General features: G+C 71.4%; 100 protein-coding genes, 2 tRNA genes and 1 riboswitch (2 of these 103 cut by a window edge). Of the genes, 56 read left to right on the top strand and 46 right to left on the bottom strand.

From position 1 onward, the window contains the following. Positions 1-531 carry the 3' portion of a dimethylargininase gene (gene ddaH / locus ACR3IO_RS04805; protein ID WP_434070036.1) on the top strand. Its footprint begins 723 nt before the window's first position, so the window shows 531 of its 1254 coding nt (coding positions 724-1254); the start codon falls outside the window, past its left edge; it ends in the stop codon at positions 529-531. Here ddaH and ACR3IO_RS04800 read toward each other — a convergent pair. From ACR3IO_RS04800 to ACR3IO_RS04785, 4 genes are read right to left on the bottom strand one after another with little or no spacing between them, the layout of a single operon-like run. Beyond that, entirely contained in the window at positions 503-1201 is a 699-nt protein-coding gene (locus ACR3IO_RS04800; protein WP_434070035.1) for an ABC transporter ATP-binding protein, read from the bottom strand. The genes ddaH and ACR3IO_RS04800 overlap by 29 nt on opposite strands. Beyond that, a complete protein-coding gene (locus ACR3IO_RS04795; RefSeq protein WP_434070034.1) occupies positions 1198-2199 on the bottom strand; it encodes an ABC transporter ATP-binding protein in 1002 nt (333 codons plus the stop codon). Before ACR3IO_RS04795 ends, ACR3IO_RS04800 begins: the two co-directional genes overlap by 4 nt. Positions 2200-2203: 4 nt before the next feature. Then, the gene (locus tag ACR3IO_RS04790; protein ID WP_434070033.1) at positions 2204-4957 is read right to left on the bottom strand and encodes an FtsX-like permease family protein; all 2754 of its coding nucleotides are present in this window, start codon (positions 4955-4957) and stop codon (positions 2204-2206) included. Next, positions 4954-8016, bottom strand: coding sequence for a hypothetical protein (locus ACR3IO_RS04785; protein ID WP_434070032.1), 3063 nt, complete (start codon positions 8014-8016; stop codon positions 4954-4956). The genes ACR3IO_RS04790 and ACR3IO_RS04785 overlap by 4 nt, the downstream gene beginning before the upstream one ends. Before the next feature lie 427 nt (positions 8017-8443). Between ACR3IO_RS04785 and ACR3IO_RS04780 the strand changes: the two genes are divergently transcribed. Next, positions 8444-10318, top strand: coding sequence for an ABC transporter ATP-binding protein (locus ACR3IO_RS04780; protein WP_434070031.1), 1875 nt, complete (start codon positions 8444-8446; stop codon positions 10316-10318). Next, positions 10315-12120, top strand: a complete 1806-nt coding sequence (locus ACR3IO_RS04775; RefSeq protein ID WP_434070030.1) for an ABC transporter ATP-binding protein — start codon at positions 10315-10317, stop codon at positions 12118-12120. Before ACR3IO_RS04780 ends, ACR3IO_RS04775 begins: the two co-directional genes overlap by 4 nt. Positions 12121-12193: 73 nt before the next feature. Here ACR3IO_RS04775 and ACR3IO_RS04770 read toward each other — a convergent pair whose 3' ends face one another. Further along, a complete protein-coding gene (locus tag ACR3IO_RS04770; protein ID WP_434070029.1) occupies positions 12194-13405 on the bottom strand; it encodes a type III PLP-dependent enzyme in 1212 nt (403 codons plus the stop codon). Positions 13406-13941: 536 nt separating this feature from the next. On the opposite strand from ACR3IO_RS04770, the gene ACR3IO_RS04765 reads away from it, so the two are divergent. Together ACR3IO_RS04765 and ACR3IO_RS04760 are read left to right on the top strand one after the other, a co-directional pair. Then, a complete protein-coding gene (locus tag ACR3IO_RS04765) occupies positions 13942-14604 on the top strand; it encodes a response regulator (protein ID WP_434070028.1) in 663 nt (220 codons plus the stop codon). After that, positions 14604-16391, top strand: a complete 1788-nt coding sequence (locus tag ACR3IO_RS04760) for a sensor histidine kinase (protein WP_434070027.1) — start codon at positions 14604-14606, stop codon at positions 16389-16391. Before ACR3IO_RS04765 ends, ACR3IO_RS04760 begins: the two co-directional genes overlap by 1 nt. 69 nt (positions 16392-16460) lie before the next feature. Here ACR3IO_RS04760 and ACR3IO_RS04755 read toward each other — a convergent pair whose 3' ends face one another. Both ACR3IO_RS04755 and ACR3IO_RS04750 read right to left on the bottom strand, forming a co-directional pair. Beyond that, positions 16461-16775, bottom strand: a complete 315-nt coding sequence (locus ACR3IO_RS04755; protein WP_434070026.1) for an MGMT family protein — start codon at positions 16773-16775, stop codon at positions 16461-16463. A gap of 23 nt (positions 16776-16798) precedes the next feature. Beyond that, complete coding sequence (locus ACR3IO_RS04750) at positions 16799-17251, bottom strand: GNAT family N-acetyltransferase (RefSeq protein WP_434070025.1); 453 nt, start codon at positions 17249-17251, stop codon at positions 16799-16801. 196 nt (positions 17252-17447) lie between these two features. Between ACR3IO_RS04750 and ACR3IO_RS04745 the strand changes: the two genes are divergently transcribed. The 8 genes from ACR3IO_RS04745 to ACR3IO_RS04710 all read left to right on the top strand — a co-directional run bounded on the left by ACR3IO_RS04745 (position 17448) and on the right by ACR3IO_RS04710 (position 26632). Next, positions 17448-18665, top strand: a complete 1218-nt coding sequence (locus tag ACR3IO_RS04745) for an NADP-dependent isocitrate dehydrogenase (protein WP_434070024.1) — start codon at positions 17448-17450, stop codon at positions 18663-18665. A gap of 155 nt (positions 18666-18820) precedes the next feature. Next, entirely contained in the window at positions 18821-20056 is a 1236-nt protein-coding gene (locus ACR3IO_RS04740; protein ID WP_434070023.1) for an ROK family transcriptional regulator, read from the top strand. A gap of 69 nt (positions 20057-20125) precedes the next feature. Then, positions 20126-21373 (top strand): extracellular solute-binding protein, encoded by a 1248-nt coding sequence (locus tag ACR3IO_RS04735; protein WP_434070022.1) that lies wholly within the window; start codon positions 20126-20128, stop codon positions 21371-21373. 130 nt (positions 21374-21503) lie between these two features. Continuing rightward, positions 21504-22487, top strand: coding sequence for a carbohydrate ABC transporter permease (locus tag ACR3IO_RS04730; protein ID WP_434070021.1), 984 nt, complete (start codon positions 21504-21506; stop codon positions 22485-22487). Continuing rightward, positions 22484-23413, top strand: coding sequence for a carbohydrate ABC transporter permease (locus ACR3IO_RS04725; protein ID WP_434070020.1), 930 nt, complete (start codon positions 22484-22486; stop codon positions 23411-23413). The genes ACR3IO_RS04730 and ACR3IO_RS04725 overlap by 4 nt, the downstream gene beginning before the upstream one ends. After that, a complete protein-coding gene (locus tag ACR3IO_RS04720; protein WP_434070019.1) occupies positions 23410-24939 on the top strand; it encodes a glycoside hydrolase family 3 protein in 1530 nt (509 codons plus the stop codon). Before ACR3IO_RS04725 ends, ACR3IO_RS04720 begins: the two co-directional genes overlap by 4 nt. Next, a complete protein-coding gene (locus tag ACR3IO_RS04715; RefSeq protein ID WP_434070018.1) occupies positions 24936-25862 on the top strand; it encodes an ROK family protein in 927 nt (308 codons plus the stop codon). Before ACR3IO_RS04720 ends, ACR3IO_RS04715 begins: the two co-directional genes overlap by 4 nt. Beyond that, a complete protein-coding gene (locus tag ACR3IO_RS04710; RefSeq protein WP_434070017.1) occupies positions 25847-26632 on the top strand; it encodes a glucosamine-6-phosphate deaminase in 786 nt (261 codons plus the stop codon). Before ACR3IO_RS04715 ends, ACR3IO_RS04710 begins: the two co-directional genes overlap by 16 nt. A 172-nt stretch (positions 26633-26804) precedes the next feature. Here ACR3IO_RS04710 and ACR3IO_RS04705 read toward each other — a convergent pair whose 3' ends face one another. After that, the gene (locus ACR3IO_RS04705) at positions 26805-27395 is read right to left on the bottom strand and encodes a TetR/AcrR family transcriptional regulator (protein ID WP_434070016.1); all 591 of its coding nucleotides are present in this window, start codon (positions 27393-27395) and stop codon (positions 26805-26807) included. A 133-nt stretch (positions 27396-27528) separates the two neighbouring features. On the opposite strand from ACR3IO_RS04705, the gene ACR3IO_RS04700 reads away from it, so the two are divergent. Further along, a complete protein-coding gene (locus ACR3IO_RS04700; RefSeq protein WP_434070015.1) occupies positions 27529-28581 on the top strand; it encodes a hypothetical protein in 1053 nt (350 codons plus the stop codon). Between the two features lie 68 nt (positions 28582-28649). Here the strand turns inward: ACR3IO_RS04700 and ACR3IO_RS04695 are convergent, their stop codons facing one another. The 9 genes from ACR3IO_RS04695 to ACR3IO_RS04655 all read right to left on the bottom strand — a co-directional run bounded on the left by ACR3IO_RS04695 (position 28650) and on the right by ACR3IO_RS04655 (position 37885). Then, the gene (locus ACR3IO_RS04695; RefSeq protein ID WP_434070014.1) at positions 28650-29015 is read right to left on the bottom strand and encodes a YrdB family protein; all 366 of its coding nucleotides are present in this window, start codon (positions 29013-29015) and stop codon (positions 28650-28652) included. A gap of 87 nt (positions 29016-29102) precedes the next feature. Further along, a complete protein-coding gene (purU, locus tag ACR3IO_RS04690) occupies positions 29103-29975 on the bottom strand; it encodes a formyltetrahydrofolate deformylase (protein WP_434070013.1) in 873 nt (290 codons plus the stop codon). A gap of 44 nt (positions 29976-30019) precedes the next feature. Continuing rightward, the gene (locus ACR3IO_RS04685) at positions 30020-31915 is read right to left on the bottom strand and encodes a sigma-70 family RNA polymerase sigma factor (RefSeq protein ID WP_434070012.1); all 1896 of its coding nucleotides are present in this window, start codon (positions 31913-31915) and stop codon (positions 30020-30022) included. 386 nt (positions 31916-32301) lie between these two features. Next, entirely contained in the window at positions 32302-33459 is a 1158-nt protein-coding gene (locus ACR3IO_RS04680) for an N-acetylglucosamine-6-phosphate deacetylase (RefSeq protein WP_434070011.1), read from the bottom strand. Beyond that, positions 33456-34244, bottom strand: coding sequence for a DeoR/GlpR family DNA-binding transcription regulator (locus ACR3IO_RS04675; RefSeq protein WP_434070010.1), 789 nt, complete (start codon positions 34242-34244; stop codon positions 33456-33458). The genes ACR3IO_RS04680 and ACR3IO_RS04675 overlap by 4 nt, the downstream gene beginning before the upstream one ends. Further along, positions 34241-35095, bottom strand: coding sequence for a class II fructose-bisphosphate aldolase (locus ACR3IO_RS04670; protein WP_434070009.1), 855 nt, complete (start codon positions 35093-35095; stop codon positions 34241-34243). Before ACR3IO_RS04670 ends, ACR3IO_RS04675 begins: the two co-directional genes overlap by 4 nt. After that, positions 35092-36075 carry a 1-phosphofructokinase family hexose kinase gene (locus ACR3IO_RS04665; RefSeq protein WP_434070008.1) on the bottom strand — a complete coding sequence of 328 codons (984 nt, stop codon included), beginning with the start codon at positions 36073-36075 and terminating at the stop codon, positions 35092-35094. The genes ACR3IO_RS04670 and ACR3IO_RS04665 overlap by 4 nt, the downstream gene beginning before the upstream one ends. Further along, positions 36072-37013: an ROK family protein gene (locus ACR3IO_RS04660; RefSeq protein WP_434070007.1), complete on the bottom strand. Its 942-nt coding sequence runs from the start codon at positions 37011-37013 to the stop codon at positions 36072-36074. The genes ACR3IO_RS04665 and ACR3IO_RS04660 overlap by 4 nt, the downstream gene beginning before the upstream one ends. A 2-nt stretch (positions 37014-37015) precedes the next feature. Continuing rightward, complete coding sequence (locus tag ACR3IO_RS04655; RefSeq protein WP_434070563.1) at positions 37016-37885, bottom strand: SIS domain-containing protein; 870 nt, start codon at positions 37883-37885, stop codon at positions 37016-37018. A 399-nt stretch (positions 37886-38284) separates the two neighbouring features. Between ACR3IO_RS04655 and ACR3IO_RS04650 the strand changes: the two genes are divergently transcribed. Genes ACR3IO_RS04650 through ACR3IO_RS04640 form a run of 3 tightly spaced genes read left to right on the top strand, consistent with a single transcriptional unit; the run spans position 38285 to position 41490 of the window. Then, positions 38285-39529, top strand: coding sequence for an extracellular solute-binding protein (locus ACR3IO_RS04650; RefSeq protein WP_434070006.1), 1245 nt, complete (start codon positions 38285-38287; stop codon positions 39527-39529). Positions 39530-39589: 60 nt separating this feature from the next. Continuing rightward, positions 39590-40579 carry a carbohydrate ABC transporter permease gene (locus ACR3IO_RS04645; protein ID WP_434070005.1) on the top strand — a complete coding sequence of 330 codons (990 nt, stop codon included), beginning with the start codon at positions 39590-39592 and terminating at the stop codon, positions 40577-40579. 2 nt (positions 40580-40581) lie between these two features. Next, entirely contained in the window at positions 40582-41490 is a 909-nt protein-coding gene (locus ACR3IO_RS04640) for a carbohydrate ABC transporter permease (protein ID WP_434070004.1), read from the top strand. 179 nt (positions 41491-41669) lie between these two features. Here ACR3IO_RS04640 and ACR3IO_RS04635 read toward each other — a convergent pair whose 3' ends face one another. Together ACR3IO_RS04635 and ACR3IO_RS04630 are read right to left on the bottom strand one after the other, a co-directional pair. Continuing rightward, positions 41670-42566: a DUF559 domain-containing protein gene (locus tag ACR3IO_RS04635; RefSeq protein WP_434070003.1), complete on the bottom strand. Its 897-nt coding sequence runs from the start codon at positions 42564-42566 to the stop codon at positions 41670-41672. A 244-nt stretch (positions 42567-42810) separates the two neighbouring features. Beyond that, positions 42811-44508 (bottom strand): family 20 glycosylhydrolase, encoded by a 1698-nt coding sequence (locus tag ACR3IO_RS04630; protein WP_434070002.1) that lies wholly within the window; start codon positions 44506-44508, stop codon positions 42811-42813. Between the two features lie 161 nt (positions 44509-44669). Beyond that, positions 44670-44751, top strand: a riboswitch (ZMP/ZTP riboswitch). Between the two features lie 71 nt (positions 44752-44822). On the opposite strand from ACR3IO_RS04630, the gene glyA reads away from it, so the two are divergent. Both glyA and ACR3IO_RS04620 read left to right on the top strand, forming a co-directional pair. After that, a complete protein-coding gene (glyA, locus tag ACR3IO_RS04625) occupies positions 44823-46097 on the top strand; it encodes a serine hydroxymethyltransferase (RefSeq protein WP_434070001.1) in 1275 nt (424 codons plus the stop codon). 7 nt (positions 46098-46104) lie between these two features. Further along, complete coding sequence (locus ACR3IO_RS04620; RefSeq protein WP_434070000.1) at positions 46105-46989, top strand: bifunctional methylenetetrahydrofolate dehydrogenase/methenyltetrahydrofolate cyclohydrolase; 885 nt, start codon at positions 46105-46107, stop codon at positions 46987-46989. 78 nt (positions 46990-47067) lie between these two features. On the opposite strand, the gene ACR3IO_RS04615 is transcribed toward ACR3IO_RS04620, so the two are convergent. Further along, positions 47068-47529 carry a hypothetical protein gene (locus ACR3IO_RS04615; protein ID WP_434069999.1) on the bottom strand — a complete coding sequence of 154 codons (462 nt, stop codon included), beginning with the start codon at positions 47527-47529 and terminating at the stop codon, positions 47068-47070. Between the two features lie 223 nt (positions 47530-47752). Between ACR3IO_RS04615 and ACR3IO_RS04610 the strand changes: the two genes are divergently transcribed. Genes ACR3IO_RS04610 through ACR3IO_RS04600 form a run of 3 tightly spaced genes read left to right on the top strand, consistent with a single transcriptional unit; the run spans position 47753 to position 51275 of the window. Next, positions 47753-49015 (top strand): cytidylyltransferase domain-containing protein, encoded by a 1263-nt coding sequence (locus ACR3IO_RS04610; RefSeq protein ID WP_434069998.1) that lies wholly within the window; start codon positions 47753-47755, stop codon positions 49013-49015. A gap of 14 nt (positions 49016-49029) precedes the next feature. Next, on the top strand, positions 49030-49902 hold the full coding sequence (locus tag ACR3IO_RS04605; RefSeq protein WP_434069997.1) for an N-acetylneuraminate synthase family protein: 873 nt from the start codon (positions 49030-49032) through the stop codon (positions 49900-49902). Further along, a complete protein-coding gene (locus ACR3IO_RS04600) occupies positions 49902-51275 on the top strand; it encodes a DUF6716 putative glycosyltransferase (protein ID WP_434070562.1) in 1374 nt (457 codons plus the stop codon). The genes ACR3IO_RS04605 and ACR3IO_RS04600 overlap by 1 nt, the downstream gene beginning before the upstream one ends. Here ACR3IO_RS04600 and ACR3IO_RS04595 read toward each other — a convergent pair. Beyond that, on the bottom strand, positions 51210-51746 hold the full coding sequence (locus ACR3IO_RS04595) for a gamma carbonic anhydrase family protein (protein ID WP_434069996.1): 537 nt from the start codon (positions 51744-51746) through the stop codon (positions 51210-51212). The two genes, ACR3IO_RS04600 and ACR3IO_RS04595, sit on opposite strands and share 66 nt — an antisense overlap. Before the next feature lie 57 nt (positions 51747-51803). Here ACR3IO_RS04595 and ACR3IO_RS04590 point away from each other — a divergent pair, with 57 nt between their 5' ends. Continuing rightward, positions 51804-52343 carry a YbaK/EbsC family protein gene (locus tag ACR3IO_RS04590; RefSeq protein WP_434069995.1) on the top strand — a complete coding sequence of 180 codons (540 nt, stop codon included), beginning with the start codon at positions 51804-51806 and terminating at the stop codon, positions 52341-52343. Continuing rightward, the gene (locus ACR3IO_RS04585; protein WP_434069994.1) at positions 52340-52912 is read left to right on the top strand and encodes a GNAT family N-acetyltransferase; all 573 of its coding nucleotides are present in this window, start codon (positions 52340-52342) and stop codon (positions 52910-52912) included. Before ACR3IO_RS04590 ends, ACR3IO_RS04585 begins: the two co-directional genes overlap by 4 nt. 24 nt (positions 52913-52936) lie before the next feature. Here the strand turns inward: ACR3IO_RS04585 and galK are convergent, their stop codons facing one another. Next, positions 52937-54103 (bottom strand): galactokinase, encoded by a 1167-nt coding sequence (gene galK / locus ACR3IO_RS04580; protein ID WP_434069993.1) that lies wholly within the window; start codon positions 54101-54103, stop codon positions 52937-52939. Further along, positions 54100-55275 (bottom strand): galactose-1-phosphate uridylyltransferase, encoded by a 1176-nt coding sequence (galT, locus tag ACR3IO_RS04575; protein WP_434069992.1) that lies wholly within the window; start codon positions 55273-55275, stop codon positions 54100-54102. The genes galK and galT overlap by 4 nt, the downstream gene beginning before the upstream one ends. A gap of 83 nt (positions 55276-55358) precedes the next feature. Here galT and ACR3IO_RS04570 point away from each other — a divergent pair, with 83 nt between their 5' ends. Together ACR3IO_RS04570 and ACR3IO_RS04565 are read left to right on the top strand one after the other, a co-directional pair. Next, positions 55359-56186, top strand: a complete 828-nt coding sequence (locus ACR3IO_RS04570; RefSeq protein ID WP_434069991.1) for a DeoR/GlpR family DNA-binding transcription regulator — start codon at positions 55359-55361, stop codon at positions 56184-56186. Beyond that, positions 56183-57109 (top strand): aldose 1-epimerase family protein, encoded by a 927-nt coding sequence (locus ACR3IO_RS04565; protein WP_434069990.1) that lies wholly within the window; start codon positions 56183-56185, stop codon positions 57107-57109. The genes ACR3IO_RS04570 and ACR3IO_RS04565 overlap by 4 nt, the downstream gene beginning before the upstream one ends. Positions 57110-57173: 64 nt before the next feature. Here the strand turns inward: ACR3IO_RS04565 and ACR3IO_RS04560 are convergent, their stop codons facing one another. Continuing rightward, positions 57174-58352 carry a MarP family serine protease gene (locus ACR3IO_RS04560; RefSeq protein WP_434069989.1) on the bottom strand — a complete coding sequence of 393 codons (1179 nt, stop codon included), beginning with the start codon at positions 58350-58352 and terminating at the stop codon, positions 57174-57176. Between the two features lie 261 nt (positions 58353-58613). Here ACR3IO_RS04560 and ACR3IO_RS04555 point away from each other — a divergent pair, with 261 nt between their 5' ends. Continuing rightward, entirely contained in the window at positions 58614-59654 is a 1041-nt protein-coding gene (locus tag ACR3IO_RS04555) for an LLM class F420-dependent oxidoreductase (protein WP_434069988.1), read from the top strand. Positions 59655-60075: 421 nt separating this feature from the next. On the opposite strand, the gene ACR3IO_RS04550 is transcribed toward ACR3IO_RS04555, so the two are convergent. After that, a tRNA-Lys gene (locus ACR3IO_RS04550) sits at positions 60076-60151 on the bottom strand. 137 nt (positions 60152-60288) lie between these two features. Between ACR3IO_RS04550 and ACR3IO_RS04545 the strand changes: the two genes are divergently transcribed. Together ACR3IO_RS04545 and ACR3IO_RS04540 are read left to right on the top strand one after the other, a co-directional pair. After that, positions 60289-60750 (top strand): hypothetical protein, encoded by a 462-nt coding sequence (locus ACR3IO_RS04545; RefSeq protein ID WP_434069987.1) that lies wholly within the window; start codon positions 60289-60291, stop codon positions 60748-60750. A gap of 63 nt (positions 60751-60813) precedes the next feature. Beyond that, positions 60814-61458: a DNA-directed RNA polymerase subunit beta gene (locus tag ACR3IO_RS04540; RefSeq protein WP_434069986.1), complete on the top strand. Its 645-nt coding sequence runs from the start codon at positions 60814-60816 to the stop codon at positions 61456-61458. A gap of 72 nt (positions 61459-61530) precedes the next feature. Here the strand turns inward: ACR3IO_RS04540 and ACR3IO_RS04535 are convergent, their stop codons facing one another. After that, the gene (locus ACR3IO_RS04535; RefSeq protein WP_434069985.1) at positions 61531-62514 is read right to left on the bottom strand and encodes a hypothetical protein; all 984 of its coding nucleotides are present in this window, start codon (positions 62512-62514) and stop codon (positions 61531-61533) included. Between the two features lie 323 nt (positions 62515-62837). Between ACR3IO_RS04535 and ACR3IO_RS04530 the strand changes: the two genes are divergently transcribed. Both ACR3IO_RS04530 and ACR3IO_RS04525 read left to right on the top strand, forming a co-directional pair. Further along, the gene (locus ACR3IO_RS04530) at positions 62838-64163 is read left to right on the top strand and encodes a sensor histidine kinase (protein ID WP_434069984.1); all 1326 of its coding nucleotides are present in this window, start codon (positions 62838-62840) and stop codon (positions 64161-64163) included. Further along, positions 64153-64839: a response regulator gene (locus tag ACR3IO_RS04525; protein ID WP_434069983.1), complete on the top strand. Its 687-nt coding sequence runs from the start codon at positions 64153-64155 to the stop codon at positions 64837-64839. The genes ACR3IO_RS04530 and ACR3IO_RS04525 overlap by 11 nt, the downstream gene beginning before the upstream one ends. A gap of 208 nt (positions 64840-65047) precedes the next feature. Here ACR3IO_RS04525 and ACR3IO_RS04520 read toward each other — a convergent pair whose 3' ends face one another. Both ACR3IO_RS04520 and ACR3IO_RS04515 read right to left on the bottom strand, forming a co-directional pair. Beyond that, positions 65048-66019, bottom strand: a complete 972-nt coding sequence (locus tag ACR3IO_RS04520) for a transglutaminase-like domain-containing protein (protein WP_434069982.1) — start codon at positions 66017-66019, stop codon at positions 65048-65050. Positions 66020-66052: 33 nt separating this feature from the next. Then, the gene (locus tag ACR3IO_RS04515; RefSeq protein WP_434069981.1) at positions 66053-66892 is read right to left on the bottom strand and encodes a MerR family transcriptional regulator; all 840 of its coding nucleotides are present in this window, start codon (positions 66890-66892) and stop codon (positions 66053-66055) included. A gap of 116 nt (positions 66893-67008) precedes the next feature. On the opposite strand from ACR3IO_RS04515, the gene ACR3IO_RS04510 reads away from it, so the two are divergent. From ACR3IO_RS04510 to ACR3IO_RS04495, 4 genes are all read left to right on the top strand, one after another. Beyond that, positions 67009-67890: an aminodeoxychorismate lyase gene (locus ACR3IO_RS04510; RefSeq protein ID WP_434069980.1), complete on the top strand. Its 882-nt coding sequence runs from the start codon at positions 67009-67011 to the stop codon at positions 67888-67890. Between the two features lie 182 nt (positions 67891-68072). Continuing rightward, positions 68073-70574: a LuxR C-terminal-related transcriptional regulator gene (locus ACR3IO_RS04505; RefSeq protein WP_434069979.1), complete on the top strand. Its 2502-nt coding sequence runs from the start codon at positions 68073-68075 to the stop codon at positions 70572-70574. A gap of 106 nt (positions 70575-70680) precedes the next feature. Continuing rightward, positions 70681-73269, top strand: coding sequence for a glycosyl hydrolase family 18 protein (locus tag ACR3IO_RS04500; RefSeq protein ID WP_434069978.1), 2589 nt, complete (start codon positions 70681-70683; stop codon positions 73267-73269). Positions 73270-73478: 209 nt separating this feature from the next. Continuing rightward, the gene (locus tag ACR3IO_RS04495) at positions 73479-75347 is read left to right on the top strand and encodes a glycosyl hydrolase family 18 protein (RefSeq protein WP_434069977.1); all 1869 of its coding nucleotides are present in this window, start codon (positions 73479-73481) and stop codon (positions 75345-75347) included. 114 nt (positions 75348-75461) lie between these two features. Here the strand turns inward: ACR3IO_RS04495 and pstB are convergent, their stop codons facing one another. The 7 genes from pstB to ACR3IO_RS04460 form a co-directional block, all read right to left on the bottom strand. Then, positions 75462-76241, bottom strand: coding sequence for a phosphate ABC transporter ATP-binding protein PstB (gene pstB, locus ACR3IO_RS04490; RefSeq protein ID WP_434069976.1), 780 nt, complete (start codon positions 76239-76241; stop codon positions 75462-75464). Between the two features lie 23 nt (positions 76242-76264). Continuing rightward, positions 76265-77356, bottom strand: coding sequence for a phosphate ABC transporter permease PstA (pstA, locus tag ACR3IO_RS04485; protein ID WP_434069975.1), 1092 nt, complete (start codon positions 77354-77356; stop codon positions 76265-76267). Further along, positions 77356-78294, bottom strand: a complete 939-nt coding sequence (pstC, locus tag ACR3IO_RS04480) for a phosphate ABC transporter permease subunit PstC (RefSeq protein ID WP_434069974.1) — start codon at positions 78292-78294, stop codon at positions 77356-77358. Before pstC ends, pstA begins: the two co-directional genes overlap by 1 nt. 93 nt (positions 78295-78387) lie before the next feature. Next, entirely contained in the window at positions 78388-79482 is a 1095-nt protein-coding gene (locus ACR3IO_RS04475; protein ID WP_434069973.1) for a phosphate ABC transporter substrate-binding protein PstS, read from the bottom strand. Positions 79483-79646: 164 nt separating this feature from the next. Then, entirely contained in the window at positions 79647-80588 is a 942-nt protein-coding gene (locus ACR3IO_RS04470; protein ID WP_434069972.1) for an NUDIX hydrolase, read from the bottom strand. After that, the gene (locus tag ACR3IO_RS04465; RefSeq protein ID WP_434069971.1) at positions 80585-82765 is read right to left on the bottom strand and encodes an RNA degradosome polyphosphate kinase; all 2181 of its coding nucleotides are present in this window, start codon (positions 82763-82765) and stop codon (positions 80585-80587) included. The genes ACR3IO_RS04470 and ACR3IO_RS04465 overlap by 4 nt, the downstream gene beginning before the upstream one ends. Before the next feature lie 45 nt (positions 82766-82810). Continuing rightward, positions 82811-83497, bottom strand: coding sequence for a response regulator transcription factor (locus tag ACR3IO_RS04460; protein ID WP_434069970.1), 687 nt, complete (start codon positions 83495-83497; stop codon positions 82811-82813). Positions 83498-83572: 75 nt separating this feature from the next. Between ACR3IO_RS04460 and ACR3IO_RS04455 the strand changes: the two genes are divergently transcribed. The 3 genes from ACR3IO_RS04455 (at position 83573) to ACR3IO_RS04445 (ending at position 85791) form a co-directional block, all read left to right on the top strand. Beyond that, a complete protein-coding gene (locus ACR3IO_RS04455) occupies positions 83573-83887 on the top strand; it encodes a hypothetical protein (RefSeq protein WP_434069969.1) in 315 nt (104 codons plus the stop codon). Positions 83888-84025: 138 nt separating this feature from the next. Further along, on the top strand, positions 84026-84634 hold the full coding sequence (locus ACR3IO_RS04450; RefSeq protein ID WP_434069968.1) for an FABP family protein: 609 nt from the start codon (positions 84026-84028) through the stop codon (positions 84632-84634). Next, the gene (locus ACR3IO_RS04445) at positions 84634-85791 is read left to right on the top strand and encodes a YgfZ/GcvT domain-containing protein (RefSeq protein ID WP_434069967.1); all 1158 of its coding nucleotides are present in this window, start codon (positions 84634-84636) and stop codon (positions 85789-85791) included. Before ACR3IO_RS04450 ends, ACR3IO_RS04445 begins: the two co-directional genes overlap by 1 nt. An 18-nt stretch (positions 85792-85809) precedes the next feature. Here the strand turns inward: ACR3IO_RS04445 and ACR3IO_RS04440 are convergent, their stop codons facing one another. Next, positions 85810-86664, bottom strand: a complete 855-nt coding sequence (locus ACR3IO_RS04440; protein WP_434069966.1) for a class I SAM-dependent methyltransferase — start codon at positions 86662-86664, stop codon at positions 85810-85812. A 117-nt stretch (positions 86665-86781) separates the two neighbouring features. Here ACR3IO_RS04440 and ACR3IO_RS04435 point away from each other — a divergent pair, with 117 nt between their 5' ends. After that, positions 86782-87528: a phosphoglyceromutase gene (locus ACR3IO_RS04435; protein WP_434069965.1), complete on the top strand. Its 747-nt coding sequence runs from the start codon at positions 86782-86784 to the stop codon at positions 87526-87528. 100 nt (positions 87529-87628) lie between these two features. Here the strand turns inward: ACR3IO_RS04435 and phoU are convergent, their stop codons facing one another. Beyond that, a complete protein-coding gene (gene phoU, locus ACR3IO_RS04430; RefSeq protein ID WP_434069964.1) occupies positions 87629-88291 on the bottom strand; it encodes a phosphate signaling complex protein PhoU in 663 nt (220 codons plus the stop codon). Between the two features lie 194 nt (positions 88292-88485). Between phoU and ACR3IO_RS04425 the strand changes: the two genes are divergently transcribed. Beyond that, entirely contained in the window at positions 88486-89718 is a 1233-nt protein-coding gene (locus ACR3IO_RS04425) for a sensor histidine kinase (protein WP_434069963.1), read from the top strand. A gap of 58 nt (positions 89719-89776) precedes the next feature. Further along, on the top strand, positions 89777-90457 hold the full coding sequence (locus ACR3IO_RS04420) for a winged helix-turn-helix domain-containing protein (RefSeq protein WP_434069962.1): 681 nt from the start codon (positions 89777-89779) through the stop codon (positions 90455-90457). Between the two features lie 109 nt (positions 90458-90566). On the opposite strand, the gene ACR3IO_RS04415 is transcribed toward ACR3IO_RS04420, so the two are convergent. Continuing rightward, positions 90567-91019, bottom strand: a complete 453-nt coding sequence (locus ACR3IO_RS04415; RefSeq protein ID WP_434069961.1) for a hypothetical protein — start codon at positions 91017-91019, stop codon at positions 90567-90569. Between the two features lie 160 nt (positions 91020-91179). Between ACR3IO_RS04415 and ACR3IO_RS04410 the strand changes: the two genes are divergently transcribed. The 4 genes from ACR3IO_RS04410 (at position 91180) to rlmB (ending at position 95458) form a co-directional block, all read left to right on the top strand. After that, positions 91180-91662, top strand: a complete 483-nt coding sequence (locus tag ACR3IO_RS04410; protein WP_156997324.1) for a CarD family transcriptional regulator — start codon at positions 91180-91182, stop codon at positions 91660-91662. A 76-nt stretch (positions 91663-91738) separates the two neighbouring features. Then, entirely contained in the window at positions 91739-92950 is a 1212-nt protein-coding gene (ispD, locus tag ACR3IO_RS04405) for a 2-C-methyl-D-erythritol 4-phosphate cytidylyltransferase (RefSeq protein WP_434069960.1), read from the top strand. Between the two features lie 67 nt (positions 92951-93017). After that, positions 93018-94427: a cysteine--tRNA ligase gene (gene cysS, locus ACR3IO_RS04400; RefSeq protein ID WP_434069959.1), complete on the top strand. Its 1410-nt coding sequence runs from the start codon at positions 93018-93020 to the stop codon at positions 94425-94427. Beyond that, a complete protein-coding gene (gene rlmB / locus ACR3IO_RS04395) occupies positions 94424-95458 on the top strand; it encodes a 23S rRNA (guanosine(2251)-2'-O)-methyltransferase RlmB (protein ID WP_434069958.1) in 1035 nt (344 codons plus the stop codon). Before cysS ends, rlmB begins: the two co-directional genes overlap by 4 nt. Positions 95459-95512: 54 nt before the next feature. Here the strand turns inward: rlmB and ACR3IO_RS04390 are convergent, their stop codons facing one another. Together ACR3IO_RS04390 and ACR3IO_RS04385 are read right to left on the bottom strand one after the other, a co-directional pair. After that, complete coding sequence (locus tag ACR3IO_RS04390) at positions 95513-96832, bottom strand: DUF4032 domain-containing protein (RefSeq protein ID WP_434069957.1); 1320 nt, start codon at positions 96830-96832, stop codon at positions 95513-95515. 153 nt (positions 96833-96985) lie between these two features. Beyond that, positions 96986-98086: an ABC transporter ATP-binding protein gene (locus ACR3IO_RS04385; RefSeq protein WP_434069956.1), complete on the bottom strand. Its 1101-nt coding sequence runs from the start codon at positions 98084-98086 to the stop codon at positions 96986-96988. 274 nt (positions 98087-98360) lie between these two features. Here ACR3IO_RS04385 and ACR3IO_RS04380 point away from each other — a divergent pair, with 274 nt between their 5' ends. From ACR3IO_RS04380 to ACR3IO_RS04370, 3 genes are all read left to right on the top strand, one after another. Next, positions 98361-99290: a thioredoxin domain-containing protein gene (locus ACR3IO_RS04380; protein ID WP_434069955.1), complete on the top strand. Its 930-nt coding sequence runs from the start codon at positions 98361-98363 to the stop codon at positions 99288-99290. Positions 99291-99366: 76 nt separating this feature from the next. After that, positions 99367-99439 (top strand) — tRNA-Thr (locus ACR3IO_RS04375). Positions 99440-99527: 88 nt separating this feature from the next. Continuing rightward, on the top strand, positions 99528-100496 hold the full coding sequence (locus ACR3IO_RS04370) for a DMT family transporter (RefSeq protein ID WP_434069954.1): 969 nt from the start codon (positions 99528-99530) through the stop codon (positions 100494-100496). On the opposite strand, the gene ACR3IO_RS04365 is transcribed toward ACR3IO_RS04370, so the two are convergent. Continuing rightward, entirely contained in the window at positions 100480-101040 is a 561-nt protein-coding gene (locus tag ACR3IO_RS04365; RefSeq protein WP_434069953.1) for a nitroreductase family protein, read from the bottom strand. The two genes, ACR3IO_RS04370 and ACR3IO_RS04365, sit on opposite strands and share 17 nt — an antisense overlap. Before the next feature lie 2 nt (positions 101041-101042). Further along, complete coding sequence (msrB, locus tag ACR3IO_RS04360; protein WP_434069952.1) at positions 101043-101444, bottom strand: peptide-methionine (R)-S-oxide reductase MsrB; 402 nt, start codon at positions 101442-101444, stop codon at positions 101043-101045. Between the two features lie 152 nt (positions 101445-101596). Here msrB and ACR3IO_RS04355 point away from each other — a divergent pair, with 152 nt between their 5' ends. The 5 genes from ACR3IO_RS04355 (at position 101597) to groL (ending at position 105824) form a co-directional block, all read left to right on the top strand. Then, the gene (locus ACR3IO_RS04355) at positions 101597-101902 is read left to right on the top strand and encodes a DUF3263 domain-containing protein (RefSeq protein WP_434069951.1); all 306 of its coding nucleotides are present in this window, start codon (positions 101597-101599) and stop codon (positions 101900-101902) included. Between the two features lie 28 nt (positions 101903-101930). Next, complete coding sequence (locus tag ACR3IO_RS04350; RefSeq protein ID WP_434069950.1) at positions 101931-102473, top strand: LytR C-terminal domain-containing protein; 543 nt, start codon at positions 101931-101933, stop codon at positions 102471-102473. A gap of 204 nt (positions 102474-102677) precedes the next feature. Further along, positions 102678-102881: a cold-shock protein gene (locus tag ACR3IO_RS04345; protein WP_434069949.1), complete on the top strand. Its 204-nt coding sequence runs from the start codon at positions 102678-102680 to the stop codon at positions 102879-102881. 135 nt (positions 102882-103016) lie between these two features. Then, on the top strand, positions 103017-104072 hold the full coding sequence (locus tag ACR3IO_RS04340; RefSeq protein ID WP_434069948.1) for a DUF3048 domain-containing protein: 1056 nt from the start codon (positions 103017-103019) through the stop codon (positions 104070-104072). Between the two features lie 132 nt (positions 104073-104204). Further along, complete coding sequence (groL, locus tag ACR3IO_RS04335) at positions 104205-105824, top strand: chaperonin GroEL (RefSeq protein WP_055856291.1); 1620 nt, start codon at positions 104205-104207, stop codon at positions 105822-105824. Between the two features lie 101 nt (positions 105825-105925). On the opposite strand, the gene ACR3IO_RS04330 is transcribed toward groL, so the two are convergent. The 3 genes from ACR3IO_RS04330 to ACR3IO_RS04320 all read right to left on the bottom strand — a co-directional run bounded on the left by ACR3IO_RS04330 (position 105926) and on the right by ACR3IO_RS04320 (position 108848). Next, the gene (locus ACR3IO_RS04330; RefSeq protein WP_434069947.1) at positions 105926-106216 is read right to left on the bottom strand and encodes a WXG100 family type VII secretion target; all 291 of its coding nucleotides are present in this window, start codon (positions 106214-106216) and stop codon (positions 105926-105928) included. A gap of 114 nt (positions 106217-106330) precedes the next feature. Continuing rightward, positions 106331-108121 carry an ATP-binding protein gene (locus ACR3IO_RS04325; RefSeq protein WP_434069946.1) on the bottom strand — a complete coding sequence of 597 codons (1791 nt, stop codon included), beginning with the start codon at positions 108119-108121 and terminating at the stop codon, positions 106331-106333. A 31-nt stretch (positions 108122-108152) separates the two neighbouring features. Then, positions 108153-108848, bottom strand: a complete 696-nt coding sequence (locus ACR3IO_RS04320; RefSeq protein WP_157427308.1) for a response regulator transcription factor — start codon at positions 108846-108848, stop codon at positions 108153-108155. 134 nt (positions 108849-108982) lie between these two features. Between ACR3IO_RS04320 and ACR3IO_RS04315 the strand changes: the two genes are divergently transcribed. Genes ACR3IO_RS04315 through ACR3IO_RS04305 form a run of 3 tightly spaced genes read left to right on the top strand, consistent with a single transcriptional unit; the run spans position 108983 to position 111791 of the window. Next, on the top strand, positions 108983-110215 hold the full coding sequence (locus tag ACR3IO_RS04315; RefSeq protein ID WP_434069945.1) for an NAD(P)/FAD-dependent oxidoreductase: 1233 nt from the start codon (positions 108983-108985) through the stop codon (positions 110213-110215). Then, on the top strand, positions 110212-111075 hold the full coding sequence (gene folP, locus ACR3IO_RS04310; RefSeq protein ID WP_434069944.1) for a dihydropteroate synthase: 864 nt from the start codon (positions 110212-110214) through the stop codon (positions 111073-111075). Before ACR3IO_RS04315 ends, folP begins: the two co-directional genes overlap by 4 nt. Then, positions 111072-111791, top strand: coding sequence for a pyrimidine reductase family protein (locus ACR3IO_RS04305; protein WP_434069943.1), 720 nt, complete (start codon positions 111072-111074; stop codon positions 111789-111791). The genes folP and ACR3IO_RS04305 overlap by 4 nt, the downstream gene beginning before the upstream one ends. Before the next feature lie 7 nt (positions 111792-111798). On the opposite strand, the gene ACR3IO_RS04300 is transcribed toward ACR3IO_RS04305, so the two are convergent. After that, positions 111799-113429 carry the 3' portion of a DNA repair helicase XPB gene (locus ACR3IO_RS04300; RefSeq protein ID WP_434069942.1) on the bottom strand. 13 nt of this gene lie beyond the right edge of the window, so only the last 1631 of its 1644 coding nucleotides appear in the window; its start codon lies off the right edge, out of view — the gene reads right to left on this strand; its stop codon occupies positions 111799-111801.

Below are 113429 nucleotides of genomic sequence, written 5' to 3'. Positions count from 1 at the left end.
GCCCACCCCGGTGCGCTCTCGCGCCGACCCGAGGTCGAGGCCGTCGAACGCGCCATCCGGTCGATCCCCGGCATCAGCGTCGCGAGCATCCTCGCGCCCGGCACCCTCGACGGCGGCGACGTGCTGAAGGTGGGGTCCACGGTGTACGTCGGTGCGGGGTCGCGCACGAACGCCGAAGGCATTCGCCAGCTGCGCGCCCTGCTCGCGCCGCACGGCTACGAGGTCGTGGCCGTGCCGCTCACGAAGGCCCTGCACCTGAAGAGCGCCGTGACCGCACTGCCCGACGGCACGGTCATCGGCGACCCCGAGCGCATCGACGTGCCGAGCCTGTTCCCGCGCTTCCTGCCGGTGCTCGAGCCCGAGGGCGTCGCGGTCGTCGCGCTCAGCGACGAGTCGCTGCTCATGTCGTCGGCCGCACCGCAGACGGCGGCCATGCTCTCCAACCTCGGCTACCGCGTCGTCACGGTCGACATCAGCGAGTTCGAGAAGCTCGAGGGCTGCGTCACGTGCCTGTCGGTGCGGGTGCGCTGACCGACCTCACCCGGCCGTCGTGCAGGTCGAGCACACGGTCGGCGCGCCCGGCGAGCGCCGGGTCGTGCGTCGTGACCACGGCCGCGACGCCGCGCGTGTGCACGAGGTCGCCGATGAGGTCCATCACGGTCGCCGCCGTGCTGCTGTCGAGCTGGCCGGTCGGCTCGTCGGCGAGCAGCAGTCGCGGCCGAGCCGCGATCGCCCGGGCGATGCCGACGCGACGCTGCTGCCCTCCGGAGAGCTCGTAGGGACGCTGCGCCCCGTGGGCGCCGAGCCCGACCGCGTCGAGCGCCTCGGCCACCCGCGCATCGCGCTCGGCGGGCGACATCCGGAGCAGCCGCAGGGGCACCTCGACGTTCTCGGACGCCGACAGCACCGGGATCAGGCCGAACGACTGGAAGACGTACCCGAGCTGGTCGCGGCGCATCGCCGCGAGCTCGTCGTCGCCCAGCGTGGAGAGGTCGGCGTCGCCGAGCAGCACGCGACCGGAGGTCGGCCGGTCGAGGCCCCCGAGCAGGTTGAGCAGGGTCGTCTTGCCGGCACCCGATGGGCCGGTGACGACGAGGAGCTCGCCCGGCCGCACCTCGAGGGAGACGCCGGCGACGGCGTGCACGAGGCCGGCGGCCGTCTCGAAGTCGCGACCGACGTGCTCGGCTCGGAGCGTGCTCATCGCGGGTCCTCCGTCGTGGGGCGGTCATCGTCTGGGGCGGCCGTCTCGGCCGTGCGCGGCTCCGCGGCGTCGCCCTCCACCGCATCGCGAGGAACGGGATCGGCACCGCCGGCGGTGCGGGTCCCGGGCCAGACGCCGACATGGTCGGGCTCGAGCGCGAGGCGCACCCGGTCGTGCAGCTCGAGCCGCTCGACGAACTCGTGCGGCAACTGCAGGCGACCGACGCGATCGAGCACCGCGAACTCCTCGGCGATGTGCTCCTCGGCGCCGTGCTCGTCGACGCGGGTCGATCGGAGCACCTCGGTCGACGTGCGCCCGTCGCGGATCTGCACCGTGCGCCGTACGTGCCCCGAGACGGTCGGGTCGTGGGTCACGATGAGCGTGGTGACGCCGAGCTCCTCGTTGACGCTGCGCATGGCCTCGAGCACGCTGGCGGAGGTGGCCTCGTCGAGCTCGCCGGTCGGCTCGTCGGCGAGCAGCACCAGCGGCGCGTTCGCCAGTGCGACCGCGATGGCGACGCGCTGCTGCTGGCCGCCCGAGAGCTCCGCGGGCCTGCGGTCGCGGAACTCGCCGACCTCGAGCAGGTCGAGCAGGTCGCCGATGCGGGACGCGCGGGCGGCACCCGCGAACGTGCGTGCGACGTTCATCGCGAGGGCGACGTTCTCGGCGGCGGTGAGGTAGGGGAGGAGGTTCCGCGAGGTCTGCTGCCAGACGAACCCGACCGTGCGCCGGCGGTACTCGACCCGTTCGCGCGATCGCATCGCGAGCAGGTCGTGGCCGGCCACGCTCGCGCTTCCGGCCGTGGCGGTGTCGAGGCCCGAGAGGATGGTGAGCAGGGTCGACTTGCCCGAGCCGGAGGCGCCGACCACGGCCACCATCTCGCCCGGGTCGACGCGCAGGTTCAGGCCCTGCAGCGCCTGGATCTCGACCCCGTCGGCCGTGAAGATGCGCACCAGGTCGCTGCACAGGATGTGCGGGTGGGTCAGCGTGTCTGCCACGTGTTCATCCTTCCTCCTCCTTGCGCATCGCGCGCGCCACGTCGATGCGGGACCCGAGCGAGGCCGCGAGCGTCGACGCGACGACCGTGACGATGACGGATGCCGCGAGCACGGCCGTGATGAGCCACGGGTCGTAGGCGACGTCGGGCGGTGCGTCACCGCCGGTGAACCTGCTGAGGTCGATGCCGCCGAGCACGACGTGGGGCAGCACAGCGCCGAGCGCCGCGCCGACCACGAGCGAGACGGCCGTGACGGGTCCGATCTCCCAGGCGACGAGCGCGCGCTCGCCTCGACGGTCGAGCCCGAGCGTCGCGAGCAGGGGGAGCAGCCGGTCGCGGGCCGGACGCCCGACCACGAGCGTCAGGACGATCGCGAGGGCGGTCAGCAGGCTCGAGAGCACGATCGCGGCGACGAGTGCGGCGGTGAGCCCGCGCACGGTCGTCGTGGAGCCGAGCTGCTCGGCGAGGCTCGCGGGGGTCTGGACCGTGGCACCCTCGCCGGCGATCGCCGCGATGGCGGACACCGCGGCGCCGTCGTCGACGCCCGTTTCGAAGCGCACGAGCACGGTGCGCGGCACGAGCGTGGACACGTACGGATCGGCGTTCGATCGATCCATGAGGATCCAGTTCACCCGGGGCGAGTACGCCGTCGTCCCGTCGACCACGCCCTGGACCGCGTACGGGTCGCCGTCGATCGTGACGTCGGTCGCGCTCGACGCGAGCTCGTCGACGAGGCCCGAGACGAGCACCGGGACGCCGGCGTCGCCGGGCGGCTCGGCGAGCGAGTCCGGCAGCGGCGTGGCATCCGCTCGCCCGGCCTGGACCGCCTGCATCTCGGCGACGTCGATCACGACCAGGGTCGTCGCGCGCTGCCGGCCGTCGACTGAGAGCGAGACGTTGCGGGTCGAGTACACCGGCGCGATCGCCTCCACTCCGGGCACGTCGAGCATCTCGTCGAGCTGCGCCTGCGTCAGCGGCGGGCCTGAGACCGAGGCATCCGCCCCGACCCGGTGGGATGCCGCGTCGCCGACGCCCGAGCTGATCGTGCCGAGCATCACGGAGGAGAACACCGCGACGGACACGCCGACGACCACCGCGAGCACGGGCACGAGGCCGGCCGACGGATCCCGCAGGGCCCGAGCGGATCCGAGGAAGCCGACGAGGCCCGGGCGGGCCGCGAACCCGCGGACGATCCGCGCGAGGGGAATCGGGTAGAGCCGGAGCACGAGGATGCAGGCCACGAGGGAGAGCAGCAGCGGCACGGCCGCGAGCAGCGGGTCGACGCCGATGTCGGCCGCCGACGTCGTGAGGCCCCGGCGCAGCAGGACGACGACGGCCGCCGCGGCGAGGAGCACGACCACGAGCTCGCCGATCCAGCGCAGGCGGCTCCCGCCGGTCGTGCCGAGGTCGACGCGCGCCCTGCGGAGCGGGCTCAACGACGGCGCGGAGGCGATGAGCAGGGCCGCCGGGGTCAGGGCGAAGAGGGCGGCGACGGCCGGGCCCGCCGGACCGGCGTCGGCGTCGAACGCGAGGGTTCCGAAGATGCCGCCGAGGAGGGCCGCCGGGAGTCCGATGACGAGTCCCTCGAGCGCGAGGATGCCGCGCAACTGACCCGTCGACGCGCCGCGCGCGGCGACGAGCTCGAGGCCCTCGCGCCGTCGTTCGAACACGACCCGCGCACCGAGCACCAGGACGGCGATCATCACGCCGATCGGCCCGGAGGCCACGGTCGCGAGCAGGGCATCGCCCGCGGCCGCCGCGGCCGCCGCGGCGACGAGTTCGTCGCGCAGTCCGCTCGAGAACGACAGGTCGCCGACGGTCGCGTACTCGCCGACCCAGGCGCCGGAGCCGACCGCGTGCGGGTCGCTGGCGAATCGACCGAGCTGGACCTGCAGCTCCGCCGCCGCGTCGGCCGTGATGAGCTCTGGATCGACGGGGATCCAGACCGTGAGCGTGAGCGGCACGCTCGCACTCGCGAACTGCGACCACGAGCCGGGGTCGACGAAGGCGATCGCGGTGATCTCGGGTGCGGAGAGGCCGTTGTCGACGACGGACGGGTCGAGGGCGGGCAGGATGTGCGTCCAGGCGCCGTCGTCGGCGTCGACAGGCGCGACCGTTCCGGAGAGGACGACCTGCTGCGCGCTGCCCGCGACGTCGATCGTGCGCGCCTCGCCGACCGGCCACTCCATGCGCTCGGCGACCGGGTCGGTGAGGACGATCTCGATGGGCGCGGAGGACGGCACCGGGGCATCCACCGGCGCGGGCCAGGCGCCGGACGTGAGCTCCAGGTGCTCGCGCATGAGCGGATCGAAGCCGGTCATGATCCGGTACGTCGGCGAACCGGGCCCCGCGCCGTCGACCTGCGCGCGCACCGGCGAGATCGCGAGCATGGCGCGGGGCGGCCGCGTGACGGCTGCGAGCTCATCGGGCATGTCGTCGACGATCGCCGCGAGGCGCTCCTCGGTCGCGCCCCACACGGTCGCGACGTCGGCGTCGAGTTCGGTCGGACCCGTGCCGGGGCCGGTCTCGGGTCGCTCCCGGGACGTCGCGGTGAGGTCGAGCTCGGCGGCCGGGAGCCCGGCGACCTGTTCGTGCAGCGCATCCGTGTGCAGCACCGTGGCCGCACGCGGCACCGCCGTGGCGAGGAACGCGCCGACGAGGACGAGCAGCGCGAGCGCGATCGATGCGCCGGGGGCGGTGCTCAGGTGCCGGCGGAGGAGCCCCGACGACGACGTGCGGGAGCGATGCCGAGCGCTCATCGTTCCTCCTCGCGGATGCCCGGGGTGGCGGCCAGTCGGCGCACGGACGCCGCCGCGACCCAGCCGATCGCGGCGGCGGCGGCGAGGAACGCGGCGATGCCGACCGCCCACGGGAGCAGGTCGAAGCCGAAGGCGACGGGCAGCGCGCCCGGGGCATCGGCGACGGCCGCCCTGGCGAGGTCGCGGACGGTCGCGACGGCGGTGATCGCGCCGACGACCGCGCCGACGAGGACCGCGGTGCCGAGCGACACCGCGAGCTCGGCGAACCGCGCCCGGCCCTGCAGCGCGGCGGGCATGCCGAGCGCGCGGAGCACGACGACCTCGCCGAACCGGGCCCGTGCGAGGGCGGCCGTGAGGGCGGCGAGTGCCACGGCGGCGAACACGAGCGCGCCGGCCGCGCCGGCCCAGAGGGCGTTCACGGCCGGACCGATGAGCGGTGCGGACGACACGTCGGCGCGGGTGGTCGCGGTGGCCGCGGCCGCGGTGTCCCGGCGGAGGTCGTCCGCGATCGCGGCGGGGGTCGTGGTCGCGAGCCAGCGCTCGGTGAAGGCGGGCACGCCCTCGTCGGCGTCGAAGGCCGCGAGGGAGATCTCCGAGAGGTCGGCGAGCAGGCCGGCGTCGCCCGCGCCGGGCACCGTCGCGACGATGTCGGTGACGATCGCGTCGACGCTCGCGCCGCCCGTGAGGATGCGGAACGTGAACGCGTCGCCGGGCACCGCCCCGATGCGCTCGGCGAGGGCCGCGCCGAGCACGGCCGAGACGGGACCCGGGTCGCCTGCGCCTGCGCCGGCGACGCCGACGCGGGCGGTGGGCCGCTTCGAGCCGACGGTGGCGTCGCCCTCGGGCTGCAGCTCGGATGCCGCGATCGTCCCGTCGACCGAGACGGGACCGAAGCGCACCTCGACCTCGCCGAGCCCCTGCGTGCCGGTCGCGGTCGCGTCGAAGCCGAGCAGGCGCAGGCCCTCGGCCTCGGGGAGCGCGACGTGCGCGGCGCCGGCGCCGGCGTCGACCCGGACCGTGCCCGCGGGCAACCGGCTGGCCTCGCCGTCGGCGCCGAGGATCCACACCGACACGGCGACCTCGCCGGGCGTGCCCTCGGGGGCCGCGAGCCGCACCTCGACGTCGAGCGTCGCGCCCGCCGGCAGCGCGGGCGGCCCGGATGCCGGCGACAGCGTCGCGGCGGCCGCGGCGATGGCCGGGCCGAACGCCGCGGCGCCGGAGCTGGGCACGGCCACGAGCATCGTCGGGTCGGAGCCGATCCGCGCCTCGCCGCGGAACACGGGCAGGCTCGCGTCGACGGAGGCGACGTCGGCGAACGGGTCCTCGATCGCGAGCGGATCCGCGTCGTGCACGACGGAGCGGCCCGCGTACGTCACGCGCACCTCGCCGCCGACACTCGCTGCGGAGACCGCCCGGTCGAAGGCCTGCCAGCTGCCGGCGAACGCGGCCGCGAGCGTGAGGGCGCCGACGGCCAGCATGGTCATGAGCGACGCCGACGCGTACAGGCCGGCCCGCCTCGCGAGCTGCCGCATCGGCAACGCGGGGACCAACCCGGGACGGGCCGCGGCGAGGCGCTCGAGCAGGCGCGCGACGGGCCGGACGAGCCCGTTGCCGACCAGCGCGAGCGCGACGAGCACGAGCATGGGGGCGAGCACCGCGACGGGGTCCACCTCGCGCACGCCCGACGCACCGGTCACGAGCGGCGAGCCGTACAACCGGAACTGCCAGAGCGACACCGCGGCCGCGATCACGACGAGGAGCACCCCGCCCGCGGCGGCAGCCCGCGGCATCCGCCCGACCTCGTCGCCCGACCCGCGGAGGACGGGCCGCGTCGCCTCCCACCATGCCCGCCCGCCGAGCAGCGCGGCGGCGCCGAGCGCGCACGCGAGGGCGACCGCCGCCGCGACCGCCCACGACCTCGCCTCGCCCGGCCGGAGGAATCCGAGCACCGCCTCGGCCAGTGCGGCGCCGGCGGCCGCGGCCGGTACGCCGACCACGGCCGCCTCGACGACCGAGAACCGGGTGAGCCTCGCCGCCGACGCCCCGCGGGCCCGCAGCAGCAGCGTCTCGCCGCGGCGGCCCGCGGCGAGCAGGGCCGAGAGACGGTCGAGCGCGGCGAACCCGGCGAACGCGATGAGCAGCACCGGCAGCGGGGCGATCGCGCGCACCGCCGTGAGCCCCGCCGACAGGCGGTCGAGCGTGAGGACGAGCCCGCCCGAGGTGCCGAGCCCGTCGGAGCCCAGGTCGTCCTGCGCGCGCAGCACGGGTTCGACGTCGGGCAGCGCGGCGCGGAGCCCCGCGGCGAGGGCGGGCGTCATCGCGTCGGCGTCGGCGGTCGCCGTCCACCGCACGAGCACCGCGGCGGGCATGCCCGCGAGGTCGGCGTCGTCGGCCACGACGAACGGGCCGGCGGCGTCGTCGACGACACCGGCCGAGACGATCGGCTCCGCGAACCAGGCGGGGTCGGCGGGGTCCGATGCCGTCCACGTGCCGACGACCTGCAGGCGCACGGGATCGGCGTCGTCGACGACGAGCACGTCGCCGAGCCCGAGCCCGAGCGCCTGCGCGGCGTCGGATTGCACCGCGGTCGCGACGGTGCCGGGCTCGATCGCCACGGCGCCCGCGACGTCGGCGTCGTCGGGCCACGCGCCGCTGACGAGTTCGGCACGACCGGGCACGGCGTCGTCGACCAGCAGCACAGCGCCGAACGCGTCGCCGGTCGGGTCGGCCTCGGCGCCGACGCGCCTCACGTCGACGGGCGAGGTCTGCACCGAGCGGGTCCACTCGGCGCCGTTCGGCACGAGCATGCGGTCGAGCACGGATGCCGCGGCCTCCGCCTGCGCCTCGGCGTCGGCCGCCATCCGGATCTGCCATCGGGCGGCGCCGTTGGTGCCGGTCGCCGACGCGAGCCCGTCGCGGAGCCCGCCGAGCGAGGCGTTCGCGAGCGAGTCGAGCACCGCGGTTCCGAGGAACGCGAGCGCCAGGACGACGGCGGCGATCGCGGCGAACACCCCGCGGTGCGCGTTCGCGCGCGCCACAGCGGTCGATGTCGCTCCCACGCGATCTCCTCGTTGGTCGTTCGGGCCTCGCCGTCGAGGTCCCGTGCAGGGCGGACGTCGAGCGGATGACGAGTTCGCACAGCCTACTCGCACCGTCGCTCTTGCAGTCGAGGCCGAAGGTGCCATAGGCTACAGGGCTGGCTGCGCTCGCGCGGTCGCATGGAATGAAGACGACGACGACGCAGGAGGACACCATGCAGACAGACAGCTACACCCGCCCGTTCGTGGCCGGTAGCGCTCTGCGTCCGGTGCTCCACGTCACGGGCATCTCCGGGTAGTTCGCACCCCGCCCCGCAGGCTCGACCTGCACTGACTGATCAGCGGTAGCCCCGCACCCACGTCGCTCGCGACGTCATTCAGCGCTCGACGCGCTGCCCGACCGACTCCGTCTGCGGTCGTCTCGCACCACTCTCGAAAGGGATCCGGCTTGTCCGCCATCCAGCATCACCACGAATCCGCTCCGCCGCGCCTCGGAACCGTCCCGGCGCTCTGGCGCCTGCGCCGGTACGTCGGGCGTTCGGCGCCGGCCTTCGCGCTCAGCGGGCTCGCCGCGCTCGTCGGCCAGCTCATCGCCCTCACCATCCCGCAGGTGCTCGAGTCCATGGTCGACGGGCCGCTCGCCGACGGCGACGCCGACGCGGTAATCCCGTTCGCCCTGCTCGTCTTCGGCCTCGGCACCATCGAGGCCGTCATGTACGGCCTTCGCCGCTGGCTCGTCGTGGGCCCGGGCACGCGCGTCGAATCGCGCATGCGCAACGCCCTGTACGCGAAGCTCCAGGACCTGCCGGTCAGCTTCCACGACCGCTGGCCGAGCGGCCAGCTGCTCTCGCGCGCGGTCAGCGACCTCGGCCTGATCCGCCGCTGGCTCTCGTTCGGCCTCGTGCTGACGGCCGTGAACCTCGTGACGATCATCGTGGGCGTCGGCATCCTCATCTCGATGAACTGGATGCTGGGCGTCGTGTTCCTCGTCTGCTCGCTGCCGCTGTGGATCGTCGGGTACCTCTTCGAGGGGCGCTACTCGGAGATGTCCCGGCGCAGCCAGGACCAGGCGGGCGACCTCGCGACGGCCGTCGAGGAGTCGGTGCACGGCATCCGCGTGCTCAAGGCGTTCGGGCGCGGCAAGCACGCCCTCTCGACCTTCCGGGCGCAGGCCGAGTCGCTGCGCAGCACCGAGATCGCCAAGGCGCGCCTGGACTCGAACATCTGGGTGTGGCTCATCCTGGTCCCGGCCGTCGCGCTCTCGATCTGCCTCGTGCTCGGCGTGTGGCTCGCGGCGAACGGCGTGATCACCGTCGGCACGCTCGTGGCCTTCTTCGCGACCGCGACCGTGCTGGCCTGGCCGATCGAGTCGATCGGGTTCCTCCTCGCCTTCTCGCTCGACGCGCGCACGGCGACCGACCGCTTCTTCGAGGTGCTCGACAGCGAGAACCAGATCGTCGACCCCGAGACGCCCCGGGTGCTCGGCGAACCGCACGGGGCGCTGAGCTTCACCGGCGTGCACTTCCGCTACCAGGACTCGCCCGAGCGCTTCGGCGACCTGCTCGACGGCGTCGACCTCGACATCCGTCCGGGCGAGACCATGGCGCTCGTCGGGCTCACGGGCTGCGGCAAGACCACGCTCACGGCGCTCACCACCCGCCTGTACGACGTGACGGCGGGCTCGGTGACGCTCGACGGCGTCGACGTGCGTGCGTTCACGCGCGACGAGCTGCGCCGCCACATCGCCATGGCGTTCGAGGATGCCACGCTCTTCAGCGCCTCGGTGCGCGAGAACGTGCTGCTCGGCCGACCCGAGCTCGAGGGCGACGCGGCCGATGAGGTGCTGCACGAGGCGCTGCGCATCGCGCAGGCCGGATTCGCCTACGACCTCCCCGACGGCGTCGACACGAAGGTCGGCGAGGAGGGCATGAGCCTCTCCGGCGGCCAGCGGCAGCGCCTCGCGCTCGCTCGCGCGGTCGCGGCCAAGCCGGCCGTGCTCGTGCTCGACGACCCGCTCTCGGCGCTCGACGTCACGACCGAGGCCCGCGTCGAGGCCGAGCTCCGCGCGGTGCTCGCCTCGACCACGGCACTCATCGTGGCGCACCGCCCCTCGACGGTCATGCTCGCCGACCGGGTGGCGCTGCTCGAGGCCGGGAGGGTGACCGCCGTGGGCACCCACTCCGAGCTGCTCCGCGAGAGCGAGCACTACCGCTTCGTCATCTCGAGCCTGGAGGACGAGGCCGATGCCCAGGCGATCGGGCCCGGGCCCGACGAGGCGAACGACACCAGGCAACCCCAGACCACGAGAGGAGCGGCGTCATGAGCGTCACCGGTGTGCAGGGCGAGGAACGCCTCGACTACACGAAGTCCGAGTCGCGCGAGATCCGCGCGCGATCGGCACGCCTGCTCGGCTCGCTCCTGCGCCCGCAGCGCGCGAAGCTCTGGCTCACGGCCGCGGCGATCGTCGTGTCGTCGGCCGCGCAGGTCGCGGGCCCCGCGATCATCGCGTTCGGCATCGACCAGGGCATCCCGGCGCTGATCGACCAGAACTGGTACCCGGCCGCCCTCGCGGGCCTCGCGTACCTGCTCACGGGCGTGGTCGGCGCGTTCCTCATCTCGACGTACATCCGGCTCTCGGCGCGCATCGGCCAGGCGATCCTGATCGACCTGCGCACGCGCGTCTTCCTGCACACGCAGCGGTTGAGCCTCGAGTTCCACGAGTCGTACACGTCGGGGCGCATCATCTCGCGCCAGACGAGCGACCTCGACGCGATCCGGGAGCTCCTCGACGAGGGGCTCACGCTTCTCGTGCGCGGGCTCATGTACATGGTCTTCACGGCCGTGGCGCTCGTGCTCATCGACCCCACGTCGGGGCTCGTGCTGCTCGTCTCGCTCGTGCCGCTGGGCATCCTGACGCGCTGGTTCCAGGTGCGCTCGCAGGCGCTGTTCCGGCGCTCGCGCGTGGCATCCGCGAACCTCATCGTGAAGTTCGTGGAGACGATGACCGGCATGCGCGCCGTGCAGGCGTTCCGCTCCGAGAAGCGCAACGAGGCGGAGTTCGGCGGACTCGTCGAGGACTACCGCGACGTCAACGCCCGCGTGCTCGGCCTGTTCGCCGTGTACAACCCGGGCCTGGCGTTCATCGGCAACACCGCGGTCGCGGCGACGCTGGTGCTCGGCGGGTTCCGGGTCGTCGACGGTGCGCTCGAGATCGGCGTGCTGCTCGCCGCGGTGCTCTACACGAAGCGGTTCTTCGACCCGATGGAGGACATGGCGATGTTCTACAACGGGTACCAGTCCGCGTCGAGCGCGCTCGAGAAGATCTCGGGCGTGCTGGAGGAGGAGCCGAGCGTGCCCGACCCGGCGCACCCGGTCGACCTGCGCAGGGCGAAGGGACGCGTGTCGTTCGAGAGCGTCGAGTTCGCGTACACGCGCGACCGCGTCATCCTGCCGCGCTTCGACCTCGACCTGCCGGCCGGCCAGACGGTCGCCCTCGTCGGGTCGACGGGTGCGGGCAAGACGACGCTCGCGAAGCTGCTCGCGCGCTTCTACGACCCGAGCGACGGCGTCGTCGCGCTCGACGGCGTCGACCTGCGATCGCTGCACCCGAAGGACCTGCGCCGCGCGATCGTGATGGTCACGCAGGAGGCGTACCTCTTCTCGGGCTCGGTGGCCGACAACATCGCGCTCGGCAAGCCGGACGCCACGTTCGACGAGATCGTGCAGGCGGCGAAGGCCGTCGGCGCGCACGAGTTCATCGAGGGCCTGCCGAACGGGTACGACACCGACGTGAACAAGCGCGGCGGCAGGGTGAGCGCCGGCCAGCGGCAGCTCATCTCGTTCGCGAGGGCGTTCCTCGCGAACCCGGCCGTGCTGATCCTCGACGAGGCGACGAGCTCGCTCGACATCCCGAGCGAGCGCCTCGTGCAGGAGGCGCTGCAGACCCTGCTCGCCGACCGCACGGCGGTCATCATCGCGCACCGGCTCTCGACGGTCGCGATCGCCGATCGCGTGCTCGTCATGGAGCACGGCCGCATCGTCGAGGACGGCGCACCGGCCGACCTCATCGGCGGTTCCGGCCGGTTCGCGGCGTTGCACGCGGCCTGGCGCGACTCGCTCGTGTGATCCTCCGCCGGTCGCGGCATCCGTTCCCTCGAGCGGATGCCGCGACCGGCGCCCGCGCGTCCGCGTGAGCTGCTCAGGTCGAGGCCCGCAGGCCCGCACCCGAGAGGGCGTGGACCGCGGCCGGCTCGATGCCGTCGAAGCGGGTCGCGGGCGCCCAGGTGTACGCGCCCATCATCGGGCTCACGAGCAGGTCGCCGACGCCGAGCCTCGGAAGCCGCAGGCCCCGGGCGACGACGTCGACGCCGTCGTCGGTCGGGCCCGCGAGGGTCACCGGCTCCGAGGAGCGCTCCCGCAGGCGCCTGACGGCGCGTTCGGCGTCCTCGTCGGTCACCGGGCGGTCGGCGAGTTCGGAGGCCGCGAACACGAGCGGGCGCACGCCCTCGGCCGGGATGTTCGAGTACGCCCCGTACACGCCGTCGTCCAGGTGCACCCACCGGCCGTCAGCGCGATCCTCACTGCCGATGACCCGGGTCACGAGGGTCATCGCCGGGGCGGCGACGAAACGGCCCGGTTCGGCGATGACGCGATACCGTGCCGGGGCCGACGCGAGGGCCTCGCGGATGCCGTCGGCGATCTCGGCCAGCGCCGGGACCGGCTCGTCGTAGGCGACCGGGAACCCGCCGCCGATGTCGAGCGTGTCGAACGTGGTGCCGAAGCGGCCCTCAAGCTCGTGCATGAGCTTCAGGGTGCGACGGATGGCGCGCCTCCACGGTTCCGCGCTCGTCGTCTGGCTGCCGACGTGGAACGTGAATCCGGCTACGGGACGCCCCGCCGCGAGGCAGTGCGCGACGAGGGCGGACGCCTGCTCCGGCGGGACGCCGAACGTCGAGGACAGGTCCGACGCGGCATCCGGATTCGGGAACGAGAGCCGCACGAGCACGCGGGCGTCCGGCGGCAGTCCGTCGAACTCGTCCACCTCGGCGGGGTCGTCGACCACGAACGTGCGAATGCCGCGCAGGTACGCGCTCGTCAGCTCGGCGATCGACGTGACGGGGTGCGTGTGCACGCAGCGGCGGATCGCGACGCCCTCGTGCTCGAGCAGGTCGAGCTCGGCGCGGGAGGCGACGTCGAAGCTCGCCCCGAACGCGTCGACGGCGCGGATGAGCGCCGGGTGGGGGAGCGCCGCCAGCGCGACGTGCAGCTCGACACCGGGCAGCCGGCGGCGCAGCTCGAGCAGCTGGGCCGTGACCCGGTCGGCGTCGAGCACGAGGAGCGGGGTGCCGTGCCGTTCGGCGAGCCCGGCCAGGTCGAGGCGCCGCGCGTCCGCGGCGAGTCGGCGGCGCACGAGCTCCCTGGTGCGGCGGGCGTTCGGGGGCGACCGGGGCGGGGGACTCGGTCGCGCGACCCGTCTCCGCGCGGTCGAGGCGGACGTCGGCGCGTTCGCGGGCGCGGTCGCGTCGCGCAGCCCGGCGGTCGGCGCGTGCCTGACGGCGTCGGTCGCCGGCGGAAGGCGTCCGGTCCGCGTGGCGGCCGTGTTCGGTGGTGGTGACGGTCATCGTGGGGCTCCAACGGGGAGAGGTCGGCCGACCGGCCGAGGGGCGGTTCCTGGCAGGGGCGGGGCGGGCGCCGCGGCGGGCAGGGAGCGGCGCAGCCACGCCCGTGCCCTGCCGCCGTTCCTGCTCATGGCCCGAGCCTGCCGGGGGTGCGGCGGTGCGGGATCCGTGCCCGCACCTGACCTCCACCGGGGCCAGCACTGACCACCCGGTCGGGACACCCGGTCGAGGCACCCCTAGTTTGGGGGTACAGGGCGGCTCGGTGCGCGCGGTATGTTCGCGGGAGCGGCTGCCGCCGTGTTCACGTGCCTGACGACCGGAGGGTGCCATGAACGACGCCTCCCCCCTGCGCGTCGCCATAGCCGATGATGCCCTGCTGCTGCGCGAGGGCATCGCGAAGGTGCTCGAGAGCGGCGGAGTCGACGTCGTGGCCTCGGTCGGCACGGGCGACGAGCTCGTGGAGATCGTGCGCGCCGGCGGCATCGACGCGGCCGTGCTCGACATCCGGATGCCGCCGACCCATCGTGACGAGGGCATCGTCGCGCTCGAGCAGATCCGCGCCTCCGGGTCGGAGATCGGCGTGCTGCTCCTCTCGATGTACGCCACGCCCGAGTACGCGCTGCGCGTGATGCAGGCCGGCAGCGGCACCGGGTACCTCCTCAAGGAGCGGGTGTCCGAACCCGAGACGCTGGTGCGCGCCGTCGAGACCGTCGCGGGCGGCGGTTCGGTCGTCGACCCCGAGGTCGTCGAGCAGCTCGTGAAGCGCTCGCGCGCCGACGACCCGATCTCACGGCTGACCGAGCGCGAGCGGTCGGTGCTCGAGCTGATGGCGCAGGGCTACTCCAACGGCGGCATCGCCCAGACGCTCTTCCTCGGGCTGAAGACCGTCGAGACGCACGTCCGCAGCATCCTGCAGAAGCTCGACCTCGAGGAGTCGCCCGAGCACCACCGGCGCGTGCTGGCCGTGCTCACCCTCCTCGGCGAGAGGTGATGGCGCCCGGCCGCAAGGGCCGGATCATCAGGCGCACGATCACGATCACCCTGGCCGTGGCATTGAGCCTCGCCATGGAGATCGGCGGCTACCTCGCCACGCCCGAGGCCGAGCGACCCGAGCTCTCGTACTCGACGCTGCACGCGATGGTCCCGCTGGTCTTCGCCGCCTGCGCGGGGGTCGCCTGGCACATCGGTCCGGCGCGCACGCCGGCGCGGCTCATGATCGCGTTCGTCGTGCTCTGGATCCCGCAGTCCATCTACCGGATCATCGGCGAGTGGGAATGGGTCTGGCCGATCGTGCGCGGCGTCGACCTCGCCTGGGCGGTGATCGCGGGCATCCTGGTGCTCGTCTACCCGAAGGGCACCTTCAGCGGCCGCTTCGAGCGCACCATCGCCGCGATCGCGCTCGGCTCGTTCCTCGTCAACCTGGTCGTGGTCGTGCTCTTCGCCGGCCCCGAGGCGAACCCGTGCGACTGCTCCCCGAACGCGTACCGCATCGGCGAGGCCCCCGTGCTCTTCGCGGCGGTCGACATGGGATACCGCGTGGTCGGCGGCGCCCTCGCGCTCGTGATCGCCGGCCGCCTGCTCGTGCGGTGGATGCGGGCGAGCGTCCCGGCGCGCACGGTCGCGTTCCTCATGCCGGTCGCCCTGCTCGCGTGGGCGCTCACCCTCGCGGCGCAGGCCGTGAACTACGCGACCGCCGCCGAGGACGGCGTGCTCGCCACGGTGTCCCTCGTCGCGATCGCCTCCATCCCGGTCAGCTTCGACGCCGGAATCGCGCACACCCGCAACATGCGGGCACGGGTCGCCGACCTCATGCGCATCACGCGCGAGGGCGCCGATCGCGGCCTCTGGGCGGAATCGCTCGCCCGGACCCTCCGCGACGAGTCCGTGCGCGTCTACTGGTGGGACGACGCGAAGGGGCGGTACGCGGATGCCGCGGGCAGCCCGATCTCCGAGGCCGACGCCGATGGACAGCACGGCCACGGGCTGCTGCCCGTGGCATCCCCGCTCGGCGCGCCGATCGCCCTGATCCGGCACGACCGGGTGCTGACCGACAACATGCGCCTGCTCGACGGGGTCTCCAGCGCATTGCGCCTCTCCGTCGACAACGGGCGGCTGCGCTCCGAGATCGAGCGCACGCTCGAACATGTGCGCCAGTCGCGCCAGCGCATCGTCGAGGCGGGCGTCGAGGCGCGGCGGCGCATCGAGCGCGACCTGCACGACGGCGCCCAGCAGCACCTCGTCTCGCTCGGCATGCGCCTGCGGCTCGCGGCGAACGCCGCCCGCGACGCCGGCGAGACCGGGCTCGCCGAAGACCTCGAGGAGACGATCGCCACGCTCAACCAGGCGCTGCGGGAGCTGCGCGAGCTCGCCCACGGCATCCACCCGAGCCTGCTCTCCTCTGGCGGGCTGGCGCTCGCCGTGCCGGAGGTCGCCGGACGTTGCCCGGTGCCCGTCGAGGTGGAGGTGCAGGCCGAGGGGCGCCTGCCCGAGATCATCGAGTCCACGGCGTACTTCGTGCTCGCGGAGGCGCTCGCGAACGTGGCGAAGCACTCGCGGGCGACGCGGGCCTGGGTGCGCGCGAACGTCGTCGCCGACGAGCTCGTGCTCGAGGTGCGGGACAACGGCGTGGGCGGGACGTCCGTCGATGCGGGAACGGGCATGCTCGGCATCGCCGATCGCGTCGACGCGGTCGGGGGAACGATCGAGGTGACGAGCCCTCCGGGTGCCGGCACGACGGTGTCGATCAGGATCCCGTTGGCCGGTCCGCTGGTCGAGTAGGCGTCGCAGCCGTCCCGCAGTCGGTCGTGCTCCGGCGCCGTGTCGGGGCCGGAGCTCCGCGACCGCCGGTCAGGGTCGCCAGCGCGCGACCGCGAGGTCGATGCGGTAGCCGTCGTCGTCGCCGCTGGGCAGCAGCGGCGTGCCCTCGCGCTCGTAGTGCACGCGCGCGGACTCGGCATGCCCCGCCGGCGGACGACCGCCCGCACGGATGACCCGCCACCACGCGACATCCGACCCGTACCGGGCCATGACGCCGCCGACCGCGCGGGCTCCGCGGGTTCCGAGCAGCGCCGCGACGTCGCCGTAGGTCGCGACCTGCCCGGACGGGATGTCGGCGACGACCATGAGCACGGCCTCGACGAACCCGACGGGCTGCTGCGTCATGGTCGCTGCGCTCGCTCGAGCGCTCAGAGCTCGAGCGCGCCGATCACGTCGCCGTACGCCGTCTCGCCGACGTCGGTGAAGCCGATGCGGTGGAAGAACGCCTCGGGGCCCTCTTCGCCGGGCTCCCAGAGCACGGTGATGCGGTCGAACCCGCGACGCTTGGCCTCCTCGGCGAGCGACTCGGCGAGGAACCGGCCGACGCCCCGGCCCTGCACGTCGGCGTCGACGTTGATGCGCCAGATGCAGGCTCGGAACTCCTCATGGGTGTTCTCGGGATCGAAGTTGCCGTGGATGAATCCGACCACGCGGTCTTCGAGCGTCACGATGCGCTGCCACGACGTGGCGGGGTTCACGACCGTGGCCTCGGCGGAGTAGGTGACCGGGGCGATGAACTGCTCCTGGCCGGGCTTGAGTGAGAGCGTGTTCGCCGCCACGATGTTCGACGCGTTCAGTTCTTCCAGTCTCAGCTCACCCATGCTGCCAAGGCTAACCTGTGACGCGCCGGAGCCGGTAGCCGCGATGTCATGAACAGCGGGTTGCCCTGTCGGGCCGGCCCGGAATGTCTCGATGTCAAGATACTCGGGGGGACGCGGTAAACTCGTCGACGGCGTTCGCGCGCCCTCTCGAGACTTCCTCGATTTTTCCCGAACGACCGCAAGGAGACCACGCACCGTGTCCAAGATCAAGGTTGAAGGCACCGTCGTCGAACTCGACGGCGACGAGATGACCCGCATCATCTGGCAGGCCATCAAGGACCAGCTCATCCACCCGTACCTCGACGTGAACCTCGAGTACTACGACCTCTCGATCCAGAAGCGCGACGAGACCGACGACCAGATCACCGTCGACGCCGCCCACGCCATCCAGAAGCACGGCGTCGGCGTCAAGTGCGCGACGATCACGCCCGACGAGGCGCGCGTCGAGGAGTTCGGCCTGAAGAAGATGTGGCGTTCGCCCAACGGCACGATCCGCAACATCCTCGGCGGCGTGATCTTCCGCGAGCCGATCATCATCTCGAACATCCCGCGCCTGGTCCCGGGCTGGAACAAGCCGATCATCGTCGGCCGCCACGCGTTCGGCGACCAGTACCGCGCCACCGACTTCCGCTTCGAGGGCGAGGGCACGCTCACGATGACCTTCACCCCGAAGGACGGCTCCGAGCCGCAGCAGTTCGAGGTCTTCCAGTCGCCGGGCTCCGGCGTCGCGATGGGCATGTACAACCTCGACGAGTCGATCCGCGACTTCGCGCGGGCCTCGCTCAACTACGGCCTCTCGCGCAACTACCCGGTGTACCTCTCCACCAAGAACACGATCCTGAAGGCCTACGACGGCCGCTTCAAGGACCTCTTCCAGGAGGTCTTCGAGTCCGAGTTCAAGGAGGCGTTCGACGCCGCCGGCCTCACCTACGAGCACCGCCTCATCGACGACATGGTCGCGGCATCCCTCAAGTGGGAGGGCGGCTACGTCTGGGCCTGCAAGAACTACGACGGCGACGTGCAGTCCGACACCGTCGCGCAGGGCTTCGGCTCGCTCGGCCTCATGACCTCGGTCCTGGCCACGCCCGACGGCAAGGTCGTCGAGGCCGAGGCGGCGCACGGCACCGTCACGCGCCACTACCGCCAGCACCAGCAGGGCAAGCCCACGTCGACGAACCCGATCGCCTCGATCTACGCCTGGACGCGCGGCCTCGCGCACCGCGGCAAGCTCGACGGCAACCAGGAGCTCATCGACTTCTCGCTGACCCTCGAGGACGTCGTCATCAAGACGGTCGAGTCGGGCGCCATGACCAAGGACCTCGCGGCCCTCGTCGGCCCCGAGCAGGCCTACCAGACGACCGAGGAGTTCCTCCAGTCGCTGGCCGACAACCTCAAGACGCGTCTCGCGGCGTAGTCGAACGGTTCCACACGAGGGGGCGGATGCTGCGGCATCCGCCCCCTCGTCGTCTCGCCGGGCGGCGGTCGGGGGCCGATCACGAATCGGTAACGAGGCGGAAAAGCTCGGTCGGACTCTTGCAATTCATTTGTTCGTAAGCTTTACTAACAAACATGTCAACGGAGGCGCAGCGAGGTCAGACCCTCGAGAGCCCGACCCCCCAGGGGGTCGGCGCCGACGTGCTGACCACGCCGTTCGTCAACGCCCCGATCTTCACCAGGTCGCGGGCCCTCCGCCCCACCGGCAAGGTGCTCCCCGAGCATGCGCGCAGCCACAATCGCGCCCTCGTCCTGCAGACGCTGTACACGGCCGGCGCGCAGAGCAGGGCGGATGTCGCCCGCGAGACCGGGCTCACCCGCGTGACCATCTCCGACCTGGTCGCCGAGCTCATCGCCGAGGGCCTCGTCATCGAACTCGGCCAGCGCGAGACCGCCCGGCCGGGCAAGCCCGCGATCCTCATCGACGTCGACCGGGCCGCGTTCCAGATCATCGGCCTCGACCTCTCCGACCACGAGCGCTTCCTCGGCGCGATCGTCGACCTCGACGGCGGCATCGTGTCGCGCGACGAGGTCTCCCGCGACGGCGCGACGGGCGAGGCAGCCGTCGCCCTCGTCGACGCACTCGTCGCCCGGCTCGTCGCCGCCGCGACGGCCCCCGTGCTCGGCATCGGCGTCGGCTCCCCGGGTGTCGTCGACCCCAACGGCGTCATCCGCTCGGCGCCCAACCTCGGCTGGCAGGGGCTCGACCTCCAGGGCCGACTGCACGCCGAGTTCGCCCTCCCTGTGCATGTCGGGAACGACGCCAACGTCGCCGTGCTCGCCGAGCACGGCGCCTCCACGAGCGACGACCTCCTGCTCGTCAAGGTCGGCCACGGCGTCGGCGCAGGCCTCATCATCGGCGGCCGCCCCGTGATCGGCAGCGGATTCGCCGCCGGCGAGATCGGCCACGTCATCGTCGGCACCGACGGCGGCCCGCGCTGCGCGTGCGGCAAGTCCGGATGCCTCGAGACCTGGCTCGCCGTGCCCCGGTTGACGGCGCAGCTCGACGCCCTCGGCGACGCCGAGCACGCGGCATCCGATCGCGAGGCCATCCTCACCGAGGCCGGGCGTCGCCTCGGCATCGTCCTGGCACCGGTCGTCGGTGCCCTCAACCTGTCGGAGGTCGCGCTGAGCGGCCCCGCCGAACTGCTTGACGGACCGCTCGCCCTGGCGGCCGTCGAAACGCTCCGGACGCGGACGATGGCGGAACACAACCGTGATCTGAGGCTCCGGATGACCGAGCAGGCGCAGGACATCGTCCTCCGCGGCGCGGCCGTCATGGTCCTCTCCGGACAACTCGGGGTCTTCTGACCGGGACCCCACGCACCAAGGGTGCAGCGAACCCCCGCTGTCGCCCACACCCCATGAAAGGAAACGCAAATGAGGAAACTCGGCATTGTGGCGCTCGGCGCCGCTGCTGCCCTGACCCTCGCCGGCTGCAGCACCGGTGGCAGTGACTCGGCGTCGTCCGACGGCGGCGACATCACCGTCTGGGTCGTCGGCACCGACACCCCCGACGACGCGCGCGCGTACCTGAAGGACACGTTCGAATCCGAGAACGAGGGCTGGACGCTCACGGTCGAGGAGAAGACCTGGGCCGACGTGAGCGACACCTACGCAGCTGCGCTCCAGTCCAACGACTCGCCCGACGTGGTCGAGGTCGGCAACACCCAGACCGCGAGCTTCGCGGACCAGGGCCTGTTCCTGCCGCTCGACGACTTCAACACCGACGACTACCTGCCGGGCCTCGTGCAGTCGGCGACCTACGACGGCGACCTCTACGCTGCTCCGTACTACGCCGGTGGCCGCATCGTCTTCTACAGCCAGCAGATCCTCGGCGACACGGCTGTCCCGACGACGCTCGACGAGTACGTCGCAACGGGCAAGGCGCGCAAGACCGACACCCTGTCGGGCATCTGGGCACCGGGCCGCGACTGGTACAACGCCCTTCCCTACGTCTGGGCGCACGGCGGCTTCATCGCCGAGCAGGACGGCGACGCCTGGAAGGCCGGCTTCTCCAGCGAGGGCGGCATCGAAGGCCTGACCCAGCTGCAGGACGTCTACCTGAACGCGTCCAACGCGGCCAAGGACGGCGACGAGACCGACCCGCAGGTTCCCTTCTGCGCCGGTGAGGACCTCTTCCTCTCCGCTCCCGCATGGGTCCAGTGGTCGATCACCGCTCCGGCCGACGCCGAGGCGCCCGGCTGCCCCGACACCTACGGTGCCGACCTGCACGCCTTCGCCCTGCCGGGCCTCGAGGCGGGCGAGACCGCCCCGATCTTCGCCGGCGGCTCGAACGTCGCCGTCGCGACGAAGAGCGCGAACCCCGAGCAGGCTCGCGCCGCGCTCGACATCATGGCGAGCGCCGGCTACCAGGACCTCCTGGCCGCCGGTGGCCTGACCCCGGGCCTCACCGCTTCGGCGGCGAACCTGCCCGACACCGAGATCGCCAAGGCCCAGGCCGTGGCGCTCGCGAACTCGCAGGTCACCCCGACGACCCCGAAGTGGGCCGAGGTCGAGGCTGCGCAGATCATCCAGGAGGCGCTCGTCAAGATCGCCCAGGGCGGCGACGTGACGTCGATCGCCACCGACCTCGACAAGCAGATCGAGGACATCCTCAACAGCTAGTCCTGTTGACCCAGCGCGGGGGGCGGAGTCCCACACAGCTCCGCCCCCCGTTCCCCTGCCGGGATCACCCCACGACCGGCGTACCATCAGTCCCACCGCGGTCCGCCGCGCACCACCCGAGGAGCAGCCGATGAGCGCAACCCTCACGGAATACGACGCAGCGCCGCGCACGCCCGGTACCCGCCCTCCACGACCCGATGCCGCCGCAGGTCGTGCCCCCAAGAAGAAGAAGTTCCCGTTCGCGCCGTGGATGCTGCTCGCCCCCAGCATCGTGTTGCTGGCCGTGATGGTCGTCTACCCGACGATCGTCATGTTCATCACCTCGTTCACCGACCTCGAGATCAAGAACAAGATGCTCGACACCCCGGCGAACTTCGTCGGATTCGACAACTACCTCGAGGTCTTCACCAAGTCCGACTTCCCGGCCGTGCTCGCCCGAAGCCTCGGCCTCATGGTCGTGCTGACCGTGCTCATCGTCGCGGTCGGCATGCTGATCGCGCTGCTCATGCTGCGCCTCACGAAGGGCTGGCGACTGCTCGTCTCCGTCGGCCTGCTGCTCGCCTGGGCGATGCCGCCGCTGTCGGCGACCGTCGTCTGGGGGTGGATCTTCGACACCGACTACGGACTCGTCAACTGGGTCCTGAACACCCTCACCGGCACGCAGGACTTCCGTGGCCACAGCTGGCTCGCCAACCCCTGGTCCTTCATGATGGTCCTCGTCATCATCATCGTCTGGCAGAGCATTCCCTTCGCGGCCTTCACGTTCTACGCAGGGTTGGGCCAGGTGCCCGACGAGGTGCTCGAGGCCTCGCAGCTCGACGGCGCGAATGGGCGGCAGCGGTTCCGGCTCATCGTGCTGCCGTACATGCGCAACGTGCTCACGGCCGTGATCGTGCTCGAGACGATCTGGAACCTCCGCATCTTCACGCAGGTCTACGCGTTGCAGCAGCAGGGCGGCCTCGTCTCCGAGACGAACGTGCTCGGCACCTACCTGTTCCGGCAGGGGCTCGGCGAGTTCGGCGTGACCGCCGCCATCGGCGTGTTCATGGTCATCCTCCTCATGGGCATCTCCTACTACAACGTCCGTTCCAGCCTGAAGGAGGAGGAAGCGTGACCACGCAGATCTCTCCCGCCGTCCAGCTCGCCGAGACCCCGGGGCGCATGACGCCCGGCACCCTCAAGGACCGCCGCACGCATCGCCGCCGCGCTCCGAAGGCCCTGATCAACACCGTCGCGATCCTGGTGTTCCTCTGCTCGGTCTTCCCGGTCTACTGGATGGTGAACATGTCGTTCACCCCGTCGAACCAGATCATCAGCCGCAATCCGAGCTTCTTCCCGCTCGACTTCACGTTCAAGAACTACGTGACGGCCTGGTCGCGCGAGGCGGCCCCCGGCCAGACGGACTTCCCGCACGCGCTCGCGTCGAGCCTGATCGTCGCGCTCTCGGTCGTCGTGGTCTGCGGCATCTTCGCGTTCCTCGCGTCGATCGCGCTCGCCCGCTTCGCCTTCCGTGGTCGCTACGTGTTCATCGTCAGCGTGCTCGTCGTGCAGATGGTGCCCGGCGAGGCGATGATGTACACGATCTACAACATGGTCGACGACTGGCGCCTCATGAACACCCTCATCGGACTGTTCATCGTGCACCTCGCATCCGTCGTGCCCTTCACGATCTGGACCCTCCGCGGCTTCGTCGCCGGCGTGCCCGCCGAGCTCGAGGAGGCCGCCCAGATCGACGGCTGCACCAAGGCGCAGGCGTTCTGGAAGGTCACGTTCCCGCTGCTCGCACCGGGGCTCGTGTCGACCGGCATCTTCGCCTTCATCCAGAGCTGGAACGAGTTCCTCATGGCGCTCCTCTTCCTCAAGGGCTACAACCTCACCCTGCCGCCGTGGCTGAACTCCTTCCAGTCGGCGACCGAGGCCACCAACTGGGGTGCCGTCATGGCCGGGTCCACGCTCATCGCGCTGCCCGTGGTGATCTTCTTCCTCTTCGTGCAGGGCCGCATGACCGGCGGCCTCGTGAGCGGAGCCGTCAAGGGATGAACGCGTCGCACCACACCGACGCGGCCTCGGGGCTGCGTCGGGACATCCACACGACCCTGCTCCCGGGCTTCGTCGGCACGACCGCGCCGGAGTGGCTGCTCGCCAGGCTCCGCGACGGACTGGGCGGCGTGTGCGTCTTCGGGCCGAACATCGTCGACGCCGAGCAGTTGCGCTCGCTCAACGCGAGCCTCCGTGAGGCCAACCCGCTCGCCGTCGTGGCCATCGACGAGGAGGGCGGCGACGTCACGCGCCTCTTCTACGACCGCGGCGCGCCGTACCCCGGCAACGCGGTGCTCGGCCGGCTCGACGACACCGGGCTGACCGAGCGGGTCGCCCGCGAGGTCGGCGCGGCGCTGGCGGCCACGGGATGCACCGTGACGTTCGCCCCCGACGTCGACGTGAACTCCAACCCCGACAATCCCGTCATCGGCGTGCGTAGCTTCGGCACCGACCCCGAACTCGCCGCGCGGCACACGTCGGCATGGATCCGCGGCGTGCAGTCGACCCGCGTCGCCGCGAGCGCCAAGCACTTCCCGGGCCACGGCGACACCGCGACCGACTCGCACCTCGCGCTGCCCGTCGTCGACGAGCCCCTCGAGGTGCTCCGCGAGCGCGAGCTCGTGCCGTTCCGCGCGGCGATCGCCGCGGGAACGCGCACCATCATGACCAGCCACATCCTGCTCCCGCAGCTCGATGCGGAGAACCCGGCCACCCTCTCTCCTCGCATCCTGCAAGGCCTGCTCCGCGAGGAGATGGGGTTCGAGGGCGTCATCGTCAGCGACGCCCTCGACATGAAGGGGGCGAGCGGCGTGCATGGCATCCCCGAGGCTGCCGTGCGCGCGCTCGCCGCCGGTTGCGACCTGCTCTGCATCGGCTCGGAGAACACCGACGCGCAGATGGACGACATCGTCGCGGCGATCGAGGCCGCCGTCTCGGCCGGACGCCTTCCGGCCGAGCGCATCGCTGAGGCCGCCGCACGCGTGCGCGCCCTCAGCGCCGACGTTCCCGCGGTCCCCGAGACGGTCGCGGGCCTCGAGCCCCTGCACGATGAGGGCGAGCTCGCCGCCTTCGCCGCGTCCTTCGAGGTGACGGATGCCGCGCGCACGCGCCTCTCGGCCGCCGACCGCATCGGCACGATCGTCCGCATCGACACCGTCGCGAACATCGCCGTGGGAGTGGCCCCGTGGGGACCGTTCGCGTCCTCATCGGTCGACGGCGCCCCCGCCTGGTTCGCCGACGCCCAACTCGTCGCCGTCTCCGACGGGCGGCGGCTCGACGAGGTCGACGCACTGGCGGGTCCCGTGCTCGTCGTGGGCAAGGACCTGCACCGGCATCCGTTCGCGGTCGATGCGATCGAGCGGCTGCGCGCGTCGCGCGACGACGTCGTGACGGTCGACATGGGCTGGCCCTCCAACGATCGGGCGTACGCCGACGTCGCGACGTTCGGCGCCTCGCGGCTCCTCGGCGAGGTGCTGCTCTCGTTCGTGGGCACCGCGCTCGCCCCGGCTCCGGTGGACGTGGCATGAGGCTCGGCATCGACATCGGCGGCACGAAGACCGCGGCCGTCGCGATCGGCGCCGACGGCGAGCTCAGCGACCTCGTGCGCCTGCCCACCGGGTTCGGCGGTCCGGCCGTGCTCTCGACGGCGCGACAGGTCGTGCGGCGCATGAGCGAGCTCGCGGGCGTCGACGCGTCGTCGTTCGACTCGATCGGCATCGGCATCCCCGGGGCGGTCGACACCGCGACGGGCCGGGTCGAGCACGCCGTGAATCTCGGGCTCGAGGGCCTCGACCTCGGCCCGCGCCTCTCGGCCGAGCTCGGGGTCGGCGTCCGCGTCGAGAACGACGTGAAGGCCGCCGCCCTGGGGGCGCATCACCTCCTGGGCGTCGCCGACGGCGTGACCGCGCACTCGATGGCGTACCTGAACCTCGGAACCGGGCTCGCCGCGGGCATCGTGCTTAACGGTGAACTCCTGCGCGGCGGTCACGGCGTCGCGGGCGAGATCGGCCACATCCCCGTCGATCCCGCGGGCGTGCTCTGCAGCTGCGGCCAGCGCGGCTGCCTCGAGACCCTCGCCTCCGGTTCCGCGATAACCCGCATGTGGCCGACCGAGCACCCCCTCCCGGCGCGCGAGCTCTTCGACCTCGCCGAATCCGGCGATCCGCGCGCCGTCGAGGTGCGCGAGCAGTTCCTCCGGGGCGCGGCATCCGCGGTGCGCCTGCTGGCGCTCACGACCGACGTCGACGACATCGTCATCGGCGGCGGACTCGCGGCGCTCGGCGAGCCGCTCCTGCTCGGCGTTCGCCGTATCCTGAACGAGTGGTCGGGGGACTCCGCGTTCCTCGCCTCCACCGACCTCGCGGATCGCGTGCAGGTCATTCCCCTCGGATTCCCGGCGGCCGCCGTTGGCGCAGCGCTGGTAGGAGAACCCTCATGGCAGAACTCGTAATCGTCGCCGACGAGCAGGCCGCCGGCGCGCTCGTCGCCGACGCGATCGCCTCGCTCATCCGACGCAAGCCCGATGCCGTCCTCGGGCTGGCCACGGGCTCGACGCCGCTGGCGACGTACCGTGCGCTCGCGACGCGCATCGCCGATGACGCGATCGACGTCCGCGGCGTCCGCGGCTTCGCGCTCGACGAGTACGTCGGGCTGCCGGCCGGACACCCCGAGAGCTATCGCGCGGTCATCACGCGCGAAGTCGTCGAGCCGCTCGGGCTCACGCCCGAGCTCGTGCGCGTGCCGAACGGCGATCCGTCCACGGTCGAGCACGCCGGCGCCGACTACGAGGCGGCGATCACGGCGGCGGGCGGCGTCGACCTGCAGATCCTCGGCATCGGCCGCACCGGGCACATCGGCTTCAACGAGCCGGGATCCTCGCTCGCCTCGCTCACGCGCGTGAAGACGCTCACCGAGCCGACGCGGGCCGACAACGCACGATTCTTCGACGCTCCCGAGGACGTCCCGATGCACTGCATCACGCAGGGCATCGGCACGATCCTGCGCGCCCGGCACCTCGTGCTGCTCGCGTTCGGCGAGGCCAAGGCCGATGCGATCGCGGCTGCCGTCGAGGGCCCCGTCACGGCGAGCCAGCCCGGTTCGGCGGTGCAGCTGCACCCGCACACGACCGTGATCGTCGACGAGGCCGCGGCCGCGAAGCTCGAGAACCTCTCGTACTACCGCCACGCCTGGAACAACAAGCCCGCCTGGCAGGGCATCTGAGCCCACCGGCGACCCGACCGGGTCGGATGCCGCGGGGCGTGCGCTGAGGCGCCGCACCGCGGCATCCGTCGTCTCCGGCCCGCACCGCGGCGTGGTTCGCGAATCGGCGCCGGGCGCCACCAGCTCCTGCGCCGGGCGCCATCAGCTCCGGCACCGTGGACGCCCGACCGGCTCAGCGGGGGAGGAGCTCCCGCATCGCCTCGATGTAGGCATCGGCGTCGAAGCCGTCGAGCAGTGAACGCTGCAGGAGGAAGCCCGGTCCCATGCCGAGCACGGCGGGGGCGACGCGCGCCGCCCAGGCCTCGGGCGACCCGTCGACCCGGTCGGGGTCGGCCTCGGCCCACATCAGCAGGTTCGCTTCGATCAGGGCGCGGAGCCGGGCGAACACGCCCTGCACGAGCGTGCGGATCTCGTCGTCGGCGGCCGCCTCGCCCCAGAGCTGCACGATGACCTGCCCGAACGGCTCGCGGTCGATGCCGCGCAGCACGGTGGCCATGAGGTCGCCGGGGGAGGGCACGTCGCCGTCCGCCCGAAGGGCGTCGAGCTCGGCGCCGCGGGCGTTCAGCACGCGATCGGCCGTCGCGGAGAAGAGTTCCTTCTTGCCGGCGAAGTGCCCGTAGATCGCACCGGCCGATAGGCCCGACGCCTCGATGACGTCGGCCATCGAGGTGCGCTGGATGCCCCGTTCGCTGAAGCAGCGCAGCGCGGCATCGATGATCTCGTCGCGGCGAGCGGCGCGGTGGGCATCGGTGACCTTGGGCATTCGGGCTCCTCCTGAGAACCGGGCGGACGTCCTGAAACCGAACGGACGTTCTGAAACCGAACGGACGTTCTTTGACAAGCATACTGGGCGGGCGCATAATAAAGAACGAACATTCGCTTTTTATGGAGGAACCATGTCGCATCCCGACGCGATGAAGGCGCACACGCCGCTGCTGCGTGTCACGGCGATCGCACTCGCGCTCGTCGCCCTGGTCGGCGTGATCGTGCTGGCCTTCTCGTGGCCGACCGTCACCGCCGACCCGAAGGACCTGCCGGTCGCGCTCGCCGGGCCCGCCGAAGCCGTTGAGGCGGCATCCGAGGCGATCGACGAGAAGGCAGACGGCGCCATCGCGCTCGAGACCGTCGACGACCGCGCGGCCGCCGTCGAGGCGATCGAGCAGCGCGACGTCTACGGCGCCGTGATCCTCGGGCCGGAGCCCGAGGTGCTGATCGCCTCGGGCGGCAGCACCGTCGTCGCCCAGATGCTCACCGGGGTCGCCGCGAGCCTGCAGGAGGGCCTGAACGCGCAGATGCAGGCCGCCGCGGCCGCGGCAGGAGCGCCCGCACCGGCGACCGTCGAGGTCGTCGTCACCGACCTCGTCCCGCTCGCAGAGAGCGACCCGCGCGGCACCGGCATCGCGACCTCCATCTTCCCGCTCGTGCTCGGCGGCATGATCGGCGGCATCGCGATCTCGTTCCTCGTGATCGGCGCACTCCGCCGCGTCTTCGCGGTGGTCGTGTACGGCGTGGCGGGCGGCCTCGTCCTCTCGGCGGTCCTCGGCGGCTGGTTCGGGTCGCTGCAGGGCGGCTACTGGGCGGATGCCGCGGCCATCGGCCTCGCGCTCACGGCCATCGCCGCGCCGATCACCGGGTTCGTCGCGCTCATCGGTCGCGCCGGCATCGCCTTCGGGCCACTCGTGATGCTGCTCTTCGCGAACCCCCTCTCGAGCGCCAACGCGCCCAAGGAGTTCCTGGTGGCGCCGTGGGGCGAGGTGGGCCAGTGGTTCCCGCCGGGTGCCGCAGCGACCCTCCTGCGCGACCTGTCGTACTTCCCCGAGGCCGATGCCTCGTTCCCCTGGCTCGTCCTGGGTGCGTGGACGGTCGGCGGCCTGCTGCTGTCGATCATCGGGCACTTTCGCACGGCGGGCGGAGCCGAGCCCGACGCGGAGGCGGCGGTCGCCGTCTGAGTCCGGGTGTGCGAACGGCCCCGGGATCCATCGGATCCCGGGGCCGTTCCGCGTCTCGCGGCGACCGGTCAGTCGGCCAGTCGGCGCCGTCCGTGGATCAGTCCGCTGATCGCGGCGACCACCGCGAACACGACGGCGACGACCGGCTGGCCGAGCATCCACCATCCGATCGCGGCGCACGTGAAGATGACGATCTCGACGAGGGCCTGGCCGAACACGTCGATCTGGAACACGGCCTTCGGCGAGAGGAAGAGCGCCCACGCCAGGATCGCGAGGGCGGGGGCGCCGAGGCCGACGAGGATGCCGGGCCAGGGCAGCGGGAAGGCCAGGAAGCCCCAGATGCCGAGGCTGACGAAGGCGAACAGCTCCAGCAGGAAGCGGAGGATGTCGTTCGGGCCGATCTTGGGCTGGGGCTGCGATGGTGCGGTGCTCACGGGTACCCAGCCTACTTCGAGCCGGGCCGTGGTTCCGCCTCGCCCGGTTTCACCGAGGGCGAGGCGAGGGGCACGTTCGCGCCGTCGTCATCGGAAGATGATCGTGCGCGCCCCGTCGAGCAGCACGCGGCGCTCCGCGAACCACTTGACCGCCTGGCTGAGCGTGCGGCTCTCCTCGTCTTGACCGATGGCGACGAGTTCGGAGACCGAGCGCGAGTGGTCGACGCGCACCACGTTCTGCTCGATGATGGGGCCCTCGTCGAGGTCGCTCGTGACGAAGTGCGCGGTCGCGCCGATGAGCTTGACGCCGCGTCCGTGGGCCTGCCGGTACGGGTTCGCACCCTTGAAGCCGGGGAGGAACGAGTGGTGGATGTTGATGCATCGGCCGGCGAGCGCCTCGCACAGCTCGGGGGAGAGGATCTGCATGTACCGGGCCAGGACGACCAGCTCGATGGCGTGGGCGTCGACCGCCTCGAGCACGCGCGCCTCGAACGCGGACTTCGCCTCGGGGGAGGTCACCGCGACAGCCTCGAACGGGACGCCGTAGAAGTCGACGAGGTCGCGCAGCGTGCCGTGGTTGGAGAGCACGAGCGGGATCTCGATGGGCAGCTGGCCCGCGTGCTGGCGGAAGAGCAGGTCGTTGACGCAGTGCCCCGCGGTCGAGGCGAGCACGAGCGTTCGCAGGGGCCGGCCCACCTCGTCGAGGTCCCAGGTCATGTTCCAGCGGGCCGTGATGGGCAGCAGGGCGGCCTCGAACTCGTCGCGCTGCGCGGGCGACTCGATCTGCACGCGCATGAAGAACCGGCCGGTGTCGAGGCTCGCGAACTGCTGGCTCTCGGTGATGTTGCCCCGGGCGGCGACGATCGCGCCGCTGATGGCGTGCACGATGCCGGGCGAGTCGAGGCAACTGAGGGTCAGGACCCAGTGGTTCAGGTGTTCGTGAGCGGCGGCCGAGGTCATCCGCCCAGCGTACCGGGGAGGGCGCCGCCGGCCGTTCGCGGCGGTCAGCCGCGAGTGATGCCCGCGGCCGGCCCCGTGCGGTCTCCCGACGTGTAGCGCACGCTGACCTCGGCGAAGTTCGAGATCAACTCGATCAGGTTCCCGGATGCCACGGCCCGGCCGTTGCCGTCGAGGAGCACGTCGCGGCTGAGCCACCGGCCGATGCGCAGCTCGACCGTGGTTCCGGGCGCGCCGCGGTACTCGCCGCGCCAGCCGCCGCGATCGGGGCTGAGCACGAGTTGCGGGCTCGACAGCGTGATCGGGACGAGGGCGGCCGCGGAGCGGTTGCCCGCCGCATCCGTCTGGGTGAGCGCGAGCGTCGTCGTGCCGGCCGGCAGGTCGGGGAAGGCGAGCGTCCACCGGCCCTGAGCGTCTGCCGTCGTGGTCTGGAGGCGTCCGTCGACGGCGGCCTCGACGAGCGCGCCCGGTTCGGCGGCACCGGCCAGGATCGGGTCGACGAGCCCGCCGGCCGTGTCGGCCGAGTCGACGCTCGGGGGATCCGCCACCGTGTCGACGGGCGGCTCGGGCTCGGGCGTCGGCGTCGGTGTGGGCGTCGGCGTCGGGATCGGCGTCGGCGTCGGGGTGGGGCTCGGCGTCGGTCCGGGCGTCGCTCCGGGGTCGAGGGGCCGCGGAACCGTCGGCTCGCCCGGGGACGGGGGCGCCGTGGGTTCGGCCGGCCGGGTGCCCGGACGCGAGAACGGCGGGACCGGGACGACCGAGGGGCCGTCGGCCTCCGCGCCGGGCTCCGCCGGATCCACGATCGGCGTGGGCTGCGATTCGGGCGACGACGACGGAGGCGGCGCGGTGTCGACGGAGTGGTCGGGCGCCGCCGCGGCGGCATCCGGTGCGGTCCCCGCCTCGGCGGGGGCCCACGACGGCAGCACCACGGCGACCGCGACGACGGCGGCGGCGAGCGTCAGCACGCCGACACCCGCGCCGATCGCCGCGGCGCTCACGCCCGCTCCGCCCGCACTCGCTCCGCCGGCACCGACGCCGCTCGCTCCGGCGCCGCCGGTGCCGGTTCCCGTCGTCGCACTCGAGGCCGCGCCGCCCGCGCCGCCGTCGCCCGTGAAGCCGATCGGGGCCGCGCCGAGCGCGACGTTCGAGACGGGCGCGCCCTGCGACAGCCATGCGGAGTACGCCGTGGCGCCGCCGACGCCCGCCACGAGCGGGAGCAGCACGAGGGCGAGTCGGGAGCCGACCTCGCGCGCCTCGGCGGCGACGATCGTGCAGCGTGCGCAGTCGTCGAGGTGGGCCTCGAGCCGGGCGGTCTCGCGGTTGCCGAGCTTGCCGCGCGTGTACGTGCCGAGGCGCTGGATGCTCCAATCGCACTCGGGTTCGTTCTTCGCATCGCGCAGGTGCGCGCGGATCCACGCCTGGCGCAGGCCCTCACGAGCGCGGTACGCGAGCGCCGCCGTGCTGTTCGCGCTCATGCCCACGAGCGGGGCGATCTGCGCCGGTGACATGCGCTCGACCTCGGAGTACCAGAGCACCTCCTGCCAGCGCGTCGGCAGGGAGCGGAACGCCTGCGCGGTCGTCGACCGGTCGAGGGCCTCGAGCGTCGCGGCGTCGTTCGTGCTCGGATCCTCGAAGGACTCCAGCGTCTCGAGCGTCGTCTCGTGCCGAGCACGACCCCAGCTCGCGGCCGTGTTGCGGACGGTCGTGAACAGGTACGGACGGAACGCCCCCTGCGGACCGCCGCCCGCGAGCAGCATGTCGTAGATGCGCGTGAACGATTCCGAGACGAGGTCGTCGGGGTCGAGCGAGCTGAACGAGCGGGCGACGGTGCGCGCGGCCGGCGCGTGCCGCTGCCAGAGCTCGCCGTAGGCGGCGCGGTCGCCGCGGCGCGTTCGTTCGATGAGCGCGGCGTCGGCCGACGGCGCTTCGCGGACGCGAGGCATGCCGCCTCCTCGGGTATCGGGTGTTCGGGTGCTCCCGGCCGAGCGACGATGCGGGCTGATCACGGCGCGGTCGGGGTGGGCTGAAGCCCATTCCACCAGAAATCTCCGTCCACCGCGTCATGATTCGACACCGGGCGCGTCTCTCCAGTGAGGGCGACCGAGCGGAGTCCTTGCGGACGACGGTTCGGGGCTCGCCCCGGTCCGTGGTCTCGCTCGACCGGCACGGCCGTGGGAAGGGTGGCCGGTCGCCCGGAGCGGGTCCGGAGGCGAAGGGGAACACGCCTGCGGATCCGCTCACCGGGCTCGAGGCATGGCGGGTGCGGCGATGCACCGGGCGACAGGTCGAGCGGATGCCGCGTGCACGCCGTCGCGAGCCGCGACGGCGATCAGGCGAGTCGGACGCCGGCGCCCCAGACCGCCTCGACGGCGAGGTCGTCGCCGAGCAGGACGGCATCGGCGCCGTAGCCGGCCTCGAGGCGCCCGAGATCGTGTGCGCGGCCGATCGCGGCCGCCGGCACCTCGGTCAGCGCCGCGACGGCGACCTCGATCGGCAGCCCTGCGGCCTGCACGGCCTGGCGCAGGGCGACATCCTGCGTGAGGGTCGAGCCGGCGATCGATCCGCCCTCGACGAGTCGTGCGACGCCCTGCACCACGTCGACCTCGAGTGATCCGAGCAGGTAGCGGCCGTCGGCCGAGCCGGTCGCGGCCATGGCGTCGGTGATGAGCGCGATGCGCCTGGGGGCTCCGGCGAAGGCGAGGCGCACCACGTCGGGATGCACGTGCACGCCGTCGTTGATCACCTCGAGGGTGACGTGCGGCGCGCGCATGGCCGCGACGACGGGGCCGGGCATGCGGTGATGGATGCCGCGCATGCCGTTGAACGCGTGGGTGAGCAGCGATGCGCCGGCGTCGAACGCGGCGAGCGAGGTCTCGAAGTCCGCACCGGTGTGGCCGACGGCGACGCGCACACCGGCAGTCGTGAACCTGGCGATGGCCTCGGCGGCGCCCTCGTGCTCGGGCGCGATCGTGATCTGGCGGAGCGAACCGCCGGCCGCGTCGAGCAGGCGGTCGACGGATGCCGCATCCGCTGTTCGCAGCAGGCCCGGGTCGTGCGCCCCGCGGAACTCGGTGTCGAGGAAGGGGCCCTCGAGATGGGCTCCGAGGACGCGCGGGTCACGGGCCGCGACCGAGGCGATGGTCTGCAATTGGGCGACGAGGTCGTCGACCGCGGCCGTCACGAGCGAGAGGACGGTGCGCGTGGTGCCGTGTGCGCCGTGGACCGCGAGGATCCGTTCGATCGCCTCGGGGCCCTCGTCGGCCGCGGCACCGCCGGCGCCGTGGCAGTGGATGTCGATGAACCCGGGCGAGAGCAGCCGGCCCGCGGCATCCGTCGTCGCCTCGTCGGGCGCCGCTGCGGAGCGCCATCCGTCGCCGACGCCCTGGGCGAGCACGCGGTCGCCCTCGAATCGGACCCACGCGTCGTCGATGACGCCGGTCGGGCGGATCAGCCGTGCGGAATGGATGAGGGTGGAACGTGGGCTCACGAGGCAACGATAACGTCGTAGCCGTATTCGGCGAGACGTTGGCGTTGCTCGGCGGTCGCTCCGTCATCGGTGATGACGGTCGCGAAGAGCCGGCGGGGGCCGATCGCCGCGAAGGCGCGCTTGTCGATCTTCGAGGAATCCGCGACGAGCACCGCGTGGGTGGCCCGCGAGGCCATGAGCGTGTTCACGGCGGCCTCGCGCTCGTCGTGCGAGGTCGGCCCGACGACGGCGTCGATGCCGTTGACGCCGATGAAGGCCAGGTCGAGCGTGATGCTGCCGAGCACGGTGTCGGCGTACGAGCCGACGAGCTCGTAGGAGCGGGCGTGCACGACCCCGCCGGTGACGACCGTCTTGATCTGCGGGCGCACGGCGAGCTGCATCGCGATGTTGAGGGCGTTCGTGACGACGGTCAGGCCGGGATCCGTGGCCGGCTCCATGATGTCGGCACGCGACATGAGCGCGTCGGCGATGGCGGTCGCCGTGGTGCCGCCGCAGAGGCCGATGACCGCGCCGCGCGGCACCAGGGCGCTCGCGGCGCGGGCGATCGCGGACTTCGCGTCGGGATTCTGCTGGTTCTTGTACCGGATCGGCAGGTCGTAGGCGACCGAGTGGGCGACCGCCCCGCCCCTGGTGCGGGTGAGCAGCTGCTGCTGGGCGAGGGCGTCGAGGTCGCGCCTGGCGGTCGCCGGCGAGACGCCGAGCCGCTCGACGATCTGCTCGACCTCGACCTGGTTGTCCTCGGCGAGCAGGTCGAGCACGGCGCTGAGGCGCTCGGCACGGTTCATACGGTGCGATCCCTTCCTGCGGATCCGAAGAGGTCGAGCAGTCTCGCAGCCTCGACGCCGAGGGCGTCGCGGCCTGCGGCCAGGACCTTCCGCGAGTCTACGGTCGTGGGGTGCGCATCGAGGTAGGCGCGGATCGCGCCCGTGAACTGCACGTTGAGGTGCGTCGACACGTTGATCTTCACGAGGCCCGCCCGGATGCCCTCGACGATGAGCTCGTCGCCCACGCCCGAGGAGCCGTGCAGCACGAGCGGCACCGGCACGGCCGACCGGAGTCGGGCGATGAGGTCGAGGTCGATGGCGGCCACGCGCTCGACCATGGCGTGCGACGAGCCGACGGCGACGGCCAGTGCGCCGACGCCCGTCTCGGCGACGAATCGCGCCGCCTCGTCGGGGTCGGTGCGCACCCCGGGCGCGTGGGCGCCGTCCTTGCCGCCGATCTCGCCGAGTTCGGCTTCGACGAGCACCCCGGCGGATGCCGCGTGCGCGACCACTCGACGGGTCGTCGCGACGTTCTCGGCGAACTCGAGCTTCGCACCGTCGTACATCACGGAGCCGAAGCCGAGGTCGATCGCGCGGAGGGCGAGCTGTGCGTCCTCGGCGTGGTCGAGATGCACGGCCACGCGGGCGCTCGACGCGTCGGCGATCGAGAGCGTCGCCAGCGCGATGGGCTCGAGGGCGCCGTGGTAGCCCACGCAGTTCTCCGAGAGCTGCAGGATGACGGGACGGCCCGTCCGCTCGGCCGCGGCGACGAGCGCCTCGGCCGTCTCGAGGTGCAGCACGTTGAACGCGCCGAGGCCGCGGCCGGCCTCGGCGGCCTCGTCGAGGAGGGTGCGGGTGGGGGTGAGCGTCATGCGTGGTCCTCGGTGGGCGGGGCGGAGACGAAGACCTCGGACTCGAGGTCGCGGTGGTTCGGCGCGAGCGAGCCCGCGAGCGGGGCGAGCACGGCGGAGGCCGACCAGCCGGTCGCGAGCCGGGCGAGTCCGCGCCGGGCCGTGGCCGCCTCGGTCGTGTCGGCGTCGAACTCGACGGGCAGGCGCAGCGACGCCGCGATGGCGGCGACGGCCGCGTCACCGGCACCGGTCGCGTTGCCGCGCAGCGCCCGTGGAAGGCGCGCGCGCACGGGCACGCCGCGCTCGGCGCGGCTGACGAGCATCAGCCCGTCGGAGCCGAGCGAGACCACGACGAGGCGGGCGCCGAGGTCGAGCAGCGCGTGCGCGCCGGCCACGGGATCGTCGAGGCCGGTCGCCGCGGCGAGCTCATCGGCGTTGGGCTTCATGGCGTAGGCCCCGGCGCGCGCCGCATCGAGCATCGACGGACCGCTCGTGTCGACGATCACGCGGACGCCGCCGGCCGCGAGGTCGCGGACGAGCGCGGTCAGGTGCTCGGCGGAGAACCCTGAGGGCAGGCTGCCGGAGATCGCGGCGACGCCGGCGATCGACGACCCCTCGAGGGCGAAGCTCCGGGCCCGGGCGAGGAGGGTCTCGACCTCGTCGTCGCCGAGCGGGGCGCCGAACTCGTTCAGCACCGACGCCTCCGCGGCATCCGTGTCGACGATCGCGAGGCTGCGCCTGGTCGCGCCGGCGACGTGCACCAGGTGGTGCGGGATGCCGCTCGCGGCGAGGTCGGCGGCGAACTCGGCGCCCGACGTGCCGCCGACGGTCGTGAGGGCCAGCACGTCGTGGCCCTGCGCGTGCAGCACGCGGGCGACGTTCAGGCCCTTGCCGCCCGCCCGCGCGATGCCGGTGCCGACCCGGTGGGTCTCGCCGGGATGGAGCCCGGCGACCTCCCACGTCAGGTCGAGCGCGGGATTCGGCGTGACGGTGAGGATCATGCGCCGACCCGCTCCCGGGCGATGAGCGCGGCACCGAGCAGGCCGGCGTTGCCGCCGAGTTGCGCGGGCACGAGCTTGGGACGGCGGTGGAAGCTCAGCCGGGCGTCCACGCGCGCCGCGAGCGGGAGGAACAACGCGTCGCCGGCGCGGGAGAGCCCGCCGCCGATCACGACCGCCTCGGGCGCGAGCGTCGCGGCGAGCTGGCACACCGCGAAGGCGAGCGCGTCGAGCGCCCCTTCCCAGACGGCGATCGCGTCGGGGTCGCCGGCCTCGGCGCGCGCGAGCACGTCGCGCGCGCCGTCGACCGCGGTGCCGGTGCGCTCGGCGTAGCGCCGCACGATCGCGCCGGCCGAACCCACGGCCTCGAGGCATCCGGATGCGCCGCACGGGCACAACGGGCCGTCGGCGACGGGGGAGTGGCCGAGTTCGCCCGCGTACCCGCCGCCCAGGTGCGGCCGGCCGTCGAGGATCAGCGAACCGGCGATGCCGGTGCCGATCACGAGCACGACGACGTCGTCGAAGGCCCGCGCTGCGCCGAGGCGGTGCTCGGCGAGGCTCGCACCGGTCACGTCGTGATGGAACGCCACGGGCATGCCGAGTGCGCCCTCGGCGAGGTCCCTGAGCGGCGCGTCGCGCCAGCCGAGGTTGCTCGCGTAGACGCCGATGCCGCGCTCGGCGTCGACGATGCCGGGCACGAGCAGGCCGGCGCCCGCCGGTCGGAGATCGGGATGCCGCTCGCGGAGTTCGCCCGCCAGACGGGCGAGGTGCGCGGCGACGGCCTCGGCGGTGCGCTCCCCGTCGAGCGGGGTCGGCGTGCGGGTCAGGCCGAGCACGGTGCCGTCGGCGCCGATGACCGCGGACTTCGTGTCGGTGCCGCCGACGTCGAACGCGAGCACGACGGGGCCCGGCCCGAGCACGGAGACGTCTGCGGTGGCCATGGTCAGTCGTCGAGGATGACGGATCGGGTGAGGTTGCGCGGCGCGTCGGGGTCGAGGCCGCGCGCCACGGCCCGGGCGAGGGCCACTCGCTGGGCGCGTACGAGCTCGGCCATCGGGTCGAGCGTGCCGGCCTCGAAGTGGGCGCCCGTCGCCAGGACGTCGTCGGCCAGGCCGACCGGGGCCTCGCCGAACTGCCAGGTGACCCGGCCCGGGGCGGCGATCGCGATCGGGCCGTGGCGGTACTCCATCGACGGGTAGGACTCGGTCCACGACTGCGACGCCTCGCGCATCTTCAGTGCGGCCTCGTGCGCGAGGCCGACGGACCAGCCCTGCCCGAGGAACGAGTACTGCTCGGCGTCGACGAGGACCGGGTCGAGGGCCTCGGCGATGGCGGTCTCGGCATCGGCCACCGTGCGGCCGAGGTCCTCGCCGAGCGAGGCGCGGAAGAGGGCGAGCGCGGTCGTGGCGAAGCGGGTCTGCACGACCGACTGCTCGTCGGCGAAGGGGAGCGTGATCGCCTCGTCGACGAGGCCGACCAGCGGCGAGTCCGCGTCGCCGATGACGCCGATGGTGCGCACGCGGCCCTTGAGTCGCTCGGCCACCTGGAGCACCTCGGTCGTCGTGCCCGAGCGGGTGAGCGCGACGACGGCGTCGTAGCCGCGGTCGACGAAGGCCTCGGAGGCCGTGAACGCGTCGGTCTCGCCGTGGCCGCCCGATTCGCGGAGCCAGGCGTAGGACTGCGCCATGAACCACGAGGTGCCGCATCCGATGACCGCGATGCGCTCGCCGCGGGCCGGAAGGGCCGCCTGCTCGTCGGTGAGGCCGGCCGCTCGCGCCCAGGTCTGCGGCTGGGATTCGAGCTCGGCCGCCATATGCGCTGCAGCGGGGTGGATCGGCGTCGATGTCACGTGTACGGCTCCTGACGGGGTGGTTGGCTGACGGATGCATCAGCGTGATCGTTCAATGATTGCAGATGACCGTATCTGCTGTCGAACGATCATATCAATGCGGCTTTCCGGCGTACCCGAATCTGCCGGCCGAGTTTGTGAGGTTTCTGAACAAATTCGATAACGATCAATCACGAGGTCTTGACGGACCGTCGGCGCGCGTCGTAGGTTCTCGACACGGACTGAACGAACCTGCTCGTTTATTCCGAGAAACGTTCAGGAAACAGCATCCGTACCCGCTGCGCGATGCTCGATCCGACGTACGCGCCGTCGCGTGAGCAGTTCCTGCGCGGTGCACCATCCACCAGAGTGAGGAATCCATCCATGAAGAAGTCACTGCGCTTCGGCACGGCGTTCGCGATCGCGGCCGTCGCCTCGATGACACTCGCATCCTGCGGCTTCGGCGGCGGCGACGGCGACGACAGCGCCTCCGGCAAGACGACGCTGAACATGCTCGTCCCGAGCTACTCCGATGCGACCCAGGGCCTCTGGGAAGACGTCATCACCGGATTCGAGGACGCGAACCCCGACATCGACGTCGAGCTCGAGGTCCAGTCGTGGGACAACCTCGACAGCGTCATCGCCACGAAGATCCAGGGCGGCGAGGCGCCAGACATCTTCAACGGCGGCGCGTTCGCCGGGTACGCGGCCGATGAGCTGCTGTACCCCGCCGAAGACGTCGTGTCGTCCGAGACGTTCTCCGACTTCCAGGACTCGTTCATCGCGAACGCCGAGGTCGACGGCACGGCGTACGCCCTGCCGCTCATCGCATCGGCCCGTGCGCTCTTCGTGAACAACGCCCTGCTCGAGCAGGCGGGCGTCGCGGCCCCCACCACGTGGGACGAGCTGCTCGACGCGGCGACGAAGGTCTCGGCGCTCGGCGACGGCGTCGCCGGCTACGGCATGCCGCTCGGATCCGAGGAGGCCCAGGCCGAGGCGGCCGTGTGGCTCTGGGGCGGCGGCGGCACGTTCGGCGACGCCGACGCGATCACGGTCGACGACCCGGCGAACCTGCCCGGTGCCGAGCAGATCAAGAAGATGATCGACGCGGGCGCCACGCAGGCCGACCCGGGCTCGACCGACCGCTCGCCGCTCATGGACATCTTCATCCAGGGCAAGATCGGCATGCAGGTCGGCCTTCCGCCGACCGTCGGCCAGATCGCGGACGGCAACCCCGACCTCGACTACTCGATCGTGCCGATCCCGACCCAGGACGGCAGCGCGATGACCGTCGGCGTCATGGACCAGCTCATGGCCTTCCAGAACGACGGTGACAAGCAGGAGGCGATCACCAAGTTCTTCGACTACTACTACACGTCCGACGTGTACGTGCCGTGGGTGCAGGCCGAGGGCTTCCTCCCGGTCACCAAGTCGGGTGCCGAGGCGCTCTCGGGCGAGGAGACCCTCAAGCCGTTCCTCGACGTCCTTCCCGACGCGCAGTTCTACCCGAGCACCAACCCCAAGTGGTCCGCCACGGATGCCGCGTTCAAGGCGCTCTTCGGCCAGCTCCAGACGAAGCCGGCCCAGGAGGTCCTGACCGAGATCCAGGCCCAGGCCGACGCCGGCTGAGCCTGAACGCCTGAACCGACTGCACGAGCACGACCCGGAGGGATCGGTGACCACCGACTCATGAGCACCACGTCAGATGTGTCATCGACCCGGGCGGGGGCGGCCGACGGCCGCCCCCGCGCCGGGGCGTCGGCGGCCGGTTCGCCCGACGCGCAACCACCCAAGCGGAGGCGCGGCCGCGACCTGCTCCACTCGCTCCCGTGGATCGGGCCCGCCCTGATCCTCATCTTCGGCGTGGTGCTGTACCCCGCCGTCGTCATGTTCTACAACTCGACGCGCGACATCTCGATCTCCGGGGTCGACAAGGGCTCGGCCGGCATCGCCAACTACGTCGAGGTCTTCTCGTTCCCCTACTTCTGGCCGATCTTCGGCCGCACGATCGTCTGGGTCGTCGTGGTCGTCGCCGCGACCGTGCTCATCTCGCTCGGACTCGCCCAGATCCTGAACAAGGCGTTCCCCGGGCGGCGCATCGTGCGCCTCGCGGTGATCATCCCGTGGGCGGCATCCGTCGTCATGACGACGATGGTCGTCTACTACGGGCTCGAGCCCTACTTCGGCATCATCAACAAGTTCCTCGTCGACGTCGGGCTCGTCGACACCCCCGAGGGCTACGGCTGGACGCGCAATCCGACCACCGCCTTCGCCTGGTCGATCGTCGTCGCGATCTTCGTCTCGCTGCCGTTCACGACGTACACGATCCTGGCCGGCCTGCAGACCGTGCCCGGCGAGGTGCTCGAGGCCGCCAAGATGGACGGCGCCGGACCCGTGCGCACCTACTGGGGCGTCGTGCTGCCGCAGCTCCGCGGCGCCATCGCGGTCGCCGTGCTCATCAACATCATCAACGTCTTCAACTCGCTGCCGATCCTGAAGGTGATGACCGGGTCGATCCCCGGCTACGACGCCGACACGATCATGACGATGATCTTCAAGTACATCCAGAACCAGCACAAGGTCGATGTCGCGAGCGCCCTCTCGGTCGTCGCGTTCGTCATCGTCATCGTGATCGTCGCCGTCTACGTGCGCGTGGTCAAGCCCATGAAGGAGGTCTGATCGTGGCCGTCACCGCACCCGCGTTCGAGACGATCGACCCGCCCGCGGCATCCGCTCGGAAGCGCCGCTACACCGAGGACCAGGTGCCGCTCGGCAAGGTGGTGCTGCGCATGGCCGCCGGGCTCATCGTGCTCCTGATCTTCGTGCTGCCGTACACGATCATGTTCTTCGGCTCCGTGAAGACGAAGTCGCAGATCCGCTCGGTGGAACCCACCTACTTCCCCACGGAGTGGCATTGGGAGAACTACATCAACATGTGGTCCACCCCTGAGACGCCGCTGCCGCAGAACCTCATCTCGACGATCGTCATCGCGGTCTTCGCGACGCTCCTCGTGCTGCTCGTCGCGATGCCCGCGGCGTACTACACGGCGAGGTTCCTGTTCCCGGGCCGCATGGTCTTCCTCTTCCTCGTCATCGTGACGCAGATGCTCCAGCCCGCCGTGCTGACCTCCGGCCTGTTCCGGCAGTTCGTCGCGCTCGACCTCATCGACACGTGGGCCGCGATGATCCTCATCAACGCCGCGTTCAACCTCTCCTTCGCCGTGTGGATCATGCACTCCTTCTTCGCCGGCATCCCGAAGGAGGTCGACGAGGCCGCCCAGATCGACGGGGCGAGCCGGCTCACGGTGCTGTTCAGGATCAGCCTGCCGCTCGTCTGGCCCGGCATCGTCACCGCGATCGTGTTCACGTTCGTCGCGTGCTGGAACGAGTTCGCGGCCTCGCTCGTGATCCTCTCGACCGCCGGCAACCAGCCGCTCTCGGTCGCACTCACGAAGTTCGTCGGGCAGTACGAGACGAGCTGGCACTACGTGTTCGGCGTCTCGATCGTGGCGATCGTGCCCGTCGTCATCCTGTTCATGATCATCGAGAAGCGCCTCGTCGGCGGCCTCACGGCCGGCAGCGTGAAGTAGCGCCGGCGCACGCACCGAGCGGATGCCGCGGGCCGGCCCCGCGGCATCCGCTCGCCTCCGCGACTGCACCGCGCCCCCTACATCCGCGCTCCCGGCCCGCACCCTCTCCGCCGCCCGCCCTTGCGGTCCGCCCCTCGCCCCCGCACCCTCCCCGCCGCCCGCAGACATCCGAACGCTGCTCAGGCAGAATTCGTGCGAATCGGCCTGAGCAGCGTGCGATCTCCTGACGAGCGGATGTCGCGCGCATCGTGCAGCCCGATCGCGACGGCCAAGCGGATCTGGAGCTCGATCTCCTCCCAGCGGTAGAGCACCTGCTGGTAGTCGAATCGCAGGACGGTGAACCCCATCAAGGCGAGCCGCCGATCGTGTGCGATGTCTCGTCGCCGACTCGCGGCATCCTGATGGAACTCGAACCCGTCGATCTGGATCACGAGGTGCGATCCGATCAGTCCGTCGACGGCATGTCCCAGAAGCCGGACCTGCTGGCGCACCGGCAGCCCGATGCGTCGGAGCCGCGCGAACGCGATCGACTCGAGGCCCGAGTCCGAGAGCTGCGAGGCGCCGTCGCGCACGCGTCGTGCCGCGGCATGCCGCAGCGGCAGGCGTGCGAGATATCGGGCGTCGACCGCTCGTCGTCGGAGCGCGGACTCCCAGGTCGCGAGCGCGTGGTCGAGCGGGCGGCATTCGGCGACGTGCACGAGTGCGTCCACCACCGGTTCCACGAGCTCGAAGCGGTGGGTGCCGAGCGGGCCGGCGTTCCAATGGACATGGGCGCCGGCGGCGTCGAACCGCGAGGCCCCATGGGCGACGGCGACGTGCGGCCGGTCATCGTCGATGGTCCACAGGCCGTGGAGGCGAGCTGCGCTCACGCACGCCGCACGTCCGTTGATCGACGCCGCCATGCGCAGCAGCGGCGGCGCGCTCGACGTGGCGAGCCAGACGCGTCGCAGGCGCTGCACGGAACCTGCGGCGACCGCGGTGCGGATGGCGTACCTGGTGTGGCCCGCGTGCAGTGCCTGCTGGACGTGCCGGATGCCGCCCTCGGCATCGAGCCACTCCGTCAGAGATGTGCGCATCGAGCGAGTCTTGCGCCCGGCATCCGCTCGACGACCACCGGCGCACCTGCGCGAATGCAGATGCCGCGTCCGCGGCCCTGGGGAGGAGGGGTCGCCGACGACCGGGCCGTCGCGCGCTTCTCAGGCAATCGTGCGCTGCTCAGGCCGTTCCGCGTGGGATGTGCCTGAGCTGCGCGCGAGTGCCTGAGCTGCGCACGATTGCCTGAGCTGAGTGCGAGTGCGAGAGCGAGCCGCGACGCGCCGGTCAGTCCACCCAGGGCACCCCGCCGACCCGGCGGAAGCTGACGCCGAGCACGTCGAGGTGGGTGCCGAGCGCCGCGAGGCGGGCGTGGAAGTCGTCGACGTCGCGCGCACCGCCCTCGACGACGGGCGGGGCCGAGGCCAGGGCGTCGGCGGAGGGCGCCGGCGACCAGGCGATCTCCGCGACGGCGGCGAGGCGCGGGAAGACCATGAACTCGAGGTGGGGCGCCGTGCCGATGGTCTCCGTCCAGACGGGCGCCTCGACGCCGAGGATGTCGCCCTCGGCGAGGCCTGGGACGATCGCGGTGGGCTCCCACCCGTACGCCTCCTCGAGGGTCGTCGGCCCGTCGGCCCAGAGCTGGCCGACCTTGCCGCCGAGCGGGCCCTCGGGGTCGTCGGGGTACTTCATGTCGAGGTAGGCGACATCCGCGGGGGAGAGGATGACGCGTCCGCCCTGCTCGACGAACGAGGTCGTCAGCTCGGCGGCATCCTCGCGCGGGGCGACGAAGTCCCAGTACTGGCCGACGGTGCCGGCGGGCAGGTCGCGCGACGCGCCCATCTCGTGCCAGCCGATGAGGGTCTTGCCGGTGGCCGCGCCGGCGGCGGTGATGCGCCGCACGAGGTCGAGGTAGTCGGCCTCGGACGTGGCGAGCGACTCGTCGCCGCCGACGTGCAGCCACGGGCCGGGCGTCATCTCGGCGAGCTCGCCGAGCACGTCGGCGAGGAACCGGTCGGTGGCCTCGGCGCGATCGGGCGAGGCGCAGAGCGAGGAGAAGCCGACCTCGACGCCCTCGTACGCCTTCGGCGCGACGCCGTCGCAGTTCAGTTCGGGGTAGGCGTGCAGTGCGGCATTCGTGTGGCCGGGCAGGTCGACCTCGGGCACGACGGTCACGAAGCGCTCGGCCGCGTACTCGACGATGCGCCGGTAGTCCTCCTTCGAGTAGAAGCCGCCGCCGTCGCCGCCGGCCGAGGTCGCCGCGCCCGCGCCGGTGAGCTCGGGCCACGAGTCGATGCGGATGCGCCAGCCCTGGTCGTCGGTGAGGTGCAGGTGCAGCACGTTGAGCTTCAACAGCGCGATGCGGTCGATGTGCCTCAGCACGTCCTCGACGGGGAAGAAGTGGCGCGCCACGTCGAGCATCGACCCGCGGTAGGCGAAGCGGGGCGCGTCGGCGACGGAAGCCGCGGGCACCGTCCATCCACCGGCGGGCGTCTTCGAGGCATCCGTTCGCTCGATCTCGGCGGGCAGCAGCTGGCGCAGCGACTGCGTCGCGAGGAACAGGCCGGCGGCGGTGTCGGCCGCCAGGCGCACGCCGTCTCGCCCGGACTCGAGCGTGTAGCCTTCGGCGGCGCCGTCGGGTGCCTCGCCGTCGGCGACGACGAAGGCGATGTCGGATGCCGCGGCCTCGTCGCCCTCGAACCCGTCGACCACGGGCAGCTCGAAGCCCGTCGAGGTGCGCGCGAGCGCGGCGAACGTCTCGGCGACGGCTGCGGCGCCGTCGCCGTTGGCGACGAGCCGGCTGGACTCCTCGAGGGTGAAGGGCGCGGCGCCCTCGGGGTAGGCGGCGCTGACGGGCGCGGGGACGATGCCGGTCACGGCGTCTCCGTTCTGGGCTGGTGCGGGCGCGGTGCACGCGGTGAGGGTGGTGGCGATCGCGATCGCCGCGAGTCCGATGGCGGCGGCGGTGCGGGTTCGGCGTGGCATGCGTCCTCGGATGGTCCGACCGCCGGAATGCGAAGGATTCCTAACAGAGCGGTGCGCCTCCCATCCTGCCACCTGGCGAGGCCCGGCGACAGGGGCAGAGCCCGGCTCCGTGGACGGTTGCGACGAGCCGACCCGCCCGCGCGCGGCATCCGTTGCTATGCTTGCGGGGTCGCGACTGGCGTTGAGATGGATTCCCATCGGGGAGCGACTGGCAGGTATCGACCGCACGCCTGGGCCGGTACGGAAGCTTCGTCGCGCGAGTCGCACGAGGCAGAACCCTCGTTTGGTCCGTACCGTCACTGAAGGAGCCAGTCTTGGCCGAGTCCGTTTTCAACGCCCCCCTGTCCGAGGTCGATCCCGAGATCGCCGAGGTGCTCGTGCTCGAGCTCGGTCGCCAGCGCGACTACCTCGAGATGATCGCGAGCGAGAACTTCGTCCCCGTGTCCGTGCTGCAGTCGCAGGGCTCGGTGCTCACGAACAAGTACGCCGAGGGCTACCCCGGCCGCCGCTACTACGGCGGCTGCGAGTTCGTCGACGTCGCCGAGTCGCTCGCCATCGCGCGCGCGAAGAGCCTCTTCGGCGCCGAGTACGCCAACGTGCAGCCCCACTCGGGCGCCACCGCCAACGCCGCCGTGCTCAGCGCGATCGCGACGCCCGGCGACACCATCCTCGGCCTCGAGCTCGCCCACGGCGGCCACCTCACGCACGGCATGAAGCTGAACTTCTCGGGCAAGCTCTACAACGCCGTCTCCTACGGCGTCGACCCCGAGACCTTCCTCGTCGACATGGACGTGGTGCGCGACAAGGCCCTCGAGCACAAGCCGCAGGTCATCATCGCCGGCTGGTCGGCGTACCCCCGTCACCTCGACTTCGCCGCGTTCCGGGCGATCGCCGACGAGGTCGGCGCGAAGCTCTGGGTCGACATGGCGCACTTCGCCGGCCTCGTCGCCGCGGGCCTGCACCCGAGCCCGGTGCCGTACGCCGACGTGGTGTCGAGCACCGTGCACAAGACGATCGGCGGCCCGCGCTCGGGCTTCATTCTCTCGCGCGACACCGAGCTCGCGAAGAAGCTCAACTCCAACGTGTTCCCCGGCCAGCAGGGCGGCCCGCTCATGCACGTGATCGCGGCGAAGGCCACGGCGTTCAAGATCGCGGCGTCCGAGGAGTTCAAGGACCGTCAGGCGCGCACCATCCGCGGCGCCCAGATCCTGGCCGACCGCCTCACCGCCGACGACTCGCGTGCCGCGGGCATCGACGTGCTCACGGGTGGCACCGACGTGCACCTCGTGCTCGCCGACCTCCGCAACTCGAAGATCGACGGCCAGCAGGCCGAAGACCTGCTCCACGAGGCGCGCATCACCGTGAACCGCAACTCGGTGCCGTTCGACCCGCGCCCGCCGATGGTCACCTCGGGCCTGCGCATCGGCACCCCGGCGCTCGCGACCCGCGGCTTCGGCGACGCCGAGTTCACGCAGGTCGCCGACATCATCGCGCTCGCGCTCCAGGGCGAGGCGGATGTCGCGGAGCTCCGCGCGCGCGTCGAGGCCCTCACCGCGGCGTTCCCGCTCTACCCGGGCCTCGCCCAGTAGGCCGCCGATGACCGCCATCACCCTCGACGGGGTCGCCACGGCGTCCGCCGTCAAGTCCGAGCTCGCCGCGCGCATCGCCGCGCTGCGGGCGGCGGGCGTGGTGCCCGGGCTCGGCACGCTGCTCGTCGGCGACGACCCCGGCTCGCGTTCGTACGTCGCCGGCAAGCACCGCGACTGCGCCGAGGTCGGCATCGAGTCGATCCGCGTCGACCTCCCGGCCACGGCCACCCCGGCCGACGTCCGGGCGGCGATCGCCGACCTGAACGCGGCATCCGAGGTCACCGGCTACATCGTGCAGCTCCCGCTGCCGTCGGGGCACGACGAGAACGCCATGCTCGAGCTCATCGACCCCGACAAGGACGCCGACGGGCTGCACCCGACCAACCTCGGGCGCCTCGTGCTCGGCGTCGGCGGCGAGCTCGCCTCGCCGCTGCCGTGCACGCCCGCGGGCATCGTCGAGATGCTGCAGCGCTACGACGTGCCGATCTCGGGCCGTCACGTCACGGTCATCGGCCGCGGCATCACGGTCGGGCGCCCGCTCGGCCTCCTGCTCACCCGCAAGGGCCTCGACGCGACGGTCACGCTCACGCACTCGCGCACGGTCGACCTGGCCGCCGAGGTGCGGCGGGCCGACATCGTCGTGGCCGCCGTGGGCGTGCCGCACCTCGTGAAGCCCGACTGGGTCAAGCCGGGCGCGGCCGTGCTCGACGTGGGCATCACGCGCGTGCTCGACGAGACGACGGGCAAGGGTCGTCTCACGGGCGACGTCGACCCCGCGGTCGCCGAGATCGCCGGCCACCTCTCGCCGAACCCCGGCGGCGTCGGTCCGATGACCCGCGCGATGCTCCTCGCGAACGTCGTCAAGGCGGCCGAGCTGCGGCTGGCGCGCTAGCCGGCCCGACTCGCACACGAACGGCGGATGCCGCAGGCCTCGGCCCGCGGCATCCGCCGTTCGACGTGGTGGTCGTGGTCAGAGGCCCACCGATGACGCCTCGGCGAGCTTCTCGGCTCCCTCGGTGAACACCTTGCCGAGCTCCGAGTCGCCGAGACGGGCCCCGATGTTCGCGAACACGAGGGCGCCGACGGTGCGGCCGACGCTCACCTCGAGGTCGTCCCACTGCGGGCGCGGACGCGGCCCCGGCCACTTGCGCGGCCACGGCGTGCCGCACCAGTCGTCGATGAACTCCGTCACGAAGCCCGACGACGACTCGCCGCGGACCTCGGCGTCGATCGCGAGCGCGGCGACATGGCTCGCGGCCTCGGCCGCGGCGAACCCGACCTCGGCGATGGGCGGCAGCGGCTGCGGGTTCAGGGCGACCGCGTCGATGCGGGAGCGGAAGGCGCCCGCGGGCAGGTGGGTGTGCGGGATGATCGCATCCCACGCGGCCGGAGGGATCCGGCCCAGGTTGATGAGGAGATCGACGGCGCGCATTTCTGGCCTCCAGAGAGAGTGATCGTTGGTGCTCTCGGTCTACGCGCCGGGCACGATCGAGCCCAGCGGGCTGTCCCGGACCCCGGCCTCCGGAGAGGCACTGAGGGGTCGCCGTATCAGCGGATCGCGCCCGGCGCGTCACGGTGGCGCGCGTCGTCTCCCGGTCGCCGGCCGTTCACCGCCCGATCATCCCGCGGCAAGGCGTCGCCCGTAGCGTCGCAGCATGCTCGATGACGGGCGGCCTTTCGGCCGCGCCATGCACCCCGCCCCGCAGGTGATCGCGGTGATCCCCGCGCGGGGCGGCTCGAAGGGCCTGCCCGGCAAGAACCTCGCCGAGGTCGGCGGGGTCCCGCTCGTGACGCGCGCGGTGCGCGTCGCGAACGCCGCCCGCCATATCGACGCCGTGCTCGTCTCGACCGACGACGACCGAATCGCCGACGCCGCCAGGGCCGCGGGAGCGGGCGTCGTCAGGCGTCCCGACGAGTTCGCCACGGACACGGCGACCTCCGAGTCGGCGCTCCTGCACGCGGTGCACAGCGTCGCCGCCCACACCGGCGTCCGGCCCGAGGTGCTCGTGTTCCTGCAGGCGACCTCGCCGTTCATCGACCGCGCGGCGCTCGATCGGGCGGTCGAGCGCGTGCTCGACGGCCGGGACGACGTCGTGTTCTCGGCCGTGCCGAGCCACGTGTTCCTCTGGAGCGAGACGGGCGAGAACGCCGTCGGCGTCAACCACGAGGCATCCGCCCGCCCGCGCCGCCAGGATCGCACGCCCGAGTTCGCCGAGACCGGTGCCTTCTACGTCATGCGCGTCGACGGGTTCGTGCAGGCGAGCCACCGCTTCTTCGGCCGCATCGGCATCGAGCGGGTGCATCCCGACCACGCGATCGAGGTCGACGACGCCGCGGACCTCGCCCGCGCCGTGCTCCTCGCCCCGTCGATCGACGCGACCGGCGACCCGCGGCACCGGCATCCGATCATCGACGTCGACGCGCTCGTCACCGACTTCGACGGCGTGCACACCGACGACACGGCCTGGGTCGACACGCTCGGCCGGGAGTCGGTGCGGGTCAGCCGCGCCGACGGTGCCGGCGTCGCGCGGCTGCGGGCGGCGGGCCTTCCGGTGCTGATCCTCAGCGCCGAGGCGAACCCCGTCGTCGCGCGTCGCGCCGAGAAGCTCGGCGTCGAATGCCTGCACGGCGTCGATGCGAAGGGCGAGGCGCTCGCCGACTGGGCCGCGAGCCGCGGCATCCGCCTCGAACGCATCGCGTACGTCGGCAACGACCGCAACGACCTGCCGGCACTCGAGCTGGTCGGATGGCCGATCGCGGTGCGCGACGCCGTGCCCGACGTGCTCGTCGCCGCGAGGCACGTGCTCGATCGCACGGGCGGCCACGGTGCCGTGCGCGAGATCGCCGACCTCATCCTCACCTCACGGGAACTCGCCGCCCGGCGGGCAGACCACCGCGAACACGCCACCGCGCGATGACGAAGGAGCACCACATGTCGGTACGCATCGGACACTCGTTGATCGGCCCGGGTCAGCCCGTCTACGTGATCGGCGAGATCGGGCTGAACCACAACGGCGACGTCGAGATCGCCAAGCGCCTCATCGACGTCGCCGTCGAGTCCGGCGCCCAGGCCGTGAAGTTCCAGAAGCGCACGCCCGAGATCGCGACCCCCGAGCACATGCGCGACGTCGAGCGCGAGACCCCGTGGGGCACGATGACCTACCTCGAGTACCGGCACCGCGTCGAGTTCGGCGAGGCCGAGTACCTCGAGATCGCGTCGTACGCGATGCGCGCGGGCCTCGACTGGTTCGCGTCCCCGTGGGACGTGCCGTCGGTCGAGTTCCTCGAACGCCTCGACGTGGTCGCCCACAAGGTCGCGTCGGCCTCCCTCACCGACCTCGAACTGCTCGACGCGCTCGCCGCGACCGGCAAGCCGATCATCCTCTCGACCGGCATGTCCACGATCGAGGAGATCGACCGGGCCGTCGACCGCCTCGGCACCGACCGCCTCGTGCTCATGCACGCCACCTCGAGCTACCCGATGCCCGTCGAGGAGGCGAACCTCCGCATGATCGACACCCTCCACTCGCGGTACCCGGGCGTGCCGATCGGCTACTCCGGCCACGAGCGCGGGCTGCAGATCTCGCTCGCGGCCGTCGCGCTCGGCGCGGTCGCCGTCGAACGCCACATCACGCTCGACCGCGCCATGTGGGGTTCCGACCAGGCGGCCTCGCTCGAGCCGCAGGGGTTCGAGCACCTCGTGCGCGACATCCGCATCATCGGCGATGCCATGGGCGACGGCGTGAAGCGCGTGTTCCCCGGCGAGGAGGCGCCGCGCGCGAAGCTGCGCCGGGTCCCCGCGTGATGTTCGCCCCGAGGCCGGCGACGGATGCCGCGAGCCGACGCCTGCTCGTCGTGGCCGACTCCGACTCGTACGTGAAGTGGGGTGCGGCGCTCGCCTCGAAGCTCGCGAAGCCCTGGCACGTCGAGCTCGTGGTGCTCGCCTCGCCCGTGCAGCCGAGCCCGACGCAACTCGGGCACGCGCTCGCCGGCACGGGGTTCTCGCCGAGTCGTACGCGCGTGCTGCACCTCGACGACCTCGACGGGCTGCTCGACGTGTTCGATCCGCACGCGGTGCTGCTCTCGCTGCGCGGCCCGTTCGTGCGCGTCGTCGCCCCGCGCATCGAGCGCCGGCCGAACCGGCCGGTGCTCGTGAGCGGGTTCCCGGGCCTCACGATCCCGGCGGTGCCCAAGGCCGTGATCTACCGCGAGCAGACCGACCTGATCGTGCTGCACAGCCGCCGCGAGGTGCGCGAATTCCGGGCGAACGCCGCCGAGCTCGGGTTCGGCACGACGTTCGCGCTCGCGACGCTGCCGTTCCTCGGCTCCCCGCGCGAGCGCGACGCGGCGGCCGATCGCACGGACGTCGTCTTCGCCACGCAGGCGAAGGTGCCGACGGAGCGCGACGAGCGCGTGCACCTGCTCTCGGCCTTCGCCGAGCTCGCCCGACGCGAGCCCGACCGGCGCGTGGTCGTGAAGGTCCGCGCGCGTCGCGGCGAGGCGCAGACGCACGCCGAGACCTTCGACTACGCCGACCTCGTGCCCGAGGTCGACGCGCCTGCGAACCTCGTGATCGAGGACGGTCCGATGGCCGAGCGGCTCGAACGGGCGGGCGCCCTCGTGACCGTGAGCTCGACCGCGGCGCTCGAGTCGATCGCGCTCGGCATCCCGACGCTGCTCGTCGACGACTACGGCGTCTCGCCCGCCATGATCAACACGGTCTTCGAGGGATCGGGCCTGTTCGGCTCCACGGGCGACCTCGTCGCCGGGCGGTTCAGGACCGCGGATGCCGCGTGGCTCGCCGACAACTACTTCCACGCCGCGCAGGCCGACGACTGGGTCCGCCGGCTCGAGTCCTTCGTCGAGGCGCGGGGGGTCGTGCCGCTCCGGCGCCTCGTGCGTCGTCGCGACCTGTCGGGCGGCAGGCTGCGCGTCGCCTTCGAGCGGCGGCGGATGCTGGGCGAGCACGATCGGAGCCTGCTCGGCGCGCTCGCGTGGGGCGTTGGCGTCCCGGCGCGCGGCGTCGTCCGTCGACTGCGGAGGGTTCGCCGCCGACTGGCGGGCGCTCCCGCAGCGTTCGTGGCCCCGGTGCGCCGAACCGCGGTCGACGCGTCAGTCGACGGGGGCGGTGTGCAGGGCGACGTGACCGAGGTAGGCCTGCGCGTTCCGGTGCAGTGACGCCCGCTCGTCGTCGGTGAGCTCGCGGCGGACCTTGGCCGGAACGCCCGCGACGAGCGAGCCGGGCGGCACGACCGTGCCCTCGAGCACGACCGCGCCGGCGGCGACGAGCGAACCGGCGCCGATCACCGCGCCGTTCAGCACGGTCGCGCTCATGCCGATGAGGCAGCCGTCTTCGATCGTGCAGCCGTGCAGCACGGCCCCGTGCCCCACCGAGACGTCGGCGCCGATCGTGAGCGGGTAGCCGCGGTCGACGTGGCAGACGACGGTGTCCTGCAGGTTGGAGCGCTCGCCGAGCACGATCGGCTCGGTCTCGGCGCGCAGCACGGCGTTGTACCAGACGCTCGACTCGGCAGCCAGGCGCACATCGCCGACGATGACGGCTCCGGCTGCGACGAACGCCGACGGATCGAGGTCGGGGGCGGGCACATCGGCGATCGTGAGCACGCGGGAGGACGGATCGGCAGTCATGCCGACAGCCTATGCGGATGGATCGGGGTGCGCCCCGGGCGCTCGTAGGATCGGAGGATGCCGACCGATGCGATCCCCACCGAGTCCGTGTCCGCCGCCGCGACGCCCGTCCCGAGGCATCCCGCCGTCGACGCCGTCGTCGACGCGCTCGCCGCGAAGGGCGTCGAGCCCCGCGTGGTGTGGTTCGACGACGCCGTGACCACCGCGCAGCTCGCGGCCGACGCGCTCGGCGTCGAGGTGGGGCAGATCGCGAACTCGCTCCTGTTCACGCTCGACGGCGAACCGATCCTCGTGCTGACCTCCGGGGCGCACCGCGTCGACACCGAATGGCTCGGCCGGCGCCTCGGCGGCGAGATCGGCCGTGCGTCGAAGGAGACCGTGAAGACCGCCACCGGTCAGGTCATCGGCGGCGTCGCCCCGGTGGGGCATCCGGCGCCGGTGCGCACGTTCGTCGACATCGACCTCGAGCGCTACGACGAGGTGTGGGCCGCCGCAGGCCACGCGAAGACCGTGTTCCCCACCACCTTCGACGAGCTCGTCCGCATCACGGGCGGCACGCCGCATCCGGTCGAGGCGCCGAAGGCGGCCACGCCGTGACGGCCGGCGAGGTGGCCTGGCCGCGCCTCGCCGGGCCGCTCGAGCTCCGACCTCCGACGCGCGACGACCTCGAGCGCGCGCTTGAGTGGCGCAACGAGCCCGAGGTCACGCGCTGGCTGCTGCGCACCACGGTCGACCCCGAGGCGTACGTGACGGCGTGGCTCGAGAGCATCGACGATCCCGACCAGCACGCGGTGCTCGCCGCCGTCGACGGCGCGATCATCGGCACCGGGTCGCTCGACGTGAGCGACGGCATGGGACAGTTCGGCGGTGACGCCTGGCGCAGGTCCGAGGGGTTGCTCGGGTACCTGATCGATCCGGCGCACGCCGGGAAGGGCTACGCCACCGACATCGCCCGTGCCCTGCTCGACCTCGCGTTCACCGAACTCGGGCTGCACCGGGTCACCGCCGGATGCTTCACCGACAACCGCGCATCGTGGCGGGTCATGGAGAAGGTCGGCATGCGCCGCGAGCAGCACGGCGTGCGGGACTCGTGGCACGCCGAGCTCGGCTGGGTCGACGGTTTCACCTACGCGATCCTCGCCGAGGAGTGGCGCGCCACGAGCTGAGCCGGGCCCGGTCGATCGGCTCGCTCAGGCGTCGCGGCGTGCGCCCTCGCTCGGCCGGACCACGAACGTCGTGGGCGCCCGATAGCCCTGCTCGGCGAACGCCGCGCGCACCTCGCGCTCGATCACCGGGACGAGTGCGTCGATGACGAGCGCGATCGCGGAGCCGCCGAAGCCGCCGCCGGTCATGCGTGCGCCGATCGCGCCGTGCGCCTGCGCGGTGCTCACGGCCAGGTCGATCTCGGGCACGGTGATCTCGAAGTCGTCGCGCATCGAGACGTGCGAGGCGTCGAGGAGCGGTCCGATGGCGCCTGCGCCGTGTTCGCGGAGCGTGCGCACGGTGTCGAGGACGCGCTGGTTCTCGGACACGATGTGTCGCACGCGTCGGAAGGTCTCCTCGTCGAGCACGGTGGCGGCCCGGTCGAGGTCACCCACGTGCACGTCGCGCAGCGACTCGACGCCGAGCGTCTTCGCGCCGGATTCGCAGGACGCGCGCCTGGCCGCGTATCCGCCGGTGGCGTGCGCGTGCGTGACGTTCGTGTCGATGACGAGGATGGAGAGGCCGTCGGCGACGAGCCCGAGCGGGATCACCTCGGCATCGAGGCTGCGGCAGTCGAGGAACACGGCCGCGTCGGCGTGCGAGAGGAGCGAGGCCGACTGGTCGAGGATGCCGGTCGGCGCCCCGACGACGCGGTTCTCGGCGAGCTGGCCGACCTTCGCGAGGGTGGGGCGGTCGAGTCCGAGGTTCCAGTGGTCGTCGAGGGCGAGCGCGATCGAGCTCTCGATCGCGGCCGACGAGGACAACCCGGCGCCGACGGGCACCGAGCTCGAGATGTGCAGGTCGACGCCGGGCACCGTGGAGAGGTCGGCGCCGAACTGCCCGAGCGCCCAGGCGACGCCGAGCGGATAGGCCGACCATCCGTCGAGCGACTCGGGTGTCAGGTCGTCGAGGTGGATCTCGACGGCCTCGGGGGTGAAGGTGGAGGAGACGCGGACGACCCGGTCGTCGCGCGCACCGAGCGCGACCACCGCGCGCTGGTCGATCGCGAACGGGAAGACGAACCCGTCGTTGTAGTCGGTGTGCTCGCCGATGAGGTTCACGCGCCCGGGCGCCGACCAGACGCCGACCGGGGCGCGCCCGTAGCGCTCGCTGAAGCCTGCGGCGGTCTCGTCGATGGGCGTGGCCTCGGTCATGCTCGGGTTCCTTCGGTGGTGGTGGTGGCGGCATCGGCATCGGCGTCGGCGATGGCGCTCCGCAGGGCCTCGGCCGCGGCCTCGGGGGTGACGTCGCCGATCCAGGCGCCCTTGGCGGCCTCGGAGCCGGCGAGGTACTTGAGCTTGTCGGCCGCGCGGCGGGGGCTCGTGAGCTGCAGCATGAGGCGCACGTCGTCGCGGTGCTCGTGCACCGGTGCCTGGTGCCACGCGGCGATGTACGGCGTGGGGGTGTCGTAGAGCCGGTCGACGCCCCGCAGCAGTCGCAGGTACAGGCCGGCGAGCTCGTCGCGCTCGGCGAGCGTCGTCGCGGCGAAGTCGGGCACGTGACGGTGGGGGAGCAGGTGGATCTCGATGGGCCAGCGGGCGGCGAACGGCACGAACGCAGTCCAGTGCTCGCCGGAGATGAGCACGCGCGGGCCGTTGCGCTCGCGCTCGAGGATGTCGGCCATGAGACCGGGACCGTAGTCGTCGATGGCCGCGAGCAGGCGCTCGGTGCGCGGGGTCACATAGGGGTAGGAGTAGATCTGCCCGTGCGGATGCGGCAGCGTGACGCCGATCTCGCGCCCGCGGTTCTCGAACGGGAAGACCTCCTCGACGCCCGGCAGCGCCGAGAGGGCGGCCGTGCGATGCGCCCACGCCTCGATGACTGTGCGGGCTCGCGAGCGGCTCAGCGATCCGAACGAGCCCTCGTGCGCCGGGCTGAAGCAGACGACCTCGCACCGACCGACCGAGCTGCGCGTGCGTTCGAGGCCGATGCGGCGGAGGTCGGCGAGCGTCTCGGCGCTCGACGCGTGGGGGTCGGCCAGCTCGGGGCCGAACGAGGGGGAGCGGTTCTCGAACACGGCGACGTCGTAGACGCTCGGGATCTCGGAGGGGTTGTCGGCCGTCTGCGGCGCGAGCGGGTCGAGGTGCGCGGGCGGCAGGAAGACGCGGTTCTGGCGGGCTGCGGCGATCGAGATCCACTCGCCGGTGAGCGGGTCCTGGCGCATGTGCGCGTTCGCCGGCCTGGGGTCGAGGGCGCGCTCGTCGACCGCGCGCTCCGGGGGGAGCGCCGTGTCGGCGTCGTCGAAGTAGATGAGGTCGCGTCCGTCGGCCAGCTTGGCCTCGCGGACCGCGATGCGGGCGTCGGAGACGGGTTCGGTGTCGTGCACGCGGCAACCCTACGCGCTTTTCGTTTTGCAAACAACCAGGGTTTCGTATTGCAAAATCTGCATCGGTCGTTCAGGATTCGACCATGACGGATGCCGCACTTCCCGCGCCCGAGCGCCGCGAACGGGCCCTCGCCCTCGTCGCCGAACGCGGATTCGTGCGCGTGGCCGAACTCAGCGGCGTGTTCGGCGTGACCACCGTGACCGCACGCGCCGACCTCGACGCGCTCGAGCGGCAGGGGTCGATCCGGCGCGTGCACGGCGGTGCGGTGCCGGCCGCATCGCACATCGAGGCCGAGCGCCCCGAACGTGAACCGAGCTTCGAGGAGGCGCTCGCGGCATCCGTCGAACCGAAGCGCCTCATCGGTCGGGAGGCGGCATCCCTCGTCCGCAGCGGCCAGAGCGTCATCCTCGACGTCGGCACCACGACCCTGCAGATCGCCCGCGCGCTGCGCGCCCGCGACGACCTCGACGACCTCACCGTCTTCACCAACGGACTCTCGATCGCCCTCGAACTCGAACCCGAGATCCCTCGGTTCACCGTGATCGTGACGGGCGGCAGCCTGCGGCCCAAGCAGCATTCGCTCGTGCATCCGCTCGCCGGCTCCATGCTCGACGAGGTTCATGTCGACCTCGCGTTCATCGGCTGCAACGGCGTCGACCCCGTGCACGGCGTCACGAACGCGAACCTGCCCGAGGCCTCGGTGAAGACGCTCATGCTCAAGGCGTCGGCGCGCTCGATCGTGGTCGCCGACGGGTCGAAGCTCGGCGAGGTCCACCTCGGCAGGATCGCCGCGGTCGACGCCTTCGACACCCTGATCACGGATGCCGCCGCGCCGCCCGCGCTCCTCGAGGAACTGCGCGAGGCCGGGCTCGCGACCCTGCTGGCACGAGACCCTAGAGTGGAGGCATGACGCTTCCCACGGGCGAGCAGTTCGTGCTCGAGACCTCGACCGCGAGCGGTGACCTCAGCGCGACCATCACCGCCGTCGCCGCGGGCATTCGCACCCTCACCCTCAACGGCATCGACCTGGTGCCGCCCTTCGCCGAAGACGTCCCCCCGCCGAGCGGTGCGGGCATCGTGCTCGCGCCGTGGCCGAACCGCATCCGCGACGGCGTGTGGACCAACGACGGCGTCGAGCACCGCCTGGCGATCACCGAGCCCAAGCTGAACAACGCCATCCACGGGCTGCTCCGCTACACCGAGTACCGGGTCGTCGACCAGCAGCGCGACTCGGTCACGCTCGCCGCGACGATCTACCCGCAGCTCGGCTACCCGTACCTGCTCGAGACGGCCGTGCACTACGAGCTCGTGTCCGACGGCCTGCGCGTCACGCACCACTTCGAGAACCAGGGCGGCGAGGCGGCGCCGGTCGCCGTCGGCACGCATCCGTACCTCAAGATCGGCGACGTGCCCACCGGCGAGCTGACGCTGAGGCTCCACGCGGCGAGTCACATCGAGGTCGACGAGCGGCTGCTGCCGACCGGCGAGATCCCCGTCGACGGCACCGAATGGGACCTTCGCGAGGGCCGCAGGGTCGCCGATCTCGTGCTCGACGACGCGTTCGGCGAGGTCGAGAGCCGAGACGGCGAGGTGCTGCACTCGCTCACCGCGCCCGACGGACGCAGCATCTCGGTCTGGGCCGACGACGAGTTCGAGTACGTGCAGGTCTACACGAGCCGCAACTTCCCGGGCGAAGAGGTCGCCATCGCGATCGAGCCCATGACCGCGCCGGCCGAGGCGTTCAACTCCGGCCGCGGGCTGCGCTGGCTCGACCCGGGCGAGGCCTGGGAGCTCTCATGGGGCATCCGCTTCGAGGGGTTCACCGCCGAGTAGAGGACGCGGCGAGCCGGCCCGCGCGCCGAGCGAGCCGGCCCGCGCGCCGATCGAGCCGACGCGGTCAGCCGGCCGCGCAGCTGCCCGATTCGACCTGTGCGTCGAGCGACGAGACGTCGCCTGCGAAGGCGGTCAGCGTCGAAACCGGGATCGCGAAGCCGACGTTCTCGACGCCGTCGGACTTCGCGAAGACCACGCCGCCCACGGCGCCGTCGCCCGTCAGCACGGGCCCGCCCGAGTTGCCGTGGTCGACGACCGCGGCGAGCGTCATCACGTCGCGCGTCGACGAGCCGCGATCCTCCAGGAACGTGACCGGCCCCTCGGACATGACACTTCCTGGGCGCAGGTCGAGCGGCCCGCCGAACGGGTACCCGGCCACGGCGATCGCCGCGCCTGCGCCGGGGTCGGCCACCGGCAGTGCGGCGGCGTCCAGGTCGTCGACGGCGATCACCGCGAGGTCGAGACCGGCGTCGAAGGCGACGATGCGCCCCGAGCGTGCCTCGTGTCCCGGCGTCTCGACGACCGGCTCGTCGACGCCGGCCACGACGTGGGCATTCGTCACGATGCGGTCGGGTGCGATCACGAATCCGCTGCCCGACATCGAGACGCCGCACTCGAACGCGGTTCCCGTGATGCGCACGACGGATGCCGCGGCCGCCACGATCTCGGGATCGTCGACGTCGCCGACGGGAACCTCGGGAGCCACGTCGGGCACCTCGAGCACGTCGACGAGCCATGGCAGGGCCTCGCCCATGGCCGCGGTGCGCACCTCGGCGAGGAATCGCTGCGCGGGCTCGGGCGTGAGCGCCTCGACCGCCGAGAGCACCCGCGAACCGGCGATCGCCGGGGAGAGCACCGGCACGCCCATCGTCGAGACGCCGGATGCCACGAGCATGACCACGAACACCGTGACGAGGAGGTTGCCCGCGGCGCCGAGCACCCGATCGACGACGCCGAGCTTCACGGCCACCGCGCCGCGCCCGAGGGCTGCGCCGATCGCCCCGCCGATGGATGCGCCGATGCCGATGAGCAGGAGGGCCGCGCCGAGCGCGGCGGGAGCGCGCCACTCCGGCGCCGTGACGAGTCCGGCGACCCACGGCATGACGAAGGCCGCGGCCGTCGCGCCGAGCAGCACGCCGATGAGCCCGGCGGCGGTGCGCAGCAGGCCAGCACGGTAGCCGTTCACGATCGCACCGATGAGCACGAGGATGAGGACGACGTCCAGCACCAGGCTCCAGTCCATCCGGGTGCTCCGTTCGTCGGGTCGAGGTTCGTCGGCGCCAGGCATGGGCGCGACCACCAGCCTGCGGCATCCGCCTCGGAGCCTGCTGCGAGCCCGTCGGCGCGTTCCGTCCGCGGTTCGCGAGTATCCACCAAGCGCGCGGCATCGACCGAGGGCGTGATCGTGGATGCCGCACAATCGAACCGCCCCCGGAGCGAGGGAGAGGCTAGCCTCGACACCAGCCCGGGAACGATCGGGCGTTCACACGATGAGGAGTGACCCATGCGCGTCGGCATGTTCCTGAACTACGCAGGCGGATTCCGCGAGGTGGCCGATGAGGTCGTCGAGCTCGAGCGGGCCGGCGTCGACCTCATCGCGATGCCCGAGGCGTACTCGTTCGACGCGGTCAGCCAGCTCGGGTTCCTCGCGGCGCGCACGTCGACGATCACGCTCGCGTCCGGCATCCTGCAGCTCTACACGCGCACGCCGAGCCTCACGGCGATGACCGCCGCCGGTCTCGACTACGTCAGCGACGGCCGGTTCGAGCTCGGCATCGGGGCCTCCGGCCCGCAGGTCATCGAGGGCTTCCACGGGGTGCGCTACGACGCACCGGTCGGCCGCATCCGGGAGATCATCGACATCTGCCGCATGACGTGGCGTCGTGAGCCCGTCATCCACCAGGGTCGCAACTACCAGATCCCGCTGCCGGCGGGCGAGGGCACCGGGCTCGGCAAGCCGCTGAAGCTGATCAACCACCCGGTGCGCGACCGCATCCCGATCTCGGTCGCGGCCCTCGGGCCCAAGTCGGTCGAGCAGACGGCCGAGATCGCCGACGGCTGGCTGCCGATGTTCTACCACCCCGGGAAGGCGGCGGAGGTCTGGGGCGACGCGCTCGCCGCGGGCACGGCGAAGCGCTCGGCGGAGCTCGGGGCGCTCGACGTGTACGCGAGTCCGGCGCTCGCGATCACCGACGACGCCGAGGCGGTGCTGCCGCTCGTGAAGCCGCAGCTCGCCCTCTACGTCGGCGGCATGGGCGCGCGCGGCAAGAACTTCTACAACGACCTCATCTCGAGCTACGGCTTCGAGGCGGATGCCGCGCGCATCCAGGACCTCTACCTCGAGGGCCGTCGCGACGAGGCGATCGCCGCGGTGCCCGACGACCTCGTCCGGGCGATCTCGCTCATCGGCACGGCCGCAGAGGTCGCCGAGCGCGTCGCCGCGTTCCGCGAGTCCGGCGTGACGACGCTCGCCGTCACGCCGCTCGCGCGCTCGTCGTCCGAGCGGGTCGCGCTCATGGCGGCGTTCCGCGGCATCGTCGGCTGACCGGTCGCGCGGCCGGTCGTCCGCCCGGTCGTCCGCCGGTCGTCCGATGTTCGTGGCGATCGGCCACGCGGGTCGGGAAGGCGTTTCCCGCTGTGCTGCAGCGACAGCGTGATAGCGCTCTCCCTTGTGGCATGAGACAACGGATGTTTCGTTCTGGTCGATTTCACCGAGATTCGCGCGCGAACACTGGTGAAACGGCGCCTCCAGGCGTACCGTGATGCGTATTCGCACGAGGTTGTGCGAACCAAGGGGACACTTGGGGAGGAGCCGCCGGGACGGGAGCGTCCGAACCTCGCCGTGACGGGGCCGGACCCCCGTCGGGCGGTGCCCCGAATGAACGTCCCCGATCGTCGGCGGCCATGGCCGAGCAGTTCGTGAGCCTGCGCTCCGAAGCCGTCGTGCGCGCCTGCGTGAGGAGATCTGGTGGGCCCCGTGGGGCTCGAACCCACGACCCGCGGATTAAAAGTCCGCTGCTCTGCCAACTGAGCTAGAGGCCCGCCGAACCAGAATAGCCTGCTCCAGCACGAGCGCTGCGCTCTGCGAGTCGATGTCGGTGGCGCACCGTATCGTGGCGGATCCGCGCGGATGTCGGACCGGGCGTGGCTGTGTGCGGGCGCGCAACGAAGGAGCGGCGATGAAGCGATGCTCGACGTGCGGGGTCCCCCGTACGCACGCGGAGTTCAACCTGCGGCGTGCTTCGCCAGACGGCTACCAGTCGGTCTGTCGCGCCTGCAATCGCGCCCGCGCCAAGCGGTACTACCTCGAGAACCTCGAGCACCACCGGCGCGCAGTCGCCGCGCAGGTGGCGAAGACGAGGTCGGCCCACCTCGAACGCATCGGGCGGTACCTCCTCCAACACCCCTGCGTCGATTGCGGCGAGAGGGACCTCCGCGTCCTCGACTTCGATCATCGCGACGGGGTCGAGAAAGCGGCCGAGGTGATGAAGCTCGCGAAGGCGGCGTACTCCTGGCGACGGGTCAGCGATGAGATCGCGAAATGCGACGTCCGGTGTCGCAACTGCCACGCCCGCGTCACCTACGAGCGACTCGGCGGCGATTGGCGCAGCCGGATGTGGTCGGGCGAGACCGGACGATGACGGTGGACTGCCCTTGCGGCGAAGTCGGCGGTCACCCTGGCAGGCGGAGTAGGGTGGCGCGCGATGGTTTCAGACGACAGCTTCCACCGGCCGACCAGGTTCGCCCCGCACAAGTTCGACGCGATCGTGGGCGGCGAAGACCCGGCGCAGCTCAGCCGCATGGCGCACGACACCGCGTCGGCCCTGCTCGCGCGGGTTCGCGAAGATCCCGACCCCGAGGTGGTCGCGCGACTCGTGTCCTACACCGACGAGCACGGCATCGATGCGATCGCCGAGCTCTGGTCGCATGCCTCGGCCAAGAGCCTGCCCGGTGCGCTCTGGCGCGTGTACCTGCTGCGCACCCTCATCCGTCAAGACCCGCAGGGCGTGAGCCTCGGCTACCAGCGCGGGGCCGCGGTGTCGCACACGATCGACCAGGTCGTCGCCGGCGCGCCGGCCCCGGCCGGCCCCGACGAGGTCCGAGAACTCGCCGATCGCATCCTGACCGGACTGTTCACGGGCGACTTCGCCGTCGCGCTCGATCGCGCCGCGGCCTTCTGCCGGGTCGTCGCAGCAGGGTTCGCCAGCATCGCCGACGACGCCGATGCCTCGGACTCCGTGCACCCCGATCGTCCGGGCGAGCTCACGCGGCGCGCCCTTCGCCTCACGCAGCTCGCCGACGAGCTCATCGCGTGCGCCAGGCTCTGGCGTCGCGACTCGCTCGACTGACCGGTTCGCCAGGTTGGCCCGGTTCGGCACGGCCCGCGTCGTGCGGGCCGTGCCGGCGATCGAGTGCTCCGATCACGCGAGATCAAGCGCCATTCGCCGTCGCCATGCCGCGTACGCCCAGACGGCGAGTGCGAGCGTCGGTCCCCAGTACCAGAACGGCAGCACGAGGTTGACGAGGAGCGGGCTGACGGGATCGCCCGGGTCGCCGATCCCCGAGACGAGCATGGGGCTCGCCGACACGCAGAGGATCCCGGCGGCGATGGCTCCCGGAACGACCGCGGTCGCAGCGGGAACGGTGCGGCCGCCGATCCGCGGCATCCAGCGGGGGAACCGCAGGCCCCACGGCAGGATGAGGCCGAGCGTGAGCACGCTCGCGGCGACCGCACCGGCGCCCAGCATGAGGCCCGTGGCGAGCATGGGGGCGGTGATCTCCTCCCTGCCGGCCGGCCCGAACAGCGGCCATGGGGTCAGCCAGGATGCCCGGGCGATGGCGTAGGGGAGCGGGCCCGCGGCGGCCAGGATCGTGAGCAGCCTGCGGTGGCGCACGAGCCGCCCCTCGAAGCGCCGGCCGCCTCGCGTGCGACCGACCACGACGACGGTGATCACGGCCCATGCGAGCATCGCGGCGACGGTCACGGCGATGACGGCGATGTTCAGCAGGTCGTCGGCCAGCGCAGCACCGAACGCTGCGGCGAACTCCACGATGCCGTCGACGGTGACCCCGGCCCAGGCGGATGCCGCGATCAGCGCGACGACTCCGCCGAGCACCGGCAGGCCGAGCCGGGGCGCCCGGAAGGGGAGCACGGCGGCCGTGACGAGCCCGGCTGCGACCGCGGCGGCACCGAACACGTAGCCGGCGAAGGCGATGACGTGGATGCTGCCGAGGGTGACCGAGAGCGCCGCGGCGAGTACCGCGCCACCGGGAGCGGCGACACCGACGGGGTCGGCGCGCCGCTCGAGGAGCAGGGGCACTGCGAGCAGGATGCCGAGGAGGCCGATCCCCAGGGCGGCGCCCGCCACCGCGGCCGGGCCGAGCACGGAGGAGACGAGGCTCATCATCTCGCCATTGGCGAAGGGGTTGAGGCCAGGGGAGAGAAGCCAGACGAGCCCCAGCCCTGCGATGGCCGATGAGGTGACGAGGGCGGCCGATGCCAACGCACGGAGACCCGGGTGCGCTCGGTCGCGTTCGAGGACCGCCGTCGATCGGGCGTCTGCCGCTGGAGGTGTCGAGTGCATGGTGGTATTCACGGTCCTTCCGGATGCCGCCCGAACGCCGTGTGCGATCGGGAGGCGCTCAGCGTCGCAGTCGACGGTGCGACGCCACCTCACCCGGACGGACGAGATCGGCTCCGGCGCGGCCGGGTAGCGTGGAGCGCGAAATGGGTGCGTCGTCCGGTCCTCGGTCCACCTCGTCCGCGGCATCCCGCGAGGCGCCGTTCGACCTGCCCGCCGCGGCCGCCGCGGGCTCGAGCGGGACCCGGCCGCCGTCGACCGCCGACTGGGTCTGGGCGGCCGCCTGTGCCGCGGCACTCCTGCCGGTGACCGTCGTCGAACTCGTTCGCGAGGCCGGCCCGGCACCTGATGCCGTCTGGCTCGCCGGCACGATCTCGCTCTTCGTCGTGCTGCACCTCCTGGTGGTCGTGCGCCGCCGATCGCCGCGCCTGGCGCTGTTCGCGGCATCCGCCGTGATGCTCCTGCTCTCGATGGCGAGCCTTCCCGGCACGTCCTCGATCGCGGTGCTGCTGCCGAGCAGCGCCGCCTATCTCGTCTTCGTCTTCACGGCGGCGGCGAGTGACGATGGCTGGGCGGATGCCTCGGCCATCGTGCTCGGCCTGCTCGGTGCCGGACTCATGACCCTGGTCGCCTTCGCGCACGGCCCGGTTCCCGAGCCCTGGGTGCTCGTCGCGCTCTGCGGCTTCCTCGTCGCCTCGATCGCCGCCGCGTGGGCGCTCGGCCGGTACCGCCGGGAATCGCGGAGGAAGCGGGTCGCCCAAGAGCTCGGGCGCCGGCAGTCCGCCGAGTTGCAGCTCCAGGGCGAACGTGCGGCCGTCGCCGACGAACGTCGTCGCATCGGGCGCGAGCTGCACGACGTCATCTCGCATTCGCTCGCCGTGATGGTCACCCAGGCCGAAGCCTCGCGCGTGCTGCTCGACCGTGACGAGGCGCGAGCGCGCACGGCGATCGAACAGGTGGTCGCGACCGGTCGCGCGGCCATGACCGACATGCGCGGGCTCCTCGGGGTGCTCGTCGACCCGCCTGCCTCCGACGACGCACCGAGCCCCGGACCGCGCGAGCCGAGCCCCGGCCTCGGCGATCTGGCCGCGCTCGTGGAACGGGCCGGGGCACCGGGGCGGCGCGTGGCCCTCGTCGAGACGGGCGACTCGCGGGCGGTGAGTCCCGGCACCGCGCTCGCCGTGTACCGCGCGGTGCAGGAGTCCCTCACGAACACGCTGAAGCACACCGACCCGCCGACGAGCAACGAGGTGCGGCTCTGGTGGGCCGCCGACGAGTTGGTGCTCGAGATCGTCGACGACGGTCCGCCGAGGTTCGGGGAGCCGCCCTCGGCCGGCAGCGGCATCCGGGGCATGCGCGACCGTGTCGAGCGGCTCGGCGGCCGGTTCGAGAGCGGACCCCTCGATGGCGGCGGCTGGCGCACAAGGGCCGCGTTCCGCATCGGAGAGGCGGTGTCTGCCGATGTCCGATGACCCCGAGCAGCCGCGCATCCGGGTCGCCATCGCCGACGACCAGGAGCTCATCCGCACTGCGGTCGGGGCGATGGTCGAGGTGCACGACGACCTCGAACTCGTCCTCGAGGCGGCCGACGGTGCAGAGCTCCTCGAATCGGCGCGCGCCCATCGGGTCGACGTGGTGCTGATGGACATCCGGATGCCGCGGCTCGACGGCATCGCGGCGACCGAACGACTGCTCGACTCGCAGGCGGGCGTTCGCGTCCTGATCCTCACCACGTACGATCTCGACGAGTACGTGTTCGCCGCGATCCGGGCGGGCGCGAGCGGGTTCCTCACGAAGGACGCCTCGAGCGACGAGTTGGCGGAGGCGATCCGTTCCGTGCACGCGGGCGACGCCGTCGTCGCCCCGCGGGCCACGGCGAGCCTGCTCGACTTCGTGGCCCGTGCGCCGGAGCCCGTGGATCCCGAGGTGTTGCTCGCCCCGTTCACGCCCCGCGAACGCGACGTGCTGAGGGAGGTGCTGACCGGTGCCTCGAACGACGTGATCGGCGATCGATTGTTCTTGACCGGAAACACCGTCAGGACGCATATCGCGTCCATTCTCGCGAAGCTCGGGCTGCCCGATCGCGTCCATGTCGTCATCTGGGCCTTCGAGAACGGGCTCGCAGGACGCGCGCACCGGCGCGCGTGAGCGGTCTCCCTTCCGTCCGGGACGTGGATTCGGCGGCCCAGGTCCGCGTGCGGAATAGAGCACCCCTCCGGCTCGTTTACACTTGACGTGGCCGGCCGCAGTAACCCCGGGCTCCAATATTCGCCGCTCCGAGCGGCCTCGCGCCGAGAGGCGTTCCTGCGGCCGGCTGCTTCACCTCCGGGCGCTTCGGGCCCGGGCGTCCTCGAATTCAGCCGCCCGCCGGGACTGCGAGCCGCACCCCTTCGGCGTCGCTCCAGTCCGTGATCCGGCGCTCCAGGTCGGTGCGGCCGACGCGCCCGCCGGGGGAGTACGTCTCCACGAAGCGGCCGGGGCGCACGCGCGGCTCGTCGGCCCACAACCGGTCCAGATCCGCCTCGGCATCGGCGTCGCCGGCATCCGCCCTGAGCGTGAGGTCCGCGATGCGGTCGGTGAGCGCCAGGCGCTCGGGATCGAGCTCGGCGCCGGGCGAGGCCATGGCGCCCCACTCATCCCAGAGCAGCAGTTCGCACCGCTGCCGGTGCGCGAGATCGGCGAGCACGTAGCGCTGCACGAACGACGGCCCGGCGAGCCCGCTGCCGGGGCCGACGCCGTGGTCGGTCAGGTCGGCGCGGTCGGCCCGGTAGTCCTGCCACGCCTCCGCGGCGGTGCGGAATCCGCGCGGCTCGCCCGACGGCAGGTCGTCGACCGCGAAGTCGAAGCCCGCCTGGTCGAGCTCGGGGTCGAAGCGCCGCCAGCGAGCCTCCTCCTCGTCCCATCGCTCCACGACCACGTGGTCGTGCGCGTAGTCCGGCGCGAAGTAGCCCGCGAATCCGAGGCGGGTCCGTGCCGCGATGCCGTGTTCGCGCAGGATCGCGACGGTGAGCAGGGAGTGATCGCGGCAGCATCCGCCGACGCGGTCGGCCGCCTCGCGCGGCTCGTCGAGTGCGCCGGGCCGGCGTTCGGCGAGCGCGTCGAGGATCGAGCCGATCCAGCGGCGGTCGACGTCCTCCATCTGCGCGGGGCCGACACCGCCCGGGGTGGCGCGGTAGTGGTCGATGACGTTCGACACCGTGCGATGGAGGGACGCGGTGTCCGTGCCGACGTCGCGGAGGAGCGCCGCATGACGACCCGGATCGGTGAGGTCGGAATGGGCGCGGTACCGGTCGACGGCGGTGGGTGAGAGGGTCTGCGGTTCGGTCATGCCATGAGCGTGGAGCCTGCCCCAGGGGCAGGGTCAAGCCTGCAGTGCGATCGGGACCGCGATCGTCGCCACGATCTCGCCGGGCACGGTGCTCCAGGGTCGTTCGTAGAGCTCGCGCGGAGCGCCGGTCGCGCCTCCCCGGAGTTCGGCGGCGCGGTGGACGGCGTCGTAGAAGCGCAGCAGTGCCGGGTACGCGAGCTCGTCGGCGGTCACGTCGACCGCGGCGAACCCCATGGCGGGTTCGGCGCGCAGCACGACCTCGCCGACCGGATCGGCCCGGCCCTCGTAGGGCACCGCGGTCTCGATGCGGCCGGGCAGGTCGAACCCGACCGGTTCGTGGAAGACGACCTGGTGCGCGTCGCCCGGCTGCGCGCCCTGTTCGGCGAGCTGCCGGCGCAGGGCGATGACGTCGGCGATGATCGTCGGCACGAGCTCCGTCTGCTCGACGACGCGCGTGATCGAGGCCAGCATCCGCCCGTCGCGGTGGTCGACGCGGACCCGGTCGCCGACCGCAGCGGCGGCGACGGTGAGGGTGTCGAGATGCTCGTTCGACGCCGTCTCAGCCACGACGTCGACGACCTGGCTCCGCCGGGCGAACGCCGCGCGTTCGGCCGCCCACCACGCGGTCAGCTCGCGCCGCACCGAGTCGGGTGGTGCATCGAGCAGCTCGCGCACCCGCGCCAGCGGCATCCCGACCCGGCGCAGGGCCTGGATCGACCGCGCCCGTGCGAGCTCGGCCTCGCCGTACCTGCGGTACCCGGTCACGGGATCGACGGATGCCGGGACGAGCAGCCCGTCGGCCTCGTACAGTCGCAGCGCTTTCAACGACAGGCCGGAGGCTCGCGACATCTCACCGGTGCCGAGTTCGTGCATGCGTCGAGGCTAGCGCCGCCCGCCGTCGCGATGTCGACCGCGCGTGCGCGCGCGGCGAGCGCCGAGGTGCCGCCACGGGGAGCGATCGGCCCGCGGCATCCGCGTAGCATCGGAGCATGACCGTGACGCTCCTGCTCGAACCGCTGCCCGCCGACGCCCGCATCGACGACCTCGCGTCGACGTTCCGCGAGGTTCCGGCGGATGCCCCCGCGCTCCGCGTCGGCGAGCTCTCGACCCAGCGCGGCGACGGGGTCTTCGAGACGATCTCGGTCACGAACGGCCACGCCCAGGAGACGGGGCCGCACCTCGAGCGCCTCCGCAACTCCGCCGTGATCTGCGAGCTGCCCGAGCCGAACCTGCCGCAGTGGCGGGCGGCCATCGCCAGGGCGGTCGAGCTGCTGCCGGGCGAGGGGGAGTTCGCCCTGAAGCTGGTGCTGAGTCGCGGTGTCGAGCACGGGCCGGCGCCGACCGCCTGGCTGCACGCCGCGCCCGCCTCCGACTTCAGCCGGCCCCGCGAACAGGGCATCAGCGTCGTCACCCTCGATCGCGGGTACGCCCACGACGCGGCGGCGAAGGCGCCCTGGCTCCTGCTCGGCGCGAAGACGCTCAGCTATGCGACGAACATGGCGGCACTCCGCGAGGCGCACCGTCGCGGCGCCGACGACACGATCTTCACCTCGTCCGACGGGTTCGTGATGGAGGGCCCGACGTCGAGCGTGATCCTGCGGCACGGCGACCTCTACTCGACGCCCGCGCCGTCGGGCGCGATCCTGCACGGCACGACGCAGATGAGCCTGTTCGATCACCTCGCCGAGACGGGGCGGCGCACGCAGTACCGCGACATCCGCATCGAGGAGCTCTCCACGGCCGATGCGATCTGGCTCGTGTCCAGCGTCCGGCTCGCCGCCGGCGTGACCGAACTCGATGGCGCGATCTTCCCGTACGACGCCGAGGAGACGCGCGCGTTCAACGAATACCTGCTGACGCCGCGCGACTGATCCGGCCGCGGCCGCCCCGGCATCCGCGCTGCCGTCTCGGGCGAGCGGATGCCGCGACGATGCTCCGACGTCCCCTGAACGGGGAATTGCGCTCAGGTGGATCCACCCTCGACTCCGGTTTGTAAATGTTGCTAACATAACCGCACGCGATCAGTGAAGTGAGCGAGCGGAGGGTGGCACCCATGAACGAGGAACCGCGTCGGGAACCACGCGATCGCGCCATCGTCGAGGTGTTCGAGGGGTCGAGCGCGATCATCGAGCTGCTCTCGAGGCACCGCATCACGGCCGCACCGCACGTCGCGACCCGGCTCGGGCTGGGGCTCGGCGGCGACGCCGACGCGATCGTGCAGGTCGCCACGGCGCTGCGGAGCTCGCAGCGTCTCGGCCTCGCATCGCTGCCCGACCCCCTGCCGTTGGTGCCCGCCATCGACGCCGCCGTCGGCCCAGAGGGCGAACGCCTCGCCCCGTGGGAGCGCCAGGCGCTCGTCATCGCCGCGGTCTGCATCGACGATCGCATCGACGTGCTGCTCAGCGCGACCGGCCGGTCGATGGCCGACCTCGTCGAGAGCCGGTTGAGCCGGCACCTCCTGCTCGTCGCGGGCCACTTCGCCTTCGCCGATCCCCGCACCCGCGTCTGGGTGCACGCGCACGCCTCCCTCGCCGACCGCACGGCGGCGCACGCCGCGCTCGCCGAGGCGTACGGGGCGACCGGCGTCGTCGACCAGTCGGTCTGGCACCGGTCGCTCGCCACCCTCGAGGGCTCGAGCGACCTCGTCGCCCCGCTCCTCGAGATCGCGAAGCGAGCGGATGCCGCAGGCGACGCCGAACGGGCGCATGCGGTCGCCCGTGAGGCGGCGAGCCATGCGGTCGGCGATCAGGCGATCCAGGCGCAGCGCATCGCGGGCCGGGCTGCGCTGCACGCCGGATTCGTCGAGGAGGCCGAGCGCTGGTTCGACGAGGTGATGCGCCGGGGCGATGAGTCCAGCCGGGCGGCGGTGCTCGGCGACCACCTCATCGCGGTGGCGATGTCCAGCGGCGACGTCCCCGATCGCGAGCTCGACGAACGCCTCGACCGGGCTCGGCGCACGGGCGCACCCGGTGACGCCGATCGGCCCCACCTGGCCCGCGCGCTCCTCGTGGCGGCCGGGCTGCTCGCGGAACGCGGGGCGATGCACCGGGCGTCGCAGCGACTCGCCCAGGCTGGCGAACTGCTGCACGGAACGGATCTCGGCCACGAGGAGTGGCAGGTGACGCGCGCCTGGTGCTCGCTCTTCGGCGGGTCGATGTTCGGTGCCGGCGTCCGGCCGCCGTTCGGCCCGCTCGCCGACTCGGCGGGCGACGCCTCGGCGGCGCAGTTCCACGGCGCGCGGTTCCCGGGGGCGGCGTTCTTCCGGAGCATCAGGTCGCTCACCGTCGCGTTGGAACGGGGGCTCTCGGGCGACGCGGGCGGGGCCGCCCGCCGCCTCGTGATGCGGTGCGATCCGGTCGACGATGCGTCGCGACCCGCCGAATCCGCCGCGGAGCGCTCGCCGCTCATGCGGGCCGAACGCGCGGTCGCGATCGCCCTCCTCGAGCTCTGGGCGGGCGAGGTCCGGCGTTCGGCGAACGGCTTGCGGCAGGCGGCCTCCGACCTGCCGATCGCCCTGGCATTCGGCGGCCTCGGCGCGGCCCTCGCCCGTCGGCTCGACCTCATCTCGACCGGGGCGGTCGGGCCGTGGGCGCGATCGCTGGAGGCCGTGCTGCCGCAGCCCGTGCTCGGCGTGCGTCGCGAGGATCTCGTCGATCGAGCCGTGACCGCGCACCTGCAGGGTCGTCGCGCCGAGGCCGAGACCCTCGTCGCGCTCGCCGACGAGCGCTCCCGCAGCGGTCTCGGCTGCGGCCTCCACCTGCCCGGGCTCGATGCCGCGGCCGAGGACCTCGCCGAACCCGGCATCCCGGTCCCGGCGCTCGACCACGGCGGTCCGGCGCACTGCACCGGTCGGCGAACCCCCGATGCGCGGCTCGCGAGCGAGCTCAGGCACCGCATGCGTTGCATCGACCGTGCCGGGTTCGAGGCCGGGTACGCGATCGTCGCCGAACGCGCGCGGGATATCGTCTCGCCGTACGAGCGGGCACGCACCGAGCTCATGCTCGCGCGCGTGTGCGCCTCCTTCGGCGCTTCCGACCGGGCCGACCGGCATCTCGTCGCGGCGGAGCACCTCTTCGGCGACTGCGGGGCCGCCGGCTGGCTTCAGGCCGTCGCGGGCGAGCGCGAGGCGCGGCGACGCCCCGAACGACCGCACACGCTCGAGGTGTTCGGCCGCATCTCGCCCTCGACCCCCGCCCCGCAGAGCGACGGCGCCCCCGGCGCCGTGCGGGCCGGCGGTGCCGGTACCGGCCCGACCCCGGACGCAGCCCGTCCGGCGACGACGGCGACCGTGCGCTCGACCGATGCGGAGCCCTGGGACCTCGCCGACTGCCGCGACGCCTGGGCGCAGGTGCTGACCGAGCGCGAGCTCGAGGTCGCCATGCTCGTCGTCGAGGGCATCTCCAACCGCGATGCGGCGGCGCAGCTGTTCGTGTCGGTCCGTACGGTCGAAGTGCATGTCGGCCGGGTGTTCGCCAAGCTCGCCGTGCATTCCCGCGTCGAGCTCGCGGTGCTCGCGCACCGCATGCGCGGGCGGATGTCGGGCTCGCCTACGTAGTCCCGCGTATGCGTGGATGTGCTGATTCGCCGCCGTCGCGCCTGCATTAGCGTCGGGCTGCCCGCGTGCTGCGCGGGCCGAGACATCCGAATCAGACGGGAACGACATGCGAACACCCAGTCGAACGCGCGCGCGGCTCGTGACCGCCGCGGCCGGCATCGGCCTCCTCCTGGCAGCCCTCATCCCTCCGGCGATCGCGAACGCGGCCGAGCCGTGCGCCGCCGCATGGAACGCGACGACCGCCTACTCGGGCGGCGCGAAGACCTCCTACCAGGGCGTGAACTACACCGCGAAGTGGTGGACGCAGAACAACGTGCCGGGCACCGAGCAATGGGGCCCTTGGGGGAGCAATGGCGCCTGCGGAACGGCCACCCCCGATCCGACACCCACGTCGACTCCGACGCCGACGCCGACGCCGACGCCCACGCCGACCCCGACGCCGACGCCGACCCCGACTCCGACCCCGACCCCGGGCACGCCCTGGACGTCCAACCCCGATGAGCAGTGCCGTCCCGACGGCCTCTACCAGACCCCGGGCGTGAACGTGCCCTATTGCACGGTGTACGACACGAACGGCCGCGAGAAGTTGCCGAACGGGCTCGAGCACCGGGTGATCGGCTACTTCACCAGCTGGCGCACCGGCGTCGACGGGACCCCGCGCTACCTCGCGAGCGACATCCCGTGGACCAAGATGAGCCACATCAACTACGCCTTCGCGCACATCGACGGTGCCGGAAAGGTGTCGGTGGGCGCGGAGAACGCGAACGACGCGGCGACCGAGCTGACCTGGCCCGGCGTCGCCGGTGCCGAGATGGACCCGGCGCTTCCGTACAAGGGACACCTCAACCTGCTCGAGAAGTACAAGAAGGCGAACCCGGGCGTGAAGACCCTCGTGTCGGTCGGCGGCTGGGCCGAGACCGGCGGCTTCTTCGGTGCCGACGGCAAGCGCATCGCCGACGGCGGCTTCTACACGATGACGGAGTCGCAGGCGAAGATCGACGCGTTCGCGGACTCCGCGGTCGCGTTCATCCGCCAGTACGGCTTCGACGGCGTCGACATCGACTACGAGTACGCCACCAGCAACAACAAGGCGGGCAACCCCGACGACTTCGGCTTCTCCGAACCGCGTCGGGCCACCCTGTGGGCGAACTACGTGACGCTCATGAAGACGCTGCGCGAGAAGCTCGACCGCGCCGGTGCGGCCGATGGCACGCATTACCAGCTCACGGTCGCCGCCCCCGCCTCGGGATGGCTGCTGCGCGGCGAGGAGGTGCAGCAGGTCGTGCAGTACCTCGACTACCTCAACATGATGTCGTACGACCTGCACGGCGCCTGGAACGAGTACGTCGGCGGCAACGCGCCGCTCTACGACGACGGCAAGGATGCCGAGCTCACCGCCGGCGGCGTCTACACCGCCTACAAGAACATCGGCTACCTGAACACCGACTGGGCGTACCACTACTTCCGCGGCGCGATGCAGGCGGGGCGCATCAACATCGGCGTACCGTTCTACACGCGCGGGTGGACGGGGGTGACCGGCGGCACCGACGGGCTCGGCGGCACGGCGCCGCTGGCAGACCAGACCAAGTGCGCCTACGGCACCGGCGCGACCATCGGCGGCAAGGACAAGTGCGGCAACGGCGCGGGCGGCATCGACAACCTGTGGCACGACAATGACGCCTTCGGAATCCAGATGGCCGCCGGGGCCAACCCGATCTGGCACGTCCTCAACCTGCAGAACGGCAAGGTCGGCGACTACGCGGCGAGCTACGGTTCGCCGACCGCCCCGTTGGTCGGCACGTACGCGCACAAGTTCGATGCGGTGTCGAAGACCGAGTGGTGGTGGAACTCGACGACGAAGACCTTCCTCTCGGGCGACAGCGACCAGGCGATCCAGGCCAAGGCCGACTACGTGGCAGAGAAGGGCCTCGGCGGCATCATGATCTGGGAGCTCGCGGGCGACTACGGTTACGACTCCGCGAAGGGCCAGTACACGATGGGGTCGACGCTCGTGAACCGCATCCACGAGACCCTCTCGGCCTCCCAGCCGTACGGGGCGTCCAAGGCGGCGGCCACGATGCCGACGAAGGCGATCGACCTGCAGGTGTCGTACGGCGAGTTCGCGCTCGGCGACAACAACTACCCGATCAACCCGAAGGTGACCTTCACCAACAAGTCCGCCGCGGCGATCCCCGCCGGGACGAAGATCACCTTCGACACCGGCACGAGCGACAACGGCGAGCTGAAGGAGCAGAACGGCTGGGGTATCACGAAGGTGGCCACCGGGCACGCCGGCAGCAACGTCGGCGGACTGAAGGGCGACTTCCACACGTACGCGATCACGGTCCCGTCGGGTGGCATCCCGGCCGGCGGCTCGCTGTCCACGAAGCTGTCGTGGTCGATGCCGATGGCGCAGCTCTCGAACCTCCGCGTGCAGATCGGCGCGGAGACCTTCGCGACGCTGTACGACCTGCCGCGCGGCGTCAGCGTGGTCGACCCGTCGACCGGAGGTGGAGGCGGAGGCGGCACCGGAGGTGGCACGGGCACGTGCGATGCCGCCGCATGGAGCGCCACGGCCGTGTACACCGGCGGCCAGCAGGTGTCGTACAACGGCGCCGAGTACACCGCGAAGTGGTGGACCCAAGGCAACACGCCCGGATCCACCGACGTCTGGGGTGCCGCCGTCGCCTGCTGAGCGGCCCTGATCGCGCTTGGGCGATCAGGCGGGCGGGGGCTTGTCCATGGTCCCCGCCCGCACCCGGAGCCGGGTACGTAGTCATACGTACCCGGCTCCGTCGCATTCGTCCGAGCATGTGGATCGTGCGGACGACGGGGCGTGGCATCCGCTCGTACCGTTCGACGAGGGGCGCAACCGCGCCCGATCCTCCCTCGACGAAGGACACCATGCAGAGACAGACAAGCACGCGACGGGGCCTGCGCACGACGCTGGCCGCCCTCGCCACCGGCGCGATGGTCGCCGGACTCGCCGCGGTCGGCGCTGCGACCCCCGCCGTCGCCGCCCCCGAGACGGCACCCAGTGCCGTGAACGGATACCGCAACGTCGGCTACTTCGCCCAGTGGGGCGTCTACGGCCGGGCCTTCCAGGCCAAGCAGCTCGAGACCTCCGGCACGGCCGCCGACCTGACGCACATCAACTACTCGTTCGGCAACATCAACTACCAGACCCTCGAGTGCTTCATCGCGAACAAGGCGCAGGGCACGGGGCCGAACGGCTCCGACGGTGCCGGCGACGCGTGGGCCGACTTCGGCATGGGCTACACCGCGGCCAACTCGGTCGCGGGCGTGGCCGACGCGTGGGACCAGAAGCTCGCGGGCTCGTTCAACCAGCTCAAGCAGCTGAAGGCGAAGCATCCGAAGCTCAAGGTCATGATCTCGCTCGGCGGCTGGACCTGGTCGAAGAACTTCTCGAAGGCCGCGGCGACGGATGCCTCGCGCAAGAAGTTCGTGAAGAGCTGCGTCGACCTCTACCTGCGCGGCAACCTGCCCGTGATCGACGGTCGCGGTGGCACGGGTGCGGCCGCCGGCGTCTTCGACGGCATCGACATCGACTGGGAGTGGCCCGGATCGCAGAACGGCGAAGTCGGCAACTCCGTCGACGAGGCCAACGACAAGGCGAACTTCACGCTGCTGCTGAAGGAGTTCCGCACCCAGATCGACGCGCTGACGGCCGAGAACGGCCACCCGTACCAGCTCTCCGCGTTCCTGCCGGCGAACCCGGCCGACATCGCCTCGGGCGGCTGGAACGACCCCGAGAAGTTCCGCTACCTCGACTACGGCAACATCCAGGGCTACGACCTGCACGGCGCGTGGAACCCGACGCTCGCCGGCCACCAGGCCAACCTCTTCGACGACCCCGCCGACACCCGGGCCCCGGCGCAGCGGTTCAGCGTCGACAAGGCCGTCAGGGAGTACCTGAAGACGGGGATCGACCCGAAGCAGCTCGGCATCGGCCTCGCGGCCTACGGGCGCGGCTGGCAGGGCGTGAAGTCCTCCAACGCCTGGAGTGCGGCGACGGATGCCGCTCCCGGCACCTGGGAGAAGGGCAACGAGGACTACGACAAGCTGAAGACCCTCGGCACCGAGTACTACGACGCCGCGCTCGGCGCGGCGTGGCGGTACGACGGCAACCAGTGGTGGAGCTACGACAGCGTGAAGTCGACGACCCGCAAGTCGCAGTACATCGTCGACCAGGGCCTCGGCGGCGGCATGTGGTGGGAGCTCGACGGCGACCGCAACGGCGAGCTCATCGGCACGCTCGCCGACAAGCTCCGCGCCGCGAAGGCGGGACCCGCGACGGATCCGGTCGGCACGACGGACCCGACCGACCCGACGGATCCCACGGACCCGACCGACCCCACCGACCCGACGGACCCGGGAGACTGCGCCGCACCGGCGTGGACGGCGACCGGCGTCTACACGGGCGGCCAGAAGGTCTCGTACAACGGCTCGGAGTACTCGGCGAAGTGGTGGACGCAGGGCGAGACCCCGGGAACGGCCGCCGTCTGGGCGCTCGTGGCCGCGTGCGATCCCACGGATCCGACCGATCCGACCGACCCCACCGACCCGACCGATCCCACCGACCCGACGGACCCCGGCACCTGTGCGGCGGCGGCGTGGGCGGCCACGACCGCGTACAGCAGCGGCGCGGTCGTCAGCTACGGCGGCTCGACCTACAAGGCGAAGTGGTGGACGCAGAACAACACCCCCGGCGCCGAGCAGTGGGGGCCGTGGGCCCTGCAGGGCGCCTGCTGACCTCGGTCGGCGACCGCGGCGACCGCCGAGACGGTCGAACCTGAAACACGGATGCCCCGGAGCGAACTCGCTCCGGGGCATCCGTCGTCTCGGCGACTCAGTCGCGGCATCCGATCATCCGAATCGGCCCGAGACGTAGTCTTCGGTGGCCTTGACGGACGGGTTCGAGAAGATCGTCGTCGTCGCGTCGTACTCGATGAGCTTGCCCGGCTTGCCGGTGCCGGCGATGTTGAAGAAGGCGGTCTTGTCGGACACGCGGCTCGCCTGCTGCATGTTGTGCGTCACGATCACGATCGTGTACTGCTGCTTGAGCTCCTCGATGAGGTCCTCGATGGCGAGGGTCGAGATGGGGTCGAGGGCCGAGCAGGGCTCGTCCATGAGGATCACCTCGGGGGAGACCGCGATCGCACGGGCGATGCAGAGGCGCTGCTGCTGCCCGCCCGAGAGGCCGGAACCCGGTCGGTCCAGGCGGTCCCGCACCTCGTTCCAGAGGTTGGCGCCCTGCAGCGAGCGCTCGACGAGGTCGTCGGCATCCGACTTGGAGATCCTCGCGTTGTTCAGCTTCACGCCGGCGAGCACGTTCTCCCGGATCGACATGGTCGGGAACGGGTTCGGCCGCTGGAAGACCATGCCCACCTGGCGGCGGACGAGCACGGGGTCGACGTCGGGGTCGTAGAGGTTGTTGCCGTCGATGAGCACCTCGCCCTCGACGCGGGCGCCGGGGATCACCTCGTGCATGCGGTTCAGCGTGCGGAGGAACGTGGACTTGCCGCATCCGGAGGGACCGATGAAGGCGGTGACGCTGCGGGGCTCGATCTCGAGGGAGACGCCCTCGACCGCGAGGAACTTGCTGTAGTAGACGTTGAGGTCTCGGACCTCGATGCGCTTTGACACGGGTTTCCTTACTGGCTCGCGGTTCAGCGACCGAACTTGGGGGCGAAGAATCGGGCGACGAGTCGGGCGATGAGGTTCAGCGCCATGACGATGAGGATCAGGGTGAGTGCGGCGGCCCACGCACGGTCGAGGTACGCCTCGGGCGGGTTGCCCTGGTTGGCGTACTGCGTGTACACGAACACGGGCAGCGACGACATCCGGCCCTCGAAGAGGTTGTAGTTCATGCTCTGGGTGAAGCCGGCGGCGATGAGCAGCGGCGCCGTCTCGCCGATGACGCGGGCGACCGAGAGCATGATGCCCGTGGTGATGCCCGCGATCGACGTGGGCAGCACGACCTTGACGATCGTCAGCCACTTCGGCACGCCGAGGGCGTACGCGGCCTCGCGCAACTCGTTCGGCACGAGGCGCAGCATCTCCTCGCTCGAGCGCACGACGACCGGGATCATGAGCACCGAGAGCGCCACGGCGCCGGCGATGCCGAGGCGGATGCCGGGACCGAAGAAGATCGCGAAGAGCGCATAGGCGAACAGGCCGGCGACGATCGACGGGATGCCGGTCATGACGTCGACGAGGAACGTGATGCCCTGCGCGAGGCGCCCGCGGCCGTACTCCACGAGGTAGATCGAGGTGAGCAGGCCGATCGGGATCGAGATGATCGCGGCGGCACCGGTCATGAGCAGCGTGCCGACGATGGCGTGCAGCGCGCCGCCGCCCTCGCCGGTGACGTTGCGCATCGACGACGTGAAGAACTCGGCGTCGAACCGCGCAAGGCCGAACGTGATCACGGTGATGGTCAGCGAGATGAGCGGGATCATCGCGAGGAGGAACGCACCGGTCACGAGCGCCGTGACGAGCCGGTCCATCGCGCGGCGGCCGCCTTCGACGAGGCGGGAGAACAGCCAGATCGCGGGCACGTAGAGCAGCGCGCCGACGAGGATCGCCCCGCCCCAGTTGAAGCCCGCGCCCGATGCCAGGCCGAGCACGAGGAAGAGCGCGATCGAGACGGCGACTGCGGTGCCGAGGATGATCCAGGGCGCCGGTGCGGGGAGGCGTCCCGCGGTGAGCGAGTTCGCGATCGGGGTCGAGGTGACGGATTCGGGCTTGGTCATGGTCATCAGTTCGCTCCCGAGAATTCCTTGCGGCGGCTGACGATCCAGCGCGCGAACGCGTTGACCGCGAAGGTCACGACGAAGAGGATGAGGCCCGTCGCGATCAGCACGTTGACGTTGAGGCCGTACGCCTCGGGGAAGCTCAGCGCGATGTTCGCGGCGATCGTCGACGGGTTCACCGACGTCAGCAGCTGGAACGAGATCACGCCGGTGGCGGAGAGCACCATGGCCACGGCCATCGTCTCGCCGAGCGCGCGGCCGAGTCCGAGGACGGACGCCGAGACGATGCCGGAGCGTCCGAACGGCAGCACCGCCATGCGGATCATCTCCCAGCGCGTGGCACCGAGTGCGAGTGCCGCCTCCTCGTGGAGGACCGGGGTCTGCAGGAAGACCTCGCGGCAGATGGCGGTCATGATCGGGAGCACCATCACGGCGAGCACGATGGCGGCGGTGAGGATGGTGCGGCCCGTGCCCGAGACGGGGCCGGCGAACAGCGGGAACCAGCCGAGGTACTCGACGAGCCAGGAGTACACCGGCTGCACCGCCGGCGCGAGCACGCCGATGCCCCAGAGGCCGAAGACCACCGACGGCACGGCCGCGAGCAGGTCGACGATGTAGCCCAGCACGGACGCGAGGCGACGCGGCGCGTAGTGCGAGATGAAGAGCGCGATGCCGATGGAGACCGGCAGCGCCATGAGCAGCGCGAGTGCCGCTGCCCAGATCGTGCCGAACAGGAGCGGCGCGACGTAGTCCCAGAAGTTCGTCGTGAGGATCGAGGCGTCCTCGCTCGTGGCGAAGAGCGCGGGGACGCTCTGCACGATGAGGAAGATCGCGACGGCCGCGAGCGTCACCAGGATCATCGACCCGGCGAAGACCGCCGACCCCGAGAAGACGCGATCGCCCGGCCGTTGCTTGGCCTTGATGGTGGTGGCCGCTGAGCTCATGTGTTTCGTTTTCCTCGAATCGGGGAGTCGGAACCGGTGGGACATGCTCGTGCCCGACCCCGGTGCGAGCACACGGGGTCGGGCACGAACCTACTACTTGATCAGTGCGATCGCAGCGTCGACCTTCTCGCGGAGCGAGTCGGAGATCGGAGCCGAGCCGGCATCCGTCGCGGCGACGTCCTGGCCCTCGGGGCTGGCGATGTACGAGAAGTACGACTTGACGAGCTCGGCGTTCGCCGGGTCCTCGTACTGCTCGCAGCCGATGAGGTAGCTCACGAGCACGATCGGGTAGACGCCGGCCTCTTCGGAGGTGCGGTCGATCTCGATCGCGACGTCGCCCTCGGTGCGGCCCTCGGCGAGCGGCGAGTGGTCGACGATCGCAGCGGCGGCCTCGGGCGAGAACTCGACGAACTCGTCGCCGACCTTGACCGAGACGGTGCCGAGGTCACCGGCGCGCGAGGCGTCGGCGTAGCCGATGGTGCCGGTGCCGTTGGTGACGGCGTCGACGAGGCCCGAGGTGCCCTGAGCGGCCTCGCCGCCCTCGATCGGCCACACGCCGTCGGCCTCGGAGGTCCAGACGTCGGGAGCGACCGCACCGAGGTAGTCGGTGAAGTTCTCGGTCGTGCCCGAGTCGTCGGAGCGGTGCACGGGGGTGATGGCGAGGTCGGGCAGCGTCGCGTCGGGGTTCTCCGCGGCGATGGCCGGGTCGTTCCAGTTCGTGATCGCGCCCGAGAAGATGCCGGCGATCGTCGCGGCGTCGAGGTTGAGCGAGTCGACGCCCTCGACGTTGAAGATCACGGCGATGGGGGAGATGTACAGCGGCAGCTCGACGATGTTCGAGTCCGCGGCGCAGGAGGCGAAGCCGCCCTCGGCGATCTCCTCGTCCTTGAACGCGCGGTCCGAGCCGGCGAAGGCGCTGGCGCCCTCGAGGAAGGTGTCGCGGCCGGCGCCGGAGCCCGAGGGGTCGTAGTCGATCGTGACGTCGGGGTTCGCGGTCTGGAAGCCGGCGATCCACGACTGCTGCGCGGTGTCCTGGGACGACGCGCCTGCGCCGACGAGGTTGCCGGAGAGCGTCGAGGTGGATTCCTCGGGTGCGGCCGCGCCGCCTTCGTTCGAAGCACAGGAGCTGAGCGCGAGCGCCGCAGTGACGGCGACGACGGCGGGCACGCCGAAACGCTTGAGGTTCACGTGAGGTTCCCTTCCAGGGAGTTCGATTGCAGGTCCGGGTCGGTGCCGACCCGCCTGCGACGCTATGCAGCGCGCCTTACGAGCATGCGCTGAAGTGGTGAACGGAAGGTGAACGACCGCTGTCCGATGCGGATCGCGGCCCCTGGAGGCACGTGATCCGGGCGTCAGGCTCGCGGTGCGTGGGTCTCGATCGAGATGATGCCCGAACCCGAATTCGTCGCCGAGAGGTGCACCACGCTGAACCCGCCGGGCTCGAGCTCGGCGGCATCCGTCACGTAGGAACCGAGCGGCGTCGACGTGGCGAGGGCGATCTCGCGCACGATGTCGGGCAGCACCGGCCCGTGACTGCAGATGACGGCGGAGCGACCCGACCGCACGCGCTTCCCGACGACCCGTCGCACGTCGGCGTCGCCTGCGGACCAGGCGTCCTGGCTGATGCGCTCGTCGAACTTGACCTTGATCCCCGTCGCCGCCGACAGCGGTCGCACCGTCGTGACGCATCGCACGGCGGGGCTGGACACGATCCGGGTCGGATGCCACGCCTTCACCGTCTCGACGAGTTCTGCCGCCTGCTGCACGCCTCGCCGGCTCAGCGGGCGCGCGGTGTCTGCCTCGTGCCAGGTCGACCGTGTGATCGCCTTCGAATGCCGGAGCAGGATCAACGGGAAGGTGCTCGTGACGCCCTGCTCGACGAGCAGGGAGAAGTTCTCGAGGATCTCGACGTCGGGGGCGTACGAGAGATAGGTCCGTGCCCGCTTGATGGTGACCCACTCGAGGGCGGCCACCTCGCCGTTCGGCTTGAACGTGGAATTCTGCAGTGCGCGGTCGCTCACCTCGCCGGCCCAGTAGTGCACGACCTTCTCGCGCCCGTTCGGCATCAGGTAGCGCGAGATGCCCAGCGGCACGCCGAGGGCGATCTCGAGTCCGGTCTCCTCGGCGATCTCGCGCACGGCCGTCTGGGGGAGGGTCTCGCCCGGGTCGACCTTGCCCTTCGGGATCGTCACGTCGCCGTGGACCGTGCGATGGATGAGCAGCACGTGCATGCGGCCGTCGATGATGCGCCAGCACACGGCGCCGGCCGCGTAGACCGCCGTCTCCGCGGTCACCGGCGATGTCCGGATCGGGTGCTGCGCTGGCCGATCTCGAGCATGAGCGCAGCCTGGAGGTCGACGAGCGGGAGCCCGTCGTCGTCGGTCGTGTGGCGGGTCCAGCCGCCCTCGCCGTCGAGATGCCACGAACTCGTGCGCTCGTCCATCGCGAGGTCGAACTGCGAGGAGATCTCGTTGACGTGCGCGGGCTCGGTCAGCCGCACGAGGGCCTCGACCCGACGATCGAGGTTGCGGTGCATCATGTCGGCCGAACCGATGTAGGTCTGCGGGTCGCCGTTGTTGACGAACGAGAAGATGCGGGAGTGCTCGAGGTAGCGGCCGAGGATGGAGCGCACCGTGATGTTCTCGCTGAGTCCGGGGATGCCGGGTCGCAGGCTGCAGATGCCGCGGACCCAGACCTCGACCTTGACGCCGGCGTTGGACGCGCGATAGAGCGCGTCGATGATCGCCTCGTCGACGATCGAGTTCACCTTGATGCGGATGCCGGCGGGCTTGCCCTGCTCGGCGTTGCGGACCTCGGTGGCGATGAGCTTCAGCAACCCCTTGCGGAGGTGCAGCGGCGCCACGAGCAGGCGCTTGAACTTCTTCTCGATCGCGTAGCCCGAGAGCTCGTTGAAGAGCCGGGTGAGGTCCTTGCCGACCTGGTCGTCGGCGGTCAGCAGCCCGTGGTCCTCGTAGATGCGGCTCGTCTTGGGGTTGTAGTTGCCCGTGCCGATGTGGCTGTAGTGGCGCAGCGTGCCCTTCTCCTGGCGGATCACGAGGGCGAGCTTGCAGTGGGTCTTCAGGCCGACCAGCCCGTAGACCACGTGCACGCCTGCCTTCTCGAGCTTGCGCGCCCAGGTGATGTTCGCCTGCTCGTCGAACCGGGCCTTGATCTCGACGAGCGCGAGCACCTGCTTGCCGGACTCGGCGGCGTCGATCAGCGCCTCGACGATGGGGCTGTCGCCGGAGGTGCGGTACAGCGTCTGCTTGATGGCCAGCACGTCGGGGTCGGCGGCGGCCTGCTCGAGGAAGGCCTGCACGCTGGTCGCGAACGACTCGTAGGGGTGGTGCAGGAGGACGTCCTGCCTCGAGACGGCCTTGAAGATGTCCGCACGCAGGTTCGTGTCGGACGGCTGCAGCTGCACGGCGGTCACCGGCACGTGCGTCGGGTAGTGCAGCTCGGGGCGGTCGAGCCGGGAGAGCACGAACAGGCCGCCGAGGTCGAGCGGTGCAGGAAGGCGGAACACCTCGTGGTCGGTCACGTCGAGCTCGCGCACCAGGAGGCCGAGCGTGACCTCGTCCATGTCGTCGGTCACCTCGAGGCGGATGGGCGGGCCGAATCGCCGGCGCAGCAGCTCCTTCTCGAGTGCCTTGATGAGGTTCTCGGTCTCGTCCTCCTCGATCTCGACGTCTTCGTTGCGGGTCACCCGGAAGACGTGGTGCGCGAGGATCTCCATGCCGGGGAAGAGGTCGCCGAGGTGGTTCGCGATCAGGTCCTCGAGGGTGATGTACCTGGCGTCCTCGATGGATTCCGTCGGATCGACGCGCACGAAGCGCGGCAGCATCTGCGGCACCTTGACGCGGGCGAACTCCTGCCGGCCGGTGCGGCTGTTGCGCACGCGGACCGACAGGTTCAGGGAGAGTCCGGAGATGTACGGGAACGGGTGGGCCGGGTCGACGGCCAGGGGCATGAGCACGGGGAAGATCTGCGACGAGAAGTACCCGCGGAGGTGGCTGCGCGCGTCGTCGCCCAGCGCCTCCCACGTGACGACGTGGATGCCGGCCTCGGCGAGGGTGGGCTTCACGAGGTCCTGGTAGACGCGAGCGTGCCGTTCCTGCAGTTCGTGCGCCTGCTGCGAGATGTCGCTCAGCACGTCGAGCGGGGCGCGCCCGACGTTGGTGGGCACCGCGAGACCCGTGATGATGCGTCGCTTCAGTCCCGCGACGCGGACCATGAAGAACTCGTCGAGGTTCGACGCGAAGATCGCGAGGAAGTTCGCGCGCTCGAGCACGGGCAGGTTCGGGTCCTCCGCGAGTTCGAGGACCCGTCGGTTGAAGGCGAGCCAGCTGAGTTCGCGGTCGAGGTACCGTTCGGCCGGCAGTTCGGGGGCGCCCTCGATGTCGAACGGTTCGAAGTCGTCGTCGAAATCGCTCATGGTCGAGCCGTCGTCGAGAGTGCTGTCCACGGTCATCCTGACATCATGCCATTCGCGGTGTTCGGGCCGGTGAACGAGGTGTCAACGGGCCGTGACGGGGGCGCCTTCGTCGTCTTCGTGCACGTTGAACCGGTAGCCGACGTTGCGGACGGTGCCGATGAGGTTGTCGAGGTCGCCGAGCTTGGCGCGCAGGCGGCGCACGTGGACGTCGACCGTGCGGGTGCCGCCGAAGTAGTCGTAGCCCCAGACCTCGCTCAGCAGCTGCTCGCGCGTGAACACGCGCGACGGATGCGCGGCGAGGAAGCGGAGCAGCTCGAACTCCTTGTACGTGAGGTCGAGCGTGCGCCCGTGCACCTTCGCCGAATAGCTGGCCTCGTCGATGACGACGCCGGAGGTCTGGATGCGCTCATTCGGCTGGGTCGCCGCCGCGCGCCCGAGTGCGAGCCGGATGCGGGCGTCGACCTCGGCGGGGCCGGCGTGCTCGAGCACGACGTCGTCGATGCCCCAGTCGGGCGTGACCGCGGTGAGGCCGCCCTCGGTGACGATGAGGATCAGCGGCGACGAGAGCCCGGTCGTGCGAAGGATCTGCGACAGCGCCTTCGCCCCGGCGAGGTTCGTGCGGGCGTCGAGGAAGACCAGATCGGATTCGGGCGCTCTGACCAACTGCTCAGGCGATGCGGGAATGATCCGCGTTCGGTGAGACAACAGGGACAGCGCCGGGAGAACTTCGTCGTTTGCCGCCGGCGACAGGATCAAGAGCTGCGCCACGTACACCCCTCCAGGAGTAAGTTCGTCAATACTACGGGACACCACGTGCCGCACCACGACACGAGCGAGGATGACATGCAGACGCAGAACGATACACGCGGCCCCGCCATCGCGGTTGCCGCGGTCTGGGCGCTCGCCGTCGTCGGCGCCGTGATCGTGCTCGCCCTCGCGTTCGGCGGCACCGAGCAGTGGTTCGGCGAGTCCGGCCCGCTCGGCGTGTACGACGCGCTCGGGGTGGTGTTCGCGGCATCCGTGCTCGGTGCGCTGCTCGCGCAGCTGATGACGCGCCGTCCGCAGGGCTTCGTCGTGCGGGCGAGTGCGAGCATCGGCGGCGCCGCGGTCGTGCTCGGCGTCGCGGCGGCGATCGTCGCGCCGACGGTCGTCTCCTGAGCGGATAGACTCGGAGCATGTCGCAGCTGCTCGCCCTCGAACTCCTCTTCATCGGTCTGCTCGGTCTCGCGAGCCTCTCGATCGCGTGGATCAGCGGTGTCGTGGTCTACAAGCTCTTCAAGGGGCAGCGCTGAGCGCATGATCGACCTCCCCGTCGACCTCCCGGCCGAGCTCGTTCCGCTCTCCTGGCTCCTCGGAGTCTGGGAGGGGTCGGGCGTCATCGACTACACCGTCGGCGACGAGAAGATCACGCACGAGTTCGGGCAGCGCCTGAGCTTCAGCCATGACGGCCTGCCGCACCTGAACTACACGTCGTACACGTGGCTGTTCCCCGACGATGCCGATGGCGAGCCGCGTGCGCTGGCCACCGAGACGGGGTACTGGCGCATCGCGCGCGAGCTCGGCGAGCCCGATCCGGGCCCCGCCCTGCTGCCCGGTGTGGGTGAGCCGCGCTACGGCACGGCCGACGACGTCGAGGCGCTGCGCAACGCGTCCGGCGGCTTCGACCTCGAGGTCTCGCTGGTGCATCCCGGCGGGGTGTCCGAGCTGTACCTCGGTCAGGTCAAGGGTCCCCGCATCGACCTCGCGACCGACGCGGTCATGCGCGGCGCCGGTGCGAAGGAGTACGCCGCGGCGACCCGGCTCTACGGTCTCGTCGAGGAGCACCTGCTCTGGGCGTGGGACATCGCCGCACTCGGCCAGGACCTGCGCACCCACGCATCCGCACGTCTCGCGAAGGTCGACTGATGACGACGTCCCCGTTCCTCTCCCTGCCCGCCGCCGTTCCCGCCGAGGGCATCGACGAGGGCGTGGCCGGTCACTACGGCAACCCGATCGTCGAGCAGCGCCACCTCGAGCGCGGCGAGGCCATCGTCGACCTCTCCGACCGGGGCATCGTCACCGTGGTCGGGCCCGATCGGCTGACCTGGCTGCACTCGATGGCGAGCCAGTCGCTGGCGCGCCTCCGTCCGGGCGAGAGCGCCGAGGCACTGTTCCTCGACGCGGCCGGGCACATCGAGCACGTCGTGCACGTCGTCGACGACGGCGAGACCGCCTGGCTCATCGGCGAGCGAGCGGATGCCGCGCCGCTGGCCTCCTTCCTCGACCGCATGCGCTTCATGCTCAGGGTCGAGGTGTCCGACCGGTCCGACGAGTTCGCGGTGCTCGGAGCCATGTCGGCGTCGGCGCTCGACGCCGCGGTTCCGGCCGCCTCGCCCGCCGGCATCGCGCTCGACTGGGTCGACCCGTGGTCGACGCGCATTCCGGGCACGCACCGGTATGCGAGCGACGCCGGGCACCCGGCATCCGACTGGCATGCGATCGAGCGCATCGTGCCCCGTTCCGCGCTGGCGGATGCCGCAGACGCCGTTCGCGCCGGGCGCGTGGGCGTCGCGGGCTCGCTCGCGTTCGAGGCGCTCCGCGTCGCCGCGTGGCGACCGAGGCACGCGACCGAGGTCGACGAGAAGAGCCTGCCGCACGAACTCGACTGGCTGCAGAGCTCGGTCGACCTGGGCAAGGGCTGCTACAAGGGGCAGGAGACGGTCGCGAAGGTGCTGAACCTCGGCCGTCCGCCGCGCCGCCTCGTGCTGTTGCACCTCGACGGCAGCGACACGGTGCTGCCCGTGCCGGGAGACGAGGTCGTCGGCGTCAAGGTCAGGCCCGAGCCGGTCGACGGCGACGAGCCCGAGCGCAAGGTGGTCGGGCGCATCACGTCGAGCGCGATGCACCACGAGCTCGGGCCGGTCGCGTTGGCCGTCGTCAAGCGCGCGGTGCCCGGTGACCTGCCGCTCATCGTCCTGAGCCACGGCACCGAGGTGGCGGCGGCGCAGGTCGAGATCGTGCCGGCCGACGCACGTGCCGCGGTCGACGTTCCGCGGCTCCCGCGGCTCGGCGCACGCCCCTGATCACCCACTGAGCCGCGTTCAGCCTGGCTCGACGGCCGACCACGGCAGCGTGAGCTCGCCGAGCCGTGCGCGACGAGGCCCGCCGATCACGGGCCAGCCCTCGTGGCGCAGGGTCGCACTCGTGGCGATCCACCGCTGCGACGGCCCGTAGACCGCCATCGGCGCGTGCACCTGCCACGCCCGGTCGAGCGCACCGAGCAGTTCGTGGATGCGCTCGCCCGGGACATTGCGATGGATGAGGGCCTTCGGCAGCCGCTCGGCCACGATCGACGGGCGTTCGAGGCCCGAGCGCCGCAGGCTCACCGTGAACGTCCTCGGGCCCGACGGCCCGAGGCCGACCCAACTCGAGACGCGGCCGAGCTCGTCGCAGGTACCCTCGACGAGCAGGCCGCCGGCGGCGAGCCTGGAGCACATCATGCGCCAGGCGCCCGGCACGTCGGCCTCGTCGTACTGGCGGAGCACGTTGAACGCGCGGATGACCGCCGGTCGCCGGTCGCCGGGGGTCGGCACCTCGAACCCGCCGATGGCGAAGCCGACGGCGGTCGCCGCGTCGAAGTGGGTCTCGCCGGCGCGCACCCGCGCGAGCTGCTCGTTCGCGGTGCGCACGCGCTCGGGTTCGATCTCGAGCCCGAGGACGCTCACGTCGGGTCGTGCGTGGGAGAGCCGGGACGCGAGCTCGAGCGCCGTCACGCCGCTCGCCCCGTAGCCCAGGTCGACGACGTACGGGTCGACGGCGTGCCGGAACGCGGGATGCGCGGCGATCCACCGATCCACGCGTCGCAGGCGATTGGTGTTCGTCGTGCCGCGGGTGACCGTGCCGACCCGCTGCCCCGGCCGGAGACGTCGCGGATGAGGCGAGGCGTCGTGGGGCATGCTCCAAGTCTGCCAGCACGTGACGGGCGGGACATCCGCTCGCCGCGGCATCCGCCGGGCTCGTCACCGACCGACGCGGGGCGAGGACGGAGGATGCCTCACGGCTAGGCTGGAGCCATGCCACACACCCTCGTGCTGCTTCGCCACGGCAACAGCGAATGGAACCAGAAGAACCTGTTCACCGGTTGGGTCGACGTGCGACTCAGCGAACTCGGGCGCACCGAGGCCGCCCGCGCGGGCGAGCTGCTCGCCGAGTCCGGCCTCCTCCCCGACGTGCTGCACACCTCGGTGCTCACGCGCGCGATCCAGACCGCGAACATCGCGCTCGACGTCGCCGACCGCGCCTGGATCGACGTGCGTCGCACCTGGCGTCTCAACGAGCGCCACTACGGCGCCCTGCAGGGCCTCGACAAGGCCGAGACGCTCGAGAAGTACGGTCCCGAGCAGTTCCAGCTGTGGCGCCGGTCGTTCGACGTGCCGCCGCCCGTGCTGGCCGACGACGCCGAGTACTCGCAGGTCGGCGATGCCCGCTACGCCGGCCTCGCCGACGACGAGCTGCCCCGCACCGAATGCCTCAAGGACGTCATCGAGCGCATGCTCCCGTACTGGCACGAGGGCATCGTCCCCGACCTCGCCGCGGGCAAGACGGTGCTCGTCACCGCCCACGGCAACTCGCTGCGTGCGCTGGTCAAGCACCTCGACGGCATCAGCGACGACGACATCGCCGAGCTGAACATCCCCACCGGCATCCCGCTCGTCTACGAGCTGGGCGACGACTTCACGCCGCTCGCCCCCGGGCGCTACCTCGACCCCGAGGCCGCCGCCGCCGGCGCCGCGGCCGTGGCCGCGCAGGGCAAGAAGTAGTCTCGACGAGACGACGCGAAAGGGCGGGGGAGTGATCCCCCGCCCTTTCGCATTCCGCCGGCGGGTGCCGGCGAGCGGCGGATGCCGCGTGCAGGTCGTGTCAGACGCCCGCGCTGATGTCGGGGTCCCAGTCGCCCGTCACGAGGTACTGGACCTTCTTCGCGATGGACACGGCGTGGTCGGCGAAGCGCTCGTGGTAGCGGCTCGCGAGCGTCGCGTCGACGGTGTCGGCGGCCTCGCCCTTCCACTTCTCGCCGAGCACCGTGTCGAAGACCGAGAGGTGCAGGTCGTCGACCTTGTCGTCCTCGTTGCGGATCTCCTCGGCGAGCTTGACGTCCTCGGTGCGGAGCAGTTCCGCGAGCTTCAACGCGATCTCGACGTCGAGCGCCCCCATGTCGGCGAACGTGCCGCGGAGCTTCTTCGGCACCACCTTGTCGGGGAACCGGTAGCGCGCGAGCTGGGCGATGTGGGTCGACATGTCGCCCATGCGCTCGAGCGAGGCGCTGATGCGCAGGGCGCTCACGACGATGCGGAGGTCGCGGGCGACCGGCTGCTGCTTCGCGAGGATGGTGATGGCGAGCTCGTCGAGCGCGACCGTGCCCTGGTCGATGCGGTGGTCCTCGGCGATCACCTCCTCGGCGAGGCTCACGTCGGACTCGTTGAACGCGCGAGTGGCCTTGTCGATCGATGCGGCGACGAGCTCGGCGATCTCGACGAGTCGCTCCTGGACCTCCCGCAGTTCCTGCTGGAACACCTCACGCATGAATGGATTCTTCCTTCTCTCGGCGGAAGCGGCGCGCGAAGCGCACGCTTGAGCGCCCGGTTGACGCCAGGCCCCGACATCGTCCCGTTCGAAGGTGAACGGGAGGTGCCGTGGGTCTGAACACTCGTTAACCTACCGCCGCAGCCGGCGGGAAGCGGCGATCGGGCCGATCATCGTGTGGTTACGCTACAGACATGGATTCCATCTGGTTGGTGCTCGTCGCGCTGGCCCTCGGCGTGTTCCTCGGCGCCGGTTTTCTGCTCACGCTCTACATGGCGGAGCGCCGAGGAGCGCGTGCGGCGAACGTCATCGCGCCCAGCATCCCCGACGGCGTGGAGCAGGTGCTCGAGGTCCTGGAATCCGCCGGCATCGTGCTCGATCCGTCGAACAACGTGCTCAAGGCGTCGCCGGGCGCGCATGCCCTCGGCCTCGTGCACGCGGGGGCGTTGACCCATCCCGAACTCCTGGCGCTCGCGGCATCCGTGCGGCGAGACGGCGAGACGGTCACCGAGGAGATCTCGGTCAACCGCGGTCCGTACGGCGAGTCGACCATGCGGCTGCACGTGCTCGTCGCCCGCCTCGGCACGCGCTTCGTGCTGCTGCTCGCCGAGGACCGTACCGAGGCGCATCGCCTCGACGAGGTCCGGCGCGACTTCGTCGCCAACATCAGCCACGAGCTGAAGACGCCCATCGCCTCGGTGAGCCTGCTCGCGGAGGCGCTCGAGATGGCCGCCGACGAGCCCGACCAGGTCCGGCGCTTCGCGAGCCGGCTCTCGACCGAGGCCACGCGCCTCGCGCACATCACGAGCGAGGTCATCGAACTCTCGAGGCTGCAGGCCCGGGACGCCCTGCGGCCCGACGTGCTCGTGTCGGTCGACGACGTCGTCTCCGAGGCCGTCGACCAGAATCGCATCGTCGCGGCGGCCAAGCACGTCGACGTCGCCGTCCGCATCGTGCCGGGCGCGCAGGTCTACGGCGACCGCTCCCTCATGATCGTCGCCGTGCACAACCTCATCTCGAATGCGATCGCGTACTCCAACGAGGGCGGTCGCGTCGGCGTCGGCGTCAAGGTGCACGACGACGCGGTCGAGATCGCCGTCACCGACCAGGGCATCGGCATCGAGGGCGACGACCTCGACCGCGTGTTCGAACGGTTCTTCCGGGTCGACCAGGCCCGCTCGCGCAACACCGGCGGGTCGGGGCTCGGCCTCAGCATCGTGAAGCACACGGTGCAGAACCACGGCGGCGACGTGCGCGTCTGGTCGCAGCCCGGTCGGGGCTCGACGTTCATGATCCGACTGCCGCTCGCCGAGTCGGCGTCGGAACCGTCGTCGCCGAAATCCGGAGCGGCCGGCACCGCGCATTCGCCGGCGCCGTCGAAGCCGTCATCGGGTGGCAAGAAGCGCACACCGCATCCGGTCCGCTGACCTGATCGACCACTGGCCGGCGCTGCACGCCGAGCCCCATCCGAGGAGAGAACCGCCCGTGACCCGCATCCTGCTCGTCGAAGACGAGATCGCCCTGAGCGACCCGCTGAGCTTCCTGCTCGAACGAGAGGGCTACGAGATCGAGGTGGCCGCCGACGGCCCCTCGGCGATCGCGGCGTTCGACCGGAGCGGGGCGGACCTGATCCTGCTCGACCTCATGCTCCCCGGGCTGCCCGGCACCGAGGTCTGCCGGGAGATCCGGGCGCGCTCGAACGTGCCGATCATCATGCTCACCGCGAAGGACTCCGAGATCGACATCGTCGTGGGGCTCGAGCTCGGCGCCGACGACTACGTGACGAAGCCCTACTCGACCCGCGAGCTCCTGGCCCGCATCCGCGCGGTGCTGCGCCGTCGCCTCGACGCGGAGGACTTCGACGACGCCCTGCTCGAGGGCGGCAGGGTCCGCATGGACGTGGATCGCCACACGGTCGAGGTCGACGGCGAGGCCGTGCCCATGCCGCTGAAGGAATTCGAGCTGCTCGAGCTGCTCATGCGCAATCCCGGGCGAGTGCTCACCCGGGGCCAGCTGATCGACCGCGTGTGGGGGTCCGACTACTTCGGCGACACGAAGACCCTCGACGTGCACATCAAGCGCATCCGCTCCAAGATCGAGCAGCAGCCCTCGGAGCCCGTGCAACTGGTCACCGTGCGCGGACTCGGCTACCGCTTCGAGGCCTGACGGGCGCGCAGCGGACGACCCGCCCTGCTGCGCTCATGACGATGGCCGCGGCATCCGCACCTCTCGGTGTTCGGATGCCGCGGCCATCGTCGTGCAGCGGGGCGCGAGGCTACGGGGCGAGGCCCTCGTAGAGGCGGCTGTCGAGCACGGGGACCTCCTTCTCGAGGCCCTCCTCGCCGCCGTACTGGAAGAAGATCGGGGTGAGTCCGCCGACCTCGGCGTCGATGCCCTCGAGCAGGAGCGGCTCGGTGTCCTCGGAGCCGAGGACGACCGTCTCGTGGGCCGGGACCTCGAGGTCGACGGAGTCGGCGCCGGTGGGCTCGATCGTCAGGGTGAGGTCGCTGTCGCCGGTGTTGACGACGGTCATCACGAGGTTGCCGTCTTCGCCGTCGTCGCTCACGACGAGCACGTTGCGCAGGGCGAGATCGCCGATGGTCGCGGAGACCCCGTCACTCGCGTCGTAGTGCTCGGTGGTCGCCTGGTAGGTGACCATCGAGCAGCCGGTCGCGCCGATGGCGAGACCCAGAGCCAGAACAGCGGATGCCGCGAGACGCGCCTTCACAGAACCTCCAAGTACGGGCGTGCAGGCGGGCTCTCGCCGCAAGCACAGGAATCGAATCCGAGTGTAGCCTAACGGCGTGCAGCGGCCCGGGCATCAGCGGCGGAACCTTAGCACGAACCTGAATGTGATATCCTGAAAGTTGCCGGAAGGACATACATTCATGCTTTTTGAGGTTGGCGAGACCGTCGTGTATCCGCACCACGGTGCCGCGACGATCATCGAAGTCAAAGACCGCGTCATCAAGGGCGAGACCAAGAAATACCTGAAGCTGAACGTCACGCAGGGTGATCTCGTCATCGAGGTCCCTGCCGAGAATGTCGATCTGGTCGGCGTCCGCGACGTCATCGGCCAAGACGGACTCGACAAGGTGTTCGAAGTGCTGCGGGCCCCGTTCACCGAGGAGCCGACCAACTGGTCGCGCCGCTACAAGGCGAATCTCGAGAAGCTCGCCTCCGGCGACGTGATCAAGGTCTCCGAAGTGGTTCGCGACCTGTGGCGCCGCGACCAGGATCGCGGCCTGTCCGCAGGCGAGAAGCGCATGCTGGCCAAGGCCCGTCAGATCCTCATCTCCGAGCTCGCGCTCGCAGAGAAGACCGACGAAGAGGCTGCGTCGACCGTGCTCGACGAGGTCCTCGCGTCCTAGTCTCCCGACGGCATCGCGGTCGATCCCGACCGCGGTGCCGTCGTCGTGTCCGGGCGAGGGCGGATACGCTCGAACCATGAGTGCCTCCACGGTCGCCGTCATCCTCGTCGCCGCGGGCAGCGGCAGCCGGCTCGGTCACGCGGAGCCGAAGGCCTTCGTCCCGCTCGGACGCTCCGACATCCTCGGCGTCGCACTCGATGCCGTCCTGCGCATGCAGGAACGCCCGCACGTCGTCGTCGTCGCGCCCGAGGCGCGCGTCGCCGAGGTGCGGGAGCGATTCGCGAGGGTCGCGGCCGCGGCATCCGCCCCCTTCGACGTGGTGGCGGGTGCCGAGAGTCGGCAGGAATCCGTCGCGGCGGGACTCGCCGTGCTGCCCCGCCTCGTCGACACCGTGCTCGTCCACGACGCCGCCCGACCGCTGACCCCGCCTGCGCTGTTCGACGAGGTGGTCGCGGCCGTGCGCGCGAGGGGCCACGGCGTCGTGCCGGGCCTGCCCGTCGTCGACACGATCAAGCGCGTCGAATCGGGCCGTGTCGTCGAGACCGTCGACCGCGACCGGCTCGCGGCGGTGCAGACGCCGCAGGGCTTCCCGCGCGAATCGCTCGACGAGGCGTACGGCGTCGTCGGCTCGCTCGCCGAGCACACCGACGACGCATCGCTCGTCGCGGCCGTCGGCCTCCCGGTCGACCTGGTCCCGGGCGACGCGCGCGCCTTCAAGATCACGGTGCCCGAAGACCTCCGGCGCGCCGAACGACTGGTTCGCGACGAGAGGCCCGAGATGACGCACGCCGGACACGACCGCCCGCACTCGGCCGGGATGCGCATCGGCACCGGCGTCGACGTGCACGCCTTCGACGACGACGCCGCCACCTCCCTCTGGCTCGCCGGTCTCGAATGGCCGGGGGAGCGCGGACTGTCCGGGCACTCCGACGGCGATGCGGCCGCCCACGCGATCTGCGACGCCCTGCTCGCGGCTGCGGGCCTCGGCGATGTCGGCGCCGTCTTCGGCACCGCGGACCCGAGGTTCGCCGCAGCCCACGGCGATGTGTTCCTCGCCGAGACGCGGCGGCTGGTCGAGGCATCCGGATTCCGCATCGTCAACGTCTCGGTGCAGGTCCTCGGCAACCGTCCGAAGCTCGCTCCGCGACGCGGCGAGGCCGAGGCGCTGCTGTCGGGCGTGCTCGGAGCGCCCGTCTCGGTCGCCGCGACCACGACCGACGGCCTCGGATTCACGGGGCGCGGCGAGGGCGTCCAGGCGATCGCGACCGCCCTGCTCACGACCCGCTGAGCGGCGCAGCACGCCGCCGCCGGGCGGGCACAGCGGATGCGCGGGCGCGCGCCGGTAGGCTTGCGAGGTGACCGTGCGACTCTACGACTCGAAGGCCCAGGCCCTGCGTGACTTCGTGCCCCTCCGCGAGGGACACGTCGGCATGTACGTCTGCGGACCGACGGTGCAGTCGAGCCCCCACATCGGGCACCTTCGCAGCGCCCTCGTCTACGACATCCTGCGCCGCTGGTTCTCGTACCGCGGGTACGACGTCGCGTTCGTGCGCAACGTCACCGACATCGACGACAAGATCCTCGACGCCGCCACGGGCGAGGAGTGGTGGGCGCTCGCGTACCGCGTCGAGCTCGAGTTCCAGGCGGCGTACGCCTCACTCGGCATCCAGCCTCCGACGTACGAGCCGCGGGCGACCGCGAGCGTGCAGCAGATGCAGGAGCTCATCTCCCGGCTCGTCGAGGCGGGTCACGCCTACGCGGCTCCCGATACCTCTGGCGACGTGTACTTCGACACCGCGAGCTGGTCCGGCTACGGCGAACTCACCCGCCAGGCCCGCGACAACATGGAGGCCGCGGCCGACGCCGATCCGCGCGGCAAGCGCGACCCCCGCGACTTCGCCCTGTGGAAGGGGCGCAAGGCCGACGAGCCCGCGTCCGCGTCCTGGCCGTCCCCCTGGGGTGAGGGCCGGCCCGGCTGGCACATCGAGTGCTCCGCGATGGCGACGAGGTACCTCGGCGCCGAGTTCGACATCCACGGCGGTGGACTCGACCTGCGCTTCCCGCACCACGAGAACGAGCTCGCCCAGTCGACCGCCGCGGGCGACGCGTACGCGCGGTACTGGGTGCACAACGGCCTGGTGAACATCGGCGGGCAGAAGATGTCCAAGTCGCTCGGGAACTCCGTCTACGCCGGCGACCTGCTCGGGCTCGCGTCGCCGCTCGCCGTCCGCTACCTGCTCGGTGCGGCGCACTACCGCTCGACGCTCGACTACGCGCCGACGTCGCTCGCCGAGGCCGAGGCCGCGGTCGACCGCATCCGCACGTTCCTCGAGCGCGTCGAGCGGCGCCTGGCCGGCACGAGGTTCGCCGGCGTCGGCGCACCCGTGATCCCCGAGGCGTTCGGCCTCGCCATGGACGACGATCTCGGCGTTCCTCAGGCACTCGCCGTGCTGCACGACACCGTGCGCGCCGGCAACCAGGCGCTGGACTCCGACGAACTGCACGAGGCCGCGGAGTTGCAGGGCCAGGTCGGCGCCATGGTCGGCGTGCTCGGCATCGACCCGCGTGACCCGAAGTGGGCGCCAGACGCCGGGCCTGCGGCATCCGCGCTCGAGGCCCTCGTCGACCGACTCATCGAAGACCGCCACGCGGCGCGCGCAGCCAAGGACTTCGCCGCCGCCGACCGAATCCGCGCCGAACTCTCGGCTGCGGGCATCACCATCGAAGACAGCCAGACCGGCACGCATTGGAGCTTGGAATCATGAAGGGCAGCAGCAAGCCGCGCGCCGGAGCCGTGCGCAAGGCCAAGGGCAAGCAAGTCGGATCCGGAGGCCAGGGGCGTCAGGCGCTCGAGGGCAAGGGACCGACGCCGAAGGCCGAGGATCGCGCCTGGCATCCCGCAGGCAAGCGCAAGGCGGCGCAGGAGCGCTACGCCGCATCGGGCGGAAAGGGCGGCAAGCCCGCCGGGAAGGTCGCTGGCCAGGGCTCCCGCTCCGGTGCGCCCCGCGGTGCGTCGGGCGCCTCGCGTCGCTCGAAGTCGGGCGACGAGTCCGAGATCGTGACGGGTCGCAACTCCGTCGTCGAGGCGCTCCGCACTCGCATCCCCGCGACGACGCTCTACGTCGCCGCGCGCATCGAGATGGACGACCGCGTGAAGGAGGCGATGAAGATCGCCACCAACCGCGGCATCCCCATCCTCGAGGTCATGCGACCCGAGCTCGACCGCCTCGCCGGCGAGGGCGGCGTGCACCAGGGCCTCGCGCTCAAGGTGCCGCCGTACGAGTACGCCCACCCGATCGAACTGCTCGACGAGATCCTCGCCGGCGACGAGACCCCGCTCTTCGTCGCCCTCGACGGCATCACCGACGCCCGGAACCTCGGCGCGATCATCCGCTCGACGGCCGCGTTCGGCGGGCAGGGCGTGATCGTGCCGCAGCGCCGCTCGGTCGGCGTCAACGCCGGCGCCTGGAAGACCTCCGCCGGCGCGGCCGCGCGCGTCCCGGTCGCGATGGCGTCGAACCTCACGCAGACGCTCAAGGCGCTGAAGGAGCGCGGCGTCTTCGTGCTCGGCCTCGACGGCGACGGAGACGTCTCGCTTCCCGGCCTCTCCTGGGCCGAGCGCCCGATCGTCATCGTCGTGGGCAGCGAGGGCAAGGGCCTGTCCCGGCTCGTGGCCGAGACGTGCGACGCGATCGTCTCGATCCCGATCAGTGCGGCCACCGAGTCCCTGAACGCCGGCATCGCGGCATCCGTCACGCTCTACGAGATCTCCCGCCTCCGCGCCGAGAAGGCGTAGCAGCCGCCGCGTCGCGCTCGTGCACGGTCGCCGTGCACGAGCGCGATCGCCGTCTCAGACCTTCGCGCGCCAGTCGTTCTCGTCGTCGGGGTCGACCACCGCGACGGCGGCCGTGTCGAGCGGCACGACGTCGATGGACGTGGTGATCGCGCCGGTCTGCGGTCCGATCACGGTCGCCTCGTCGCGTCGATGACGCAGGACGGTGTTGATGTACGAGCCCACCGCCTCGGCGAGGGGGATGTCGTGACCGGCCTGCTGGGCGAGGAACCACCGGTGGTCCAGCAGTTGGTGGAACACCTCTGCGGGCTCGAGTTTGCCGCGCAGTTCGAGCGGGATCGCCCGGACGACCGGCTCGAACACGCGCATGAGCCACTCGTGGGCGACCATCTCCTCGTCGAGGGCCTCCTTGCCGTACGATGCGCGGTACGAGTCGAGGTCGTTCAGCAGGCGACGGGCCTGGTTCTCGCCCGCGTCGAGCCCCGTGAGGCGCAGCAGTCGGCGCTGGTGGTGTCCGGCATCGACGACCTTCGGCTGGATGCGCACGGTCGTGCCCGCGTCGGAGGTGCGGATCGCGAGCTCCTCGATGTCGAACCCGAGCTCGTTCAAGCGGCTCACGCGTTCGTTGATGCGCCAGCGTTCGGCGGACGAGAACGACTCGGCGCCCGTGAGCTCCTGCCAGAGGCTGCGATAGGCCGCCACGATGCCGTTCGAGATGCGCACGGGGTCGAGCTCGTCGGCGACGCGGCCGCCCGCCTCGAGGTCGAGCAGCTCGCCGGCGATGTTCACCCGCGCGATCTCGAGGTCGTTCTCGCGCTGTCCGTTCGAGAGGCCGCCCTCGTAGAGCTTGCCGGTCTCGGCATCGACGAGGTATGCGGCGAAGGAGCCGGCATCGCGCCGGAACAGCGTGTTCGAGAGCGAGACGTCGCCCCAGAAGAAGCCGACGATGTGCAGGCGCACCAGGAGGACGGCGAGCGCGTCGACGAGCCTGGTCGCCGTGTCGGGCCGGAGCGTCTGCGAGAACAGGGCGCGGTAGGGGAGCGAGAACCGGAGGTGCCGTGTGACGAGCACCGGCTTCAGGGGCTCGCCGTCGGAATCGGTGCGGTTGGTGATCACGGCGGCCGGATCGACGCAGGGGATCTCGAGCCGCTGCAGCATGCGGAGCATCTCGTACTCGCCGCGCGCCATCTCGGCCGTGGTCTCCTTGATGGCGACCACGTGGCCGGCCAGGTGCGCGAAGCGCACGAGGTGACGCGAGATGCCCTTGGGCAGCGTCGCGATGTTCTCGTTCGGCCATGCCTCCAGCGGCAGGTGCCAGGGCAGGTCGAGCAGTGCCGGATCGGTCATCGCCGACGTGATCGAAAGTGAGCCGCTCATCGTGCTTCAGCGTAGCCGTGGGCGGCACCCGCCGACGAACCGGTTCCCGCATCCATCAGCACCACGGATGCCGCGGGCCGTCGCGTGCCGGAAACGGCCGACGCCGGCCGGGCCTGAGCCCGACCGGCGTCGATCGTGGATGGTGCGACGGCGTCAGGCGACGACGGCCTTGTTGCCGAGGCGCAGACCCGACTCGATGTCGAACAGGTGCACGTGGTTCGGCGTGGCCGTGAGGTACACGCGGTCGCCGGCGTTCGGGTGGCTGCGTCCGTCGACACGGGCGACGATGTCGGTGCGCTTGCCCTCGACCGTCGAGTGGCCGTAGAGGTAGCCGTCGGCGCCGAGCTCCTCGACGAGGTCGACGTCGACCGCGAGGCCCTCGCCCTCGTGCGCGGAGACGGTGATGTCCTCGGGGCGCACGCCGATGGTCGCGCTCTTGCTCGACGCCTCGGAGAGCACGTCGCGGTCGACCGGAACCGTGGCCGTGCCGAAGAGCACGCCGCCCTCGACGAGGTCCGCGTGGAACAGGTTCATCGCGGGCGAGCCGATGAAGCCGGCGACGAAGACGTTCTGCGGCTTCTCGTACAGGTCGCGCGGGGTGCCGACCTGCTGCAGCAGGCCGTCCTTCAGCACGGCGATGCGGTCGCCCATGGTGAGCGCCTCGGTCTGGTCGTGCGTGACGTAGACCGTGGTGACGCCGAGGCGGCGCTGGAGCGACGCGATCTGGGTGCGGGTCTGCACGCGGAGCTTGGCGTCGAGGTTCGACAGCGGCTCGTCCATGAGGAACACCTGCGGCTGGCGCACGATCGCGCGGCCCATGGCGACGCGCTGACGCTGGCCGCCGGAGAGCGCCTTGGGCTTGCGGCTCAGGTAGGGCTCGAGGTCGAGCAGCTTCGCGGCCTCGAGCACGCGAGCGGCACGCTCCTCCTTGCCGACGCCCGCGATCTTGAGCGCGAAGCCCATGTTCTCGGCCACGGTCATGTGGGGGTAGAGCGCGTAGTTCTGGAAGACCATCGCGATGTCGCGATCCTTCGGGGGCACGTCGGTGACGTTGCGGTCGCCGATGAAGATGTTGCCGTCGTTGACCTCTTCGAGGCCGGCGAGCATGCGGAGCGACGTGGACTTGCCGCAACCGGAGGGGCCGACGAGGACGAGGAACTCGCCGTCTGCGACATCGAGGTCGAGCTGGTCGACGGCCGGACGCGTGCCGCCGGGGTAGAGGCGGGTGGCCTTGTCGAACGTGACTGACGCCATGGTTCTTCTTCTCCTTCACCGGCAGGTACGTGCCGGACGATCCGTAGTGATGGACTGCGTCATCGGTGACGCCTCTCCAGTATCGCATGCGGCACGGCGCGGTCGGACCACGGCCGAGGGGGCCCGCGCGGTCGGGACGGGAGCGGATGGCCCGACCGACCGGCGGGGCCATCGGACGGCGCTGTCCGTGTGGCGGATTCACAGCCACCGTTCCTACTATCGTGGGTGCGTTCGCAGTACGCGCGCGCCCACACAGCGACCGGAGTGACCATCGATGACCAACGGCGGATCCAATCAGCCACGCGCCACCCGTAACGATCGCCGGGAGGCGGCCCGCGAGAAGGCCCGCGTCCTGCGCGAGGAGCAGAAGAAGCGCGAGAGGCGCAACAAGCTGCTGATCCAGGGTGGCGTCATCGTCGCCGTCCTGGTGGTCGCCGGGCTCATCGGAACGCTCATCTTCAACAACATCAAGCCCGCAGGGCCGGGCCCGGCGAACATGGCGAGCGACGGCATCCTGCTCATCGCGGGCGAAGACGGCGCCATCACGGCAGCCGAGACGCCGGCCCTCGACGCGGGCGAGGACCCCACGCCGACCGTGCCCGACGAGAGCGGCACCGTCGCGAACATCGTCACGTACATCGACTACCTGTGCCCCTACTGCGGCCAGTTCGAGACGACGAACTCCGAGGCCATGCGCACCATGGTCGAGTCCGGTGCGGCGACGCTCGAGATCCACCCGATCGCGATTCTCACGAACCAGTCGGCCGGTACGCAGTACTCGCTGCGTGCGGCGAACGCCGCGGCGTGCGTCGCCGACCTCTCGCCCGACGCCTTCTTCGACTACAACGCGATCCTCTTCGAGAACCAGCCCGAAGAGGGATCGACGGGCCTGTCGAACTCCGACCTGAAGAAGCTCGCGAACGACGTCGGTGCGGCGTCGTCGGTCGGCGGCTGCATCGACGACATGCGATTCAAGTCGTGGGTGCAGGATGCCACGAACCGGGCCCTCACCGAGCCGATCCCGAACTCCGACCTCGCGTCGGTCACCGGCACGCCCACCGTCCTCGTGAACGGCCAGCAGTACAGCGGCTCGCTCACGGACGCGCAGGAGTTCCAGTCGTTCGTCGTGCAGGCGACGAGCGCCACGTTCAACGAGTCGGAGTCCACCCCGACGCCGACGCCGACCCCGACGCCGGCGGAGTAGCGAACGTCGATCGTGCGGCGGCATCCGGATTCGGAGGCCGCCGCACGATCGATATCATGGCCTGGGGCTCCGCCTCGCCGGCTTGGCGCAATTGGTAGCGCACCGCTCTTGTAAAGCGGGGGTTGCGGGTTCGAGTCCCGCAGCCGGCACTTGACCGACGATCCTGCTCCGAGCACCGCGCCTGGCGCGGCCGTCGAGGCACCCGGGCACCGGCACGCCCACGCCGAGCCCCGGCTCATGCCCGCCGGGGTCGCCATCGTCCTGGCCGTGGCCGCCGGGGCCTTCACCGCCGTGCAGTCGCGCATCAACGGGCAGCTCGCGGTGCGCCTCGACGACGCGTACACGGCCGCGACGATCTCGTTCGGCAGCGGACTCGTGATCCTGCTCGTGGTGCTCGTGTTCTGGCGACCGGGTCGCGACGGCTTCCGGAAGGTGCTCGGCGAGATGCGCGCGGGGCGGGTGGCGTGGTGGATGCTCCTCGGCGGCGTCGCCGGCGCCTGGTTCGTGGTCACGCAGGGGCTCTCGTCCGGCGTGATCGGCGTCGCCCTGTTCACCGTGTCGATCGTGGCCGGCCAGACCGTCGGCGGCGTCGTCTTCGACCTCGTCGGACTCGGACCGGCCGGGCGGCGCCCGCTCACCGTCACGAGGGCGATCGGAGCGGCGACCGCCCTCGGCGCGGTGATCTGGACGGTCTCCTCCGAGATCGGCGGCGACGTGCCGGTGCTCCTGATCCTGCTGCCGTTCACGGCCGGGCTCGGTTCGGCCTGGCAGCAGGCGGTCAACGGCCGCATCCGCTCGGCGGCGTCGAGCGCCCTCACCTCGACCCTCGTGAACTTCGTGGTCGGCACCGCGGTGCTCGTCCTCGTGACGCTCGTGCACGCGGCATCCGCCGGCTGGCCCGCATCCCTGCCGACCGAGCCCTGGCTGTACGCCGGTGGCGCGATCGGCTGCGTCTTCATCGCGGCGCAGGCCATGGTCGTCCGGGTGGTCGGGGTGCTCGTGCTCGCGCTCGGGGGAGTGGCGGGTCAGCTCACGGCGGCGCTCGCGCTCGACGTGTTCTGGCCGGTCGGGGATGCGACGGTCGACCTGGCGACCGTCGCCGGGACCTTCCTCGCGCTCGTCGCGGTCGTCATCGCGAGCGTGCGGTGGAAGCGGCACCGGCATGCGCTCGCGGCCGACGACCCGGCGGTCACGTCAGGGTCGTGAACCTCGCCGCGGCGTCGCTCGCTCGGCGGCGGTCGGCCCGCCAACGGTCGGGCCTGCCGCCGACGTAGAGCCAACCGAGCAGCGCCTCGTGCTCCTGGAGCCCGTGCATGGTCGCGACGGCCGGATGCCGCGTGTGCGGCCCCGTGCGCCACATGACGCCCCAACCGGCCTCGTCGAGCAGCAGTTCGAGCAGGTGCGCGACGCCCGCCGCCGTGGCGTCCTGCTCCCACTCGGGCACCTTCTCGTGCTCGGGTGTGCGAACAGCGACGATGGCGAGGAGCACGGGTGCGCGCAACGGCTTTCCGGCGAGCTTCGACGCCCCGTGGTCGTCGGGCGCGAGGCCGGCGGCCTCGACGAGGGCGGCCCCGAGGCGCTCGCGCGCCACGCCGCGGAGGGCGACGACGCGCCACGGCCGCAGCGACGCGTGGTCTGCGACGCGCCCCGCGGCGTCGAGCAGCTCCAGCAGTTCGGCGTCGTCGGGCGCGGCATCCGTCACCTTCGACACCGAGCGCCGGGAGTTCGCCGCGGCGAGGACCGGCCGCACGCTCAGGACTCGGGCGTGAAGTCGAGTGCGATCGAGTTCATGCAGTACCGGTCGCCGGTCGGGGTGCCGAAGCCGTCGGGGAAGACATGGCCGAGATGCGAGCCGCATGCCGCGCAGCGGACCTCGGTGCGGACCATCCCGAGCGAGGTGTCCTCGATGAGCTCGACGGCCTCGGGGCGCACCGACTCGTAGAAGCTCGGCCATCCGCAGCCGGAGTCGAACTTCGTGCCGCTCTTGAACAGCTCGGCTCCGCATGCGGCGCAGGCGTACACGCCGGCACGCTCCTCATCGAGCAGTTCGCCCGTCCAGGGCCGTTCGGTCGAGGCTTCGCGGAGCACCGCGAACTGCTCTTCGCCGAGCTGCTCGCGCCACTCGCCGTCGGACTTCTCCACTCGATACGCCATCGCGTTCCTCCAGAATGTCGGCTCAGTCCATCGTCGCACGTCCTGGAGGCATGACGGCCGCGCGCACACGCCGCCGACGCTCGGCTCCCTCACGGGTGCGGATCCCTAGGATGTCACCCGAAGCGAAGCCCTGACGGAATCCGAGGAGGAACATGAGCGCCGAGCCCGCGCAGCCGCACCCTCGCACCGAGTCAGGGGCCAAGCTCGACGACTTCGCCGTCCGCGTGCTCGCATTCGAGGCGCGCTCCTGGCAGCAGCCGGGCACGAAGGCCGAGGGCATCCGCGACGAGTTCGAGATGTCCGCCGCTCGCTACTATCGGATCCTCGGCGAGCTGATCGACTCGCCGGCCGCACTGCGCCACGACCCGATGCTCGTCAAGCGGCTGCAGCGCATGCGCGAGGCACGTGCCGCGGAGCGTGCACGCCGCTCCCTCTCGAACCATCGCCCGCTCGATTGAGCACGGCCCCGAACCCACGACTGGACCCATGGCGCAGAACTATCCACGAGACCGATTCGACTCCATCCCGCATGGCATCGAGCGGGTCGGTGCGCATCGCGCCCCGCAACGCCGCGGTGCGCGGTGGATCGCCTTCGGCTGGGCGGTGCTCGCCACCGCCGTCCTCACCGGCATCGGCATCGCCGGCGTGGTCGTCGTCAACGACCGGGTCGACTTCTCGGAGGCGTCTCCCTCGACGACGCCGGCTCCGGTCGTCACGGCCGAGCCGACGATCGCCGCCGACGTGCCCGTGACGGTGCTGAACGGCACCGAGACGGCCGGGCTGGCCGCGACGGCCGGCGATGCGCTCACGGCCGCCGGCATCCCCGTCAGCACGACGGCCAATGCGAGCGAGGCGGACATCACCGAGACGGTGGTCTACTACGCCACGGCCGACCTCGAGGGTGCCGCGCGCGGCGTCGCGCAGGCGATCCCGGGTGCCGACGTGCGTCTGGATGCCAAGTTCGGCGAGATCGGCACCCCGCTGGTGCTCGTGGTCGGTTCCGACTACGCGGAGAGCGCCGCCGGCTGAGAACGGCGAATCGTTGCCATTCCGCGACATTTCGTTGCGTCGAACCCCTTCTCTTTGCCGTGTGTGCGTCATTAGTATCTGGAATTGGTCGCTCGAACCCGTGTAAGGCCCGGTCCCACCAGTGGTCCAAGTCAGCACGAATCAGAGGCCCGGTACTGGCGACAGGCACGTGCTGAACGACACACAGCTATATGGGAGCAACGCATGGCGAACGGAACCGTCAAGTGGTTCAACGCTGAAAAAGGCTACGGATTCATCACCGTCGACGAGGGGGGTCAGGACGTGTTCGTCCACTACTCGGCGATCGACATGGCCGGCTACAAGGTCCTCGAAGAGGGCCAGGCCGTCGTGTTCGAGGTCGGCACGGGCTCGAAGGGCCCCCAGGCCGAAGCGGTCCGCCCGGCCTGAGACGAGTCGATGAAGCGCCGCAGGTCTCCAGCCGGCGGCGCTTCGTCGTCTCCGCCGGCGCCGATGCGGCGAAACCGCGACACGGTACGGCGCGTCGCATGGCAACGGCCCGGTCCGGATGGTTTGCTGTTCGCCATGGCGAGGGGCGTTCGTTCGGCCACGGGGTGGAGGGCGCTCGGAGTGCTGCTCGCGGCATCCGCGATCATGCTGGCCGGCTGCACGGGAACGCCGATCGACGTCGACCCGCTCGTGACCGAGACGCCGGCGGCAAGGCCGGTCGGCACCTCCGGCAAACCCGTGACGATCGCGTTCTCCCCGCTCCGGGGCGCACCCGCCGACTGGGCGGCGATGCAGCATCCGTCGATCGCGGTGAAGATCGACGACCATGAAGAGGCGCGGCCGCAGATCACGCTGAACCGCACCGACATCGTCTTCGAGGAACTCGTCGAGGGCGGGCTCACGAGGTACGTCGCCATCTGGCATTCGGATGTCCCCGACGAGGTCGGCCCGGTTCGATCGATCCGGCCCATGGATCCCGACATCGTGACGCCCTTCGGCGGCATCATCGCGTACTCGGGCGGCCAGGACCAGTTCGTGGCGATGATGCAGGCCGCGCCCGTCGTGAACATCGTCTTCGACTACGACGACACCGGACTGTTCCACCGCGCCGACGAGCGCCCCGGGCCGCACGACGTGATCCTCGCGGCATCCGAGGCCGTCGGCCGGTACCCCGACCTGCCTCCTCCGCCGGTGCAGTTCGCCTACGGGGACGCGGACCCGCTCGCCGACCCGGCCCTCGAGGCTGCGCCGACCTCGGGGATCTCGCAGGTCTTCTCCGAGGAGCGGTACCCCTCGTGGAGCTGGGACGCCGCGACATCGACGTGGCTGCGTTCGCAGGAGGGGCAACCCGACATGGAGTCGTCGGGCGATCGCGTGCGCGCCGTGAACGTCGTGACGATGCGCGTCGGCATCGACTGGACCTACGGTGACGTGCCGAAGACCGTGATGGTCGGCTCGGGCGAGGTCTGGGCGTCGGTCGCCGGCCGCACCGCGCACGGGACCTGGTCGAAGAAGGATGCGGCGTCGCCGATCGTGCTCACCTCGGACGCCGGTGAGCCGCTGCGGCTCGCGCCCGGCAACACGTGGATCGAGCTGGTGCCGACCGAGGGTTCGGTGACGTTCGCGCCCTGAGCGAACGTTGCGCAGGGCGCCCGGCGCTCGCTTGCACTCGGCGCGGTCGAGTGCCAGAATCGACTTAGCACTCATCCGAATCGAGTGCTAACACGAATCTTTGAGACGTCCGAGAAGGGACGAGAAACACACATGGCAAAGATCATTGCTTTCAACGAGGAGGCCCGCCGCGGTCTCGAGCGTGGCCTCAACACGCTCGCCGACGCGGTCAAGGTGACCCTCGGCCCGCGCGGTCGCAACGTCGTGCTCGAGAAGAAGTGGGGCGCTCCCACCATCACGAACGACGGCGTGTCGATCGCCAAGGAGATCGAGCTCGACGACCCGTACGAGAAGATCGGCGCCGAACTCGTCAAGGAGGTCGCCAAGAAGACCGACGACGTCGCCGGTGACGGCACCACGACCTCGGTCGTGCTCGCCCAGGCGCTCGTGCGCGAGGGCCTTCGCAACGTCGCCGCAGGCGCCGACCCCATCTCGCTGAAGCGCGGCATCGAGAAGGCCGTCGCCGCCGTGACCGCCGAGCTCGTCGCCAACGCCAAGGAGGTCGAGACCAAGGAGGAGATCGCCGCCACCGCGTCCATCTCCGCCGGCGACCTCGAGATCGGCGCGCTGATCGCCGAGGCCATCGACAAGGTGGGCAAGGAAGGCGTCGTCACCGTCGAGGAGTCGAACACCTTCGGCACCGAGCTCGAGCTCACCGAGGGCATGCGCTTCGACAAGGGCTACCTGTCGGCGTACTTCGTCACCGACCCCGAGCGCCAGGAAGCGGTCTTCGAAGACCCGTACATCCTGATCGTCAACGGCAAGGTCTCGAACATCAAGGACCTGCTCCCCATCGTCGACAAGGTGATCCAGACGGGCAAGCAGCTGCTCATCATCGCCGAGGACGTCGACGGCGAGGCGCTCGCGACCCTGATCGTGAACAAGATCCGCGGCATCTTCAAGTCGGTCGCCGTCAAGGCTCCCGGCTTCGGCGACCGTCGCAAGGCGCAGCTCCAGGACATCGCGATCCTCACCGGCGGCCAGGTCATCTCCGAGGAGGTCGGCCTCAAGCTCGAGAACGTCACCCTCGACCTGCTCGGCCAGGCCCGCAAGGTCATCATCACCAAGGACGAGACGACCATCGTCGAGGGTGCCGGTGACGAAGAGGGCATCGCCGGTCGCGTCGCGCAGATCCGCGCCGAGATCGAGAACACCGACTCCGACTACGACCGCGAGAAGCTCCAGGAGCGTCTCGCCAAGCTCGCCGGCGGCGTCGCCGTCATCAAGGCGGGCGCGGCCACCGAGGTCGAGCTCAAGGAGCGCAAGCACCGCATCGAAGACGCCGTCCGCAACGCGAAGGCCGCCGTCGAAGAGGGCATCGTCGCCGGTGGTGGCGTCGCCCTCATCCAGGCCGGCAAGACCGCGTTCGAGAAGCTCGAGCTCACCGGCGACGAGGCGACGGGCGCGAACATCGTGCGCGTCGCGATCGACGCCCCGCTCAAGCAGATCGCCCTCAACGCCGGCCTCGAGCCGGGCGTCGTGGTCGACCGCGTGCGCAACCTCCCCGTCGGCCAGGGCCTGAACGCCGCGACCGGCGAGTACGTCGACATGCTGGCCGCCGGCATCAACGACCCGGTGAAGGTCACCCGCTCGGCACTGCTCAACGCAGCGTCGATCGCCGGCCTGTTCCTCACCACCGAGGCCGTCGTCGCCGACAAGCCCGAGAAGAACCCGGCTCCGGTCGGCGACCCCACGGGTGGCATGGACTTCTAGTCCGAACCGATCTCCGGCCGTCACGGCCTGATCAGCGCGAAGGGCGCCTCCTCTCGGAGGCGCCCTTCGTCGTGTTCCGGCGGTTCGGGTGCTGTCAGGTGTCAGCGCAGGAAGAGCCGGGCGTTGGCCTGCTCGGCCTCGGCGTACTGCGTTGCGGCGAGGCCGAGCGCCTGGTTCAGGCTGTCGAGGCTCTGCTCGACCCGCACCTGGGTCTCGCGCCAATCGGCGACGGCGCCCTGGAACGCGGTCGCCGCCTGCCCCGACCACGAGGACTGCAGGCCGGAGAGCTGGCCGAGCAGGGACGCGACCTCGGATTGGATGCGCCCGATGGTGCCTTTGACGGTCTGGGTCGCTGCGGAGACCTGGGCGGCATCGACGTGGTAGCTCGACATGGGATTCCCTTCATTCGGTGGTGAAGGTCACGCTAGGTCCGCTGCCGCACCGCGGGGGCCGGGTTGCTCGAGGACGGCTACGCACGCGCCCGCGAGGTGCCGGTGGAGGGCGGGTCAGCCGGCCGTCACGCTCTGCGGGGCCGCGGCACTGCCGGCGAGCGGCAACTGGACCCGGAAGGTCGCACCGCCGCCGGGGGTCTCGACCACGTCGACGCTGCCGTTGTGGGCCGCCACGATGGACGACACGATCGCGAGGCCCAGACCGGAGCCGCCCGTCTCGCGGGTGCGCGACGTGTCGGCGCGCCAGAAGCGCTGGAAGATCTTCTCGCGGATCTGCGGCGGGATGCCGTCGCCGTGGTCGACGATCTCGATCATCGCCCGCTCGCTCGCGGCATCCGCGCTGACCCGGATCTCGATGGGGCTGTCGGCGGCGGTGAATCGCACCGCATTGCCCATCAGGTTCGTGATGACCTGCCGGATCTTGTTCTCCTCGGCGAGGACGACGGCCTGCGGGTGCCCGCCCGGGGTCTGCGGAGCGCCGTTGCCATCGTGCTCGTCTGCTGACGCGTTGCGACCTGCGACGGGCGCCTGCGTCGACGGAGTGCTCGCGCCGGTGCCGCGTCGCGACGTGGCACCGGCGGACTCGGCGCGGGGGCGACGGCCCCGGAGCCTCGCGAGCGTCGCGCCGGCGAACGAGATCGCCCCGGTGGAGGGGCGCTCGGCGGCGGCGTCGTCGTCAGGAGCCGGGCTCGTCCCGGGCGACGTGCCGGCGGCATCGGCCGTGTGCACGTCGTCGGGCGTGATCACGGTGACCGTTCGGCTCGGGTGCGCGGCCATCGCATCGAGGGCGGCATCACGTGCGAGCGGTACGAGGTCGACCTCCGCGAGCTCGAGCGGCTTCGCCTCGTCGAGACGGGCGAGGGCGAGGAGGTCCTCGACGAGGCCGCCCATGCGGATGGCCTCCTTCTCGATGCGATCCATCGCCTGGGCCACGTCGTCGGGCGTCTGCAGCGCGCCCATGCGGTAGAGCTCCGCGTACCCGCGGACGGAGACGAGCGGGGTGCGCAGCTCGTGGGATGCGTCGCCGACGAATCGGCGCATCTGGTCGATCGTGCGCGCCCGATCGCGGAACGCCCGATCGATGCGGTTCAGCATCGTGTTCAGCGAGCGATTGAGGCGCCCGACCTCGGTGTTCGGCGTGGCGCCGCCGAGGCGCTGGCTGAAGTCGCCGTCGGCGATGGCCGCCGCCGTCGCCTCGACCTCGCGGAGCGGCGTGAAGGTCGTCGTCACGAGCATCCGGGTCAGCAGCGCGCCGACGAGCACGACGCCGACGCCGAAGCCGAGGAAGATCGTGAGGTACACCGCGATGAGCGACTCGGTGTCCTTCGACGAGATCGCGATGAGGATCGGCGAGTAGTTGCCGTGGCTGTCGGCCAGCATCAGGGCCGCGACCGCGCGGAACGTCTTGTCGCCGTTGGCATCCTTCAGCGGGAACATCGTGTAGCCGGAACTCTTCGAGTTCATGGCGCTGACCTCGCCCTGGGTCAGGGTCTCGGGGATGAGCGGCCGCGCATCGGCCGAGCGCTCGTCCCAGTTGGTGCCCTCGAGCTGGCCCGTGGACTCGTCGTAGACGGCGACGAAGACCTGGTCGCTCTCCGAGAACTTGCGCGAGCTCGCGTCAGGTGAGGCATCCGACGTGCCCTCGTCGACGAAGTAGCGGTCGAGCGTGCCGCTCGCGATGCTGCTGAGCTTGGCCGCCGTCTGGTCCTCGACGTACGAGCGCAGCATCGCCGCCGTGCCGATGCCCGAGACGAGGAGCCCGAGGGTCAGCATCAGCACCGTCACACCGGTGATCTTGGTGCGAAGCGAGATGCGGTTCCACCGCTCGGAGATCGTCTGATGCATAGCGGAGCGAGTCTAGGCGGGGAAGCCTGAGTCAGGGCTTGGAGGAGGACTTCAGCATGTACCCGAACCCGCGTTTGGTCTGGATCAGCGGCTCTGCCGAGTGCTGGTCGAGCTTGCGGCGGAGGTAGGAGATGTAGCTCTCGACGATGCCGGCGTCGCCGTTGAAGTCGTACTCCCACACGTGGTCGAGGATCTGCGCCTTCGAGAGCACCCGGTTGGGGTTGAGCATGAGGTAGCGCAGCAGCTTGAACTCGGTGGGGGAGAGCTCGACCGGCACGTCGCCCACGAGCACCTCGTGCGTGTCCTGGTCCATCATGAGCTCGCCGGTGCGGATCACCGCATCCTCTTCGGCGTGCATGGTGCGCCGCAGGATCGCCTTGATGCGGGCGACGATCTCGTCGAGGCTGAACGGCTTGGTGACGTAGTCGTCGCCACCCACCGTGAGGCCGGTGATCTTGTCTTCGGTGTCGTCCTTCGCCGTGAGGAAGAGGATTGGCGCGGTGTAGCCGGCCGAACGCAGGCGCTTCGTCACGCCGAACCCGTTCATGTCGGGGAGCATCACGTCGAGGATGATGAGGTCGGGTTCTTCTTCGAGAACCGCGGAGATGGTCTGCGCGCCGTTGCCCACGGCACGCACCGCGAAGCCCGCGAACCGAAGGCTCGTGGTCAGCAGATCGCGGATGTTGGGCTCGTCGTCGACGATGAGGATTCTGGGTCCGTCAGCCATGTTTTCAGTCTGCTGCAGGTTTCCTGAATGTGGACTGTGAAGTCTGCGACAGAACCTCGGGTGCTTGCTGCACCGGCGCGCCATCGGCCGGATGCCGACTTCCGGGCGCCGAGCGGTCGTGCGAGACTCGCAGCATGGCAGCGGCTGAGCGCATCGTGATCATCGGGGGAGGGCTCACGACGGCACGCGCCGTCGAGAGCCTGCGCGACGAGGGCTTCGACGGCGAGGTGGTCGTCGCGACGCGCGAGGACCGACCGCCGTACGAGCGACCGCCGCTGTCGAAGGGGTACCTGCTCGGCACGGATGACGCGGCGAGCACCATCCCGCTGCCGAGATCCTGGTACGACGAGCACGACGTCGAGCTCCGCACTGGCGCCGAGGCGACCGCCCTCGACGTCGATGCCCACGTCGTGACGATCGACGGCGAGCCGGTGTCGTACGACCGCCTGCTGCTCGCGACCGGCGCTCGGCCGCGGTCGTTCTCGGGTCCGGGTGCGGGGCTCACGGGCGTGCACACGCTGCGGACGCTCCACGATGCGACCCACCTGCGCACCGCCCTGAAGCCCGGCGGGCGACGCGTCGCGATCATGGGCGCCGGATGGATCGGACTCGAGGTCGCGGCCGCCGCGCGCAGCTACGGCAACGAGGTGACCGTCATCGCACCGGGCGCCGTTCCGCTGGCGTCGGCCGTCGGTCCCGAGGTGGGCGCGGTCTTCGCGAGTCTGCACGCCGAGCACGGGGTCGAGCTGCGCATGGGCGCGGGCGTCAGCGCCGTCCGCGGCAAGGGTCGTGTCGACGGCGTCATCCTCGGCACCGGCGAGGAGCTCGACGCCGATCTCGTCGTCGTGGGCATCGGGGCGGTGCCGAACACCGAGCTCGCTGCATCCGCTCGCCTGACGGTCGACGACGGCATCGTGACGGATGACGGGTTCCGCACCAGCGCCCCCGACGTGTTCGCCGCGGGCGACGTCGCGAACGTGCGGCACCCGGTGCTCGACCGCCACCTGCGGGTCGAGCACTGGGCGAACGCGCAGAACCAGGGGCAGGCCGTGGGCCGTGCACTCGCGGGAGCGCAGGTCGTGTACGACGAGATCCCGTACTTCTTCACCGACCAGTACGACCTGGGCATGGAGTACTCGGGGTACGGTCCGCTCGCCGACGGGGCTTCCGTCGTCTTCCGAGGCGACGTGGCCGCGCGCGAGTTCATGGCCTTCTGGGTGCGCGAGCGCCGCGTCGTCGCCGGCATGAACGTCAACGTGTGGGACGTGAACGATGCCGTGCAGGCGCTCATCCGCGCCGACGTCCCGGTGGACCTCACGGCCCTCGGTGATCCGTCGGTCGCGCTCGAGAGCCTGATCCCGGCATGAGCGGCACCGTGATGCGATTGGGCGGGCGCACGTTCGACTTCGCGCGCGAGGTGGCCGTCATGGCCATCGTGAACCGCACGCCCGACTCCTTCTACGACCGGGGACGCACCGACGCGCTCGACGCCGCCGTCGCGGCGGCCGGACGCGCGATCGCCGACGGCGCCGACTGGGTCGACATCGGCGGCGCGAAGTTCGCACCGGGTCCGCCGATCCCGGTGGCGGAGGAGATCGATCGCGTCGTCCCCGTCGTGGCCGCCCTCGCGGGTTCCGGCGCAGTGATCTCGGTCGACACGTTCCACGCGGAGGTCGCGCGCGAGGCCATCGCCGCAGGCGCCCACGTCGTGAACGACACCACAGGGCTCAGCGATCCCGAGATGGCCGGCGTGCTCGTCGGAACCGGCGCCGCGGTCGTCGTCACGCACAGCCTCGCGTCCCCGCGCACGCCGTTCCCGTCGCCGCGCTACGACGACGTGGTCGGCGAGGTCGCGGCGTTCCTGCGGGATCGCGTCGCGAAGGCGGAGGCGGCGGGCGTGGCATCCGATCGCATCATCATCGACCCGGGGCACGACCTCAACAAGCACACGCTCGACTCGCTCGAGCTCACGCGCCGACTCGGCGAGATCGTCGAGATCGGGTACCCGACCCTCGTGGCGCTGTCGAACAAGGACTTCGTCGGCGAGAGCCTCGGCCGCGGTCGCGGAGAACGCGTCGAGGGGTCGATCGCGGCGGCGGTGTACGCCGTGATGCAGGGCGCCCGCATCGTGCGGGTGCACAACGTGCGCGAGACGGTCGACGCGATGCGCATGATCGGGGCGATCGAGGGGTGGCGCGAACCCGTGTTCCTGGAGCACAACCGGTGAACGCGACTCCTCCGATCGATCGCGAGACGCTGCTGGCGTCCTACGCGTGGCCTGATCGCGAGCGCGCGCGCGTGCGGATGAACTTCGTGGCGAGCATCGACGGCTCGGCGACCCTCGAGGGTCGCAGCGGCGGCCTGGGCGACGAGAACGACCGGCGCGCCATGCAGGCGATGCGGACCCTCGCCGACGTCGTGCTGGTCGGTGCGGGAACCGTGCGGGCCGAGGGATACGGCGGGCTCGCCGTGAGCGAGGCGGATGCCGCGTGGCGGGTGTCGCGCGGCAGGCCCGAGCAGCCGCGCGTGGCCGTGGTCTCGTCGCGGCTCGATCTCGATGCCCGGCATCCGTTCTTCGAGGCGGCCGTCCGGCGACCGCTCGTGGTGACGCACGCCGCGGCGCCCGAGGCGCGACGACGCGCGCTCGCCGCCGTGGCCGACGTGCTGGTGTGCGGCGAGGAGGCGGTGGATCCCGCGGCGATGCTGCGCGCGCTCGCCCGGGAGAGCCTCGGCGAGGTGCTCTGCGAGGGCGGCCCGCACCTGTTCGGCAGCCTGCTCGACGCCGACCTGGTCGACGAGGTGTGCCTCAGCCTCTCGCCGACGCTCGTCGGCGGCGATGGCGGCCGCATCGCCCGGGGTGCGCGCGAGTCGGTGCATCGCATGCGCCTCGTGCACGCGCTGCCCGCGGGCGACCTCGTGCTGTTGCGCTACGCGCGGGCCTGACGCGCCGTCAGGCCGCTTCGAGCGAGTGCGCGTCGAGGATCGTGTAGCTGTAGCCCTGTTCGGCGAGGAACCGCTGGCGGTTCTGCGCGAAGTCCTGGTCGACCGTGTCGCGCGAGACGAGGGTGTAGAAGTTCGCGGTGAGCCCCGACTCCTTCGGACGCAGCAGGCGGCCGAGGCGCTGGGCCTCCTCCTGACGCGAGCCGTACGACCCCGAGACCTGGATCGCCACGGTGGCCTCGGGGAGGTCGACCGAGAAGTTCGCCACCTTCGAGACGACGAGCACCTGCGTGGTGCCCTCGCGGAAGGACTGGAAGAGCCGCTCGCGCTCGTCGACGGGCGTCGATCCCGTGAGCTGCGGCGCGCCGAGCGTCTCGGCGAGCTCGTCGATCTGGTCGAGGTACTGGCCGATGACGAGGATGCGCTCGCCCTGGTGCTTTGCGACCAGTTCCTTCACCACCTCGAGCTTGGCCGGGGCCGTGGCGGCCAGACGGTACCGCTCGTCGTCGGCGGATGCCGCGTACGCGAGCCGCTCGTACGGGGGCAGGTCGATGCGCACCTCGTAGCAGGCGGCGGGGGAGATGAAGCCCTGCGCCTCGATCTCCTTCCACGGCGCGTCGAAGCGCTTCGGTCCGATGAGGCTGAACACGTCGCCCTCGCGACCGTCTTCACGCACGAGCGTGGCGGTGAGGCCGAGTCGGCGGCGGGCCTGGAGCTCGGCGGTGAGCTTGAACACGGGTGCGGGCAGCAGGTGCACCTCGTCGTAGACCACGAGTCCCCAGTCGAGCGCGTCGAGCAGCGCGAGGTGCGCGTACTCGCCCTTCCGCTTCGCCGTGAGGATCTGGTAGGTCGCGATGGTGACCGGCTTGACCTCCTTCGTCTGGCCGGAGTATTCGCCGATCTCGTCGGCCGTGAGCGACGTGCGCTTCAGGAGCTCGTCCCGCCACTGGCGGGCCGAAACGGTGTTCGTCACGAGGATGAGCGTGGTCGTCTTCGCGGTGGCCATCGCACCCGCCCCGACGAGGGTCTTGCCGGCGCCGCAGGGGAGCACCACGACGCCCGAACCGCCGTCGAAGAAGTTGTCGACGGCCTTCTGCTGGTAGTCGCGCAGGTGCCATCCGGATTCGTCGAGCTCGATCGGATGCGGCGTGCCGGGCGTGTAGCCCGCCAGGTCTTCGGCCGGCCAGCCGAGCTTGACGAGCTCCTGCTTGAGCGCGCCGCGCGCCCAGGCCTCGACGAGGAATCCGGTCTCGTCGATGCGCTCGGTCAGCAGCGGCGAGATGCGCTTGGCGCCGGCGACCTCGGTGAGCACGGCGAGATCGTCGGATCGCAGCCGGAGGGCGCCGTCGTCCGTGCGATCGACGACGAGGCGGCCGTAGCGCGCGACGGTCTCCCGCATGTCCACCGAGACGGTCTGCGGAACGGGGAACTTGGCATATCGCTCGAGCGTGCCGAGCATGTCCTCGGCCGTGTGCCCCGCGGCCCTGGCGTTCCAGAGCCCGAGCCTGGTGATGCGGTACGTGTGCATGTGCTCGGGTGCGCGTTCGAGCTCGGCGAAGATCGCGAGGTCGTGTCGCGCGTCCTCTGCAAGCGGGTGCGCGACCTCGAGGAGCACGGTGCGGTCGCTCTGCACGATGAGGG

It is taken from the genome of Agromyces sp. Marseille-Q5079 (assembly GCF_051016555.1).
In the GTDB taxonomy this organism is placed as follows: Bacteria; Actinomycetota; Actinomycetes; order Actinomycetales; family Microbacteriaceae; genus Agromyces.
This window is presented reverse-complemented; position numbering and strand designations above follow the sequence as displayed.

Coding starts and splice junctions, on each gene's coding strand:
- ACR3IO_RS04800 (WP_434070035.1), bottom strand. CDS start 1,201: ATGAGCACGCTCCGAGCCGAGCACGTCGGTCGCGACTTCGAGACGGCC.
- ACR3IO_RS04790 (WP_434070033.1), bottom strand. CDS start 4,957: ATGAGCGCTCGGCATCGCTCCCGCACGTCGTCGTCGGGGCTCCTCCGC.
- ACR3IO_RS04775 (WP_434070030.1), top strand. CDS start 10,315: ATGAGCGTCACCGGTGTGCAGGGCGAGGAACGCCTCGACTACACGAAG.
- ACR3IO_RS04765 (WP_434070028.1), top strand. CDS start 13,942: ATGAACGACGCCTCCCCCCTGCGCGTCGCCATAGCCGATGATGCCCTG.
- ACR3IO_RS04760 (WP_434070027.1), top strand. CDS start 14,604: ATGGCGCCCGGCCGCAAGGGCCGGATCATCAGGCGCACGATCACGATC.
- ACR3IO_RS04755 (WP_434070026.1), bottom strand. CDS start 16,775: ATGACGCAGCAGCCCGTCGGGTTCGTCGAGGCCGTGCTCATGGTCGTC.
- ACR3IO_RS04750 (WP_434070025.1), bottom strand. CDS start 17,251: ATGGGTGAGCTGAGACTGGAAGAACTGAACGCGTCGAACATCGTGGCG.
- ACR3IO_RS04740 (WP_434070023.1), top strand. CDS start 18,821: ATGTCAACGGAGGCGCAGCGAGGTCAGACCCTCGAGAGCCCGACCCCC.
- ACR3IO_RS04735 (WP_434070022.1), top strand. CDS start 20,126: ATGAGGAAACTCGGCATTGTGGCGCTCGGCGCCGCTGCTGCCCTGACC.
- ACR3IO_RS04730 (WP_434070021.1), top strand. CDS start 21,504: ATGAGCGCAACCCTCACGGAATACGACGCAGCGCCGCGCACGCCCGGT.
- ACR3IO_RS04720 (WP_434070019.1), top strand. CDS start 23,410: ATGAACGCGTCGCACCACACCGACGCGGCCTCGGGGCTGCGTCGGGAC.
- ACR3IO_RS04715 (WP_434070018.1), top strand. CDS start 24,936: ATGAGGCTCGGCATCGACATCGGCGGCACGAAGACCGCGGCCGTCGCG.
- ACR3IO_RS04710 (WP_434070017.1), top strand. CDS start 25,847: ATGGCAGAACTCGTAATCGTCGCCGACGAGCAGGCCGCCGGCGCGCTC.
- ACR3IO_RS04705 (WP_434070016.1), bottom strand. CDS start 27,395: ATGCCCAAGGTCACCGATGCCCACCGCGCCGCTCGCCGCGACGAGATC.
- ACR3IO_RS04700 (WP_434070015.1), top strand. CDS start 27,529: ATGTCGCATCCCGACGCGATGAAGGCGCACACGCCGCTGCTGCGTGTC.
- purU (WP_434070013.1), bottom strand. CDS start 29,975: ATGACCTCGGCCGCCGCTCACGAACACCTGAACCACTGGGTCCTGACC.
- ACR3IO_RS04685 (WP_434070012.1), bottom strand. CDS start 31,915: ATGCCTCGCGTCCGCGAAGCGCCGTCGGCCGACGCCGCGCTCATCGAA.
- ACR3IO_RS04675 (WP_434070010.1), bottom strand. CDS start 34,244: ATGAACCGTGCCGAGCGCCTCAGCGCCGTGCTCGACCTGCTCGCCGAG.
- ACR3IO_RS04670 (WP_434070009.1), bottom strand. CDS start 35,095: ATGACGCTCACCCCCACCCGCACCCTCCTCGACGAGGCCGCCGAGGCC.
- ACR3IO_RS04665 (WP_434070008.1), bottom strand. CDS start 36,075: ATGATCCTCACCGTCACGCCGAATCCCGCGCTCGACCTGACGTGGGAG.
- ACR3IO_RS04660 (WP_434070007.1), bottom strand. CDS start 37,013: ATGGCCACCGCAGACGTCTCCGTGCTCGGGCCGGGCCCCGTCGTGCTC.
- ACR3IO_RS04655 (WP_434070563.1), bottom strand. CDS start 37,885: ATGGCGGCCGAGCTCGAATCCCAGCCGCAGACCTGGGCGCGAGCGGCC.
- ACR3IO_RS04650 (WP_434070006.1), top strand. CDS start 38,285: ATGAAGAAGTCACTGCGCTTCGGCACGGCGTTCGCGATCGCGGCCGTC.
- ACR3IO_RS04645 (WP_434070005.1), top strand. CDS start 39,590: ATGAGCACCACGTCAGATGTGTCATCGACCCGGGCGGGGGCGGCCGAC.
- ACR3IO_RS04635 (WP_434070003.1), bottom strand. CDS start 42,566: ATGCGCACATCTCTGACGGAGTGGCTCGATGCCGAGGGCGGCATCCGG.
- ACR3IO_RS04630 (WP_434070002.1), bottom strand. CDS start 44,508: ATGCCACGCCGAACCCGCACCGCCGCCGCCATCGGACTCGCGGCGATC.
- ACR3IO_RS04620 (WP_434070000.1), top strand. CDS start 46,105: ATGACCGCCATCACCCTCGACGGGGTCGCCACGGCGTCCGCCGTCAAG.
- ACR3IO_RS04615 (WP_434069999.1), bottom strand. CDS start 47,529: ATGCGCGCCGTCGATCTCCTCATCAACCTGGGCCGGATCCCTCCGGCC.
- ACR3IO_RS04610 (WP_434069998.1), top strand. CDS start 47,753: ATGCTCGATGACGGGCGGCCTTTCGGCCGCGCCATGCACCCCGCCCCG.
- ACR3IO_RS04605 (WP_434069997.1), top strand. CDS start 49,030: ATGTCGGTACGCATCGGACACTCGTTGATCGGCCCGGGTCAGCCCGTC.
- ACR3IO_RS04600 (WP_434070562.1), top strand. CDS start 49,902: ATGTTCGCCCCGAGGCCGGCGACGGATGCCGCGAGCCGACGCCTGCTC.
- ACR3IO_RS04595 (WP_434069996.1), bottom strand. CDS start 51,746: ATGACTGCCGATCCGTCCTCCCGCGTGCTCACGATCGCCGATGTGCCC.
- ACR3IO_RS04590 (WP_434069995.1), top strand. CDS start 51,804: ATGCCGACCGATGCGATCCCCACCGAGTCCGTGTCCGCCGCCGCGACG.
- galK (WP_434069993.1), bottom strand. CDS start 54,103: ATGACCGAGGCCACGCCCATCGACGAGACCGCCGCAGGCTTCAGCGAG.
- ACR3IO_RS04570 (WP_434069991.1), top strand. CDS start 55,359: ATGACGGATGCCGCACTTCCCGCGCCCGAGCGCCGCGAACGGGCCCTC.
- ACR3IO_RS04565 (WP_434069990.1), top strand. CDS start 56,183: ATGACGCTTCCCACGGGCGAGCAGTTCGTGCTCGAGACCTCGACCGCG.
- ACR3IO_RS04560 (WP_434069989.1), bottom strand. CDS start 58,352: ATGGACTGGAGCCTGGTGCTGGACGTCGTCCTCATCCTCGTGCTCATC.
- ACR3IO_RS04555 (WP_434069988.1), top strand. CDS start 58,614: ATGCGCGTCGGCATGTTCCTGAACTACGCAGGCGGATTCCGCGAGGTG.
- ACR3IO_RS04545 (WP_434069987.1), top strand. CDS start 60,289: ATGAAGCGATGCTCGACGTGCGGGGTCCCCCGTACGCACGCGGAGTTC.
- ACR3IO_RS04540 (WP_434069986.1), top strand. CDS start 60,814: ATGGTTTCAGACGACAGCTTCCACCGGCCGACCAGGTTCGCCCCGCAC.
- ACR3IO_RS04535 (WP_434069985.1), bottom strand. CDS start 62,514: ATGAGCCTCGTCTCCTCCGTGCTCGGCCCGGCCGCGGTGGCGGGCGCC.
- ACR3IO_RS04530 (WP_434069984.1), top strand. CDS start 62,838: ATGGGTGCGTCGTCCGGTCCTCGGTCCACCTCGTCCGCGGCATCCCGC.
- ACR3IO_RS04525 (WP_434069983.1), top strand. CDS start 64,153: ATGTCCGATGACCCCGAGCAGCCGCGCATCCGGGTCGCCATCGCCGAC.
- ACR3IO_RS04520 (WP_434069982.1), bottom strand. CDS start 66,019: ATGACCGAACCGCAGACCCTCTCACCCACCGCCGTCGACCGGTACCGC.
- ACR3IO_RS04515 (WP_434069981.1), bottom strand. CDS start 66,892: ATGCACGAACTCGGCACCGGTGAGATGTCGCGAGCCTCCGGCCTGTCG.
- ACR3IO_RS04510 (WP_434069980.1), top strand. CDS start 67,009: ATGACCGTGACGCTCCTGCTCGAACCGCTGCCCGCCGACGCCCGCATC.
- ACR3IO_RS04505 (WP_434069979.1), top strand. CDS start 68,073: ATGAACGAGGAACCGCGTCGGGAACCACGCGATCGCGCCATCGTCGAG.
- ACR3IO_RS04500 (WP_434069978.1), top strand. CDS start 70,681: ATGCGAACACCCAGTCGAACGCGCGCGCGGCTCGTGACCGCCGCGGCC.
- ACR3IO_RS04495 (WP_434069977.1), top strand. CDS start 73,479: ATGCAGAGACAGACAAGCACGCGACGGGGCCTGCGCACGACGCTGGCC.
- pstA (WP_434069975.1), bottom strand. CDS start 77,356: ATGACCATGACCAAGCCCGAATCCGTCACCTCGACCCCGATCGCGAAC.
- pstC (WP_434069974.1), bottom strand. CDS start 78,294: ATGAGCTCAGCGGCCACCACCATCAAGGCCAAGCAACGGCCGGGCGAT.
- ACR3IO_RS04465 (WP_434069971.1), bottom strand. CDS start 82,765: ATGACCGTGGACAGCACTCTCGACGACGGCTCGACCATGAGCGATTTC.
- ACR3IO_RS04455 (WP_434069969.1), top strand. CDS start 83,573: ATGCAGACGCAGAACGATACACGCGGCCCCGCCATCGCGGTTGCCGCG.
- ACR3IO_RS04450 (WP_434069968.1), top strand. CDS start 84,026: ATGATCGACCTCCCCGTCGACCTCCCGGCCGAGCTCGTTCCGCTCTCC.
- ACR3IO_RS04445 (WP_434069967.1), top strand. CDS start 84,634: ATGACGACGTCCCCGTTCCTCTCCCTGCCCGCCGCCGTTCCCGCCGAG.
- ACR3IO_RS04440 (WP_434069966.1), bottom strand. CDS start 86,664: ATGCCCCACGACGCCTCGCCTCATCCGCGACGTCTCCGGCCGGGGCAG.
- ACR3IO_RS04435 (WP_434069965.1), top strand. CDS start 86,782: ATGCCACACACCCTCGTGCTGCTTCGCCACGGCAACAGCGAATGGAAC.
- phoU (WP_434069964.1), bottom strand. CDS start 88,291: ATGCGTGAGGTGTTCCAGCAGGAACTGCGGGAGGTCCAGGAGCGACTC.
- ACR3IO_RS04425 (WP_434069963.1), top strand. CDS start 88,486: ATGGATTCCATCTGGTTGGTGCTCGTCGCGCTGGCCCTCGGCGTGTTC.
- ACR3IO_RS04410 (WP_156997324.1), top strand. CDS start 91,180: ATGCTTTTTGAGGTTGGCGAGACCGTCGTGTATCCGCACCACGGTGCC.
- ispD (WP_434069960.1), top strand. CDS start 91,739: ATGAGTGCCTCCACGGTCGCCGTCATCCTCGTCGCCGCGGGCAGCGGC.
- rlmB (WP_434069958.1), top strand. CDS start 94,424: ATGAAGGGCAGCAGCAAGCCGCGCGCCGGAGCCGTGCGCAAGGCCAAG.
- ACR3IO_RS04390 (WP_434069957.1), bottom strand. CDS start 96,832: ATGAGCGGCTCACTTTCGATCACGTCGGCGATGACCGATCCGGCACTG.
- ACR3IO_RS04385 (WP_434069956.1), bottom strand. CDS start 98,086: ATGGCGTCAGTCACGTTCGACAAGGCCACCCGCCTCTACCCCGGCGGC.
- ACR3IO_RS04380 (WP_434069955.1), top strand. CDS start 98,361: ATGACCAACGGCGGATCCAATCAGCCACGCGCCACCCGTAACGATCGC.
- ACR3IO_RS04370 (WP_434069954.1), top strand. CDS start 99,528: ATGCCCGCCGGGGTCGCCATCGTCCTGGCCGTGGCCGCCGGGGCCTTC.
- msrB (WP_434069952.1), bottom strand. CDS start 101,444: ATGGCGTATCGAGTGGAGAAGTCCGACGGCGAGTGGCGCGAGCAGCTC.
- ACR3IO_RS04355 (WP_434069951.1), top strand. CDS start 101,597: ATGAGCGCCGAGCCCGCGCAGCCGCACCCTCGCACCGAGTCAGGGGCC.
- ACR3IO_RS04350 (WP_434069950.1), top strand. CDS start 101,931: ATGGCGCAGAACTATCCACGAGACCGATTCGACTCCATCCCGCATGGC.
- ACR3IO_RS04345 (WP_434069949.1), top strand. CDS start 102,678: ATGGCGAACGGAACCGTCAAGTGGTTCAACGCTGAAAAAGGCTACGGA.
- ACR3IO_RS04340 (WP_434069948.1), top strand. CDS start 103,017: ATGGCGAGGGGCGTTCGTTCGGCCACGGGGTGGAGGGCGCTCGGAGTG.
- groL (WP_055856291.1), top strand. CDS start 104,205: ATGGCAAAGATCATTGCTTTCAACGAGGAGGCCCGCCGCGGTCTCGAG.
- ACR3IO_RS04330 (WP_434069947.1), bottom strand. CDS start 106,216: ATGTCGAGCTACCACGTCGATGCCGCCCAGGTCTCCGCAGCGACCCAG.
- ACR3IO_RS04325 (WP_434069946.1), bottom strand. CDS start 108,121: ATGCATCAGACGATCTCCGAGCGGTGGAACCGCATCTCGCTTCGCACC.
- ACR3IO_RS04320 (WP_157427308.1), bottom strand. CDS start 108,848: ATGGCTGACGGACCCAGAATCCTCATCGTCGACGACGAGCCCAACATC.
- ACR3IO_RS04315 (WP_434069945.1), top strand. CDS start 108,983: ATGGCAGCGGCTGAGCGCATCGTGATCATCGGGGGAGGGCTCACGACG.
- folP (WP_434069944.1), top strand. CDS start 110,212: ATGAGCGGCACCGTGATGCGATTGGGCGGGCGCACGTTCGACTTCGCG.